81 protein-coding genes and 5 pseudogenes are annotated in these 88,347 nt (G+C 68.9%); 42 read left to right on the top strand and 44 right to left on the bottom strand.

The window, feature by feature from the left end; all coding sequences use genetic code 11:
* Nucleotides 1-557 precede the first annotated feature (557 nt).
* A complete protein-coding gene (rraA, locus tag ASD72_RS05560) occupies nucleotides 558-1,040 on the bottom strand; it encodes a ribonuclease E activity regulator RraA (RefSeq protein WP_056878947.1) in 483 nt (160 codons plus the stop codon).
* A gap of 69 nt (nucleotides 1,041-1,109) precedes the next feature.
* On the opposite strand from rraA, the gene ASD72_RS05555 reads away from it, so the two are divergent.
* The gene (locus ASD72_RS05555; RefSeq protein WP_056878946.1) at nucleotides 1,110-1,934 is read left to right on the top strand and encodes a DUF72 domain-containing protein; all 825 of its coding nucleotides are present in this window, start codon (nucleotides 1,110-1,112) and stop codon (nucleotides 1,932-1,934) included.
* Between the two features lie 2 nt (nucleotides 1,935-1,936).
* Here ASD72_RS05555 and ASD72_RS05550 read toward each other — a convergent pair whose 3' ends face one another.
* Both ASD72_RS05550 and ASD72_RS05545 read right to left on the bottom strand, forming a co-directional pair.
* Entirely contained in the window at nucleotides 1,937-3,238 is a 1,302-nt protein-coding gene (locus ASD72_RS05550) for an MFS transporter (RefSeq protein WP_056878958.1), read from the bottom strand.
* Nucleotides 3,239-3,431: 193 nt separating this feature from the next.
* A complete protein-coding gene (locus ASD72_RS05545) occupies nucleotides 3,432-4,088 on the bottom strand; it encodes a Pr6Pr family membrane protein (protein ID WP_056878945.1) in 657 nt (218 codons plus the stop codon).
* Nucleotides 4,089-4,189: 101 nt separating this feature from the next.
* Between ASD72_RS05545 and ASD72_RS05540 the strand changes: the two genes are divergently transcribed.
* Nucleotides 4,190-5,137: a DMT family transporter gene (locus tag ASD72_RS05540; protein ID WP_056878957.1), complete on the top strand. Its 948-nt coding sequence runs from the start codon at nucleotides 4,190-4,192 to the stop codon at nucleotides 5,135-5,137.
* 21 nt (nucleotides 5,138-5,158) lie between these two features.
* Nucleotides 5,159-6,232, top strand: a pseudogene (locus ASD72_RS05525) (DUF1176 domain-containing protein).
* 6 nt (nucleotides 6,233-6,238) lie between these two features.
* On the opposite strand, the gene ASD72_RS05520 reads toward ASD72_RS05525, so the two are convergent.
* The 7 genes from ASD72_RS05520 to ASD72_RS05490 all read right to left on the bottom strand — a co-directional run bounded on the left by ASD72_RS05520 (nucleotide 6,239) and on the right by ASD72_RS05490 (nucleotide 16,587).
* On the bottom strand, nucleotides 6,239-6,661 hold the full coding sequence (locus tag ASD72_RS05520) for a universal stress protein (RefSeq protein ID WP_056878941.1): 423 nt from the start codon (nucleotides 6,659-6,661) through the stop codon (nucleotides 6,239-6,241).
* A gap of 91 nt (nucleotides 6,662-6,752) precedes the next feature.
* The gene (locus tag ASD72_RS05515) at nucleotides 6,753-7,826 is read right to left on the bottom strand and encodes a sensor domain-containing diguanylate cyclase (protein WP_056878940.1); all 1,074 of its coding nucleotides are present in this window, start codon (nucleotides 7,824-7,826) and stop codon (nucleotides 6,753-6,755) included.
* A gap of 90 nt (nucleotides 7,827-7,916) precedes the next feature.
* On the bottom strand, nucleotides 7,917-8,636 hold the full coding sequence (locus ASD72_RS05510; RefSeq protein ID WP_056878939.1) for a pseudouridine synthase: 720 nt from the start codon (nucleotides 8,634-8,636) through the stop codon (nucleotides 7,917-7,919).
* A gap of 46 nt (nucleotides 8,637-8,682) precedes the next feature.
* Entirely contained in the window at nucleotides 8,683-11,097 is a 2,415-nt protein-coding gene (locus ASD72_RS05505) for an EAL domain-containing protein (protein WP_155944487.1), read from the bottom strand.
* 138 nt (nucleotides 11,098-11,235) lie between these two features.
* Entirely contained in the window at nucleotides 11,236-12,861 is a 1,626-nt protein-coding gene (locus ASD72_RS05500; protein WP_235577944.1) for a GGDEF domain-containing protein, read from the bottom strand.
* Nucleotides 12,862-12,992: 131 nt separating this feature from the next.
* Complete coding sequence (locus ASD72_RS05495; protein ID WP_056878936.1) at nucleotides 12,993-14,927, bottom strand: DEAD/DEAH box helicase; 1,935 nt, start codon at nucleotides 14,925-14,927, stop codon at nucleotides 12,993-12,995.
* Nucleotides 14,928-15,024: 97 nt separating this feature from the next.
* On the bottom strand, nucleotides 15,025-16,587 hold the full coding sequence (locus tag ASD72_RS05490) for a class I SAM-dependent methyltransferase (protein ID WP_056878935.1): 1,563 nt from the start codon (nucleotides 16,585-16,587) through the stop codon (nucleotides 15,025-15,027).
* Between the two features lie 188 nt (nucleotides 16,588-16,775).
* Between ASD72_RS05490 and ASD72_RS05485 the strand changes: the two genes are divergently transcribed.
* Genes ASD72_RS05485 through ASD72_RS05470 form a run of 4 tightly spaced genes read left to right on the top strand, consistent with a single transcriptional unit; the run spans nucleotide 16,776 to nucleotide 18,472 of the window.
* Nucleotides 16,776-17,273, top strand: coding sequence for a sigma-70 family RNA polymerase sigma factor (locus ASD72_RS05485; RefSeq protein WP_056878934.1), 498 nt, complete (start codon nucleotides 16,776-16,778; stop codon nucleotides 17,271-17,273).
* Nucleotides 17,274-17,278: 5 nt separating this feature from the next.
* A complete protein-coding gene (locus ASD72_RS05480) occupies nucleotides 17,279-17,977 on the top strand; it encodes a serine/threonine protein kinase (protein ID WP_235577943.1) in 699 nt (232 codons plus the stop codon).
* Between the two features lie 29 nt (nucleotides 17,978-18,006).
* Nucleotides 18,007-18,222, top strand: coding sequence for an RNA-binding S4 domain-containing protein (locus ASD72_RS05475; protein WP_056878956.1), 216 nt, complete (start codon nucleotides 18,007-18,009; stop codon nucleotides 18,220-18,222).
* A 28-nt stretch (nucleotides 18,223-18,250) separates the two neighbouring features.
* Nucleotides 18,251-18,472, top strand: coding sequence for a hypothetical protein (locus ASD72_RS05470; protein ID WP_056878932.1), 222 nt, complete (start codon nucleotides 18,251-18,253; stop codon nucleotides 18,470-18,472).
* Nucleotides 18,473-18,505: 33 nt separating this feature from the next.
* On the opposite strand, the gene ASD72_RS05465 is transcribed toward ASD72_RS05470, so the two are convergent.
* Nucleotides 18,506-19,648 (bottom strand): hypothetical protein, encoded by a 1,143-nt coding sequence (locus tag ASD72_RS05465; protein WP_155944486.1) that lies wholly within the window; start codon nucleotides 19,646-19,648, stop codon nucleotides 18,506-18,508.
* A gap of 118 nt (nucleotides 19,649-19,766) precedes the next feature.
* Entirely contained in the window at nucleotides 19,767-20,156 is a 390-nt protein-coding gene (locus ASD72_RS05460; protein WP_056878931.1) for an MAPEG family protein, read from the bottom strand.
* Between the two features lie 341 nt (nucleotides 20,157-20,497).
* Between ASD72_RS05460 and ASD72_RS05455 the strand changes: the two genes are divergently transcribed.
* Nucleotides 20,498-21,328, top strand: coding sequence for an alpha/beta hydrolase (locus ASD72_RS05455; RefSeq protein ID WP_200948838.1), 831 nt, complete (start codon nucleotides 20,498-20,500; stop codon nucleotides 21,326-21,328).
* A 162-nt stretch (nucleotides 21,329-21,490) separates the two neighbouring features.
* The gene (locus tag ASD72_RS05450; RefSeq protein ID WP_056878929.1) at nucleotides 21,491-24,664 is read left to right on the top strand and encodes a bifunctional diguanylate cyclase/phosphodiesterase; all 3,174 of its coding nucleotides are present in this window, start codon (nucleotides 21,491-21,493) and stop codon (nucleotides 24,662-24,664) included.
* A 16-nt stretch (nucleotides 24,665-24,680) separates the two neighbouring features.
* Here the strand turns inward: ASD72_RS05450 and ASD72_RS05445 are convergent, their stop codons facing one another.
* Complete coding sequence (locus ASD72_RS05445; protein WP_056878928.1) at nucleotides 24,681-25,571, bottom strand: LysR family transcriptional regulator; 891 nt, start codon at nucleotides 25,569-25,571, stop codon at nucleotides 24,681-24,683.
* Between the two features lie 113 nt (nucleotides 25,572-25,684).
* Here ASD72_RS05445 and ASD72_RS05440 point away from each other — a divergent pair, with 113 nt between their 5' ends.
* The 7 genes from ASD72_RS05440 (at nucleotide 25,685) to ASD72_RS05410 (ending at nucleotide 30,568) form a co-directional block, all read left to right on the top strand.
* Nucleotides 25,685-26,098 carry a DoxX family protein gene (locus ASD72_RS05440; protein ID WP_056878927.1) on the top strand — a complete coding sequence of 138 codons (414 nt, stop codon included), beginning with the start codon at nucleotides 25,685-25,687 and terminating at the stop codon, nucleotides 26,096-26,098.
* Nucleotides 26,099-26,236: 138 nt separating this feature from the next.
* Nucleotides 26,237-27,322: a hypothetical protein gene (locus tag ASD72_RS05435; RefSeq protein ID WP_155944485.1), complete on the top strand. Its 1,086-nt coding sequence runs from the start codon at nucleotides 26,237-26,239 to the stop codon at nucleotides 27,320-27,322.
* Nucleotides 27,323-27,332: 10 nt separating this feature from the next.
* Nucleotides 27,333-27,839 carry a hypothetical protein gene (locus tag ASD72_RS05430; protein ID WP_056878925.1) on the top strand — a complete coding sequence of 169 codons (507 nt, stop codon included), beginning with the start codon at nucleotides 27,333-27,335 and terminating at the stop codon, nucleotides 27,837-27,839.
* Between the two features lie 19 nt (nucleotides 27,840-27,858).
* Entirely contained in the window at nucleotides 27,859-28,392 is a 534-nt protein-coding gene (locus ASD72_RS05425) for a hypothetical protein (RefSeq protein ID WP_056878924.1), read from the top strand.
* 73 nt (nucleotides 28,393-28,465) lie between these two features.
* Nucleotides 28,466-29,110 (top strand): MarR family transcriptional regulator, encoded by a 645-nt coding sequence (locus tag ASD72_RS05420; protein ID WP_056878923.1) that lies wholly within the window; start codon nucleotides 28,466-28,468, stop codon nucleotides 29,108-29,110.
* Between the two features lie 91 nt (nucleotides 29,111-29,201).
* Nucleotides 29,202-29,960: a hypothetical protein gene (locus ASD72_RS05415; RefSeq protein ID WP_056878922.1), complete on the top strand. Its 759-nt coding sequence runs from the start codon at nucleotides 29,202-29,204 to the stop codon at nucleotides 29,958-29,960.
* 59 nt (nucleotides 29,961-30,019) lie between these two features.
* Complete coding sequence (locus ASD72_RS05410) at nucleotides 30,020-30,568, top strand: redoxin domain-containing protein (protein ID WP_056878921.1); 549 nt, start codon at nucleotides 30,020-30,022, stop codon at nucleotides 30,566-30,568.
* A 191-nt stretch (nucleotides 30,569-30,759) separates the two neighbouring features.
* Here ASD72_RS05410 and ASD72_RS05405 read toward each other — a convergent pair whose 3' ends face one another.
* Complete coding sequence (locus ASD72_RS05405) at nucleotides 30,760-31,149, bottom strand: STAS/SEC14 domain-containing protein (protein WP_056878920.1); 390 nt, start codon at nucleotides 31,147-31,149, stop codon at nucleotides 30,760-30,762.
* Nucleotides 31,150-31,252: 103 nt separating this feature from the next.
* The gene (locus ASD72_RS05400; RefSeq protein ID WP_056878919.1) at nucleotides 31,253-31,927 is read right to left on the bottom strand and encodes a GNAT family N-acetyltransferase; all 675 of its coding nucleotides are present in this window, start codon (nucleotides 31,925-31,927) and stop codon (nucleotides 31,253-31,255) included.
* Nucleotides 31,928-32,042: 115 nt separating this feature from the next.
* Here ASD72_RS05400 and ASD72_RS05395 point away from each other — a divergent pair, with 115 nt between their 5' ends.
* Nucleotides 32,043-33,146 carry a DUF1615 domain-containing protein gene (locus ASD72_RS05395; protein WP_056878918.1) on the top strand — a complete coding sequence of 368 codons (1,104 nt, stop codon included), beginning with the start codon at nucleotides 32,043-32,045 and terminating at the stop codon, nucleotides 33,144-33,146.
* Nucleotides 33,147-33,153: 7 nt separating this feature from the next.
* On the opposite strand, the gene ASD72_RS05390 is transcribed toward ASD72_RS05395, so the two are convergent.
* Complete coding sequence (locus ASD72_RS05390; RefSeq protein ID WP_155944484.1) at nucleotides 33,154-33,885, bottom strand: hypothetical protein; 732 nt, start codon at nucleotides 33,883-33,885, stop codon at nucleotides 33,154-33,156.
* Between the two features lie 139 nt (nucleotides 33,886-34,024).
* On the opposite strand from ASD72_RS05390, the pseudogene ASD72_RS21440 reads away from it, so the two are divergent.
* The 3 genes and pseudogenes from ASD72_RS21440 to ASD72_RS05380 form a co-directional block, all read left to right on the top strand.
* Nucleotides 34,025-34,378 (top strand): annotated as a pseudogene (locus ASD72_RS21440) (DUF1428 domain-containing protein); the annotation flags it as partial.
* Nucleotides 34,373-34,762, top strand: coding sequence for a DUF1428 domain-containing protein (locus ASD72_RS21290; RefSeq protein ID WP_235577946.1), 390 nt, complete (start codon nucleotides 34,373-34,375; stop codon nucleotides 34,760-34,762). The pseudogene ASD72_RS21440 and the gene ASD72_RS21290, both read left to right, overlap by 6 nt.
* Before the next feature lie 66 nt (nucleotides 34,763-34,828).
* Complete coding sequence (locus ASD72_RS05380) at nucleotides 34,829-35,230, top strand: GFA family protein (RefSeq protein ID WP_056878915.1); 402 nt, start codon at nucleotides 34,829-34,831, stop codon at nucleotides 35,228-35,230.
* A 28-nt stretch (nucleotides 35,231-35,258) separates the two neighbouring features.
* Here the strand turns inward: ASD72_RS05380 and ASD72_RS05375 are convergent.
* Nucleotides 35,259-36,056: pseudogene (locus ASD72_RS05375) on the bottom strand (TIGR03915 family putative DNA repair protein); the annotation flags it as partial.
* 8 nt (nucleotides 36,057-36,064) lie between these two features.
* The gene (locus ASD72_RS05370) at nucleotides 36,065-37,315 is read right to left on the bottom strand and encodes a putative DNA modification/repair radical SAM protein (protein WP_056878913.1); all 1,251 of its coding nucleotides are present in this window, start codon (nucleotides 37,313-37,315) and stop codon (nucleotides 36,065-36,067) included.
* Nucleotides 37,316-37,775: 460 nt separating this feature from the next.
* Between ASD72_RS05370 and ASD72_RS05365 the strand changes: the two genes are divergently transcribed.
* Nucleotides 37,776-40,346 (top strand): TonB-dependent receptor, encoded by a 2,571-nt coding sequence (locus tag ASD72_RS05365; protein WP_235577942.1) that lies wholly within the window; start codon nucleotides 37,776-37,778, stop codon nucleotides 40,344-40,346.
* Nucleotides 40,347-40,409: 63 nt separating this feature from the next.
* Here the strand turns inward: ASD72_RS05365 and ASD72_RS05360 are convergent, their stop codons facing one another.
* The 5 genes and pseudogenes from ASD72_RS05360 to ASD72_RS05345 all read right to left on the bottom strand — a co-directional run bounded on the left by ASD72_RS05360 (nucleotide 40,410) and on the right by ASD72_RS05345 (nucleotide 43,456).
* Nucleotides 40,410-40,781 (bottom strand): response regulator, encoded by a 372-nt coding sequence (locus ASD72_RS05360; protein ID WP_056878911.1) that lies wholly within the window; start codon nucleotides 40,779-40,781, stop codon nucleotides 40,410-40,412.
* Nucleotides 40,778-41,599: pseudogene (locus ASD72_RS21435) on the bottom strand (HWE histidine kinase domain-containing protein); the annotation flags it as partial. The pseudogene ASD72_RS21435 and the gene ASD72_RS05360, both read right to left, overlap by 4 nt.
* 162 nt (nucleotides 41,600-41,761) lie before the next feature.
* Nucleotides 41,762-42,154: pseudogene (locus ASD72_RS21430) on the bottom strand (PAS domain-containing protein); the annotation flags it as partial.
* 109 nt (nucleotides 42,155-42,263) lie between these two features.
* Nucleotides 42,264-42,935 (bottom strand): ChrR family anti-sigma-E factor, encoded by a 672-nt coding sequence (locus tag ASD72_RS05350; RefSeq protein WP_056878910.1) that lies wholly within the window; start codon nucleotides 42,933-42,935, stop codon nucleotides 42,264-42,266.
* Complete coding sequence (locus ASD72_RS05345) at nucleotides 42,932-43,456, bottom strand: sigma-70 family RNA polymerase sigma factor (protein ID WP_056878909.1); 525 nt, start codon at nucleotides 43,454-43,456, stop codon at nucleotides 42,932-42,934. The genes ASD72_RS05350 and ASD72_RS05345 overlap by 4 nt, the downstream gene beginning before the upstream one ends.
* Before the next feature lie 235 nt (nucleotides 43,457-43,691).
* Here ASD72_RS05345 and ASD72_RS05340 point away from each other — a divergent pair, with 235 nt between their 5' ends.
* The 10 genes from ASD72_RS05340 to ASD72_RS05295 all read left to right on the top strand — a co-directional run bounded on the left by ASD72_RS05340 (nucleotide 43,692) and on the right by ASD72_RS05295 (nucleotide 54,137).
* Nucleotides 43,692-44,471, top strand: a complete 780-nt coding sequence (locus tag ASD72_RS05340; RefSeq protein WP_056878908.1) for a hypothetical protein — start codon at nucleotides 43,692-43,694, stop codon at nucleotides 44,469-44,471.
* 66 nt (nucleotides 44,472-44,537) lie between these two features.
* Nucleotides 44,538-45,488, top strand: a complete 951-nt coding sequence (locus ASD72_RS05335; RefSeq protein WP_056878907.1) for an acyl-CoA desaturase — start codon at nucleotides 44,538-44,540, stop codon at nucleotides 45,486-45,488.
* Between the two features lie 2 nt (nucleotides 45,489-45,490).
* Nucleotides 45,491-46,774: an FAD-dependent oxidoreductase gene (locus tag ASD72_RS05330; protein WP_056878953.1), complete on the top strand. Its 1,284-nt coding sequence runs from the start codon at nucleotides 45,491-45,493 to the stop codon at nucleotides 46,772-46,774.
* Nucleotides 46,771-47,547, top strand: a complete 777-nt coding sequence (locus ASD72_RS05325) for a DUF1365 domain-containing protein (RefSeq protein ID WP_056878906.1) — start codon at nucleotides 46,771-46,773, stop codon at nucleotides 47,545-47,547. Before ASD72_RS05330 ends, ASD72_RS05325 begins: the two co-directional genes overlap by 4 nt.
* Entirely contained in the window at nucleotides 47,544-48,794 is a 1,251-nt protein-coding gene (locus ASD72_RS05320; RefSeq protein ID WP_056878905.1) for a cyclopropane-fatty-acyl-phospholipid synthase family protein, read from the top strand. The genes ASD72_RS05325 and ASD72_RS05320 overlap by 4 nt, the downstream gene beginning before the upstream one ends.
* Nucleotides 48,791-49,588 (top strand): DUF1295 domain-containing protein, encoded by a 798-nt coding sequence (locus tag ASD72_RS05315; protein ID WP_056878904.1) that lies wholly within the window; start codon nucleotides 48,791-48,793, stop codon nucleotides 49,586-49,588. Before ASD72_RS05320 ends, ASD72_RS05315 begins: the two co-directional genes overlap by 4 nt.
* Nucleotides 49,585-50,667: a cyclopropane-fatty-acyl-phospholipid synthase family protein gene (locus tag ASD72_RS05310; RefSeq protein WP_056878903.1), complete on the top strand. Its 1,083-nt coding sequence runs from the start codon at nucleotides 49,585-49,587 to the stop codon at nucleotides 50,665-50,667. The genes ASD72_RS05315 and ASD72_RS05310 overlap by 4 nt, the downstream gene beginning before the upstream one ends.
* Before the next feature lies 1 nt (nucleotide 50,668).
* Entirely contained in the window at nucleotides 50,669-51,199 is a 531-nt protein-coding gene (locus ASD72_RS05305; RefSeq protein ID WP_056878902.1) for a lipocalin family protein, read from the top strand.
* Between the two features lie 139 nt (nucleotides 51,200-51,338).
* Nucleotides 51,339-52,928 carry an EAL domain-containing protein gene (locus tag ASD72_RS05300; protein ID WP_056878901.1) on the top strand — a complete coding sequence of 530 codons (1,590 nt, stop codon included), beginning with the start codon at nucleotides 51,339-51,341 and terminating at the stop codon, nucleotides 52,926-52,928.
* Nucleotides 52,929-53,360: 432 nt separating this feature from the next.
* Entirely contained in the window at nucleotides 53,361-54,137 is a 777-nt protein-coding gene (locus ASD72_RS05295) for a hypothetical protein (protein ID WP_155944483.1), read from the top strand.
* 807 nt (nucleotides 54,138-54,944) lie between these two features.
* On the opposite strand, the gene ASD72_RS05290 is transcribed toward ASD72_RS05295, so the two are convergent.
* The 3 genes from ASD72_RS05290 to hutU all read right to left on the bottom strand — a co-directional run bounded on the left by ASD72_RS05290 (nucleotide 54,945) and on the right by hutU (nucleotide 58,253).
* Nucleotides 54,945-55,514, bottom strand: a complete 570-nt coding sequence (locus ASD72_RS05290) for a transposase (protein WP_056878952.1) — start codon at nucleotides 55,512-55,514, stop codon at nucleotides 54,945-54,947.
* Nucleotides 55,515-55,827: 313 nt separating this feature from the next.
* On the bottom strand, nucleotides 55,828-56,625 hold the full coding sequence (locus ASD72_RS05285; protein ID WP_162250346.1) for an energy transducer TonB: 798 nt from the start codon (nucleotides 56,623-56,625) through the stop codon (nucleotides 55,828-55,830).
* Nucleotides 56,586-58,253, bottom strand: coding sequence for a urocanate hydratase (gene hutU, locus ASD72_RS05280; RefSeq protein WP_056878951.1), 1,668 nt, complete (start codon nucleotides 58,251-58,253; stop codon nucleotides 56,586-56,588). Before hutU ends, ASD72_RS05285 begins: the two co-directional genes overlap by 40 nt.
* A 107-nt stretch (nucleotides 58,254-58,360) precedes the next feature.
* Here hutU and ASD72_RS05275 point away from each other — a divergent pair, with 107 nt between their 5' ends.
* Entirely contained in the window at nucleotides 58,361-59,095 is a 735-nt protein-coding gene (locus tag ASD72_RS05275; RefSeq protein WP_056878898.1) for a ThuA domain-containing protein, read from the top strand.
* 42 nt (nucleotides 59,096-59,137) lie between these two features.
* Here the strand turns inward: ASD72_RS05275 and ASD72_RS21425 are convergent, their stop codons facing one another.
* Nucleotides 59,138-59,473: a hypothetical protein gene (locus ASD72_RS21425; RefSeq protein ID WP_056878897.1), complete on the bottom strand. Its 336-nt coding sequence runs from the start codon at nucleotides 59,471-59,473 to the stop codon at nucleotides 59,138-59,140.
* Nucleotides 59,474-59,558: 85 nt separating this feature from the next.
* Nucleotides 59,559-60,080, bottom strand: coding sequence for a nuclear transport factor 2 family protein (locus tag ASD72_RS05265; protein ID WP_056878896.1), 522 nt, complete (start codon nucleotides 60,078-60,080; stop codon nucleotides 59,559-59,561).
* Between the two features lie 27 nt (nucleotides 60,081-60,107).
* Here ASD72_RS05265 and ASD72_RS05260 point away from each other — a divergent pair, with 27 nt between their 5' ends.
* From ASD72_RS05260 to ASD72_RS05250, 3 genes are all read left to right on the top strand, one after another.
* Nucleotides 60,108-61,397, top strand: a complete 1,290-nt coding sequence (locus ASD72_RS05260) for an ectonucleotide pyrophosphatase/phosphodiesterase (RefSeq protein ID WP_235577941.1) — start codon at nucleotides 60,108-60,110, stop codon at nucleotides 61,395-61,397.
* A 49-nt stretch (nucleotides 61,398-61,446) separates the two neighbouring features.
* A complete protein-coding gene (locus tag ASD72_RS05255) occupies nucleotides 61,447-62,946 on the top strand; it encodes a DNA-3-methyladenine glycosylase 2 (protein WP_056878895.1) in 1,500 nt (499 codons plus the stop codon).
* 77 nt (nucleotides 62,947-63,023) lie between these two features.
* Nucleotides 63,024-63,545 (top strand): methylated-DNA--[protein]-cysteine S-methyltransferase, encoded by a 522-nt coding sequence (locus ASD72_RS05250; RefSeq protein ID WP_304437824.1) that lies wholly within the window; start codon nucleotides 63,024-63,026, stop codon nucleotides 63,543-63,545.
* A 6-nt stretch (nucleotides 63,546-63,551) separates the two neighbouring features.
* Here the strand turns inward: ASD72_RS05250 and ASD72_RS05245 are convergent, their stop codons facing one another.
* The 4 genes from ASD72_RS05245 to ASD72_RS05230 form a co-directional block, all read right to left on the bottom strand.
* Nucleotides 63,552-64,313 carry a LytTR family DNA-binding domain-containing protein gene (locus ASD72_RS05245; protein ID WP_056878894.1) on the bottom strand — a complete coding sequence of 254 codons (762 nt, stop codon included), beginning with the start codon at nucleotides 64,311-64,313 and terminating at the stop codon, nucleotides 63,552-63,554.
* Nucleotides 64,310-65,527: a histidine kinase gene (locus ASD72_RS05240; RefSeq protein ID WP_056878893.1), complete on the bottom strand. Its 1,218-nt coding sequence runs from the start codon at nucleotides 65,525-65,527 to the stop codon at nucleotides 64,310-64,312. Before ASD72_RS05240 ends, ASD72_RS05245 begins: the two co-directional genes overlap by 4 nt.
* Nucleotides 65,528-65,529: 2 nt before the next feature.
* Nucleotides 65,530-67,173, bottom strand: coding sequence for a serine hydrolase (locus ASD72_RS05235; RefSeq protein ID WP_056878892.1), 1,644 nt, complete (start codon nucleotides 67,171-67,173; stop codon nucleotides 65,530-65,532).
* A gap of 126 nt (nucleotides 67,174-67,299) precedes the next feature.
* On the bottom strand, nucleotides 67,300-68,556 hold the full coding sequence (locus ASD72_RS05230; protein ID WP_056878891.1) for a formimidoylglutamate deiminase: 1,257 nt from the start codon (nucleotides 68,554-68,556) through the stop codon (nucleotides 67,300-67,302).
* Between the two features lie 72 nt (nucleotides 68,557-68,628).
* Between ASD72_RS05230 and ASD72_RS05225 the strand changes: the two genes are divergently transcribed.
* Nucleotides 68,629-68,829 carry a hypothetical protein gene (locus ASD72_RS05225; RefSeq protein ID WP_056878890.1) on the top strand — a complete coding sequence of 67 codons (201 nt, stop codon included), beginning with the start codon at nucleotides 68,629-68,631 and terminating at the stop codon, nucleotides 68,827-68,829.
* Between the two features lie 4 nt (nucleotides 68,830-68,833).
* Entirely contained in the window at nucleotides 68,834-70,060 is a 1,227-nt protein-coding gene (gene hutI / locus ASD72_RS05220) for an imidazolonepropionase (protein WP_056878948.1), read from the top strand.
* Nucleotides 70,061-70,124: 64 nt separating this feature from the next.
* Here the strand turns inward: hutI and ASD72_RS05215 are convergent, their stop codons facing one another.
* Entirely contained in the window at nucleotides 70,125-70,298 is a 174-nt protein-coding gene (locus tag ASD72_RS05215; RefSeq protein WP_056878889.1) for a 30S ribosomal protein THX, read from the bottom strand.
* A gap of 142 nt (nucleotides 70,299-70,440) precedes the next feature.
* Entirely contained in the window at nucleotides 70,441-70,854 is a 414-nt protein-coding gene (locus ASD72_RS05210) for a MerC domain-containing protein (RefSeq protein ID WP_056878888.1), read from the bottom strand.
* A gap of 84 nt (nucleotides 70,855-70,938) precedes the next feature.
* Here ASD72_RS05210 and ASD72_RS05205 point away from each other — a divergent pair, with 84 nt between their 5' ends.
* The 3 genes from ASD72_RS05205 (at nucleotide 70,939) to ASD72_RS05195 (ending at nucleotide 74,899) form a co-directional block, all read left to right on the top strand.
* Entirely contained in the window at nucleotides 70,939-73,113 is a 2,175-nt protein-coding gene (locus ASD72_RS05205; RefSeq protein ID WP_056878887.1) for a TonB-dependent receptor, read from the top strand.
* 110 nt (nucleotides 73,114-73,223) lie between these two features.
* Nucleotides 73,224-73,667 carry a MarR family winged helix-turn-helix transcriptional regulator gene (locus tag ASD72_RS05200; RefSeq protein ID WP_056878886.1) on the top strand — a complete coding sequence of 148 codons (444 nt, stop codon included), beginning with the start codon at nucleotides 73,224-73,226 and terminating at the stop codon, nucleotides 73,665-73,667.
* The gene (locus ASD72_RS05195) at nucleotides 73,664-74,899 is read left to right on the top strand and encodes an MFS transporter (RefSeq protein WP_056878885.1); all 1,236 of its coding nucleotides are present in this window, start codon (nucleotides 73,664-73,666) and stop codon (nucleotides 74,897-74,899) included. The genes ASD72_RS05200 and ASD72_RS05195 overlap by 4 nt, the downstream gene beginning before the upstream one ends.
* Before the next feature lie 184 nt (nucleotides 74,900-75,083).
* Here ASD72_RS05195 and ASD72_RS05190 read toward each other — a convergent pair whose 3' ends face one another.
* Nucleotides 75,084-75,572 carry a Fur family transcriptional regulator gene (locus ASD72_RS05190; RefSeq protein ID WP_056878884.1) on the bottom strand — a complete coding sequence of 163 codons (489 nt, stop codon included), beginning with the start codon at nucleotides 75,570-75,572 and terminating at the stop codon, nucleotides 75,084-75,086.
* Between the two features lie 13 nt (nucleotides 75,573-75,585).
* A complete protein-coding gene (gene gltX, locus ASD72_RS05185; protein WP_056878883.1) occupies nucleotides 75,586-76,992 on the bottom strand; it encodes a glutamate--tRNA ligase in 1,407 nt (468 codons plus the stop codon).
* An 89-nt stretch (nucleotides 76,993-77,081) separates the two neighbouring features.
* On the opposite strand from gltX, the gene lpxH reads away from it, so the two are divergent.
* Nucleotides 77,082-77,819, top strand: a complete 738-nt coding sequence (gene lpxH, locus ASD72_RS05180) for a UDP-2,3-diacylglucosamine diphosphatase (protein ID WP_056878882.1) — start codon at nucleotides 77,082-77,084, stop codon at nucleotides 77,817-77,819.
* Nucleotides 77,820-77,929: 110 nt separating this feature from the next.
* Here lpxH and ASD72_RS05175 read toward each other — a convergent pair whose 3' ends face one another.
* The 8 genes from ASD72_RS05175 to ASD72_RS05140 form a co-directional block, all read right to left on the bottom strand.
* Nucleotides 77,930-78,727 carry a ferritin-like domain-containing protein gene (locus ASD72_RS05175; protein WP_056878881.1) on the bottom strand — a complete coding sequence of 266 codons (798 nt, stop codon included), beginning with the start codon at nucleotides 78,725-78,727 and terminating at the stop codon, nucleotides 77,930-77,932.
* Between the two features lie 15 nt (nucleotides 78,728-78,742).
* A complete protein-coding gene (gene purF, locus ASD72_RS05170) occupies nucleotides 78,743-80,212 on the bottom strand; it encodes an amidophosphoribosyltransferase (RefSeq protein WP_056878880.1) in 1,470 nt (489 codons plus the stop codon).
* A 6-nt stretch (nucleotides 80,213-80,218) separates the two neighbouring features.
* Nucleotides 80,219-80,830: a CvpA family protein gene (locus ASD72_RS05165; protein ID WP_056878879.1), complete on the bottom strand. Its 612-nt coding sequence runs from the start codon at nucleotides 80,828-80,830 to the stop codon at nucleotides 80,219-80,221.
* A gap of 37 nt (nucleotides 80,831-80,867) precedes the next feature.
* A complete protein-coding gene (locus tag ASD72_RS05160; protein WP_056878878.1) occupies nucleotides 80,868-81,869 on the bottom strand; it encodes an SPOR domain-containing protein in 1,002 nt (333 codons plus the stop codon).
* Between the two features lie 67 nt (nucleotides 81,870-81,936).
* Nucleotides 81,937-83,202: a bifunctional tetrahydrofolate synthase/dihydrofolate synthase gene (gene folC / locus ASD72_RS05155; protein ID WP_056878877.1), complete on the bottom strand. Its 1,266-nt coding sequence runs from the start codon at nucleotides 83,200-83,202 to the stop codon at nucleotides 81,937-81,939.
* A gap of 10 nt (nucleotides 83,203-83,212) precedes the next feature.
* Nucleotides 83,213-84,025 (bottom strand): energy transducer TonB, encoded by an 813-nt coding sequence (locus ASD72_RS05150; protein WP_056878876.1) that lies wholly within the window; start codon nucleotides 84,023-84,025, stop codon nucleotides 83,213-83,215.
* A 42-nt stretch (nucleotides 84,026-84,067) separates the two neighbouring features.
* A complete protein-coding gene (locus ASD72_RS05145; RefSeq protein WP_056878875.1) occupies nucleotides 84,068-84,712 on the bottom strand; it encodes a histidine phosphatase family protein in 645 nt (214 codons plus the stop codon).
* Between the two features lie 109 nt (nucleotides 84,713-84,821).
* The gene (locus ASD72_RS05140) at nucleotides 84,822-86,990 is read right to left on the bottom strand and encodes a S46 family peptidase (RefSeq protein WP_056878874.1); all 2,169 of its coding nucleotides are present in this window, start codon (nucleotides 86,988-86,990) and stop codon (nucleotides 84,822-84,824) included.
* 184 nt (nucleotides 86,991-87,174) lie between these two features.
* Here ASD72_RS05140 and tdh point away from each other — a divergent pair, with 184 nt between their 5' ends.
* Nucleotides 87,175-88,209: an L-threonine 3-dehydrogenase gene (tdh, locus tag ASD72_RS05135; protein WP_175502042.1), complete on the top strand. Its 1,035-nt coding sequence runs from the start codon at nucleotides 87,175-87,177 to the stop codon at nucleotides 88,207-88,209.
* The last annotated feature ends 138 nt before the right edge of the window (nucleotides 88,210-88,347 follow it).

Here is an 88,347-nt window from a genome sequence, read left to right as displayed (position 1 = left end):
GACTTCCGGGCACCCATCAACGAGGGACAGGCAGATAGCCTGCCCTTCGTCATACGTCCGGCAACTGCGAGTCGGCAGCAACATTTCTCGGCGCCTCAGCGCGCCTTTGCCGGGATGTCACCCCCGCGCAAGCGGGGGTCCAGCRACTTCCGGGCACCCATCAACGAGGGGACAGGCAGATAGCCTGCCCTTCGTCATGCGTTCGGCAACTGCGAGTCGGCAGCAACATTTCTCGGCGCCTCAGCGCGCCTTTGCCGGGATGTCACCCCCGCGCARGCGGGGGTCCAGCGACTTCCGGGCACCCAYCAACGAGGGGACAGGCAGATAGCCTGCCCTTCGTCATACGTCCGGCAACTGCGAGTCGGCAGCAACATTTCTCGGCGCCTCAGCGCGCCTTTGCCGGGATGTCACGTCCGGCAACTGCGAGTCGGCAGCAACATTTCTCGGCGCCTCAGCGCGCCTTTGCCGGGATGTCACCCCCGCGCAGGCGGGGGTCCAGCGACTTCCGGGCACCCCTCCATCGAAGAAGGGCAGGCCTCGCGCCTGCCCTTACTTTTTTACGCCTCGTGCAGGCGCACGTTGGCGACCAGCACGCCATTCGCATCGGCATAGATCCAATCGCCCGGCGCGATCGACAGGCCGGCGAACGCCACCGGCACATCCACGTCGCCCAGGCCGCGCTTCTCGGTCTTCATCGGATGCGACGCCAATGCCTGCACGCCGAGCGGCAAGGCGGCGAGCGCATCGACATCGCGCACGCAACCGAAGATCAGGAAACCGGACCAGCCGTGCTTCACCGCATTCGCCGCGATCTGGTCGCCCAGCAGCGCACGCCGCAACGAACCGCCGCCATCGACCACGATCACCCGACCCTCGCCCGGTGTGGCGGCCAGCTCGCGCACGCGCGAGTTGTCCTCGAAACACTTCACCGTCACCGCCGGCCCGGCGAAGGCGACGCGTCCGCCATAGCCGCGGAACACCGGCTCGGCGACCTGCACATCGGGAAACTGGTCGCACAGGTCGGGCGTGGTCCAGGACATGCGGGCTCTCCGGCGTGGGGTATCCCGATGGTAACGCGGCGCTGACGGCCGTCGCGCTATCCTGATCGCATGGACGATCTTTTCGCTGCCCCGCCGCCCGCTGCGACCGACGGCATCCGCGTCGGCATCGGCGGCTGGACCTTCGCGCCGTGGCGGAAGAATTTCTATCCCGATGGTCTGGTGCAACGGCGCGAGCTGGAATACGCCAGCCGCCAGCTGACCGCGATCGAAATCAACGGCACCTACTACGGCGCGCAAAAGCCGGCGACCTACGCCAGCTGGCGCGACCAGACGCCGGACGGCTTCGTGTTCTCGGCCAAGGCGCCCAAACGGATCATGCAATCACGCTCACTGGCGTCGACGCGGGCGCAGGTCGAGGATTTCGTCGGCGGCATCGCCGAACTGGGCGCGAAACTGGGGCCGCTGGTCTGGCAGTTCGAAGCGGGCCGACGTGTCGAGGCGGAAGAGCTCGATGCCTTCCTGGCGTTGCTGCCGCGCGACGTGGACGGCCGCCCGCTGCGGCACGCGCTGGAAGTCCGCGACCCTGCCGCCGTGGACGCGGACTTCATCGAACTCGCGCGCCGCCACCAGGTGGCCACGGTCTTCACCGACTCCACCGACTATCCGTCCTTCGCCGACCTCACCGCCGATTTCGTCTACGCACGCCTGATGCGCTCGCAGCCGATCGAGGCCGGTTACCCGCCGAAGGAACTGGCGCAATGGGCCGAGCGCGCACGCACCTGGTCGCGCGGCGAAGACATCGCCGAGCTGCCGCACGTGGGCGAGCCTGCGCCCGCGCTGCCCAGGCGCGACGTGTTCGTGTACTTCATCAGCAGCGCGAAGGAACGCAACCCGGCAGCGGCGATGGCGCTGATCCGGGAACTCGCGAAGTAACCTCAGTAGCGCAACGGCCGCTTCGCGATGATCCAGGCGGCCACACCCGTACCGACCAGGCAGGTGAACGCCACATAGTGCGCGGGCGCCAACGGGCCCCACGCCTTCGACAACCAGGCGAGCAGCGGCGGCGTCAGCCCACCGAACACCGCGTAGGCCACGTTGTAGGAAAACGACAGGCCGGAAAAGCGGACCTCCGGTGGAAACGCCGCAACCATCAACGCCGGCGTCACGCCGACCACGCCGCAGCAGAAGCCGGCCAGCGTGTACCACGCCACGAACTGCGCCTCATGCCCCGACAGCAGCGCGCCGTACAGCGCGTAGGCGGCCACGCCCAATCCCAGCGACCCCGACAGCAGCGCGCGCCCCACGCCGATCCGGTCCACCGCCCAACCAGCCGCCAGGCAGCCGAACACCAGCGCCAGCGTCGCCAGGCTGTTGCCGCGGAATGCGACGGCCGGCGCGATGCCGAAGCTGGTCTGCACCAGGGTCGGCGTCAGCAGCACGATGACGACGATCGCCGCCGTCAGCTGCCACGAGGCGAGGATCGACAGCACCACGGCCGGCCTATGCGCGGCGAGCACCTGCTTGACCGGCACCTGGCGCGCGAGTTGCCGGCGTTCGCGCATCTCGACGAAGACCGGCGTTTCTTCCAGCCAGCGGCGCAGCCACACCGCGACGAAGCCGAACACGCCGCCGATCAGGAACGGCACGCGCCATACCCACGCCTGCACCTCCGCGGTGCTGTAGTGCGTATTGATCCACGCGGCCAGCAGCGAGCCGATCAGGATGCCGGCGGTCAGGCCCGCGGTCAGTGTCGCGCAGGCGATGCCCACGCGGCTGCGCGGCACGTGCTCGGCGACGAACACCCACGCGCCCGGCACTTCGCCACCGACCGCGATGCCCTGCACGATCCGCATCGCCAGCAACAGCAGCGGCGCCAGCGCACCGACCTGCGCATGCGTGGGCAGCAGGCCGATCAGCAAGGTCGGTACCGACATCATGAAGACGCTGAGCGTGAACATGCGCTTGCGACCCAGACGGTCGCCGAAATGCGCCATCACGATGCCGCCGAGCGGACGCGCCACGTAACCGGCGGCGAAGATGCCGTACACCTGCAACTGCGCCAACCAGGGTGCGGTGCCGGGCGGGAAGAACAGGACGCCCAGCGTCTTGGCGAAGAACACGAACACGACGAAGTCGTAGAACTCCAGCGCACCGCCCAGTGCCGACAGGCCGAGCGTCTTCGCATCGCGCCGGTCGAAGGGACGGTGGATCGGATGCGATGCGTCGCCGGACGTCATGCGGAAATCCTGAAGGTCGGCACAGTCATGGCGCGCGAACATCGCATGCCGCACGAGACGCGTCCAGCGTTGTCGCTTCCTGTAGGAGCGACGTCAGTCGCGACCGCACGCCGACCTCGCCAGGGTAACGTCAGCCATCCGACGAACCACGGCCGCTGCAGCGTCACTTGACCGGTGGACGCGCAATCGCGACTCACGTCGCTCCCACGGCGGGTTCGCGATGGCGGCCGAGCAAACGGTCCAACCCCACGACGACCAGCCCCAGCACCACGAACACCCCCATCACACCGAGCGCGTTGATGCCGACCCGCGCCCAGCCGAGCTGACCCACGTCGATGAAGGGATAGGGGTATTCGCCCACCCATGCACCGCGCAGGAACACCCAGACGACGTAGCCCAGCGGGAACAGCAGCCAACCCGCCACGTCGCGCCAGCGCAGCGTTCCGTGCGGTACACAGGCCAGCCACCATGCCCAGTACGCCAGCGGCACCGCGTAGTGCAGGCCGGTGTCGGCCCACCACTGCGCGCCCTGCGGTTGCCACAGATGGCGCAGGATGAAGAAGTAGATGCTGCCGGTGACCCCGATGTAGAGCGCGACCGCACCGCGCACGCGGGCCTGCGCGAAGAAGCCGGAATGCACCGCGGCCGCTGCGGACGCGACCAGCGCCACCGCGATGTTGCTGAGGATCGTGAAGTAGGTGAGGAACCGCACCGTGCCCAGGACCGCACCGACGTTGTCGCGGGTCAGCTGCAGGATCAGCACGTACTGCAGTGCCAGCGCCGTGAGGGCCAGCAGTCCCACGAGGGCGGCGAACGTACGGGGTACGACGGGAAGGCGTGCAGGCGACATCGGTCATCCTCGGTCCGCAGTCCCGCCAGCTTGCCATGGCGAGTGCCCGGTCGGGAGTGGTCCCATCGCCAGCCGCGCGGCGCTTCGGCGACAATGCGCGCATGCCGATGACACCGACCGCCAAGGCCCAGTTGCAGATCCACCTGTGCGTCCTGCTTTGGGGCTTCACCCCCATCCTGGGCAAGATGATCAGCCTGTCGGCCCTGCCGCTGGTGTGGTGGCGCATGCTGATCGTGGTCGTGGCGCTGGCGCTGTTGCCGCGCGTCTGGCGCGGCCTGCGCGCGATGCCGGCGAAGCTGGTGCTCGCGTATTGCGGCATCGGCCTGATCGTCGCCCTGCACTGGCTGACCTTCTACGGCGCGATCAAGCTGTCCAACGCCTCGGTCGCGGTGACCTGCATCGCGCTGGCGCCGGCCTTCACCTCGGTGATCGAGCCCTGGCTGACGCGTCGCCCGTTCTCGTGGCGCGAACTGCTGTTCGGCCTCGCGGTGCTGCCGGGCGTGGCGCTGGTCGTGGGCGGCATTCCCGACGGCATGCGCCTGGGCGTGCTGGTGGGCGCGCTGTCGGCGCTGCTGGTGGCCGTGTTCGGCCCGCTCAACAAGCGCCTGATCGACCATGGTGAACCACTGACCATCACCGGCCTGGAACTGGGCGCCGGCACGCTGCTGCTGACCGCGCTCGCCCCGCTGATGCCGACGCTGTTCCCGGCGTTCGCAGGCGACCTGTTCGTGCTGCCCGGCCTGAAGGACGGCGCCCTGCTCGTGATCCTGTCGCTGGCCTGCACACTGCTGCCGTTCGCGCTGTCGCTGGTCGCGCTGAAACACCTCAGCGCCTACGGCGTGCAGCTGGTGACCAACCTGGAACCGGTCTACGCCATCGTCCTGGCCATCGTGCTGCTGGGCGAACAGCGCGAACTGACGCCGCTGTTCTACCTCGGCGTGGGCATCATCCTGGCCGCGGTGTTCCTGCACCCCCTGACCCAGCGCAGCAAGCGCATCGAACACCCGGAAGTGCTCGGCACCTCCGAGGCGAAGAACGTCGTCGACTGAACCGGACGGAGACGCGCCGCCATGCCTTGTCCACGCCTTTCCGTGCTGGCCGCCCTCGCACTGGCCACGCTCGCCTCATCCGTCACACCGACCTCCATCGCCCAATCGCGCGCGCCCCTCTACCGGGAGATCAAGGACTGGGTCGTGGCCTGCGACAACACCCTCCGCTGCCAAGCGGCCAGCGCCGGCATGGATGCGCAGCTGATCCTGCGCCTGGTCAACGAAGCAGGCCCTGACGGCGGCCCGGCACTGCTGCTGGAATCGGAAACCCCGGTCGATCCTGCCACGCTGCGCCTGGACGGGCGGACCTTCGCGGCGGCGGCGCTGCTACAGTAGGCCGCACGCGGCAACGATGACGGCAGCCTGCAACGCATCGGCCGCAACGCCGCGCAGGCGCGTGCCTTCCTCGACGCCATCCGCAACGGCGAACGCCTCACCGCCGGCGACGACGAAGCGGCACCCGATGCCTCGCTGGCCGGACTGGCCGCGGCTCTGCTGTTGATCGACGAAACCCAGGGCCGACTGGGCACCACCACCGCCCTGCTCCATCGCGGTCCATTGCCGGCCATGCGCGTGCCGCCGCAGCAGCCCGCGCCGGAAGTTCCGCACGCTACCACCCGCACATCGTCACTGACGGAGTTGCAGCGGCAGCAACTGGTGCACACGGTGCGCGAACGCGCCGCCGACGAATTGCGACGCGAGGAGTGCGAGACCGATGGCACGTACGACACGGCCGATTCGCTGAGCGACGGCGAGGCCCTGGTCCTCATCGAGTGCTGGCGCGGCGCGTATCAGTCCTCCAGCCTGGCGTTCCGCCTCCCGCGCGATGGATCGGGCGCCCCGCAACGCGTGCGCCTGACGCTGCCGTTCCGCATCGACGGCGAGGATCGCGTCGTCGACACCTTCACCGCAGCGGCCTACGAAAAGGGGCAGCTATCCCACTACGCCAAGGGGCGCGGCCTGGCGGACTGCGGGGAAAGCGCTACCTGGGTATTCGACGGCCAGGACTTCCGGCTGCGCGACTACTACCTGCTGCGTGCGTGCCAAGGCCGGCCAGGTGAATGGCCCGCGCTGTGGCGCAGTCGCGACGACTGACGCGCGTCAGCGGGCGACGACCACCGGCACCGGACTGGTCGCGATCACCTTCAGCGCCACCGAACCGACCAACAGCTGCTTCAAGGCGCCGCGGCCATGCGTGCCCATCACCACCAGGTCGGCCTTGCCCGACTTGGCCAGCTTGACGATGCTCTCGGCGGGCTCGCCCACCAGCACCTTCTCGACGAACGGGATCTGCGCGCGCTTGAGCGCGGTGCGTGCCTTCTTCAGCGCGTACGCGCCGTTCTCCGCGTGGTAGCGCTCCACGCCGTCGCTGCCCAGCTCGAGCGCGACCGACCGCAGCAGCGGCGGATCGACATACAACAGGGTCACGGTGGGCAGGTCCGCCAGGGACTTGCTGAGCTCCACCAGGTGGCGAACGGCCGCCAGGCCGATCTCGCTTCCGTCCACGGCCAACAGGATCTTCATCGTCGTGCTCCGTCCGGGGCGGCTGCACGGTGCGCCGCCGACGGAGACACGATGCGTCAGTCCGCCGCAGCCCGCATTGATCCCGATCAACTCAGGCGGCGGCCACCACCACGCGGTCGCGGCCGTTGCGCTTGGCCTCGTACAGCGCCTGGTCGGCGCGGCGGAACATGGTCTCCGCCGTGTCCTCGCGCAGGCGTGCCGCCAGGCCGATGCTGACGGAGATCGGCAGGCCCATCGGCAGCAGGCCCACGCTCTGGCGCATGAATTCGCACTGCAGGCGGGCTTCTTCCAGCGTGGCGCCGGGCATCAGGATGACGAACTCCTCGCCGCCGTGGCGCGCGGCCAGGCCGCGACCGGCCGCCTGCGCCTTCAGCATGTCGGCCAGGGCCACCAGCACGCGGTCGCCCTCGTCGTGCCCGTGGATGTCGTTGACCGTCTTGAAGTGGTCCACGTCCAGCACGGCGACCGCGAGCGGGTCGCCGCTCTGCGCGGCCTTCTGCATGGCGCCGTCCAGCGCGGCCGTGAATGCACGGCGATTGGGCAATCCGGTCAACGGATCGGTCTTCGTCTGCTCGGACAGATCGGCGTTCTGCTGTTCCAGCTGATCCTGGTACAGCTGCATCTGCTGCTCGTACCAGGCGCGCTCGTGCAACTGGTGCCTCAGTTGCTTGCTCACGCGGCGCAGTTCCAGCAACTGGACGATCTGCCGCGACAGCGCATCCAGCGCCTGCAACTGGAAGGGGGCGAGCTCGTGCGGTTGGTCGTCCACCACGCACAGCGCGCCCAGCGCCAGGCCTTCCTGCGTCACCAGCGGCGCACCGGCGTAGAAGCGGATGCCGTTCGCCGCGGTCACCAGCGGGTTGTCGGCGAAGCGATGGTCGCGGGTGGCGTCGGACACCACGGTCGCGGCACCGGGATCCAGCACGGTATGCGCGCAGAACGAGGTGTCCAGCGACGGGTCCGGACTGGCCATGCCCACCTGCGCCTTGAACCACTGGCGGTCGCGGTCGATCAGCGTCACCGCCGCCATCGGCACGCCGCAGATGCCGGCGGCGATGCGGACCAGGTCGTCGAAGGCCCGTTCGGGCTCGCTGTCGAGGATGTCGAAGCTGCGCAGGGCGGCGAGGCGCTGTTCTTCGTTGTCGGGCTTGGGCGGCTTGCTCATGCCGGCAATCGGGGTGTTGGAGACGCGCGCAGTATGCCTGCGTTCCCGGGGAAGGTAAGCCGCACCAACGCGACCGCGATCACGCTACCGTTACCAGACATCCTGCTGCGGCAGCAGGCCGCGCAGCTCCTGGTCGGTGAGGTTGCGCCAGCGGCCCGGCTTCAGGTCGCCCAGCTTGACGTTGTCGATGCGCACGCGCCGCAGTTGGGTGACGCGGTAATCGAACGCGGCTGCCATCAGGCGGATCTGCCGGTTCAGGCCCTGGGTCAGGGTGATGCGGAAACCGAACTTGGCGATCCGGCTGGTCCGGCACGGCAGCGTCATCTCGCGGTGCACGCGCACGCCGCGCGCCATGCCACGCAGGAATTCGTCGGTCACCGGCTTGTTCACCGCCACCAGGTATTCCTTCTCGTGGCGATTCTCCGCGCGCAGGATCTGGTTGACGATGTCGCCGTTGCTGGTCAGCAGGATCAGCCCTTCCGAATCCTTGTCGAGCCGGCCGATCGGGAAGATGCGCTGCTCGTGGCCGATGAAGTCCACGATGTTGTCCTTCACCGAGGATTCCGTGGTGCAGGTGATGCCGACCGGCTTGTTCAGCACGATGTAGACATGCCGGCGCTTGCCGGCCTTCGCCGCGCGCAGCTTGAGCGGCTGGCCGTCGACGAGGACCTCGTCGCCCTCGCCCACCACCGCGCCGGTGCCGGCGGCGATGCCGTTGACGGTGACGCGCCGCTCGGCGAGCAGGCGGTCGGCCTCGCGGCGGGAACAGAAGCCGGTGTCGGCGATGTACTTGTTGAGGCGGACGGTCATGCCGCCATTATCCGGGATCGGCCGGCCCGCGTCGCCCGCTGCGCGCTCAGGCGGGCTCCGGCACCGCCTCATCGACCGTGGCGAGGTCCGCCAGCGGGCACGGCACGTGCACGGCGTAGCCCTGCACGAAGCCGATGCCCACTTCGCGCAGCTGGGTCATCACCGCCTCCGACTCGACCCATTCGGCGATGGTCACCTTGCCCAGCGCCTGCCCCATCTGGCTCATCGAGCGCACCAGGGCCAGGTCGGATTCGCCCTTGGCCAGGTCGCGGATGAAGGCACCGTCGATCTTGAGGATGTCCACCGCCAGCCGCTTGAGGTAGCCGAACGACGACAGCCCGCTGCCGAAATCGTCCAGCGCGATGCAGCAGCCGCGCGCGCGCATGCCGTCGATGAAGCGGCAGGCGTCGTCCAGGTTGGCGATCACGGCGGTTTCGGTGATCTCGAAGCACAGCCGCTGCGCCACACCGGGGTGCTGGTCGAGCAGCAGGTTCACGTGATCGAGGAAGGCCGGATCGGCGATCGACTGCGCGGAGACGTTCACGTGGCACAGGTCCACGCGCGCCAGCTCCCTGGGGTGGCGCGCGAAATGGCGGCACAGCGCATCGATGACGGCGCGGTCCACCGCCATGCCCTGCCCGTAGCGCTCCATCGCCGGCAGGAACACGCCGGGCGCGTGCACGTGCCCTTCGCGGTCGCGCAGCCGCACCAGCACTTCGTACTGCAGACGATCGCTGCCATCGAGCGCGACGATCTGCTGCGCGTACAACAGCAGGCGATCTTCGGCGATGGCCAGTTGCGTGTGCGCGACCCATTCCAGCTCGTGCCGGCGACGCGACAGGCTGGGGTCCGAATCGCGGTAGCAGCGGATGCGGTTGCGGCCCTCTTCCTTCGCCATGTAGCACGCCGCGTCGGCCGCGCGCAGCAGCCAGTCCACGTCCACCGCCGCATCGTTGATCTCGGCCACGCCGATGCTGCAGTTGAGGCCGAACCCGCGCCCGTTCCACTGGAACGAGGCCTCCGCCAGTGCGGCGTGGATGCGCGCCATCGCCGCTTCGGCTTCTTCCAGCGTGGTGTCGTGCAGCAGGATCGCAAATTCGTCGCCGCCCAGCCGGCCCAGCCAGTCGTCGCGGCGCAGCTGCGCGGCCACCCGGCTGGCGAAATGGCAGAGGAAGCGGTCGCCGGCCTCGTGGCCGCAGGTGTCGTTGACCAGCTTGAACTGGTCCAGGTCGATGTAGCACAGCGTGTGCCTGCCCGCGCACCCGCGCGCCTGCCCCAACGCGCAGCCGAGGCGCCGGGCGATCTCGCGGCGGTTGATCAAGCCGGTGAGTTCGTCGTGACTGGCCTGGTGCGCGATCTCGCAGGCGAGTTCGTGCGCATCGGAAACGTCTTCCACCAGCACGAACATGCGGCCATCGCGGTGCGCATGCGCCGCCACCCGCGATGCGGTCCATCGGACCCAGCGCACGTCGCCGTCCCGGCGCACCAGCCGGCGCTCGCCCGGTTCGAGCATGCGCGCCCAGTCGATGGCGCCCGCCGCGTCCCGCTTCAGGTCGTCGGTGTGCAGCACATCCTCCAGCCGCAGCGTGCGCAGGTCGGGCAACGGCAAGCCCAGGATCTGCGCGAGCGCCTCGTTGGCCTGGGTGAAACGACCTTCGTGGTCCAGCTTGAGCATGCCCACCGCGGATTGGTGGAACGCCATGCGGAATTCGCTTTCGGTTTCGCGCACGCGCCGCAGCGTGCTGCGCACCAGGTGCAGGGCGTAGGCGCACAACACCAGGAAGACCAATGCGCTCAACGCCAGCAAGCCATGCCGCATGAAGTCGGCACCTTCCGCCAGCGAACGCGAGAAAGCGATCTCGCGCGGGCGCAGGCGCGCATCGAGCGCCGTCAGTTCGCGCTGGTACGCCAGCACCTCGGCCGCGTCCAGACGGCGGGACGCCTGCCGCGCCTCCAGTTCGTCGGCCAGGCGCACCAGCTGCAGGATCTCCCCCTCGGCCTCGCGCCACAGGCGGACCGAATCGCGGAAGTACGGCGCGCCGCTGAGCACGCGGTACATCCGGATCAGACGGTCGAGGTTGCCGGGGGCGTTGCCGCCCTGCAGGAAGCCGGCCCGCGCCGCGGCCATGTCCGCCGGGTCCTGCTCCAGCGCCAGCCGCGCCGCGCGGTCGCCCAGCGGCACCTGCAGCGCCGCACGTGCATCCGCCAGGTCATCGGGCCGGCCGTGGCTGGCATAGCGATAGAGGCTGTGCACGGCGCGCTGCTGCGCCTTGGACCAGTGGCTCTCGCCGATGATGTACGCCGTCGCGCCGGCCTGCGTTTCCAGGATCGCGGCGGTCAGCAACGCCCCCAGCGCGGACAACAGGATCAGCGCCATCACCCGGGCGGGCAGGCGCTGCAGACCCCTGTCGTTGTCGCGACCGGCGGGCATGCCGGCGGGTGATGCTTCCCTGTTGTCCACGTACCGCTCCCGTCGGTGCTGGCCCTGTACGGGGGCCGGACACGCAGACCCCCGCGTTCGTTCATCGGCCCCGCCGGCGCCCGCTTGAGGGTGCCGGGACCTTGTCGACGCAAGGAGCCGACCAGTGGTCGTGCTGCGTCAGTTGTTGCCGTCCAGCGCGGCCTCGGCTTCGACCACCTGGTCGCGCCCGGCGCGCTTGGCCCGGTACATCGCGGCGTCCGCGCGACGCAGCAACGATGCGGCGTCGGTGTCGGTGGCGGCGAAGCTGGCAAGGCCGATGCTCGCGGTGACCGCCAGGCCGGGGATCGCGAGCCCTTCGCCCGCTGCGCTCACCTGCACGCGCATCCGCTCCAGGCGTTCGCGGGCCGCGTCGCCCCCGACGCCCGGCAGCAACACCAGGAATTCCTCGCCCCCCATCCGGATCACGTCCACCGGATCCCTGACCTCGGCGGTCAGCGTGCCGGCGACGGCCACCAGCACCCGATCGCCGACCGCGTGCCCGTGCACATCGTTGATGCGCTTGAACAGGTCGATGTCCAGGAAGCCCACCGACAGCGCATCCGCGCCGCCGCGGGCATCGGCCATGTGCTGTTCCAACCGCTTGAGGCCGGCGCGCCGGTTCGGCAGGCCGGTGAGTCCGTCGGTGTCGGCCAGCGCGCGCATCTCGTCGCGCTGGCGGCGCAGATGGCCCAGCCGCAGGTTCAGCACATAGGCGCTGACCGTCAGGAACCAGGTGATCGACAGCTGGACCGCTTCCACCCGGTACTCGATCAGGAGCCGACTGTCGGCGAGGTCCATGACCGTCATCGCCAGGAACGGCAGCACCGCGGCGATCGCGGCCAGCGCATCGGCACGGCGGTGGCGCAGGCTGGCCAGGCCCAGCATCAGGATCGCCGTGCAGCCCAGCGCGAACCCGGCGTCCATGCCGACCGCCAATCGCGACAGCGCGGCCAGCGGCAGCCACAGCGCAGCCAGCGCGGTCGCGCAGATGGCGGCGGTCAGCCATGGCAGCCAGCGCCCGGTCGCGGGCCAGGTGCGCGCGGCACCGACCAGCAGCCACATCACGTAGAGCAGCACTGGGAGGGCCAGGCACGAGAACACGATCAGCCAGCGCGACTCCTGGTCGCCGATCGGGAGCCACGGCTCGGGATACCCGCTCAGGCCGCTGAGCACGGCCTGCCCCAGCACGGTCAGCGTGCACAGCAGCGTGTAGCCGAGGAATACCCGGTCGCGCGTGCTCAGGAAGCCCATCAACGCCATGAAGGCCAGCGCGATGGCGATCGCCAGGCACGAGGTGCGCACCAGCAGGCGCGCGGTGTCGAACTGCTGCACCGGGCTCGGCGCCCCGATCCGCACGGTGGGGATCCAGCCCGGCTTCAGCGGCGCGGCCCAGGCGACCTGGATCGGCTCGTGGTTGCCCGCGGGCGGCACCACCACCATGCCGACGCCGGCGCGGAATCGGGAATCGCGGGTGCGCGCATCGTGCATGCGGCCGCAGATCTCGCGGTCGCCGTGGTGCACCCGGACTTCACCGGCGAAGATGTTGAAGACGTTGACCGCCTGCGGCGCGCCGGACCAGCCCTCGGGCGGCGCGGGGATTTCCACGCGCTCGCTCAGTTCGGCCTGCATGGCGGGCGTGCAGTGACGCTGCGGGGCCTGTTCCGACGTGGGCGCGCCGGTGACCAGGTAGTCACGGCCGACCTGCGGCGTGGCCAGGGCCAGGCACGGCAGTGCACAGAGCAGCATCAGCCACCCTGCGATCACGCCTCGCTGCCTCCCCGATCCCCTCACGAACACTCCGGTACGTCGCCGCTTCCCGACATCCGGTGCGCTGGCTTGCGTCTACGAAATGCAACTTCCATGCCACCTGCCGACGCCCCCGCGCCGGCCGGCCGTCACGCTTGCCGCGGCGGTCCCTTGCGGTGCGGCTTGCCGGCGGGCTTGCCCGCGCCGAACGGCTTGTCGCCGCGCGGCTTGCCCTTGCCTGCACCCGCACCCGCGCCGGCGCCGCCGAACTTGCGCGGCGGCGCGGTACCCGCACCGGCACCCCCCCCTTCGCCGGGCTTGTGGATGCGGAGCTGCTGGCCCGACACCCAGACCTTCTTCAGGTGCATCAGCACCTCGCGCGGCATGCCTTCGGGCAGGTCGAGCGTGGTGTGGTCGTGCTGGATGTCGATCCGGCCGATGTAGCGGCTTTCCAGCCCGGCTTCGTTGGCGATGGCGCCGACGATGTTGGCCGGCTTCACGCCATGGGCATGGCCCACTTCGATCCGGTAGGTCTCCATGCCCACGTCCGGCGCGCTCCGCGGCGGCTTGTCGGCGCGCGGACGGTCGACGTCCGGACGCTCGATCTTCGAACGCTCCGGCTTGTCGAAGCTGCGCGCCGGGCGCTCGCCTTGGCCGTCGTCATGGCGGCGCGGACGGTCATCGCGCTCGCGGCGCGGGGCGTTGCCGTAGGTCTCGCTGCGCACCGGGCGCTGTTCGCGCGGCGCGCGCTCCTGCGACAGCAACAGCGGCGTATCGCCCTGCACCAGCTGCGCCAGCGCCGCGGCGATATCCACGGCCGGCACGTTCTGTTCGCGCTCGTAGCGCTCGATCAGCGCGCGGAACTCGCCGGCCTTGCCCGACGCCAACGTGTCGGTGATGCGGGCCAGGAACTTCTCCACGCGGCGGTCGTTCACCGCTTCCACGCTGGGAAGCTGCATTTCCTCGATCGGCTGGCGCGTGGCGCGCTCGATCGAACGCAGCATGCCCTTCTCGCGCGGGGTGACGAACAGGATCGCGTCGCCGCTGCGGCCCGCACGGCCGGTACGGCCGATGCGGTGCACGTAGCTCTCGGTGTCGTACGGGATGTCGTAGTTCAGCACGTGGCTGATGCGCTCCACGTCCAGGCCGCGTGCGGCCACGTCGGTGGCGACGAGGATGTCCAGCTTGCCGTCCTTGAGCTGCTGGATGGTCTTCTCGCGCGCCGCCTGCTGCATGTCGCCGTTGATCGCGGCGGCGGCGAGGCCACGCGCCTGCAGCTTGTCGGCCAGTTCCTCGGTCGCCGCCTTGGTGCGGGCGAAGACGATCATGCCGTCGAACGGCTCCACTTCCAGGATGCGGGTCAGCGCATCCAGCTTGTGCATGCCGCTCACCCACCAGTAGCGCTGGCGGATATTGGCCGAGGTCGTGGTCTTGGCCGCGATGTTCACCTCGACCGGTTCTTTCAGATAGGTCTGGGCGATGCGGCGGATGGCCGGCGGCATGGTCGCGGAGAACAGCGCCACCTGGCGCGTTTCCGGCGTCTTCTTCAGCACGGTCTCGACATCGTCGATGAAGCCCATGCGCAGCATTTCATCGGCTTCGTCCAGCACCAGCGTGGTCAGGCCGGAGAGATCCAGCGAGCCGCGCTCGAGGTGGTCGATCACGCGGCCGGGCGTGCCGACGACGACATGCACGCCGCGCTTCAGCGCCTGCAGCTGCGGGTAATAGCTCTGGCCACCGTAGATCGGCAGCACGTGGAAGCCCGGGATCTTCGCCGCGTACTTCTGGAACGCCTCGGCCACCTGGATGGCCAGTTCGCGCGTGGGCGCCAGCACCAGCGCCTGCGGGCGATCGGCATTCAGGTTGATGTTCGCCAGTACCGGCAGCGCGAACGCCGCGGTCTTGCCGGTGCCGGTCTGCGCCGTGCCCAGCACGTCGCGCCCACCCAGCATGGCGGGGATGGTGGCGGCCTGGATCGGCGACGGGGTTTCGTAGCCCACCTCGGTGACGGCCGCCATGACCGGCGCGGACAGGCCGAGATCGGCGAACAACAGGGGGGCGGGCGAAGGGGATTCGGTAGACATGCGGGGACTCCGGGGCGTCGCGGAGCCGCACGCCGAGCCGCGTATTGTGCGCCCTGGGGGGCCTTCGTGTCGCGCTGCAGCGTAACCGGGCGTGAAATCAGCCGCCCGGCACCGCGGCCACCGCCACGCCGGCGAGCCAGCGCAGCAGGGTATCGACGTCCTGTTCGGCGCTGCCGGCGGCCTGCCCACCTGTGCGGCCAGGATCGCCCGCCCAGGCAGCCACCAGCGCGGCACGGTCGCGGGAGCCGTCCATCAGCGGCAACAGCGCACGCGCCACCGGCGACAGCTCCAGGCCCTCGTGCCAGAGATCCGCGGCATGGGGACTGCCTGGCGCCTGCGCAGCGACCATCGCCCGCACGCCCGCATCCACGTGCGGCCGCTCCAGCGATGCGTGCCCGGGAATGGCCTCGCGGCGGATCCGGGCCACGCCCTTGACCACCAGCACCTGCAGCAGTTCGTCGGTCGCGGCCTCGACCCGCTCCCGCGGCAGCCGGTCGGGGCCGCGCTGGGCGTCGAACGCATGGGCGACGAGTTCGTCGCGCGAGACCGTCGCCGGCCAACGGGCGGTGAGCAGATCGAACGCGCACTTCGCCGCGCTCAGCCCCGTGCCGATGCTGGTGCTGTCCTGCAGGCCGAAATGCTGGACCGATCCGTCCTGTCGCGTCGCACCGTCGCGGCACGGCATGCGGGCAGCGAAATGCAGCGCCTTCAATCGCGCACGGTCCAGGGCGAAGTCGCGCGTGCCGCGCGCCGCGTGGACCAGCAGCGTCTGCCGGAACGCGCGGTTGATGGCGAAATCCAGGTACTGCTCCATCCGCACCTGGTCGTGGCCGAAGGCGCGCTGCAGCGGTTCGGCGATCTGCGGGCCGTAGTTGGCCGGCACCATCATCGACGGCTGCGCTTCGGCCAGGTAGTCCAGCCCGTGGCCGCGCGCGCGCTCGAGGAACTGCCGGAAGTAGCACGGCAGGTTGTCGGGCTCGAGGTATTCGTGCGCGATGTAGTGATCGTTCGGATCGCGCAGGTACTTGAGGTTCTCCTGCAGCACGTGCGCCATCAGCCCGTCGCGCGGCGCCACCTGCTGCAGGAAACCCACCATCGCGCGCGCATACGCCACCTGCTCCTGCGTGCTGTCGCGGCCCTCGCTGTGCAGCAGCATCGCGTCGCGCAGCATCTCCTTGGCCTTCCAGCCCGGATAGGTGTTGTAGCTGACGAACACCACGCCGTCCTCGGACAGGCACGCGCTGCACAGGCGCAACATCGCGTCCTGGATCGCGGCCGGCACCCAGCTGTAGAGGCCATGGCAGACGATGTAGTCGAAACGGCCCAGCGACGCGACATCCAGGGTCGCCAGGTCGCCGGCCATCATCCGCATGTTCGGCAAGCCCATCCGGACCACCTGCGCGCGGCCGGCGTCCACCTGGACCTCGGACAGGTCCACGCAGACCGCATCGCCATCGGGATTGCGGACCGCGAACGGAATGATGTTGCCGCCCGACGCGCCGCCCAGTTCCAGCACGCGCGCGGTGCGCGGGTCCGGCGCGGCGTGGCCGAACAGCGTGGCCACGGCGGCGAGGTGTTCCGGAGCGCACTGCGGATAGGCGTACGACGCATAGGGAACGTGGTCGTAGCGCACGCGCACGTGGTCGAGGTGGGTCGTCATGCAGGAAGGCCGTCGAGGTCTGTCTGGAGCCCGTGACGGACCCGATGCCGCATTTTCACATATCGGCTGAGCCGGCACGGAAGGCAGGAACATCGCAGGCGACGGCCTGTGATGTTTCCCGCACAGCAGCGAATCACCCTCCAGACCCGCACAATCGAGCCGATGCCCGGATGCCATCCACCCCTGCCATGACCACGGACACCGACGCCCGCGCCGGCTTCCAGGCGGTGCTGCAGGCCCATCGCGGCATCGTCGCCAAGGTGGCCGGCACCTACGCCTGGCACCCGGACGACCGCGACGACCTGATGCAGGAGATCGCCACCCAGCTGTGGCGCGCCTGGCCCGGCTACGACCCGCAGCGCCCGGTCGCGACGTGGATGTACCGGATCGCGCTGAACGTGGCGATTTCCTACGTCCGTGGTCGCACACGCGGCGTGCAACCCGAGGCGTGGAACGAGGACCACCACGACCTCGCCGATCCGCGTGCGCACGACCATGAAGGTCGCCAGCAGGTCGACCTGCTCTACCGCTTCATCCAGGCGCAGCCGCCGCTCGACCGTGCCCTGCTGCTGCTCTACCTGGAGGATCGCAGCCATCGCGAGATGGCCGACGTGCTCGGCCTGAGCGAAACCAACGTCGCCACCAAGATCGGCCGGCTCAAACAGCGGCTGCGCCAGGAACTCTGACCCTCATGACCTCTTCCGACGGAATCGCCACGATGGAACCCGATGATCTGAAACTCGCGTGGCAGACGCTGTCGCGCCGCCTGGAACGGCACGACGCGCTGCAGACCCACGTGCTGCTGGAACAGCGCAAGCAGAAGGCGCTCACCAGCCTGCGCCCGCTATTCTGGGGCCAGGTGGTGCAGACGCTGTTCGGCGTGCCCTTCATCCTGCTGGCCGCGCTGCTGTGGATCCGCGGCGGGCAATCGGCCGACGGCCTGGCGTGGACGACGGTGGTGGCCGGCATCGTCGTGCAGCTCTACGGCATCGCCACGGTCGCGATGGCGGGCCAGACACTGCGCTGCATCGGCCAGATCGATTACGCCCTGCCCATCGTCGACATCCAGAAGCGGCTGGCCACCCTGCGGCGTACCTACCTCATCAACGGCATGCTGGCCGGGCTGCCGTGGTGGTTCCTGTGGGTGCCGCTGCTGATGGTCGTGGCGGGATTGGGCGGCACCGACCTGTATGCGCGGGCGCCCGGCATGGTCTGGATCGGAATGGGCGTGGGCGTGGCGGGCCTGCTGGGCACGCTGTGGCTCCATCGCTGGTCGCGCAGCCCCGCGCGTCCTCGCCTGGCCAGGTTCATGGACGAGAGCGTGACAGGCACCAGCCTGCGCCGCGCGCAGGCGCAGATCGACGACGTGGCCCGCTTCGAAGTCGAGTGAGCGCGCGGGCGGTCGCTTACACTGCGCGCATGCACACCATCGATTTCGACCTCGACCGCGACCACGTGGAACTCAACCAGTTGCTGAAACTGGTCGGCCTCGCCGACAGCGGCGGCCAGGGCAAGGCCATCGTCGCCAGCGGCGAGGTGACGGTGGATGGCACGGTGGAACTGCGCAAGACCGCGAAGATCCGCGCCGGCCAGGTCGTGCGCGTCGGCGATGCCGAAATCCGGGTGGTGGGCTGACAGGCGCAGGCGGGGATTCGACAACGCCATGATCCCGTCCTCCACCACACGCCCCTACGTCAAGCAGCTCGTCTGGCTGGTGGCCATGGTCGCCCTGCTGGTTCTCAGCCTCTACACGCTGGTGACCACGCTGGACGCGGATCCCAGCCCGGGGCCGTTCTTCATCATCACCAGCTTCGCCCTGTTCCTGGTGGTCATCAGGGCCGCCGTGCGGGTCGTCCTCGTCCTCCGCGGACACCCCAAGAACTAGCACCGCCCTGCCTGGTAAACGAGTGCGCGCGGCTCAGTGCGCGGTGCCTGCTTCGGGGCCGGGTGCGCTGGCCGCGTCCTCGGGGGCGGTTTCCACGTCCGCGAGGCGGTCGAACTCGGACAGCGGGCTGTCGGCCGGGCACTTCGCATCGGGGAACTGGAAACGCCCGCGCAGCTCCAGGCCGCAGGCCTGCATCTCATCCAGGCCGGCGCCGGCGGTCTTGCACTCGGCATCGAAGCTGCGCATGAAGGCATCGCGCCGGTTGACGAAATCGGCGCCGCAGCGGCGCATCAGCTGCAGGCGGTCCAGGTCGTCCTGGGCGGCGTTGGTGCCGTCCAGCCCGTACTCCTGCAGTTCGTCCTTGCTGAGCAGGCGCAGCCGACGGTTGGGCACGGTCATCATCAGGTCGGCCACGGCCACCGCTACGCCATTGCGCGACAGGTAGTCCTTCACCCGGTCGTAGACGCCGCGCAGTTCCTCGTTGAGCTCGCTGCGCGTGGTGGCGGTGGAACTCATGCGGATGATCCGGTGCACCCCCACCTTGCCGGAGATCATCCGGTTGTCGCCCGCACCCAGCACGAACACGCAGGCACTGTGGCAGACCGAACCTTCGCGTACCCAGATCGTCCACCCGCTGGCGCCGATGGCGTCGCCCGCGCGGATGGCGTCCTCCACCTGCCCGCCGGCCGAGTCCAGGTCCAGGATGCGCTTGTGGATGCCCATGCGGTCGGCGATGTCGGCCACGCGCTTGACCAGGTCGGTGAAGTCGGCCGCGATCTTGCCCTGGTAGCGCAGGCGCAACACACCGCCCTTCTGGCAGGGCGACAGCGCATCGACCACGCTGAAGAACGCCAGCGATTGCAGCGGCACGCCATCGCCGTCCTCGGTGGTGTAGTCGGCCTGGCAGCTGACATGCGCGGTGCCCGAGGCGACCTGGGCCGTCGGCCATTCAGTGGGTAGCGCGTCGTCCGCCTTGCGTGCGCCGCCGGCCAGCGTATCGGTGGAGACCGCCCCGTCGCCGCGCTCGGCCTGCTGCGCCGGGGTGTCCTTCGGCGGCTCGGCCGGGGCCTGGGCCAGCGCGTCGGGCGCCACGTCCGGCGTGTCCATGCGGCAGCCGGCCAGCGCCAGGAGGGCCAACAGCAGCAGGGTCGTCAGGGGGGAAAGACGGGACAGCATCCGGGCGTTCGTACACTGCCCGTGCGCGTGCGCACGGGCCTGGTGAGGGGTCGCCCCTAGTCTAGTGTCAATCGCGCGTTCCAGCCCTGCCCTGCGATGAATCCGTGCGATCGCGCGATCAGAACAGCGCCCACAGGACCTGCAGCAGGCCCCACAGCGAGACCGCCCACACCACGGTGCGCAGATAGGGCACGCCGGCCGCATACAACGGCACGTACACCAGGCGCGCCCAGAAGTAGCACTGCGCGCCCAGCGCGGTGGCGGCATCGCCGCGCTCCAGCACCACCACCGCCAGCACGGCGGCGGCGAAGAACGGAAAGGTTTCCAGGAAGTTGCGCAGCGCGCGGTCCACCCGCGCCGCCGCGCCGGTCAGCGGCGGCAGCACCGCATCGCGCGCACCGACATTCCACTTCAAGCCGCGTTGGTGCGTGGTCAGCGTCGCGCCCACCAGTACGTGCACCAGGCCCAGGGCGACGGACCAGGCCAGCATCTTCAGTTCGATCGGCATCGCGGACGCTCCGTTGAAGGGTCCGCGGACTATAGGGCCTGTCGGCGCGCGACGCCGCAGTCCCGCCCCGTTGCGATGACCGAGCGGCATCTGCGCACGCCGGTGCAATCGGCGCATGAAGGGGGATGGGAAGGTGGGGATATCGCCACCCTCACCCCGGATTACTTTCCATGCCGGACACTCCCCACGACATCGACCTGCAACGGCGGCAGCTGATGCTGGCCGGCACCGTCATCGCCGGCGCGGCCCTCCTGCCGCTGGCAGCCTGCAGCCGCAACGACGCGCCGACGTCCACCGCATCGCCGCTGCCTCCCCCTTCCCCGACCCTCGAGAGAACCGCCATGGGCCTGTTCACCACCAAAGACGACGTGCAGATCTACTTCAAGGACTGGGGCCCGAAGGACGGCCCGGTCGTGACGCTGAGCCACGGCTGGCCGTTGAATGCGGACAGTTGGGAATCGCAGGCCTACCACCTGGCCGCGAACGGCTTCCGCGTGATCGCGCACGACCGCCGCGGCCACGGGCGCTCCAGCCAGCCGTGGGACGGCAACGACATGGATCACTACGCCGACGACCTGGCGCAGCTGATCGAACACCTGGACCTGAAGGACATCACGATGTTCGGCTTCTCCACCGGCGGTGGCGAAGTGGCGCGCTACATCGGCCGCCATGGCACCAAACGCGTGAAGAAGGCCGGCCTGGTGTCCGCGGTGCCGCCGCTGATGCTCAAGACCGAAGCCAATCCCGGCGGCCTGCCGATCGAGGTGTTCGACGGCATCCGCGCCGGTCTGCTGGCCAATCGTTCGCAGCTGTTCAAGGACATCCCCACCGGTCCGTTCTTCGGCTACAACCGCCCCGGCGCGAAGCCCTCGCAGGGCGTGATCGATGCATGGTGGCTGCAGGGCATGATGGGCGGGCACAAGAACACGTACGACAGCATCAAGGCGTTCTCGGAAACCGACTTCACCGAGGACCTGAAGAAGTTCGACGTGCCGACCATCATCATCCACGGCGATGACGACCAGATCGTGCCGATCGATGCCGCTGCGCGTGCTTCCGCCACGCTGGTGAAGAACAGCCAGCTGGTGGTCTACGCGGGCGCGCCGCACGGCATCACCGACACGCACAAGGACAAGCTCAACGCCGACATGCTGGCGTTCGCCAAGAGCTGATCCCCACGCCGGCGCGCCTTCCGGCGCGCCGGTTCTGCCTGCCCGGTTCACCCATTCCGCCAGCCGCGCTTGCGGCCCGGCGGCGATTTGGGTATCACAGTCCCCGGGGCGTCGGCCCCGCAGGGGAAGGCATTGGCAATACACCAGGACCTATGGCGGCCCATGCAATGGGCACAGCGCTTTGCGGCTGCGTTGGCCTGGGTGATGGCGGCCGGGTTCACGTTGATGAACATGGGCAGTGGCCATTTCGTCGACGACAGCGTGCCGGTGGTCGGCGTCCTCGTGGCGATCGCCACCTGGCGCAGCGAAGAACGCAAGGTGCGTGGCGCCGTGGTGGGCCTGCTGACGGTGCTGTTCCTGGTGCATGTCTGGCAGTTCCATGCGTTGGGGACCTGCCTGGTGCTGGCCGCGACGACGATCATCGTGTGGGCGCGGTTGTGGCGCACCTACTGGGCGGAATTCGTCATGCGCGTGTTCGCCGCCGCGCTGCTGCTGCTCGCGGTGCAACCGGTGCTGGGCGCGTTGCAGCCCGGCGGCGCGCCTGCCGAGATCGGGTGGTCGCTGGCACTCTCGGCGCTCGCGATGTTCCTGCTGGTCTACACACCGTCGTTGCGCGCGGGCCGGACACTCGATACGAGCACCGAACTGGTCGCCTTCGTGCTCGCCTTCACCGTCGTGGCGCTGGTCGGTTGGCACGCCCCGGGCAGCCTGGTCGGCAGGATGGGCGTGAGCTACCTGCCGATGCGCCCGATCTCGACGCTGACGCTGGCCCTGCTCGCCATGGCCCTGTTGCTGCGCCAACGCGACCAGGAGCGTGCGGCATGGATCCTGATGGGGCTGGTGGCCCTGCCGCTGCTGTTCACCCTGCTGCAGACGCTGGGCGGCGTCACCACGCCGTTGAACGCGATGTTGCATGGCATCGGCTGGTTGCCGCGCGCCACCACCCCGCTCATCGGCGGCTACACCGACTACGGCGTGCTGACCGCCTGGATCGCGGTGGCGCTGTTGCCGCAGGCGTTGCAGCGCTGGGAAAACGCGCGCTGGGGCATCACCCGCGGCCTGGGCATCGCGATGGCGTCGGTGGCCGGCATGGCGGCGCTGGGCCTGCTGATCCAGCTGCCTTACCACCGCGAAGGCATGTCGATGTACCAGATCTCCCTGACCGCGACGGCGCAGCTGGTCGCGATGGGGCTGGCGCTGGCGGTGGCCGGCGAGAATTCGCTGCGCGAACGTTTGTTCGGCGTGTTGCCGATGGCGGCGGCGCTGACGTTGGGTGGGATGTTCTGGCTGGCGGCCACGGCCGATCGCGATGCGATGGCGCGCCGGGTGATGGAGACGCAGACGGCGAGCGCGTCGGCAACGTTCCAGCGCGGCGTCGAATTGCGCCGCAGTGCGTTGCGGCAGCTGTCGTCGTCGCTGGTGGCCTCGCGCCCCGACGCGGCGGAGGCGCTGTTCGATCGCCACGTCGCCGACATGGTGCGCGCCTACGCCGCCTTCCGCGTGGTGCGCAGCGTGGGCGACGCGGGCGAGTACCGCTGGGTGGAACCGGGTTTCGATGCGCCTGCCGCGCCTTCACCGCCGGTACCGGTCGCCGACGAAGGCCACCTGCTGGCGGTGCCGGGCGGCTGGTGGTTGACGGTGGACAGCGCCGGCCGCCGCACGCAGGCGTTCATCGCCCTGGACGATTTCGTGCGTACGCTCAACAAGGCGGTGTTCTCCGACCGCCCCGTACGCGCCACCGCCGACGGCATGCAGACGGTCGAACAGGGCGATCCGCTGGGCGCCCCGCTGTCGGTGCAGCAGGTGTCGCTGCCCGGCCACGAGGTGGAACTGTCGTTGTGGGCACCGCCCGCGCTGACCTCGTTCGCGTTGCCGCGCTCGCTGGTCGTGGGCGGCCTCAGCAGCGGCCTGCTGATCGCATTCGTGCTGTTCCTGCTGGACCTGTCGCGGCGCCGCTCCACCGAAGCGGCGGAAACCGCCCGCTCGCTGCTGACCGAAACCGAGCGCCGCCTCGACGCGCAGCGACGGCTCAACGATGCCGCCGCGATGGACAGCGCCACCGGCCTGCCGCGTTTCTCGGCGCAGGCCACCCTGATCAGCGAGCAGATCGCAGCGCCGACGCCGTCGGGACATGGGCTGGCCATCGTCGACCTGGACGGCTTCGGCATGGTCAACGATTCGTTCGGGCACGACGGCGGCGACGAAGTGCTGCGCCGCATGGGCCAGCGCATTTCCGGCGCCGTCGCCGAGCAGGGCCGTGTCTACCGCTACGGTGGCGAAGGCTTCCTGGTGCATTTCGCCGACACCGATATCGACCAGCTCAACCATTGGGCGGAAGAGATCCGGCGCGCAGTGGGCCAACCGATCGCGCTGTACTCCACGCATCCTTCGTTCACGGTCACCGCCAGCATCGGCCTGGCGCACGCGCCGGAACACGGCATCGACCTGCAAGGCCTGCTGCGCAGCGCGGACGACGCGCGCCACCTGGCCAAGCGCGCCGGCAGGAACCAGGTGCGGCTGCCTTCGACCGGTGCCCTGCAGGAAGCCAACGACCGCCTCAGCCGCGTCACGGCGTTGCGCGAGGCGGTGGCGCGCGGCCAGCTGCGGCTCGCCTACCAGCCGGTCGTGGATGGCGACACGTTGCAATTGAACGGATTCGAAGCGCTGGCGCGCTGGCGCCACCCCGCATGGGGCGAGGTGCCGCCGTCGGTGTTCATTCCGCTGGCCGAAAGCGCGGGCCTGATGGAAGACATCGGCCACTTCGTGCTGGAACAGGCCTGCCAGCAGTTGGCACGCTGGCGCGCGATGGGCCTGCGCACGCTGGGCATGGCGGTGAACCTGTCGCCCAGCCAGCTCGGCCAACCGACCCTCGCACCGTGGATCGCCGACTGCCTGCAACGCCACGCACTGCCGGCGGACGCGCTGACGCTGGAGCTCACCGAGAGCGTGCTGGTGGAAGACATGGGCGCCGCGCAGGAGATGCTGCAGGCGCTGCATGCGCTGGGCGTGCGCCTGGCGCTGGACGACTTCGGCACCGGCTATTCCAGCATGGCCTATCTGCAGCGGCTGCCGCTGGACATCATCAAGATCGACCGCAGCTTCGTGGACGGCATCGCTGCGGAAAGCACCGACCGCGCCATCGCCCGCACGATCCTCGTGCTCGCGCACGAAATGGGCCTGCGCACCATCGCCGAGGGCGTGGAAACGGCGGAACAGATGAGCGCGCTGCAGCAGATGCGCTGCGACGAGATGCAGGGTTATTTCTTCGGCCGGCCGATGGAGGTCGATGAAGCGACCGCCCTCGCCCGCGGCCAGTTGCGCCAGGCGATGGCCTGAGCGGTCTGCGACCGACTCACCGCGCGCGCAGCTGCGCCATGAACGCGCGACCGGCGGGACCCGGCGGCGTGTCCTTGCGCCAGACCGCGCGCATCGGCATCTGCGCGTAGCGCGGATCGGCGTCGGCGATGCGCAGGCGCTTCAGGCGACCGGCCGAGAGGTCCTCCTCGACGATATGCAGCGGCATGTGGCCCCAGCCCAGCCCGGCGCGCAGGAAGGCATGCTTGGCACCGAGATCCGCCAGCCGCCACGTGAGTGGCGACTGCACCGCAAAATCGCGGCCCGCCGTCAGCGGCGTGCGATCGGTCAGCACGAGTTGCAAATGCTGGGCCAGCGTCTTCGCTGGCACGGTGCCGCGCACGCCCGCCATCGCATGCGCGGGCGACACCACGGTGACGAAGGGGACCGCCAGCAACGGTTCGGTCGCCACTTCGTCGGGCAACTCCGGCAGCGAGCCCACCACACCGAGCCCGCAGGTGCCGTCCAACACGGGCTGGATCACGCCCCCCAGCACTTCCACGTACAGCCGCAACGGCGTGTGCGGAAATGCGGTGCCGCTGTGGGCGGCGGCGCGCGTCAGCGCGTCCATCGGGAACATCACGTCCACCGCGACCGACAGCTCCGGCTCCAGCCCTTCGGCCACGCTGCGGGCGCGCGCCTTGAACGTATCCATGTGCCCGGCGACGGCGCGCGCCTCGATGAGCAGCACGCGGCCGGCTTCGGTCAGCTGCGGGTAGCGGCTGCCGCGGTCGAACAGGGTGACGCCGAGTTGCAGCTCGAGGTTGGCCAGGGTCTGGCTGACCACCGATTGCGCCCGTCGCAGCTTGCGGCCGGCGGCGGAAAAGCTGCCCTGTTCGGCGGCGGCGATGAAGGTGCGGAGCTGGTCGAGCGTGACGGCATCGAGCATGTATCGCTCCAGACGATGGTTTTCATCGAAATATATAGGCTTCCGGGATGCATCGCCACGGCCTAACCTGCGCTCCGTACCCGCTGCACCCACCTCATTCCCCGGAGTCCACCATGTCCACCGTTACCGCCACCCCGACCACCACCCGCGTTCCCGCCCTGCGTGGCGCCGCCGACCTCGTCGGCCGCAGCCTGCTCGCTTCCCTCTTTATCATCTCCGGCCTGGGCAAGCTCGCCGCCTACGCCGGTACCGCCGGCTACATGGAATCCGTCGGCGTCCCCGGCGCCCTGCTGCCGCTGGTCATCGCGCTGGAAGTGCTGGGCGGCCTGGCCATCGTCGCCGGCTACAAGACCCGCATCGTCGCCAGCCTGCTGGCCGTGTTCTCGATCGCCAGCGCGGTGCTGTTCCACAGCAACCTGGGCGACCAGATCCAGCAGATCATGTTCCTGAAGAACTTCGCCCTCGCCGGCGGCTTCATCACCCTCGCCGCCCGCGGCGCAGGTGGCTGGAGCATCGACAACCGCTGAAGCGGCGTCGCTTCATGCATCACCCGGAACGCCGGCCCATGCCGGCGTTCCGCGTTTCCGGCGCTTGCCCGCACGCGGGTACAAGCCTGCATGGAAGCCCCATGCCAGCGTGCGCTCTGCCCTTCGATGGAGCCACGCATGCGCCGTCGCCTCCTGCTCGCCTTCGGTATCGCCGCACTGTCGGCGGCCAGCGCATGCGTTGCCGCGGACGCTGCCCGCCTGCCGGTGACGCCGTTCGCCACACTGCCGCCCGATGTGCGGCAACCGGAAAGCCTGGACGTCGATCCGGCGACCGGCGAGGTCTACGTCGGCACCTTCGATGCACGCGCACCCGACACCGCCCGCAACAACCAGCTGCTGCGCTTCGCCGCCGATGGCCGGCTGCTCGCCCAGCGTCGCTTCGGGCCGACGCCGCTGACCGGCGTCGCCTTCCACGACGGCCGCGTCTATGTGCTGAACTTCGGTGCTTCGACGCTGCAGCGGCTGCCGGCGCGCTTCGATGCGGACAGCGCGATCGAGGACGTCGCCACGTTCACCGCCCTGTCGCCTGCGGCGCCGCCGGCGCGGCGCATCGACAATCCGGACGGCAGCCACGACACGATCACCTTCGGCGCGCAGGGATTCCCGGCGATCAACGGCATGGTGTTCGACCGCGCGGGCACGCTGTACGTCTCCGATTCGTTCCAGGGCGCGATCTACCGCATCGCAAAGGCGGCCACGTGCCGGCCCTGCACCGTCGAGCTGTTCGCACGCGATCCGCTGCTGGCGACGACCGGTGCGCTGCCGTTCGGCGCGAACGGCATGGCGTTCAATGCCGACGAATCCATCCTGTACATCAACAATGCCGGCGACGGCCGCGTACTGCGCAAGCGGATGCCCGACGGCACCCTCGAGGTGCTGGCCGACGGCGTGTACGGCGCCGACGGCCTGTTGTTCCATGCCGGCCTGCTGTGGGTGTCCGCCAACCAGATCGACACGCTGGTGGCACTGGACGAGCAGGGCCGCGTCCGCCATCGTGCCGGCGACTTCCTCGGGGTGGACGATCAGGGCGCGCCGCGCGGGCTGCTGTTCCCGGCGGCGAGCGCGGTGCAGGGGCGCCGCATGATCGTCGCCAACCTCGCTCTGCCGCTCAGCGCCGCGACCGGCGACGAGTGGGAAGAGGACGTCACCCGCTGGAACCTCATGCAGTTCGATCTTCCCGATCCGCCGCCGCCTGCCCACTGAGGAACATCCCATGCTCAACATCACCCCGTTCGGTTGGTTCCACACCGCCATCAGCCTGGTCTCGCTGTTCGGCGGCCTGTACGCGCTGCTGCGCTACCACGACATCCGCTATGCGACCTCGCTGGGCAAGACGTACACCTGGTTCACCGTCGCCACCTGCCTGACCAGCTTCTTCCTGATGCGCACCGGCAAGCTCAGCGAAGCGCACGGCCTCACCGTGCTGACGCTGATCGTGCTGGCCGTGGCGGTGCTGCTGGGGCGCAATGCGGTGCTGGGTTCGTGGCGGCACGTCGCCTCGGCGCTGGCGTTCACGCTGACGGTGTACTTCCACTTCATTCCCGGTTTCACCGAAACGCTGACCCGCGTGCCGATCGGCGCGCCGCTGGTGTCCGGTCCGCAGGACCCGCTGCTGCAGAAGCTGGTGGGCGGCACCTTCCTGGTGTTCCTGGTCGGCATGGTGCTGCAGGTGCGCGCCCTGCGACGCGGCCGCACGACCCTCGCCCAACCCGCGACCTGAGCCGGCGGTCGCGGCGGCCATGCTGACCGCGCTGCCCACGCTGGACGCCGTGCTCGATGCGCATGCATCGGCGCTGGGCGACGACGCCCTGGGATATCGCCACCACGCCTACCGGGTGGCGAACTTCTCCTGGTTGCTCGCGCCGGGCGATGCGGAGGCGCTCGAAAAACTGAGCATCGCCGTGGCCTTCCATGACCTCGGCATCTGGACGGCCGGCACGTTCGATTACCTGCCGCCCTCGCGCGCGCTCGCGAGGGACCACCTGCACCAGGCGGGGAAAGCGGCCTGGATGGTCGAGGTGGACGCGATGATCGAATGCCACCACAAGCTCGTGCGCACGGCCGCCGGCACCTCGCCTGCGGTGGAAGCCTTCCGCCGCGCCGACTGGATCGATGTCAGCCTGGGAGTGCGACGGTTCGGCCTCTCGCGGCGTGCGGTGCGCGAGGTGATGACGGCGTTCCCGGACGCGGGCTTCCACCGGCGGCTGGCCGAGTTGACGCTCGCGCGCCTGCGCTGTCATCCCCTCGATCCCCTGCCGATGATGCGGTGGTGACGCGATGGGCCTGCCGCATCGCGCCGACGAACGGTCGTTGACTTATATAGTTAGGACTCCTAACTTATTCGCCATGATCGATACCCCCTTCCAGCGCAGACAGGCCACGCGGGGCCTGGAACAGCTTGCCCACCTGGTGCGCGCCCAATCCTGGCGCCAGGACGGTACGCCCTCGCTGCCGCCGACGCAGGCCGCCGTGCTGCGCATGTTGCAGGGCGTACAGGACGGCCTGCGTGCGCGCCAGATCGCCGAGCGCCTGGGCGTGTCGCCGGCCAGCCTCAGCGATTCGCTGAAGGCATTGGAAGGCAAGCAGTGGATCCGCCGCACGCCCGATCCCGACGATGCGCGCGCCGCGCGCGTGAAGCTGACGTCGGCCGGCTCGCGCATGGCCACGCAGCTGCAGCGCCCGGACCAGGGCATGGGCTCGCTGGTCGAATCGCTGGGCGATACGGATCTGGGCGCGCTGTTGCGCGTTACCCAGTTGCTGGTCAACGAAGCGCAGGAACAGGGGCTGGCCACCGGCCTGCGGACCTGCCTGGGCTGCGAATTCTTCCGGCCGTTCGCCTCGGGCGAGCGCGCAGCGCCGCATGTCTGCGCCTTCCTCGACAAGGCGTTCGGCGATGGCGAACTGCGCGTGGACTGCGCCGAACAGCAGCCCGCCGACGATGAACAACGGCTTGGAAGCGTGGCCCGCTTCCGCCAACCGACTCCGCCCTAGGCGGAAAAAAGAAGGACGGCGCCCGACTGCAATCGGACGCCGCCCGGTACCTCCCACCCACCCTGCGAGAGCAAGCAAGAGGAATTCGATTATGCGCCAGAACACTACCCGACGTTTCGCGTTGGCCACCGCACTCGCGCTGGCCATCGGCGGCGTGCACGCCCATGACGGCAAGGCCCACACCGGCGGCATTCCGTCCACCGCCAACAAGGCCGTGACCGCCGATTTCGACATCGTCCACACCAAGATCAGCACCGAGAAGAACGTCGCCACGTTCCACATGGCGGTGTCCGGCAAGGCCGGCAAGAGCACGCCCGCGGCGACCGGCAAGCTGGCCGGCAGCGATGTGTTCTCCTACGTGTGGCCGACCACCATCGACCCGTACGAAGTCGGTTTCGAAAAAGGCGCCGGCATCCTGGCGATGGCGGTCACCGCGCATCCGGACTTCGACGACACGCCGCTGTACGACGAGAACGGCGACGGCAAGCTCGACAACGACGGCAACCTCTGGCACAGCCACTGGGTCGTGCTGCAGCCGAACGAGGCCTGCGGCCCCGGCGCGCTGGGCGTGGTCGATATTCCCGAAGGCAGCAAGCCGCGTTTGCCGAAAACCTGGCCGGGCTTCCCGATCCTGCTCGACAGCCCCGGCTGGAGTCCGACGCTGAATGCCGAGACGGTCGAAGTGAAGGTGCCGTTCGACGACATCGGCGTGGTCACCGCCGGCAGCTTCGACGGCGTCACCGCCGGTCTTCGCGTCAACGCCAGTGTGCACGCGCCGCTGTTGTGCGTGGTGGACGTGTTCAAGGTCGCCTCCGGCAACCTGAGCCTGCCCGGCAAGCCGAACCAGTAATCGCTCCCTGCTCGCGCCGGCCCGCATCTGGCCGGCCGCGACCCCACGAGAACTTCCCCATGAACGCCATTGATCGCCCGGCGCCACCCTGGCAGGTGGACCGCTGGTTCAACACATCCCGTCCCCTGTCGCTGGACGCCCTGCGCGGCAAGGTCATCGTGCTGGAAGCCTTCCAGATGCTGTGCCCGGGCTGCGTCTCGCACGGTCTGCCGCAGGCGTCGCGCGTGCACGCGACGTTCCCCGCGGACCAGGTCGCCGTCATCGGCCTGCACACCGTCTTCGAACACCACGCGGCGATGACGCCGGTGGCGCTGGAGGCCTTCCTGCACGAATACCGCATCGCGTTCCCGGTCGGCGTGGACCGCCCCGGCACGCCGGGCCCGATTCCGCAGACCATGGAGGCCTACGCCATGCGCGGCACGCCGACACTGGTGTTGATCGATGCCCGCGGGCGGATCCGCCACCAGCACTTCGGCCAGGTCAGCGACCTGGTGCTGGGCGCGCAGATCGCCTCGCTGGTACATGAAGCCCAACTCGCCACGCGGGAACCGGACGGCGCCAGCATCGCGCCGGGCTGCGGTCCAGAAGGCTGTGCGCTGCCCGCCTGAGCGCGTGGCCGGTGCCGCCCGTCGGCGGCGTTCAATCCGACACAGGGGCTTCACGGCGCGTTCGCGCCACTCAGGTTTGGATAGCACCATGCATCGCGCGCCCGCCCCCTTTTCCCTGTTGCACCGCTTGGCCTTCATGGGCCTGGGGATGACGCTGGCGGTGCTCAGCGGCGCCTTGTTCCCTTGAGCCTTCAGGCCGCGGGGGCGTGCGGATCGAGTTCCGCCGCCCACGCCAGCGCAAGCGCGCGCCCGTCCTGCGCGAACGTGCGGACTTCCGTGTTCGGCAACAGGTGCCCGGCGAATTCCGTCGCGGCCACCAGCCAGCGCTTGTCGGTGACGATCGCTGCGCGCGCGAACCGACCGAACTCGCCCAGCTTGGACGCGGCGTAGCGCAGATCCTTGCCGACCGCTTCCAGCGATACGCCCTGCATGTCGCTCAGGTCGCTGAGCACGGCGATGCGCGGGAAACGCGCCAAACGCGTTTCCAGATCGGCGATGCACGCGTCGTAGTCCTCGCCCGTCAGCTGGCCGGTGAAACGGTAGGCGGCGACATGCGGCGGGCTGGCCAGTGTTTCGATCATGCGGTCACTCCCTCATGCGGAAGCGGCGACCATAGCCGGCGCCGCGCGCGGGGGTGTCAACAGGACTTCACGAAGCTGGACCGCCGATCAGGCGGGCGTCGGCTCAGGCCCGCCGCAGCGACCAGAACCCGATATCGCGCCGCACGCGGTAGCCCAGGCGCTCGTACAACCCCAGGGCCCGCGGGTTCTCGTAACTGACGTGCAGGAACGGCTGCCGCCCGTGCGCGAGCGTGTCGTTGGTCAGCCAGGTAGTGAGGTGCCCCGCGTAGCCCTGCCCGTTGAAATCCGGGTGCGTGCAGATCGCGCTCATCTCGCGATGGCCGTCGTCGCCCAGGCGCTCGCCGATCATCGCGGCGAGCCGACCCTCGCGGTAGATGCCGAAGTAGCGCCCCATGTCCATCGTGCGAGGGCGGAAGTAATGCGGATACACCAGCGCGGTCAGCGCCAGCACGTCATCGCGATGCGCATCGCCCAACGGCACGATCTCCGGCCCGTCGGCGGGCACGCGCGGCACGTCGCACACCATCTGCGCGAGCGGCTGGAACGCGCGCAACGCCCAGCCTGCCGGCACGGCGGGCGCGACGCCGAGCAGGTAGACCGATTCGTCCTGTGCCACCAGGCGCGCGAGCGCATCGCCGACCTTCACCTCGGCCGAGGCGACGCCGAGGAACGGCGCATGGTCGGAGGGATAGCGCGCCACCTCGCCCACGTGCAGCGCGATGCCGCGATGGATCGAATCCAGCGCGGACCAGAAAGGATTGTCGAGGGCATCGGTCATGGTCGGGGGCAGTGTGGGGACGGCGTGGCGACGGCGATTATCCACGTCGCGGCGTCCGGGTCATGTCGCGGCGGCCCCTCGTGCAACCCCCGACGCCGCTCCGTATGCTGCGCGCATGACGACATCGCCCGCCTTGCGCTTCCTGACGCGCGCCGCCCCCGTGGCGGCCGCCCTGCTGCTCGCCGGCTGCGTCACCGCCCCGCCGGCCCCCACGCGCCCGCCCGCCGACACCCGCAGCGAGATCGCGCGGCGCATGCCGGCCAAGGTCGCGGACCGCGAACGCTGGGCCGCCGATATCGAGACCGCCTTCGCCGCGCAGCGCATCGAACCCACCAGCGAGAACATCTGCGCGGTGCTGGCCATCACCGAGCAGGAATCCGGCTACGTCGCCAACCCGGCGGTCGCCAACCTGCCGAAGATCGCGCGCGGGGAGATCGATCGTCGCGCCGCCGCCCTGCACGTGCCGACATTCATGGTCGACGCCGCGCTGGCCTTGCGCTCGCCCGACGGCCGCCCTTACGCCGATCGCCTGCGCGCCGTGCGTACCGAGCGCGACCTCAGCGATATCTACGAAGACATGATCGGCAGCGTGCCGCTGGGCAAGCGCCTGTTCGCCGACTACAACCCGGTGCAGACCGGCGGACCGATGCAGGTCGGCATCCCGTTCGCCGAAGCCAACGCCTCCCGCTATCCGTACCCGGTGGAAGGCAGCATCCGCGACGAAGTCTTCACGCGGCGCGGCGGCATGTATTTCGGCATCGCCCACCTGCTGGGCTACCAGACGCCTTACACGCGCAAGGTGCACCGCTTCGCCGACTACAACGCGGGCTGGTACGCCAGCCGCAATGCGGCGTTCCAGAATGCCGTGGGCATCGCCGCCGGGGTGAGCCTCGCGCTCGATGGCGATCTGTTGGACCCCGGCGCGCCGATGGACAAGCCCGGCCAGACCGAACGCGCCGTGCGCCACCTGGCTGGCGCGCTGCGCATGGACGAGCGCGAGATCCGTGAAGCGTTGCAGCGGGGCGGCCGCCTCGATTTCGACGACACCCCGCTGTACGCGCGGCTTTATGCGCTGGCGGAATCGCGCGCCGGCAAACCGCTCCCGCGCGCGGTGATCCCGGGCATCGCGCTGGAGAGCCCGAAGATCACCCGCGAACTGACCACGGCCTGGTTCGCCACCCGCGTGGACGAACGCTACCGCCGCTGCATGCAGCGATAAGCGGGACTCAGCCGCCCAGTGCGGCCCACCAGTGCGCGTAGGATTGCCACGCCGCCGTTCCCGGCACCACGTGCATCAGCAGGAAATTCAGCGCGAACACCGCGGCGACGAACCCGAACACGCGGCGCCCGCGCGGCGCCGCGCGATCGAACACGATCAGCACCGCCAGGATCGCGAACGTCAGCGCATAGCCGCCCCACGACGGATTGAAGCGCGCACCTTCCGGCAGCAACGCCAGCATCAGGCGGGCGGCCGCGGGATCGATCATCACCAGCGCGGTGGCGACCATGTAGCGCGCGTGCAGGGCCGGTTCGCGGCGGTGGACGATGGCCAGGCCCCAGAACAGGGCCAGCATCAGCGACGCCGCGGTGCCCAGGTACAGCAGCATCGACTGCAGGCCGAACATCTCCGGCGGGGCGGCCGCGATCCGCAGGTGCGACAGCCACAGGGCGGTCAGCAGCACACCGGGCATCACGCCATAGGAGAACTGCCCCACCTGCCGGTGCAGCGCCATGCGTCGCGTGCGGATCAGCCAGGGCTGCACCAGCAGCATCGCCACCCAGGCCAGCATCAGGCCGGCATGCAGGTGGGTGACCGCATCGGCCAGGCCCAGGCGGCTGAAATAGGTCTTCCAGAAGCCCATGCCCACCAGGGCCAGCAGGGCCCACATCCATACGCCACTGCCGATGCCCCACAGGCCCGGCCGGCGCGGTACCGCGCCCGTTGCAGAAACCGCCATCACGCCACCTTCGTCTTGATCGTGGCAGGTTGAACGCCCCCGTTGGCGGGCACCGGCCAGCCGCCTGTCGAATTCCGCCCGCCCCGTTCGTCGTGTTCAGGAAGGCGTCATCCCGGCGCCGTGATTCCGGAGGTTTCCCATGCCGTACATCGATGGTTTCGTGGCCGCCGTGCCCACCGCCAACAAGCAGAAGTTCATCGACCACGCCAACCTCGGCGACCCCGTGTTCATCGAACAGGGCGCGACACGCGTGGTCGAGTGCTGGGAGGACGACGTGCCCGACGGCAAGGTCACCGACTTCCGCAGGACCGTGCAGGCCAAGCCCGACGAAAGCGTGGTGTTCTCCTGGATCGAGTGGCCCGACAAGGCCACGCGCGATGCCGGCATGAAGAAGATGATGGACGACCCGCGCATGTCGCCGGAGAACAACCCGATGCCGTTCGACGGCAAGCGGCTGATCTACGGCGGCTTCGTGCCGACGGTAACGCTGGGCCCGGAGGGCGCACCGTCGTCGTACGTGGATGGCTTCATCCTCGCGGCGCCATCGAACGGCAAGGAGGCGTTCACCGATTTCGCCAACACGTTCGACGCGATCTTCATGGAGTACGGCGCCGCCCGCATCATCGAGGCCTGGGGCGACGACGTGACGCATGGCAAGCAGACGGACTTCTTCCGCGCCGTGCAGGCCAAGGACGACGAGAACGTGGCGTTCTCGTGGGTCGAGTGGCCGGACAAGGCAGCGCGCGATGCCGGCACGAAGAAGGTGATGGAAGACCCGCGCATGGATCCGTCGAACAAGGACAACCCGCCGATGCCGTTCGATGGCCAACGCATGGTCTATGGCGGCTTCACGCCCGTCGTGGAACTGCGCGGCTGAGCACGACACGTCCGGTGCGCTACTGTGGTGGCGCGCCGGATCGCGGCGACGAAGCGGAGGCCGGACATGACCCGGACAGGCGGTTGCCGATGCGGCGCGGTGCGCTACACCCTCGACGCGGAACCGTTCGCCGTGCGGCTGTGCTGGTGCCGCGACTGCCAGTACTGGACCACGGGCAACGCGGCGGTGAACCTCCTGGTCCCGCGCACCGCCGTGCGGGTGGAAGGCGGGCTGGACGGCTGGGACAGCGTGGCCGACAGCGGCCACCATATGCGGCGTTCGTTCTGCCCACGCTGCGGCACGCCGATCTTCAGCGAGGCGCGCGAGAACACCGAACGCATGGTGATCCGCGTCGGCACGCTCGACGATGCCACCGGCATCGTGCCGACCACCGTCATCTGGACCGACTCGGCGCCGGCGTGGGCGACCATCGACCCCGCGCTGCAGGCGTTCCCGCGGCAACCGTGAGTCAGTCGTCCTGCGGTCGTGGACGACCCGGAATCCGTCGCCGCGGCGCCTGCGCTTCGCGCGCGTCCATCTCGCGCACGCGACGCCCGGCGTCGCGCACGAGATCGGGCAGCAGGTGCGTTTCCGGCAGGTGCTTCCAGTACTTCTGCGGCATCTCCTGCCGCATCATCCGCGTATTGAGGCGCGCCGGGTTGAAGATGTTGGCGTAGTACGTGCGCCACAACGCATCTTCGGCATCGTCGGCCGGGGCATCCGAACGTTGGGCGCCCTCGCCCGCCCAGAGATGCCCGCCATCCCACTGCACGCTGCGATACGGCGTGAGGATGGCCCAGCGCATGCCGGCGAAACGGCGCATGAAGAACGGCGCCACCCGATCGACGATGTAGTGGTCCGGCTCGAACCAGGCGATGTAGGCATTGTCTTCGCCCTCGACCTGGCGGAAGCGCACGAACGCCTTCATCTTGTGGCTGTCGCGGCGCACGGCCTGGGACCAGCGCGTCGCCCGGTGCACATCGGCATCCGTGGCGCGGTCCAGCAACGCACGTTCGCCGTGGCCGATGCGCCACAGCAGGCGATACAGCAACGCGTGCCGCCCGGGATCGCGATGGCAGAGCACCGATGCCGCGAACGCCATGAACTCCGCCGGTACCGACAAGCCCTGGCGGCGCGTCGGTTGTTCGGTGACCGCAGCGCTGGCGAGCAGTTCGCCTTGCGCATCCGCCTGCCATTCCACGGCGTCCGGCGGCAGCTCGGCCTCCCAGGCGTGGCGCGCCTGCATTCGCCAGGCATCCAGGTCCCAGGCCGGCATGACGGTGGCGCGAAACATCGTGTGCGTCAGCCGAACAGATCGGCCTGGCGCGGCGCCGGGGCGAGTTCGCGACGCAGGCGTACCGGATCGTCCAGCCGCTGGCGCGGATGGTGGTCGAGCAGCACGACGAACGGCAGCAGCTTCTGCAGCGGCGCACGCAGGCGCGCAAGATCGGCCACGCGCAGCCCGCCCTGGCGGCGCGAATCGACGATGCGCTGCACGTTGCGCGCGCCGAGGCCGGGCACGCGCAGCAGCATCTCGCGCGGCGCCGTGTTGAGGTCGACGGGAAATCGCTCGGGATGGCGCAACGCCCACGCCAGCTTGGGATCGATGTCCAGGTCGAGCATGCCGTCCTGCCCGGCCGAGTCGTCGACGATCTCCTTCACGTCGAACCCGTAGAACCGCAGCAACCAGTCGGCCTGGTAGAGGCGGTGCTCGCGCAGCAGCGGTGGCGCGCGCAGCGGCAACCGGGTGGAGGCATCCGGAATGGGACTGAAGGCCGAGTAGTACACGCGGCGCATGCGGAACTGGCGGTACAGCGCGTCGCTGCTGACCAGGATGGCGCGATCGTCCGCGGCATCGGCGCCGACGATCATCTGCGTGCTCTGGCCGGCCGGTGCGAACGACGGCGGCCGACGACGTTTCGGCTGGGCTTCCTGCTTGCTCGGCTTGGCCGCCAGGATGCGCGCATGCAGTTCGCCCATGGCGGCGCGAATGCCTGGCGCGTCTTTCTGCGGCGCGAGTTGCTTCAGGCCCGCCTCGGTGGGCAGCTCGACATTGATGCTCAGGCGGTCGGCGTACCGACCCGCTGCGGCCAGCAGCTCGGGGGACGCCTCGGGAATGGTCTTGAGGTGGATGTAGCCGGCGAAGCGATGGTCCTCGCGCAGGCTGCGGGCGACTTCCACCAGCTGCTCCATCGTGTAATCGCCGTTGCGGATGATGCCGCTGGAGAGGAACAGCCCCTCGATGTAGTTGCGCTTGTAGAACTCCAGCGTCAGCCGGACCACCTCGGCCGTGGCGAAGCGCGCGCGGGGCACGTTGCTGGACACGCGGTTGACGCAGTACGCGCAGTCGTAGAGGCAGAAGTTGGTCAGCAGGATCTTCAGCAACGACACGCAGCGCCCGTCCGGCGTGTACGAATGGCAGATGCCCATGCCCTCGGTGCTGCCGATGCCGCCCTTGCCCAGCGAATGCCGCTTGCCCGCGCCACTGGACGCGCACGACGCGTCGTACTTGGCCGCATCGGCGAGGATCGCCAACTTGTCTTTCAATTGCATGCGGCCATTCTAGCGGCCGCCATCTCCACGCATGAGACAGCGTGTCGCCGATGGATATTCATCAACGTGATGGACGCGCTCACGCTGGCGTGAAGACGCCGCCCGCACCGCATGGATGTGCGCGGACAGCCTGGATCGACCATCCGACGATCGACGCCCTCGTTTGCACGCAGAAGGTTCGCAACACGCTTGCGGAAACGTAATTCGCACCACGCATGTGCGCTGCGCACAAAGCGTATGGAAGAACGCGAATTACCTTCGCGTCACCACGTACCGGCGTGTGACAAGAACCACACTTCAGCCTGTTTGCCGCCGCCTAAGGTTCAAGACGGCATCGCGAGGGTTCATCCGCATGCCGAGCGAGGGCCACCTTTTCCACCACACTTTGTTAGGGGCGCGACACATGGGCAAGAGAGCGGAACCGTACGCACGAATGACCCGGGCGCCATTGGCGTCCGCCGTGAAATGGGCCTTGGCTGCCGCGACGCTGATGGGCAGCAGCACCGCCGCCGCGCAGTCGACCGGGACACCACCCGAACCGACGCCTGCGCCCGCCACCACCGAAGCCACCACACTGGATACCGTGTCCGTCCTGGGCAGCCGTGGCCAACCGCGCACCGTCTCCTCGTCGGCCGTCCCGATCGACATCATCGGCGCCGAGGAATTCCGCAACCAGGGCGCCACCGACGCGCTCGACCAGCTGCGCGTGCTGGTGCCGTCGTTCAACGTCAGCACCATCCCGATCGACGATGCGGCGAGCCTGATCCGTCCCGCCAACCTGCGCGGACTGCCGCCGGACAACACGCTGGTGCTGGTGAACGGCAAGCGCTTCCACCGCTCCGCCGTGATCACCTTCCTGGGCCACGGCCTGTCCGACGGCTCGCAAGGTCCCGATCTTTCCGTCTTCCCGTCGCTCGCGCTGGAACAGGTGGAAGTGCTGCGCGATGGCGCAGCCGCGCAGTACGGCTCCGACGCCATCGCGGGCGTCGTCAACTTCGGGCTGAAGAAGATCAGCGAAGGCGGCGCGTTCGAAGCCTTCGCCGGCCAGTACTACGAGGGCGATGGCTTCACCACGCAGTACTCGGCGCAGATCGGCCTGCCGCTCACCGCGCGCGGTTATGCGACGCTGACCGCCGAATGGCGCCAGGCCGACGACACCTCGCGCAGCGTGCAGCGCAACGATGCCGCCGCCGCGATCGCCGCGGGCTATCCCGGCGTACCGGTGCCGGCGCAGATCTGGGGTTCGCCGAAGGTGGACGACGATCTGAAATTCGTCGCCAACCTCGGCATCACCGGCGACAGCGTGGACGTGTATCTGTTCGGCAACTATGCGCAGCGCGAAGTCGATGGCGGCTTCTATTTCCGCGACCCGACCGCGCGTTCCGGCGTGTACTCCAACGATGGCGGCGACACGCTGCTGATCGGCGACACCACCGGTGCCGGCGGCTGCCCGACCATCGCCCTGCGCGACGGCGCCGGCAACCCGATCCCGTACAGCACGGTCAGTGCGGCGGTCGCGGCGCTGCCTTCCAACTGCTTCACCTTCCTGTCCACGCTGCCGGGCGGCTTCACCCCGCGCTTCGGCGGCAGCCTGGAGGACATCTCGGTGGTCGGCGGCGTCAAGGGCACCTGGGGCAATGCCTGGCATTGGGATGCCAGCGTGACCTACGGCCGCAACGACATCGACTTCGTCATCTACAACACCGTCAACGCCTCGCTCGGCGCCGCCCAGCCCGCAGGCCTGCGCTTCAGTCCGGGCGGCAACACCCAGACCGAGAAGGGCGTGAACTTCGACGTCGGCCGCGACATCGAAACCTCGTTCACCGCCGACCCGCTGCGCCTCTCGGCCGGCGCGGAATGGCGCGAGGAAAGCTTCGAGGTCAAGCAAGGCGACGGACCTTCCACCGCCATCGGGCCGCTGACGCAGCAGGGCTTCGCGCTGGGCTCGAACGGCTTCAACGGCTTCAACCCGCGCACCGCCGGCGAATGGGATCGCCGCAACTGGGCGGTCTACCTGGACCTGGAGGCGCAGTTCACCGAACAGTTCCTGCTCGCGGCGGCCGTACGCCGCGAGGACTTCGACGACTTCGGCAGCACCACCAACGGCAAGCTGACCGGCCGTTTCGACATCAGCGATGCCTTCGCCCTGCGCGGCGCCATCAACACCGGCTTCCGCGCACCGACGCCGGGCCAGGCGAACATCAGCCAGATCACGACCGCATTCGAAGGCAATGCGCTGATCGACATCGCAACCTTGCCGCCGACCAATCCCATCGCCCAGCTGAAGGGTTCGCGCGCACTGACGCCGGAAGAATCCAAGAGCGCGTCGCTGGGCCTGGTATGGAGCAGCGGCGACTGGCTGGTGACCGTGGACGGTTACCGCATCGAAGTCGAGGACCGCATCGCGCTCAGCACCAGCTTCGAACTGACCGACGCCGAGCGCGCGGCGCTGGTGGCGTCGGGGAACCCCGAGGCGGCGTCGCTCAACTCGGTCACCTACTTCGGCAATGCGTTCGACACCACCACCACCGGCGTGGACCTGGTGGCCAGCGTGGAGACCGACCACTTCGGCGGCACGACCACCTATTCGCTCGCGGCGAACTGGAACAAGACCAAGGTGGACCGCTATGACCCGAACTTCATCAACGAAGCCCGCGTCTACAAGATCGAAGAGTCGCTGCCGAAGACCAAGGGCTACCTCAGCATCAACCACCAGCGGGAGGTCTTCCACGCCAACCTGCGCCTGGGCTACTACGGCTCCTGGTACGAGGATCACCTGGACAGCGGTGCGATCACCGTCGAAGAAGGTGGCCTGCCGATCTATGGAGACAGCAGAGTGATCGTGGATGCCGAGGTGGGCTGGAAGTTCGCCTCCGGTCTGTACGTCAACGTCGGGGCGCAGAACCTGTTCGACGAAACCCCGGACGACAACCCCTGGGGTGCGTCGGTCGCGGGTGCGGCCTACCCCGTGCACTCGCCGTACGGCTTCAACGGCGGCTTCTACTACGCGCGCGTGGGCTGGAAGTTCTGATCGCCATCGCCGGTGCCCGTCGCGGGCACCGGCGCTTCACGCGTCGGCGGCGCACCGCATCCGTCACTTCGCCACCGGATGCAGGCGTGCCAGCGCCACCTCCAGATCATGCCGACGGAAAGGCTTGGCGAGCACGGGCACGTCGGCGTAGTGCGCGGGCAGGCCCTCCTGGCCGTAGCCGGTGGTGAACAGGAACGGGATGCCGCGCGCGCGCAGCGCTTCCGCCACGGGGAACGACGGGGTGCCGGCCAGGTTCACGTCCACCACGGCCACGTCGGGTGCGATGGCGGACAGGTTCGCCAGCGCATCCGCCACGGAACCCGCACTCGCCAGCACCGTGTAGCCCATCTCCGGCAGCAGGTCTTCGAGCAGCATCAGCAGCAGCGATTCGTCTTCGACGACGAAGACGCCGGGCGGCGACGCACCCGGACTCATGGCGCGATCTCGCGCGCCAGCGGCACGTGGATGCGGCATACGACGCCCATGGGCGCGAAGTCGAGGCCGACCTCTCCGCCGAGATCGTGCCGCAGGCCGCGCTCGATCAGTCGCGAGCCGAAGCCGCGCCGCGTGGGCGGCGTCACCGGCGGCCCACCCCGTTCTTCCCAGCGCAGCGCAAGGTGGCGCGCCGTCCCCACGCCGTCGCAGGTCCAGCGGATGACCACGCGACCGTCCTGGGCGGAGAGTGCGCCGTACTTCATCGCGTTCGTGCACAGCTCGTGCAGCGCCATCGTCAGCGCCAGGGCGCGCTGCGGATCCAGGTCCACGGCAGGGCCCTGGATCTCGAACCGGTCCGTATCCTGCTGCACGCACGGGGCGATCGCGGCGCGCACGATGTCGTCCAGCGATGCGCCCTCCCAGCGCTTGCGCGTCAGCATGTCGTGCGCATGCGACAGCGCATGCAGGCGCACCTCGAACCGGTCCGCCGCGAGCGCGGCATCGTCGCAATCGCGCAAGGTCTGCAGCGCCATCGACTGCACGATGGCCAGCGTGTTCTTGACCCGGTGGTTGAGCTCGTTCACCAGCAGGCGCTGGTGCTCGTCGTGCCGGCGGCGTTCACTGATGTCGGTGGCCGCACCGAACCACTCGGTCACCCTGCCGTCCACGTGGCGGATGGGCACGGCACGCGAAGACACCCAGGCCCACGCGCCATCCTCGCGCGCCACGCGGTGCTCGGCGTGGAAGGTGTCCTGCGAGGCCTGCGCTTCGGCGATGGCGCGTTCCACCAGGGGCCGGTCTTCGGGATGCAGGTACGTGGTGAGCCAGTCCGGCGGCAGGATGCCGGGATTGCCCACCAGCGCGCTGCCGCCGACGATCTGCACCTGCGTCCAGTCCGGGCTGCAGCGGTAGATCAGGTCGGACGTGGCGTTGACCATCGCGCTCAGGCGCTCCTCGCTCTTGCGTTGCGCTTCTTCGAGCTCCTTGCGGTCGGTGACATCGCGGGTGGTGCCGGCGACGGCCTCGACCTCGCCGTCCGGTCCGATCACCGGCACCATGAGGTAGTCGTAGATGCGCCGCCCCTGCGTGCCGTTGAACGGCACGTCGCCGCGCACCGGTTCGCGCGTGGCCACCACCTGGTCGATCTCGCGGTCGTGCATCTCGGCGTGCCAGGGCTCGTAACCCAGCTCGAGGCAGGTCTTGCCGATGGCCTCGTCCCAGGTGCGGCCCCACATCGCCAGCAGGGCGGGATTGGCGTAGGTGAAACGATGCTGCAGGTCGAAGATGTAGACCAGATCCGGCGTGGCCCGCAGGATCGTTTCGTACAGCCTGACCCGATGCTCGGCGGTGGATCGGGGGCCGTGCGCCGCCACGGAATCGTCCACGTCCAGGTTCCCGATGCCGGGCCCGCCCGGCGACGACCCACCATATCGCCGGGTCGTGTGGGCGCCCCGTGAAACCGGATGCGCCCGGACAGCGCCGCTACAGCTTGAACAACGGCTGCAGCCGGCGCGCCAGCCAGCCGGGGAAACGCAGCGGGGCATCAAGCGCGGATACGCAGATGCAGGCCGTGCCGGGCACGGTGACCGGCTGGTGTTCGACATCGCTGTCCAGGTCGGCCGCATCGCCGGGCGCGAAGTGGCCCAACGCATCGTGGTACGCGCCGCGCAGGATCTGGGTCAGCTCGGTGCCGCCGTGGCTGTGCACCGGCATGCTGCGGCCGGGACCGATCTTGAGCATCAGCAAGGTACCGCTCGTCGTCCCGCGGGCGCGGATGCAATGCACGCCGGGCGCCATCCAGCGCCACTTCAGGGCGCGGTAGGACGCCCCGAAGTACGGATGCAACGGCGCAGGCAGGCGGTCATCGTCTTCGTAGGGCGCGGCCTTGGGCATCGGCGCGACGGGCGGCGGCAGCGGTGCGTCCAGGTGCTCGAGCATGGCGGCGCGCAAGCCGGCCAGGCGCGCCGTCGCAGGCAGCGCCGGCTGCTGGTACTCGACCAGTTGCCCGCCGATGCGCTCGGCCTCCTGCAGGCGCGCGCGGCAATGCGCGCAGGTTTCCAGGTGGGTGGCGGCGACGACCGCCACTTCCACGGCCAATGCGCCGGCCGCGTAGCTGACCACGGTGGACGGATCGAGATGATGGTGCGGATTCACGGCTGCCCCCTTACCTGGCCCTGCAGGCGCAGGAACGCGCGCCGCAGGTGCGACTTCACCGTGCCCAGCGGCATGTCGAGTTCATCGGAAATTTCCTGGTGGCTCTTGGCTTCGAAATACGACATGCGCATCAGGCGCGCCTGGATGGCCGGCAGTTCGTCGATGCGACGCCGCAGGTCCACGTGCTCGGCATAGTCCTCGGCGGTGGAGAACGGCCGCGCGAGATCCTCGTCGCTCACCGCGTCCCCTTCCTCCAGCACCTGCACCCAGCCGGGCTCGCGCCGCACGCGGTCGATGTGCAGGTTGCGGCCGATGCGGAACAGCCAGGTCGACACCGCGCCCTGGTGCGGGTCGTACATCGCGGCGCGTTGCCACAACCGCAGCAGGGCTTCCTGCGCGAGATCCTCGGCGACCGTCTCCGCGTTGCCCAGGCCGCGCAGGTACAGGCAGAGCCGCGGCATGAAGTGGTCGTACAGCCGCAGGAAGCTGGCGCGGTCGCGCAGCCGCGCGACCGCGACCATGTCGCCGGCCCAGTCGTGGGCATCCCGCGGTGAAGGCGTAGGCGTGGACACCGGCCAGGTCGTCCCGGGGGACGACGGTCTCCTTGTGAAGTCGGACGGCATGGTAAGCCAGGGGTCCCGTTGCGGCACGTGATGGCGGCGTCTACGCGAGAGGAGGCGACTTGGATGCAGCGTCACCTGCATCCACTCCGCCGGCGCGCACGTAAAGCCCGCCGTGACCCGGAAAGGAGCCGCCATGCCCGCACGCCACACCCTGTTGGGCCTCGCCCTCGCCTGCCTGGCGGTCCCTGCCGGCGCCAATGCGGACATCCTGCGCCAGGAAGCCCGGGCCTATGCGCGGAAGGGCGATACGCTGCTGTACCGCGAATCGCACTGGCGCTACCGGCAGGACGGACTCGCCCACCGGCTGGTGCTCTACCGCTGCCCCGACGGCCGCGCCTTCGCGCGCAAGACCGTCGTGGAGCGCGCGTCGGCACAGGCGCCGGACTTCGATTTCGAGGACGCCCGCGATGGCTACCGCGAAGGCGTGCGCAGCGGTCCCCGCGGTCGCAGCGTCTACGTACGCACCTCGGCCGATGCGACGACGCGGGAGCGCGCCATCGCGCTGCCAGCCGGGGGCGTCATCGATGCAGGCTTCGATGCGAGCGTCCGCCTGCACTGGGACGCGTTGCGCGCGGGCCGCGAGGTGGACCAACCCTTCCTGCTGCCCAGCCGCATGGCCTATGTCCCGGTGAGCCTGCGCCCGGGCGCCGCCGTGCGCTGGCAAGGCATTCCCGCGCAACGCCTGACGATGCGCCTGGACCGCTGGTACGGCTTCATCGCGCCGACCATGCAACTGACCTATGCCGACGCGGACCAGCGGCTGCTCGAATTCGCCGGCATCGCGACCATTCGCGACGCGGCGGGCAAACACCAGGATGTACGCATCGTGTTCCCCGATCCGCCCACGCCGGCCGGCGCCGACGCCCTGCGCCAGGCCCGTGCGACGCCGCTGGTGCGTACCTGCGGACGATGAGCGCATCGCCTGCATCCGATCGCCGTCGCCCTGCGTAAGCCCCCTCAACGCAGCGGAGAGACCGTCATGTCGGCCAGTGCTTCCCCCACCCGCGCGACGGCAACGCGCCTGTCCACGCTGTCGCGCTGGTTCGACACCGAGGCACGCGCGGTCGAAGACGCCGCGCAGGCCGGGCGCATCGACTGGCTGCGCGCGATCCCCTTCATCGGCATGCACCTGGCCTGCGTGGCCGTGCTGTGGGTCGGCGTATCGTCCACCGCCGTGATCGTGGCGGTGGTGCTGTATGCCGTGCGCATGTTCGCGATCACCGGGTTCTATCACCGCTACTTCTCCCACCGCACATTCCGCACCTCGCGCGCGGTGCAGTTCGTGTTCGCGCTGATCGGCGCCTCCAGCGTGCAGCGGGGTCCGCTGTGGTGGGCCGCGCACCATCGCAATCACCACCGGCACGCCGATACCGCCGCCGATCCGCACTCGCCCAGCCAGCACGGCTTCTGGTGGAGCCATGCGGGCTGGTTCCTGACCCGGGGCGGCTTCCGCACCGACTGGGCACGCATCCCGGACCTGGCCGGCTATCCGGAACTGCGCTGGCTGGACCGCTACGACACCGTCGTGCCCGTGCTGCTGGCGGCCGCCCTGTTCGGCATCGGCGCGCTGCTGGAGCGGCTGGCGCCGGGCCTCGGCACCAGCGGCCCGCAGTTGCTGGTGTGGGGGTTCTTCATCTCCACCGTGATGCTGTTCCACGCCACCGTCACGATCAACTCGCTGGCGCACCGCTTCGGCCGCCGCCGTTTCGATACCCGCGACGACAGCCGCAACAATCTCTGGCTGGCGCTGCTGACCTTCGGCGAGGGCTGGCACAACAACCATCATTTCTTCCCGGGCACCGCGCGCCAGGGCTTCCGCTGGTGGGAAATCGACCTGACCTGGTACGGACTGCGCACGCTGGCGCTGCTGGGGCTGGTGCGCGATCTGAAACCGGTGCCCGCGTGGGTGCTGGCCAAGGCGAGGCGCTGAGCATGCGCATCGCCGTCATCGGCTCCGGCATCGCCGGCCTGGCCTCGGCCTGGTGGCTGTCGCAACGGCACGACGTCGTGCTGTTCGAAGCCAACGACTACCTGGGCGGCCACACCCACACGCACACCGTCGAACAGGCCGGGCGCACGTACCGCATCGACAGCGGCTTCATTGTCTTCAACCCTCAGCACTATCCGCTGCTGTGCGGCCTGTTCGACGAACTCGGCGTGGCCTCGCAGCCGACCACGATGAGTTTCTCGGTGCACAGCGAACGCAGCGGCGTGGAGTACAACGCCACCTCGCTGGCCACGCTGTTCTGCCAGCGCCGCAACCTGGTGTCGCCGCGGTTCTGGGGCATGCTGCGCGATCTCGCGCGCTTCTATCGCGAAGCGCCTGCCTTGCTGGAAGGCGACGACGCGGGGCCCACCCTGGGCGAGTACCTGCAGCAGGGCGGTTATGGCGCCGCGTTCCGCGACGAGCACCTGGTGCCGATGGCCTCTGCGCTGTGGTCCTCGCCGCCGCAGGGCATCCTCGCGTTCCCGGCGCGGTACCTGGTGCAGTTCATGGCCAACCACCACATGCTGACGCTGGGTGAGCGTTCGTCCTGGCGCGTGGTGACGGGTGGCTCGGCCAGCTATGTGCACGCGTTGCGGGCACGCTGGCGCGTGGAGGAGCGCGTGGCGTGCCCGGTGCTCGCGGTCCGGCGCGATGCACAGGGCGTGGACGTCGATACGCGCCAGGGCCGCGAGCGCTTCGACCACGTCGTGATGGCCGGCCACAGCGACGACATGCTCGCGCTGCTGCACGATGCCGATGCGCGCGAACGCGAGGTGCTGGGCGCCATCCGCTACCAGTCCAACGACACCGTCCTGCACACGGACGCGCGCCTGCTGCCGCGCAACCGCAAGGCGTGGGCCGCCTGGAACGCGCACGTGCCGCGGGACCCGATGGCGCCCTGCACCGTCAGCTACTGCATGAACCTGCTGCAGGACGTGCCATCGCCCGCGCCGTTCGTGGTCACGCTCAACCGCAGCACGGCCATCGATCCGGCCCACATCCTGCGCCGCATGCACTACCGGCACCCCGTCTACGACCAGGCGATGGTCGCGGCGCAATCGCGCAAGGCCGAGATCCAGGGGCAACGCCGCACCTGGTTCGCGGGTGCGTATTGGGGATGGGGTTTCCACGAAGACGGCATCCGCAGCGCGCGCGCCTTGGTGGACGCGTTCGACGCGCAGCCTCCCGCTGCGACGACGCAACGGCACGCCGAGGCGCTGCCGGCATGAACGCACCGCTCGCCAGTGCCGTCTACGAAGGCTGGGTGCGGCATCGCCGGCATGCGCCCCGGCCGCACGCCTTCCGCTATCGGATGGCACAGCTCTACCTGGACCTGGACGAACTCGATCGCGTGTTCGACGGACGCTGGCTGTGGTCGGTGGACCGCCGCAACCTGGCCGCGTTCCATCGCAGCGACTACCTGGCGCCGCACGACCAGCCGCTCGCGGAGGCGGTGCGCGATCGTGTCGCACGGCAGCTCGGATATCGTCCTACCGGTCCGGTGCGTTTGCTCACCCACCTGCGCTACGGCGGCTACGTCTTCAATCCGGTGAGCTTCTACTACTGCTTCCAGCCCGACGGCACCACGCTGGATGCCGTGCTCGCGGAGATCACCAACACGCCCTGGCGCGAGCGGCACAGCTACGTGTTGCCGGTGCGCGACGGCGCGCCCTACGGAGACGGCTGGGAATGGGGGTTCGACAAGGCCTTCCATGTCTCGCCGTTCCTGCCGATGGAGTGCGACTACCGCTGGCGCTTCACCCTGCCGGACGACGCCTTGCGCGTGCACATGCAGGTGGACCGCGAAGGCCGGCGCGCTTTCGACGCCACGCTCACCCTGCTGCGCCGACCCTTGGATGGCGCCTCGCTGGCGCGCGTGCTGTGGCGCTACCCGTTGATGACCACCCAGGTGGTGACCGGCATCCACTGGCAGGCCTTGCGCCTGTGGCTCAAGCGCACGCCGGTGCACGACCACCCCTCCCTCGCCCGCGAGACCCCATGAACGAGATCGCCGCCCCCTCCGCCACGCCCACTTACGGCGCACTCGACCGCCTGCTGCGTTCGCAGCTGCTGGCCCGCCTCGATGCGCTGGACCATGGCGTGCTGGTCGTGCGCGACGCGCTGGGCGAGCATCGCTTCGGCAACGCCGGGCCCGGTGCGCTGTCCACCGTGCACCTGTGGATCGATGATCCGGCGTTCTACCGCGCCGTCGCCGCACAGGGCAGCGTGGGCGCCGGCGAGGCCTACATCGCCGGCCAATGGCGCTGCGACGATCTCGTCGGCCTGGTGCGGCTGCTGGTGCGCAACCGCGCCCTCCTCGACGGCATGGAAACGGGCATGGCGCGGCTGGGCGGCTGGGCGTTGCGCAGCTGGCACGCGCTCCGGCGCAACACGCGCGAAGGCAGCCGCCGCAACATCGCGGCGCATTACGACCTGGGCAACGACTTCTTCGCCCTGTTCCTGTCGCCGGACCTGATGTACTCGTCGGCGATGTTCGCCTCGCCCGACGATGATCTGGACGCCGCGTCGTACCGCAAGCTCGATGCCGTGTGCCGCAAGCTGGCGCTGGCGCCGCAGGACCGCGTGATCGAGATCGGCACCGGCTGGGGCGGCTTCGCCCTGCATGCGGCCCGCCATTACGGCGCCCACGTCACCACCACCACGATCTCGCGCGAGCAACATGCGCTCGCCAGCCAGCGCGTGGCCGAGGCCGGCCTGCAGGACCGGGTGACACTGCTGCGGCAGGACTACCGCGACCTGCAGGGCGAATACGACAAGCTGGTCTCCATCGAAATGATCGAAGCGATCGGCGCGCCGTACCTGGAGACGTTCTTCGGCAAGCTGGGTGCGCTGCTGCGGCCGGGCGGCCAGGCGCTGTTGCAGGCCATCACCATCGAGGACCATCGTTACGTGCAGGCGCGCGATTCGGTGGACTATATCAAGCGCTTCGTCTTCCCCGGCAGCTTCATTCCCTCGCTCAACGCCATGTACGCCGCCAAGACACGCGCCAGCGACCTGCAGGTGGTGCACCAGGAAGACTTCGGCCTGTCGTACGCGTACACGCTGCGCGCGTGGCGGCGCCGCTTCATGACGCGGCTGCACGAGGTGCGCGCGCAGGGCTTCGACGAGCGTTTCATCCGTTTGTGGGAGTTCTACCTGGCCTATTGCGAAGGCGGCTTCCTGGAACGCTCCATCGGCGTGTCGCACCTGCTGATGGCGCGCCCCGGCCACGAATCGGGGGCCGCATGAACCCGCTGCATGCCCTCGCGCTGGTCGCGCTGCTGGCCGCCGTGGTGATGACGCTGGGCTGGGGCTGGCAGCGCAGCCGCGAGAATGCCGGCATCGTCGATGTGTTGTGGTCGGCCTGCGTCGGTGGCAGTGCCGTGTTGCTCGCGGCCATCGGCGACGGGGCCTGGCAGGCCCGCGTCACCCTGGCCGTGCTGGGTGGGCTGTGGGGCGCGCGGCTGGCGCTGCACCTGTGGCATCGCGTGCGCCATGAGCCGGAAGACGGCCGCTACCGCCACCTGCGCGCGCACTGGCAGGGACACCAGGGCAAGTTCTTCCTGTTCTTCATGGCGCAGGCCCTGCTGGTGGTGCTGTTCGCCCTGCCCTTCGCCGCGGCCGCGCGCAGCCCGCAGCACACCGCATGGCCGTGGATCGCGCTGGCGGTGGCGATCTGGATCGCGAGCGTCGCCGGCGAGGCCATCGCCGACCGCCAGCTCGCCCGCTTCCGTGCCGACCCCGCGAACCGCGGCCGCACCTGCCGCGACGGCCTGTGGCGGTACTCGCGGCATCCCAACTACTTCTTCGAATGGCTGCACTGGTTCGCCTACATCGCACTGGCGGCCGGCTCGCCGTGGGCGTGGCTGTCGTGGTGCGGACCGGTGGTGATGTACGTGTTCCTGCGCTTCATCAGCGGCATTCCCTACACCGAGGCGCAGGCCTTGCGCACGCGCGGCGAGGACTACCGCGACTACCAGCGCACCACGCCGATGCTGTTTCCGTGGTTCCCCAAACCCGCCGCCAAGGAGGCGACACGATGAACGCAATGGTGGATGAACTTGCCGCCGACCGCGCCGCCCCCGGCCTGCTGGGCCTGGCCGAACGTGGCCTGTTACCGGATGCGCTGGTCCGCGCCGGCATCCGCCAGTTATGCGCGCAACGGCTGCGCGATGAAGCCGGCGGCGGGCAGGAAGCGCAGTCGGCGTTGCTCGCGCATCGGCTGCGTGCGTTGCGCCAGGGCGCGATGGCGGTGCACACCGATGCCGCCAATCGCCAGCACTACGAACTGCCGGCGGACTTCTTCCGCCATTGCCTGGGCGATCGGCTGAAGTACAGCAGCTGCTACTACCCCACCGGCACCGAAACCCTGGAGCAGGCCGAGGACGCGATGCTCGCGCTGTACGGCGAACGCGCCGCGTTGGCCGATGGCCAGGACATCCTCGAACTCGGCTGCGGCTGGGGTTCGGTGACCCTGTGGATGGCGGCGCGCTACCCGAACGCGCGCATCACGGCCGTGTCCAATTCGCACTCGCAGCGCCGTTTCATCGAAGCACGCTGCGTCGAGCGCGGGCTGGACAACGTGCGCGTCATCACCTGCGACGTGAACCAGCTGCAGCTCGACGCGGGGACCTTCGACCGCTGCGTCTCGGTGGAGATGTTCGAACACGTCAGCAACCATGCCGCCCTGATGCAGCGCATCCACGACGCCTTGCGGCCCGGCGGGCTGCTGTTCGTGCACATCTTCGTGCACCGCCACCTGATGTATCCGTTCGAGACGCAGGGCGAGGACAACTGGATGGGCCGGCACTTCTTCACCGGCGGCATGATGCCGTCGGCGGACCTGCTGCTGTTCTTCCAGCAGCATCTGAAGCTGCAGGAACGCTGGTTGCTGGACGGCACCCACTACCAGCGCACCGCCAACCACTGGCTGGCCCGGCACGATGCGCACCGCGACGAGGTGATGGCGGTGCTGCGCGAGGCCTATGGCGATGCCGCCGCGCTCTGGAACCAGCGCTGGCGCATGTTCTGGATGGCGTGCGCGGAACTGTTCGGCTACCGCGACGGCCAGGAATGGCTGGTCGCGCACTACCGCTTCCAACGGCCCTCGACGGAGCGCTGACATGCGCACCCTGCCCTTCGCCCTGCTTGCCCTGATGATCGCGACCTCGACCACCGCCTGCCGGTCCGGCACCGTCAAACCCACGGTCACCACCGCCGCGCCGGTCGATGTCGACCGTTTCATGGGCGACTGGTACGTGATCGCGCACATCCCTTCGTTTCCGGAGCGCGACGCCTACGCCGCGGTGGAGTCGTATGCGCGCCTGCCGGATGGCCGCATCCAGACCACCTTCCGCTTCCGCAAGGGCGCGCTCAACGGTCCCGAGAAGACGATGCACCCCATCGGCAAGATCGAGCCGGACAGCGGCGGCGCGGTGTGGGGCATGCAGTTCGTCTGGCCGATCCAGGCCGAGTACGTGATCTCGTTCGTCGATGCCGACTACCAGCAGACGATCGTCGCGCGCAGCAAGCGCGACTACGTCTGGCTGATGGCGCGCACGCCCACGATCTCCGACACCGATTACCAGACCCGCCTGCGCCAGATCGAGGCGCTGGGCTACGACATGTCGAAGATCCGGCGCGTGCCGCACTGAGCCGGACGGCTTCGTGTAATCTCCTTCGCCGGGGCGCCCGCCTTGTGGCGGACCGCTCAAGTCGTGCATCTTCCGGCCGATGTCGGTGGGGAGACCTCGACGACGCCGGAGGTCCGGCAGGGCTGCACAGGGGAGCTGCATGGCGACGCCACCGTTCCACACCGCCGACGCGCTCCGCCAGCGGATCGCCGATGCGGTGTGCCACGAAAAGATCTTCCCCGCCTATCAGCCCATCGTCTGCCTGCGTACGCGTGCCATCCACGGGCTGGAGGTGCTGGCACGATGGCACGACCCCGAGTTGGGCCCCGTGCCGCCGAAGGATTTCATCCCCATCGCGCTGCAGGCCTCGCTGCTGCCGCTGCTGACCCTGAACCTGGTGCGCCGGGCGTGCGCCGAGGCCAGCACCTGGCCCGGGCATTTCTGCCTGGCCTTCAACGTGCCGCCCTCGCTGCTGCAGGACGCCCCTGCGGTGCGCCTGTTGCTGGAAGCGATGGCGTCGTCGTCGTTCCCCCTCGACCGCATCTGCATCGAGATGACCGAAGACGAACTGGTCGAGGATGAAGCCGCCGCCGAGCGGGCCTTCGGCTACCTGAAATCCCATGGCATCCGCGTGGCGCTGGACGATTTCGGCACCGGCTTCTCCAGCATGGTACGGCTCAGCCGGTTCGGTTTCGACGAACTGAAGATCGACGGCAGCCTGATCGAACGGCTCGCGATCGACCGCGAAAGCCGCAAGGTGGTATCGGCCATCATCGGCCTGGGCCACAGCCTGGAAGTGCCGGTCGTGGCCGAATGCGTGGAGACGGAGGCACAGGCGGACGTGCTGCGCGAACTGGGCTGCGACTTCGTCCAGGGCTGGCTTACGGGCAGGCCCGTGCCGGGCGACGAAGCGGCGCGCCTGCTGGCCGCGGCACCCGTGCACGACGCCTCGCCTGCGTCGCAGTCGCTGTCGCCCTATCTGCGCCAGCACCAACTGTCCTCCCTCTACACCAATGCACCGGTTGGCCTGGCCTTCCTGGACCTGGACATGCGCTACGTGGCGGCGAACACGCAGTTCGCGCGCATGGCGGGCCGGCCCCTGGGCGAGATCATCGATGCGCATGTGGAACAGGTCTACGCGCCGCACATCGCGGCATGGATCGTGCAGACATCGCGCCGGATCCTGGACAGCGGCGACACCTCCAGCATCGAATTCCGCTTCCCGGGACGGGAAGAGACGTTCCTGGTGGTCGGCACGCGCGTGACCGACGAGACGGCGCAGCCCATCGGCGTCTCCGTGGTCACCATCGACATCACCGACCGCAAGCGCGCCGAGGACGAGGTGCGCGACCGCGAAGCCATCTATCGCGCCGTCGTGGAACTGGGCCCCAATGTGCCGTGGGTCAGCGACGCCGACGGCACGCTCACCTACATCAGCCCGGCCCCGCACGAACCGGAGGGCTGCACCATGGAAGCGCGCATGGCAGCGTGGTACGCGCGCATGCACGACGCCGACCGCGTGCGCGTGCGCGCGGAATGGCAGGCCGCCTTGCACACGCGCGACGCCTTCGAAACCCGCTTCCGCCTGCGCTGGTTCGACGACCGCTGGCGCTGGGTTTCCAGCCGCGGCTCGCCCCGGACCGAGGCAGACGGCAGTTGCCGCTGGTTCGGGGTGTTCACCGACATCTCGAGGCAGGTGGAACTGGAGGAGCAGTTGGCGCGCCTTGCACGCGGCGCCGGTTCGCCCTGAACGTTGGACCTTGATGAGAGAAGAAACACTGAAAAACTTCCGACGTTGGGTCTTAGTGAGAGAAGAAACACCGAAAAAGATCCGATGCTGGGCCTTAGTGAGAGAAGAGACACTGAAAAACTTCCAATGCCGGGCCTTGGTGAGAGCAGAGACACTGAAAAACTTCCAATGCCGGGCCTTGGTGAGAGAAGAAAGACCGGAACAGGGCCAACGGTGCACCTGAAAGGGCCGCGCGACACCCTTCGTGTGAGAAGAAACAGCCGCCAACATCCGGTGTCGGATCTTTGTGTGAGAAGAGACAGCAGTTCCGCCCTGCATCGCCTGCCATGACGCAGGGCGAACCGGCGCCCGCCCCCGCTTGCCACACCCGCCCCGCGTCATGTCACTCTAGCGATGGGGACGGCGCCACGACGGCGGCCGAGGAAGACAGACATGCATACGTTGTCGCGGCGCGCCCGTATCGGGCGCTTGGTGGGCTTGTTCCTGTGTCTCGCGCTCCTGGCCGGATGCGGCGGCAGCGGACCGGAAGGAAATGAGTACGTCGACTACGACGGCACGACGCTGGTCGTCGAAGGCACGCCGTATCCGCGGGAGGCGACCCTGGATCCCCCGGGCACGTACCTCGCCGGCCGCATCGTGGTGCAGCCGGAACAAGGCAAGCACGACGCCGCCACCGCGCTCATCGAGCGCTACGGGTTGACCCTGGAAGGCCGCAGCGCCGAAGGCTGGCTGCTGGTGAAGGGGCCCGACGGCTTCGAGATGCAATGGGCCTCGGCGATCCAGCACCAACTGGGCGGCCTGAGCTTCGCGACCAACGATGCCGCCGGGGCGCCAACCCCTATCGCAGTCGTGGCCGACGCCGCACCGGCATCCGGCGCGTCCGTGCCGGACCGTGAGCCGTCCGCCGAGGAGGTACGTCGCGCGTTCTTCGACCTGTACGAAAAGTTGGACGTCGCTGGCGGCCTGCCCGTCACCATCACCGCCTCGGGCCAATCGACGGTGCTTCGCGCCAAGCTGTTCGACGCACGCAAAGAATCGTGCCGCACGCTGCCCCACGCCAAACCAGGCGAATGGGAGTGCGAAGCCGAGCTGATGATGAGCCTGTGTTCCGGCGACTGCGATCCCGCCGACGAAGAACCCTCACCGAAGGGTGAACGCATCAGTCTCCGATGGGCCCCCGAAGCGGAGCGCTACACGCTGAACGATTGAACCACGCCCCGTAGCCCGGGTAGAGCCAAAGGCGAAACCCGGGGAACCACGATCCCCAACCCACCACCACGCCATGCATCACCGAGACCCCGGGTTTCGCTGCGCTCTACCCGGGCTACGCGACCGCACCACCCCGTCGTAGCCCGGGTAGAGCCAAAGGCGAAACCCGGGGAACCACGATCCCCAACCCACCACCACGCCACACATCACCGAGCTCCCGGGTTTCGCTGCGCTCTACCCGGGCTACACGACCGCACCACCCCATCCGTAGCCCGGGTAGAGCCAAAGGCGAAACCCGGGGAACCACGATCCCCAACACACCACCACGCCATGCATCACCGAGGCCCCGGGTTTCGCTGCGCTCTACCCGGGCTACGCGACCGCACCACCCCGTCGTAGCCCGGGTAGAGCCAAAGGCGAACCCCGGGGAACCGCGATCCCCAACACACCACCACGCCATGCATCACCGAGGCCCCGGGTTTCGCTGCGCTCTACCCGGGCTACGCCACCGCACCACCCCATCCGTAGCCCGGGTAGAGCCAAAGGCGAAACCCGGGGAACCGCGATCCCCAACACACCACCACGCCATGCATCACCGAGGCCCCGGGTTTCGCTGCGCTCTNAGAGCCAAAGGCGAAACCCGGGGAACCGCGATCCCCAACACACCACCACGCCATGCATCACCGAGGCCCCGGGTTTCGCTGCGCTCTACCCGGGCTACACGACCGCACCACCCCGTCGTAGCCCGGGTAGAGCCGTAGGCGAAACCCGGGGACCACAATCCCCAACCCACCACCACGCCACACATCACCGAGCTCCCGGGTTTCGCTGCGCTCTACCCGGGCTACGGGGTTCGCCGGTTGGGATCGTTGCCTGGCTGGGGTCTTCCTGCCAGTCGATCGGCAAGTCGCCGCGTGCGACGAAGGCGTGGAAGGAGGAGTGTGGCCAGTCCGCGGCGCGTGCGACCAAGCCATGTCTGACGGGGTTGAGATGCACGTAGTCGATGCGCCGCGACAGGCTTTCGGCATCGCGGATCGTGGATTCCCAGAATCGCCGTGCCCAGAGTCGCCGCTCGCCTCCCGATCGCCCGTCGATGCGGATACCGCGTGCACGCAGGCGCACGGTGAATTCGCGTTTTATCATCCGCCAGCGCATGGAGTAGCGGTCATCGCCTTCCGGCAGCCGCAACACGGCATGCAGGTGATCGGGAAGGATGACGATGGCCAGGATCGAGAACGGGTGCCGCTGGCGCACAGTGCGAATCGCGGCCCGCAGTTCATCCGCGTGATCGACCAAGGTGGTGGCCGACCGGTCGGCGAGCGTCACGGTGAAGAAGTACGTCCCCCCGGGGACGCGCTGGCGGCGGTAGTGGACCATGCGGACAGGCTGCCCGCACAACAAGACGAGGCCCATCGGACAACGCCTTCACCGCAGCCCGGAAACATCCGAAACCGCACCACCCGTCGCCCGGGTAGAGCCGTAGGCGAAACCCGGGGGACCGCGATCCCCAACACACCACCACGCCACGCACTACTGAGGTCCCGGGTTTCGCTGCGCTCTACCCGGGCTACGCGACCGCACCACCCCTCCGTAGCCCGGGTAGAGCCAAAGGCGAAACCCGGGGAACCGCGATCCCCAACACACCACCACGCCATGCATCACCGAGGCCCCGGGTTTCGCTGCGCCGGATTCACCTGGCTTTCGCGAACGGCAATCCCTTCATCACCATCTTGCGATCCCGCGCGCAGTGCTTCTCTTCGCCTTCGCAGAGGAAGGCCAGGCGCACGACGGGTTCGCCGTTCTCCATCACCAGCCGGTAGCGGGCGGCAACGCTGGCGCGATCGCCCAGGTAGATGAACAACCAGTATTCCCTCGGGTCCGCGCCGCGCTGCCGGAACAGCATGTTGCGGACGAACTTGTACGGCGGGGTCAGCATGACTTCGGGTTGCAGGTCGTATTGGTCGAGCACGGCTTCCGGCGTCGCATATCCGGCCAGGTTTTCAAGCACGTAGCGCGCGCGCCGGTGCGTGGCCGGCCAGTCGTCGTTGCCGACATAGGGGTACGAGCGATGCTGCGGCAGCTTGAAGTCGAGCGGTACCCGCAAGCGGCCGTCGACGGCGCCGCCGATGACATCCTTGCTGAGCACCCATCCACGCGACGCCGTCAGCGCGGACGCATCGAAGGAAGCATGGCCGCTGCTTTTGGCGATCGCCGCCTCCGTCACCCGCCCGCAGGCGTCGACGCGGAGGTCGAGCACCAGGCTGCCCTGGACGCGCGCCTGCCGCATGTCATCCGGGTATGCCGGCGCATCGCGCACCGGGTCCGGACAGGTCGCCGCCTGCGCAGCAAAAGATGACCACATGAGTGCAACAAGCAGCGTCCAACGCATCGATTTCCCCTTGGATTCCAGTTTCGGATCGGTTGCCGGCTCCCCGCCGGCGCCGACGGTCACGCCATCGGCAATTTCAAGCCCTGTTCCTTCGCGCACTGCTGCGCGATCTCGTAGCCTGCATCGGCATGCCGCATCACGCCGGTACCCGGATCGTTCCATAGTACGCGGGCGATGCGCTTGTCGGCTTCTTCCGTGCCGTCGCAGACGATGACCACGCCCGAATGCTGCGAGTAGCCCATGCCCACGCCGCCACCATGGTGCAGCGACACCCAGGTGGCGCCACCGGCGACGTTCAACATCGCATTCAACAGCGGCCAGTCGCTGACGGCATCGGAGCCGTCCTTCATCGCTTCGGTTTCACGGTTCGGCGAGGCCACGCTGCCGGAGTCGAGGTGGTCGCGACCGATCACGACCGGTGCTTTCAGTTCGCCGTTGCGCACCATCTCGTTGAACGCCAGGCCCAGCTTGTGGCGCAGGCCCAGGCCGACCCAGCAGATGCGCGCCGGCAGACCCTGGAAGCTGATGCGCTCGCGCGCCATGTCCAGCCAGCGATGCAGGTGGGCATCGTCGGGAATCAGTTCCTTCACCTTGGCATCGGTCTTGTAGATGTCTTCGGGATCGCCGCTGAGCGCGACCCAACGGAACGGACCCACGCCGCGGCAGAACAGCGGGCGCACGTAGGCCGGGACGAAACCCGGGAAGTCGAACGCGTTCTTCAAGCCCTGGTCGAACGCCATCTGGCGGATGTTGTTGCCGTAGTCGAACGTGGGTACGCCCATCTGCTGGAACGCGAGCATCGCTTCCACGTGCACGCGCATGGCCTGCTTGGCGGCATCGCGCACGCGCTCGGGCTCGGCCTTCTGTTCGGCCAGCCACTGTTCCACCGTCCAGCCGATCGGCAGGTAGCCGTGCACCGGGTCGTGCGCGCTGGTCTGGTCGGTGACGGCATCCGGGCGCACGCCGCGCTTCACCAGCTCCGGCAGGATCTCCGCGGCATTGCCGAGCAGCGCGATGGACTTCGCCACGCCGGCGGCCGTGTATTTCGCGATGCGCGCGAGCGCGTCGTCGAGGTCGGTGGCCTGTTCGTCCACGTACCGCGTGCGCAGGCGCATGTCGATGCTGGACTGGCGGCATTCGATGTTGAGCGAGCTCGCGCCCGCCAGCGCCGCGGCCAGCGGCTGCGCGCCGCCCATGCCGCCGAGGCCGGCGGTGAGGATCCACTTGCCGGTCAGGTCGCCGCCGTAGTGCTGGCGACCCATCTCGACGAAGGTTTCGTACGTGCCCTGCACGATGCCCTGGCTGCCGATGTAGATCCACGAGCCGGCCGTCATCTGGCCGTACATCGCCAGGCCCTTCTTGTCGAGTTCGTTGAAGTGCTCCCACGTGGCCCAGTGCGGCACCAGGTTGGAGTTGGCGATCAGCACGCGCGGCGCATCGGGATGCGTGGGGAAGATGCCGACCGGCTTGCCCGACTGCACCAGCAGCGTCTCGTTGTCGTCGAGTTCGCGCAGCGACGTGAGGATGGCGTCGTAGCAGGCCCAGTCGCGCGCGGCGCGGCCGATGCCGCCGTAGACGACCAGCGAGGTGGGATCTTCCGCGACGTCTGCGTCCAGGTTGTTCTGCAGCATCCGGTACGGCGCTTCGCTGAGCCAGGACTTGCAGGTGAGCGTGGCGCCGCGCGGGGCGCGGATGACGCGGGACGGGTCGTGGCGGGGATCGGACATGGCGGATTCCAGATGCAGGTCTGCGCCCATTATCGGTGGGACGCCCCATCCTGCGCGAGCCGTGGCGATGCTGCAGTGCGCGATGGCGTGCATGGCAGAATCCGGCCATGAACGCCTTCCGCCCTGCGTTATCCGCGCTCCTGCTGGCCGTCATGCTGGCCGCCGCGCCCGTGGCCGCCGCGCCGCCCGAGCGCGTGCTGGTCTTCACCAAGACGGCGAAATTCCGCCACGACGCGATTCCGGTGGCGGTGACGACGCTGCAGCGCCTGGTGGTGGACGAAGGCATGGCGGCGGACCACACCGAGGATGCCGGCGCATTCACGCCGGAAAACCTCGCGCGCTATCGCGTGGTGGTGTTCGCCAGCACGACCGGCGATGTGCTGGATGAAACGCAGCAGGCGGCACTGGAGGGTTTCGTGCGCAAGGGCGGCGGTTTCATCGGCGTGCACGCGGCCGCCGATACGGAATACGACTGGCCCTGGTACGGCCAGTTGGTCGGTGCGTATTTCCAGAACCACCCGCCGGGCCTGCAATCGACGCAGGTGCAGCCCGAGCGCGATGGCAAGCCGCTCGGGCCGCGCTGGCCCATCACCGACGAGCTGTACAACTACCGCGCCAATCCGCGCGGACAGGTACGGGTGATCGCGACCGTGGACGAGCGGGAATACGACGGCGGCACGATGGGCGCGGACCATCCCATCGCCTGGTGCCACGCGTTCGACGGTGGCCGCAGCTGGTACACCGGCCTCGGCCACGAGGCGGCGGTCTACGCCAATCCGCACGTCATCGCCCACCTCGTGCGCGGACTGCGTTACGCCGCGGGACGCGCTGACGACTGCTGACTCCTCCGCTGCCCGCCCGCGGTGACGGAGGGGCTGGAAGTTTCAGTGGACCGCGGGATCGAGGGTGCGCAGCGCGTCGACCAGGTTGCCGTGGCCGGTACGGTCCAGTTCGTCCTTCGAGTAGGAGCGTCCGGGTTGCCCGTTGCAGGGCGTCTTGGCATCGCGCTGGCGGATGCGGCTGCCGGTCTGGCGGATGCAGTTGGCCTCGGACAGGCGCGGCGCGTCGTCGGTCTTGGCGGGTTCGGACGCAGGCGGTGCATCGGCGGTGGGCGCCGCCGCCGGCGCGGGTGCAGGCGCGGGAGTCTGGGCAGGTGTCTGAGCGTGCGTGCTGGCCGTCGCCAGGCAGACGACGAGGGCGAACAAGGAGAGGGGTTTCATGGGGGGCTCCGGACGGGCTTGGTCTAGACGGTACGCCCCAGCGGGCTTCCGCGTCGCACCGTCGCCCGCCCGGTTCAGCCGTACCTCAGGCGGTCGGGCATGCCGCCTTGCGACCGTCATGGAAGCGCTGCACCGCGGCCGCATCGGCCTTCTGCGGGGGCACGCCGTCATCGAAGAGCACATGCCACGCGCCGTCGTCGCTCCGGTGCCAGACCGAGCCGAAGCGGCCGAGCCGGGCATCGCCGGTCTTCGGGTCTTCGTACAGCGCCGGACCGCTGGAATAGGCCGTGCGGCCGTCACCCCCCAGGGTCACCACCGCGGGATACCAGCTGAGCTTGAGCGCCTTGCCCTCGATCAGCGGCGTCCATTCGCGGGTGATGGCCTCGCGCCCGCGGGTGGGCGTCTGGCTGACGCCGAACGCGGCGTCAGGATGCAGGTGTTCGGCGAAGGCGACGGCGTCATGGTCGGCCACGGACTGGGCGAAGCTCACCTCGCGCTGCCAGACCGCGCATTCGGCCTGCCGGGCGGCCTCGGGTGTCGCGGCGAGGACCCCGCCGCTGGCCACGGCCAGCAGTGCAATGGACGAAAGTCGGAAGAGCGCTGTCATGCGGAATGTCCCGGAGTCTGCCAAGCTGTGGCCGATTCCAGCCTGTTCCCGTACCGCATGCGCCTGCCATTGGTCAGGGTGATGATGCTGGCCGCCCTGCTCTGGACGGCCGGCTGCGCCACCCCCTCCACCGCCCCTTCCCCGTCCGAGCCGCACAGCGTCGTGCTCATTTCCATCGACGGCCTGCCCGCCAATGCACTGCAGCGCGGCGATACCCCGCACCTGGATGCCCTGGCAGCCGACGGCGTGCGGGCGGCGTGGATGAATCCGTCCTACCCCGTGCTGACCTTCCCGAACCACTTCACCCTGGTCACCGGGTTGCGGCCGGACCGGCACGGCATCATCCACAACAGCATGCGCGACGAATCCGTCGGCGGCTTCAGGGTGGCGGACAAGGCCGCGGGCGCCGATGCGCGCTGGTGGCAGGGCGAGCCGATCTGGAACACCGCGGAGAAGGCCGGCCTGCGCACCGCGATCTGGGCGTGGCCGGGCAGCGCCGCGCCCATCGACGGCCGCCGGCCCACACGCTGGGTGCCCTACTCGCCCGAGATCAGCGCAGCCGACCGCGCCGACCAGGTCGCGGGCTGGATGACCGAACCGGTGGCCACGCGGCCGCGCCTGGCCGCGCTGTATTTCGAACGCGTCGACAACGTCAGCCACGACAGGGGTCCGGATGCGCCGGAGACCCTGGCGGCGATTCGCGAAGTCGATGCCGCGGTGGGCCGCATCGTGCAGGCGCTGGAAGCCCACGGCCTGCGCGATACGACCGACGTGGTGGTGGTGTCCGACCACGGCATGGCACCGGTGCGACCGGACCAGTACATCGCGCTGGAAGACATGGCGACGATCGAACAAGCCGAAGCGGTGAGCACCGGCCAGGTGATCGGCTTCAATCCGCGCGCCGGCCACAAGGCCGACACCGAGCGCCGGTTGCTGGGTCGCCACGACCACTACACGTGCTGGCGCAAGCAGGACCTGCCCGCGCGCTGGCATTACGGCACGCATCCGCGCGTGCCGGCGATCGTCTGCCAGTTCGATGAGGGTTGGAACGGATTGCCGGCAGCGCAGCTGCGTCGCGCACCGGAGGAGAAGTTGAACCGCGGTTCGCACGGCTACGACAACGCACTGCCGTCGATGCGTGCGGTATTCATCGCCGCCGGCCCCAGCTTCCGTCGCGGCACGACGCTGCCGGCGTTCGACAACGTCGACGTGTATCCGCTGTTGGCGGAATTGCTGGGTCTCGCACCCGCGCGGAACGATGGCAACGCGGCCACCTTCACGCCGGTGCTGACGCCGCGGGCAGCGCCCGCGCATTGATGTCCGGAAACGGTGAGTCGGTGCCGGGATGCGGTGCTAGCCTGCGTCCATGGTTCCGCCCGACGCCACCGCCCTGCCCGACCGCCATGTCTGCGAACAGGCGCGGCTGAGCCGCGACGCGCGCTTCGACGGCCTGTTCTTCACGGCGGTCACCAGCACGCGGATCTACTGCCGGCCGGTGTGCCCGGCACCGGCGCCGAAACCGCAGAACATCGTCTACTACCGGAACGCGGCCACTGCCGAAGCCGCGGGCTTCCGTCCGTGCCTGCGCTGCCGGCCGGAACTCGCGCCCGGCGACGGCGCCTGGCGTCGCGGCGATGAAGTGGTGGCGCGCGCGTTGAAACTGATCGACCAGGGCGCCCTGGTCGACGCGCCCGTGGCGAACCTCGCCGAACGCGTGGGTTTGGGCGAACGGCAACTGCGGCGGCTATTCACCGATCGCCTCGGCGCCACACCGGTCGATGTGCACGGCACGCGCCGCCTGTTGTTCGCCAAACAGCTGCTGACCGAAACCACGCTGCCGATCACGCAGGTGGCGCTGGCCGCCGGCTTCGGCAGCCTGACCCGGTTCAACACGGCGTTCCGCGAGGAATACCGGATGGCGCCGCGCGACCTGCGCAAGCGCGAGCTGCCGCCGACGCACGAGGTGATGACGTTGCGGCTCGGATACCGCCCGCCGTACGACTTCACCGCGATGCTCGATTTCCTGCGCGGCCGTGCGTTGCCCGGCGTGGAAGTCGTCGATGAGCGCAGCTACCTGCGCGTGATCGGCACGCCGGACGCACCCGGCTGGCTGCGCGTCAGCGCCTGGGACGCCACCTCGCACGCACTGAGGTTGGAACTGCACGGCAGCACACCGAGCGATCTGTTGCAGATCGTCAGCCGCCTTCGCCGCATGTTCGACCTGGATGCGGACCCCGCCGCCATCGCCGACGCACTGGGCGACGATCCGCGATTGCGGCCGTTGCTCGCAGCGCGTCCAGGCCTGCGCCTGCCTAGCGGCTGGGACGGCTTCGAGATCGCGGTGCGCGCGGTGATCGGCCAGCAGGTCAGCGTGGCCGCCGCACGCACGTTGACCGCACGCCTCGCACAGCGGCACGGCACGCCGCTGACGATCCCGTTCGACGGATTGACGCATCTGTTCCCGACCCCCGACCTGCTGGCCGATGTGGACCTGACGGAGATCGGCCTGACCCGTGCACGCGCCGACACGATCCGCGGGTTGTCGCGCGCATTGCTGGACGGGCGTGTGGATTTCCGGCCCGAGCGCACGCTGGACGACTTCACGTCGCGCTGGGTCGCCCTGCCCGGCATCGGTCCGTGGACGGCGCACTACATGGCGCTGCGCGCGCTCGGCCACCCGGATGCGTTTCCCGCCGACGATCTGGTGCTGCAGAAAGCCGTGCCGACCGATGGCACGCGGATAACCGCGAAAGCGCTGACGGCGCGCGCCGACGCGTGGCGGCCCTGGCGCGCCTACGCGGTGATCCATGTGTGGAAAGGCAGCATGGCGGCGCCAAGACCCTTGGTCGCTGTGGGAGCGACGTAAGTCGCGATGAGGCGTTACCGGTGCGCCATCGCGACTTACGTCGCTCCCACAACATGTTCTTCTGGTTTTTCTCTGGCATGACATCTGAGATCCTGCCCACCATGATCCTCTTCCGCCATCTCGACAGCCCCGTGGGCCCGCTCACCCTCGCCGCGACCGATGAAGGCCTGCATGCGATCGAGTTTCCGCGCAACCGGCATCCGGCAGACCGTGAGGGATGGCTGCCTGGCGATAACCGCGTGCTCGAGCTGGCCGCCCGCCAGTTGGACGACTACTTCGCGGCGAAGCGACGCGATTTCGACCTGCCGCTGGCGCCGCGCGGCACCGACTTCCAGCGCACGGTATGGATGACGCTCGCCGGCATCGGCTATGGCGAGACGATCAGCTACGCGCAACTGGCGCAGCGGGTGGGCAAGCCCACCGCCATGCGCGCGGTGGGCGCGGCGAATGGGCGCAACCCGTTGCCCATCGTGCTGCCCTGCCATCGGGTGATCGGCGCTGACGGCGCACTCACCGGTTTCGGCGGCGGCCTGCCGACCAAGCAATTCCTGCTGGAACTGGAAGGCGCGCTGCCGCCGTCCCGCGACCTGTTCGGCTGAGCCGGGTCACATCCCGCGGAAACGCTGCTGGAACGCGCCGCTGACCGGCAGCACGTCGTCGCGCCCCTTCACGCTCAACTGGTGCCGGCCCAGGTCGTCCTTGCGCACGCGGTCGATCGCCTGCACGCGCACCAGCACGCCGCGGTGCACCTGCCAGAACACGTCCGGGTCCAGCCCGCCGAGCAGCTCTTTCAATGGCATGCGGATGATGGCTTCGTCATCGGCGGTCACCACGCGCACGTACTTGTCCTGCGCCTGGAAGAACAACACCTCGTCGATCGCGATCATGCGCACGCTGTCGCCGACACTGGCGGTGATCCAGCGGATCAGGCGGTCGCCCTGCGGCCGCAGGCGCGCTTCCAGGTCGTCGATCAGCGTGCGCATGTCGGGCGCGCGCGCGTCCATCAACCGTGCCTGCACGCGCGCCACCGCCTGCGCCAACCGTGCGTCCTGCACCGGCTTCAGCAGGTAGTCCGCCGCGCCCGCTTCGAACGCGCGGATGGCGTAATCCTCGTACGCCGTGGTGAACACGACCAGTCCGCCCTGCGCCACCACCTGCCGGGCCACATCCAGGCCGCTGACGCCCGGCATGCGGATGTCGAGGAAGGCCACCTGCGGCCGATGCTGTGCGACCGCCTCCAGCGCAGAAAGCCCGTCCTCGCAGACAGCCACCACCTCCAGCCCGGGCCACGCCGCACGCAGTTGCTGCTGCAGTGCGCGACGCTGTGGCGCTTCGTCTTCGGCGATCAGGGCGGTGACGGCGTTCATGCCGGCGACCCTAGCGGCAGGCGGATCTCGGCGCAAACACCGCGACCGCCCGCAGCAGGCGCCAGGGCGAAGGCCGCACGCGCGCCGTATCGCGCCGACAGCTGTTCGCGCACGTTCGTCAGGCCGACGCCGGTGCTCAGGCCGGGTTGCAGGCCGGCGCCGTCGTCGTGCACCTGCACGCGCAGGGTTTCGCCATCGCGTACCGCCTCGACGTCGATGCGCCCGGGACCGGGCCGTGGTTCGATGCCGTGCTTGATCGCGTTCTCCACCAGCGTGATCAGCAGCGAGGGCGGGAACGGCGCTGCGCGCAAGGCGTCGTCGGCGTGCACGGAGTAGCTCAGCCGGCCGCCCATGCGCATCTGCATCAGCGCGAGATAACTGCTGCAGATATCGAGCTGCTGGCCGAGCGTGGCATGCAGGCCGCGGTCGTCGCGCAGCTTGGGAATGGTGGCGCGCAGGAAATCGACCAGCGCGTCCAGCGTTGCCTCGGCCTGCGCGGGATCCTGCCGCACCAGCGCGCGGACGGAGGCCAGCGTGTTGAACAGGAAGTGCGGCTCCACCTGCGCCTGCAGCACGCCCAGGCGGAGGTCGGCTTCGTGCACGCGTCCTTCCAGCGCGCTGAGTTCGCGCACGTGGTGGTGCTCGTCCCAGCGGCGGTGTTCGCTGAAGTACGCCCGCAGCGCCAGGCCGCCGCCGAACAGGCCGTAGATCACCACCAGCGCCGCGACGTTGATCGCCAACCCGATCGCCTTCACCAACGGCGACAGCGCGGGGGGATTCATCGACATGCCTGCGGCCTCCAGGCCCGGCTTGATCAACTGCTCGATGTAGGACGATCCCACGCGGTCGATGAAGAAGCTGAACACCATGCCGACCAGCACGGCGATGACGACGGCCTTGCGCTCCCGCGCCACCGGCCATGCACGGTGCCGCACGGCGGTGGCCAGGGCGGGCCCCAGCGTGGCCATGAGGCTGAAGACCACGAACTGGGTGATCGCTACCTTGATCGCGACGCCGAGGTCCTGCACGGCCACGCCGCTGCCGGTGCCGATGAACGCGGCGACCACCGCGATCACGCTGCAGAACAGCAGGCTGCGCCCGAGCAGCCAACGCAGGCCGAACACCGGATACTGCCGGTAGCGACTCCATACCGCATCGCCGCCCACCAGCACTTCGGCGGGCAGCTTCTGTCGCAGCGGATAGGTCCGCTCCATGCTTACTTCCTCTCGCCGCGCAGTTGCTGGCCGGCCTGCTTGAGCGTCAGTGCGACCACCTTGCCGGCCGCATCGCGTTCGAAGCGGATCTCCGCGCCGACGGCGTCCATGACGAACACATCGCGCTCGACCGCCTGCACCGGCAATGCGGGCTGGCCCGTGCCCTGGATGGTCAGCGTCTCGCCTTGCGCCTTCACGGTGAGCGCGAACGCGGGCACCAGCGGGTACTCGCCTTCGTATTCGCGCAGCACGGCCGCATCGACCTTCAACGCGGGCTTCGCTGCGGCGGCGTCGATCCGCTTGGCCGGCAGCACACCGCCCATCTGCATCCAGGTGAACGACTGGCCGGCCGCCGTGCGCTGCGGCCGCAGCACCGCATCGAGCTCGCGCGGATAGAAATCGCCCGCGCTGTCGTACCCCATCGCATACGCGCCCTGCCCGGCCGCCTGGATCTCCAGCGCATCGCCCTTGCGGCGCAGGGTCATCTTCATGCCGCCCGCGAGCTCGTATTCGCCAGCGAGCCCATCGAGCAGTGCCGCGTCCGGCGTGGCTTCGCGACGCGGCGTGCCGAGCGGGAAGCTGGCGTCGACCAGGTGCAGGCCCAAAGAACCCAGGCTGCCGATCGAGTTCCACGTCGTGTCCGACAGGATCACCACGCCGCGCTGCTTGTCCTTGTCGAACGACACGAACGACGAGAAGCCGCCGGTGCCGCCTTCATGCACGTGCACGGTACGTCCGCCGACGGGCATCAGCATCCAGTTCATCGCCATCGGCGGCGCGTCCGACACCTTCTGCTGCGAGCGTTGCAGGGCGGCCGAGATCGACGTCGTTTCGGTTCCCAGCTGGCCCTGCACGTAACGCACCATGTCGTCGAGCGTGGCACGCACGCCGCCGACACCGGCGAGGTTGGTCTGGAAATGCCAGGCCGACGTGGCCCGCGCATTCGGCGTATGGCCCACGGCTGCGCGCACACCGGCGGGCGCCGCATTGACATAGGCATGCTGCATGCCGAGCGGCGCGAACAGGCGCTGCTTCAGCAGCGTCTCCATATCGGTGCCGGCGCGGCGCGCGACGGCATACGAGAGCACCATCGAGGCGAAATTGGAGTACTCGAACTTGGTGCCGGGTGCCGCGGTGAGCGTGACGTCGCCCAGCGAGGCGAGCAGCGCGGTCTCGTCCAGCTTCGCGTACGGGTCCGCCATGTCCGGCGCTCCCATGCGCGAGGGCAGCGCCGGCAAGCCGGAGGTGTGGGTCACCACGTGGCGCAGCAGGATCGGCTTGCCCTGGTACTCCGGCAGCTTCGTACCTGCGGGCAACCAGGCGGAGAGCGGATCGTCCAACGAACCCTTGCCCTGCGCGATCAGGTCGGCGAGCAACGCCGCGGTCATCGTCTTGCTGACCGAGCCGATCTCGAAAGCCGTATCCGGCCCGATGCGCGATGCATCCTTCGCATCCGCGCACTGGTAGGTACGGGCGACCGTGCCGGCCTCGACGACCGCGACCGCCATGCAGGCCTCCGTGCGGTCGCCCTGCAGGCGCTGCTGGACAACACCGGCCAATGCCTGGTCCGTCATCGCGTGGGCGGGCGTGAAGGCGGCGACGCCGGCGGCGGCGAGGGTGAAGGCGATCGAATGGGCGTAGGCCATGGCGGTTCTCCTGATGGGATGGTCGCCATGCTGGCGGACGTCGTCGCCGGACGTGCGGGTCTGCGATGGGCGCGCCGGTGGCGGCGACGAACGCCGCGATCCGGAAGATGACCGACGCGCCAAGCCTCAGTCGCCCAGCAGTCGGCGCACCGTGGTGCCGTAGCGCCGTGCGATGGCGTCACGGTCGACATGACGGCCCTCGGCGACCACCTCGCGCCCGCCGATCCGGACCGACCGGACCAGCGGCCGGTTGCCGGCGAACAGCCAACGATCCACCAGGTCTTCCGTCGTCGCGCCCGCCAGTACCGGGGCATCGGCCTCCAGCCAGACGGCGTCCTGCGGATCCGGCGCGAGGCCCGTGGCATCCGCCTCGCTGTCCAGCACGCCCGCCAGCAGGGTACGGCCGACACTCGGCGAACCCGGCAGCACCGCGATGTTGCGATGGCGCGTGATGAGTCGCTGGCCGTACTCCAGCCAGCGCAGCTCTTCTACCGGCGACACCGAAACGTGGGAATCCGAACCGATGCCCCAGCGGCCGCCGGCCTGCAGGAACTCGCGCAGCGGGAACAGGCCGTCGCCGAGGTTGGCTTCCGTCGTAGGACAGATCGCGACGGTGGCGCCGCTGTCGGCGATGCCACGTGTTTCCTCCGGCGTCAGGTGCGTGGCGTGCACCAGCGTCCAGCGGTGGTCGACCGGGAATTCGCGCAGCAACCACTCCACCGGGCGGGCATTGCGCAGCGCCAGGCAGTCCTGCACTTCGCCCACCTGCTCGGCGATGTGGATGTGCACCGGTGCATCGGCAGGCAGTGCTGTCAGCACGTCGCGCATGGCGGCTTCCGGCACGGCGCGCAGGCTGTGGAACGCACAGCCGACGCGCAGCCGCTCGTCCTGCAGCGGACGCAGGCTTTCGAGCAGGCGGAGGAAGCCGTCAACGTCGTGCCCGAACCTCCGCTGACGCGCCGACAGGTCGCGACCGTCGAAGCCGCCCGTCATGTACAGCACCGGCAACAGGGTCATGCCGATGCCGGTGTCGCGCGCGGCGGCGATCAAGGCGTTCGACATCGCCGCGGGATCGTCATATGGCGCGCCGTCGGGTTGGTGGTGCACGTAATGGAATTCGCACACGCGGGTGTAGCCGGCTTCCAGCATCTCGGCATACAGCTGCGTCGCCACCGCGTAGGTGCTCTCGGGCGTCATCCGCGCGGCGAAGCGGTACATGATTTCCCGCCAGGTCCAGAAGCTGTCTTCCGGATTCGTCTGGTGCTCGGCCAGCCCCGCCATCGCCCGCTGGAAGGCGTGCGAATGCAGGTTGGCGATGCCGGGAACGCGCCATCCTGCGTCGGTCAGGACGGGCAGGCCTGCGGGAGAATAGGGATTCGACATGGCGGTGCTTACGGCCGGCGACAGGGGTGCGTTAGGCTACCGCGTCGCCCACGCCAAGACACGCCCGCCGCCATGCTTGCCATCGTCCTCTCGCTGGTTGCCGTCGCCCTCGCGCTGATGGTGGTCTTCATCGCCGTGCAGGCGCAGAAGAAGAAAGGTGGCGCCGGCAACGGCGCCGGCGAAAGCGCCACCGAGCCCGAGCTTTCCACGCACAGCGATACGGCGTGCACATCCGATGGCGGCGGCTGCGATGGTGGCGGTGGAGGCGACTGACGACATGGAGACGCGCTGGGATGGCCTGCTGGTCAACGTCCGACTGGTCACGCTGGCTGGGGATGCCGGCTATGGCGTGGTGGAGAACGGTGCGCTGGGCTGGCGCGATGGCACGCTCGTGTTTGCGGGCAGTCTCGTGGATCTGCCGGCTCCACCGGCGTCACTGGCCGACCAGGTCGTGGACGCGCAGGGCGATTGGGTGACGCCTGGCCTGGTGGATTGCCACACGCATGTGGTGTTCGCCGGCGACCGGGCCGGTGAGTTCGAACAGCGCCTGCAGGGCGCCAGCTACGAAGACATCGCGCGCGCCGGTGGCGGCATCGTGTCCACCGTGCGGGCCACCCGGGCCGCCAGCGAGGACGCGTTGCTGGACGTCTCGCTGCCGCGCGCGCGCGCGCTGCGCGACGACGGCGTGACGACGCTGGAGATCAAATCCGGCTACGGGCTCGACTTCGACAACGAACGCAAGATGCTGCGCGTGGCGCGCCGCATCGGCGACATCCTCGGCATCACCGTGCGCACCACGTTCCTCGGTGCGCATGCGTTGCCGCCCGAGTTCGCCGGGCGCGAAGACCACTACATCGATGCCGTGTGCAGCTGGCTGCCGACGTTGCACGCGGAAGGCCTGGTGGACGCGGTGGACGCGTTCTGCGAGCGCATCGGCTTCACGGCGGCGCAGACGCAGCGCGTGTTCGAGACAGCGCGCGCATTGGGAATCCCGGTAAAGCTGCATGCCGACCAGCTCAGCGATGGCGGTGGCGCGGCGCTGGTCGCGGATTTCGGCGGACTATCCGCCGACCACGTGGAATACACCTCGGAAGCCGGCGTCGCGGCGATGGCGCGCGCAGGCAGTGTTGCCGTCCTGCTGCCGGGCGCCTTCCATGTGTTGCGCGAAACGAAACTCCCACCGCTGGACGCATTCCGCGCCCATGGCGTGCCGATGGCGGTGGCGACCGACTGCAATCCGGGCACCTCGCCCCTGCAGTCGCTGCGCCTGGCCATGTCGCTGGCCTGTACGCATTTCCGCCTGACGCCGGAAGAAGCGCTGCGCGGCGCCACCGTGCATGCGGCCCAGGCGCTGGGCCTCGAGGATCGCGGCCGCCTGATGGCGGGCCAGCGCGCGGACTTCGTGCGCTGGCGCATCGGCCAGCCAGCGCAACTGGCGTACTGGCTGGGCGGCGACCTGGTGTCGGCCGTGCACGTGGGCGGCCAGGTCGTGGGCACCCCCTGAAAAACGAAAACCCCGGCGGGAGCCGGGGTCTTGCGTTCGCGACCGGCGTACCGGTGCGGCGGGCTTACTTGGCGACAGCCTTCTTGGTCACGGCCTTCTTCGCCGGCGCCTTCACGACCGCCTTCTTCGCGGTAGCGGTCGCCGCAACGCCCGCCTTGGCCACCGTACGCTTGCGCGCGTTGCCGTAGCTGGACGAATAGCGCTTGCCCTTGGCCGTCTTGCGATCACCCTTGCCCATCGTAATTCTCCTGATTCATTGAAAAGTCCGCCCGGGGGTAAGGGCGGTAGCAGGGGCGCCGACCGTTCCGGGGCACCCGCGCAGGGCCGCAAAGCCTACCACAGCGGGGCCTCCGGCTCCCTGCCCGACGTGACGCTCGGCCTCAATGGGCGCAGCTGGCGTCGTGGATATGCCAGTGGTTCAGGCGCAGGTTGAGCAGGTGGGCCAGGCCGACCAGCATGCCGCCCACCGTCATCACGATCGCGTGGGGCACGACGGATTCGTGCAGCGGTGCGTACAGCACGCCCGCCCATAGCGCCGCCAGGCCGAACATCAGCATGCCCAGCGCGCGGAACGCGCGGTGCCGGCGATAACCCCAGACCAGGCTGAAGAGGCCCAGGATCGTCACGAAGGTCACGAAGGCCTGTTCGAACCCGTCGCCCAGCCACACCGACAACCCCAACGAGGGGATGGCCGCCAGCAGCAGCGGGGTGATCGCGCAATGCAGGGCACAGACCAGCGATCCCGTGGCGGCGAACCGGTCGATGAAGGAGCGGAGGGAGGACTTCATGGGCACAAGTATGACTTCCGGGAGGGTTATATTGTCACTATTGGTATATTATAACATCATTCGTAACCCCACCTGAGTGATCCGCACCCCATGCCCTCTCCCCGCCGCATCGCCCACCCCGCCCCCCGCCTGCTCGTGACCGCCCTGGGTCTGGCGCTCGCCTCCCCCGCCGCTTTCGCCAACGACGCCGGGGCTCCCCAAGCCAAGGACCTCGACGCGGTGGTCGTCACGGCATCGCCGTTGAAGGGCAATGCGGAGTCCGTCGCCACCCCGGTCGATGTGCTCTACGGCGAGGAGTTGGACAAAGCCAAGGCCGGCACCCTCGGCGAGACCGTCGCCAAGCTGCCCGGCGTACAGACCAAGTACTTCGGTACCGGCGTCGGTCGCCCGATCATCCGGGGCCAGGAAGGCCCGCGCGTGCAGGTCCTGTCGGGCGGCATCGGTTCGATGGACGCCTCCACCGTCAGCGCCGACCATGCGGTCAGCATCGAACCCTTCCTCGCCGACCAGATCGAGGTGCTGAAGGGCCCGGCCACGTTGCTGTTCGGCAGCGGCGCGATCGGCGGTGCGGTCAACGTGGTTGATGGCCGCCTGGCCGAATCGATCCCCGACGAACCCTTGAGCGGCCGCGCGGAAGTGCGCGGCAACACCGTGAACGACGAGCGTACCGGCATGTTCCGCCTCGATGGCGTCAACGGGAACTGGGTGCTGCACGTGGACGGTCTGGTCCGCGACACCGACGATTACGATATCCCCGGCGTGGCGATCCTGCACGACCACGACGAAGGCGAAGCGCACGAGGAAGAGCCCCAGCCGAACGGCACGCTGCCGAACAGTTCGGTGAAGACGCGCGCGGGCGCTGTCGGCGCGACCTACCTGGGCGACCGCGGCTACTTCGGTCTGGCCGCCAGCACGTATCGCAGCAACTACGGCATCCCCGCCGGCGCGCACGTGCATGGCGAGGACGACCATGACCACGACCATGACGGCGAGGCCGACCATGAGGACGAAGCGCACGAGGAAGGCCCGGTGCGCATCGACATGACCCAGAACCGGTTCGACCTGAAGGCCGGTATCTACGAGCCCATCTCGTTCCTGCAGAGCGTCAACCTGCGCGCCGCGTGGAACGACTACGAGCACGTCGAGCTGGAGGGCGACGAAATCGGTACGCGGTTCACCAACGAAGGCTACGACGCGCGCCTGGAAGCGGTGCAGAAGACTTGGAATGGTTGGCGCGGGGCGTTCGGCCTGCAGTTCGGCAGCACCGATTTCAACGCCGTCGGTGCCGAGGCCTTCGTTCCCGCCACCACCACCGAAAGCCTGGGCGTGTTCGTGGTGCAGGAAAAGGATTTCGGCCCGTGGAAGCTCGAACTGGGCGGTCGCTACGACCAGGTCAAGCTGCAGCCCGACGATCGCGCATCCCGTGACTTCGATGCGGTCAACCTGTCTGCCGCAGCCATCTGGCGCATGAGCGACGGCTTCGACCTGCGCTTCGGCCTGGACCGCTCGGAACGCGCGCCGACCAACGAGGAACTGTTCGCCGGCGGCACGCACGTGGCCACGCAGTCCATCGAAATCGGCGATGCCGCGCTTGAAACGGAGAAGGGCGTGCGGGCCGAGGTCGGCGCGCACTGGCATACCGATCGCATGGAGCTGAAGCTGGCCGTCTACCAGACGAAGTTCAAGGACTTCATCTACCTCACCGATACCGGCGTGGAAGAAGAAGGCTATCCGGTGCGCCTGTGGGCGCAGGACGACGCCACCTTCACCGGGGCAGAAGCCGAAGCGAAGATCCAGCTGGCCGACACGGCCGCGGGCGCATGGGACCTGCGCCTGTACGGCGACTACGTGCGCGCGAAGCTGGATGGCCATGGCACGCGCACCGTGGCGTTCGAGGTGCCGCATGGCGACCACACGCATGCCTATGAAGTGGACATCGCGCAGGGCGGCTACCTGCCCCGTATTTCACCGATGCGTTTCGGTGCCGACCTCGGCTGGTCGCTGGGGGGTTGGCGTGCGTCGCTGGGCGCGGTGCGCTACAGCAAGCAGGACGATGTGGCGCAGAACGAAGCGCCCAGCGACGGCTACACGCTGGTCGACGCTCACCTGGCCTATCGCTGGGAGCGCACGGCATCCAGCTGGGAGGTCTTCCTGGATGGCAGCAACCTGACCGACGAGGAAGCCCGCCCGCATACCTCGATGCTGCGCGACTACGCGCCGCTGCCCGGCCGCGGCGTGGCGTTCGGCCTGCGCGCGTACTTCTGATCGACGCCTGACGGTCCTCCCCCGGGCGGCTGGCCTCCATGGCAGCCGCCCTTCTTGACATCAATTACGTGCATATACACATAATTGGCTTCCGACCACGCGAGTCCGCCATGCCCTCCCCTACGCCCAGCGTCTGCACCTGCTTCCGGTTGAGACGGGCCAGCCGGCGCGTGACCCAGGTCTACGACCATGAACTGGCGGCCGTCGGTCTGAGCCTCAATCAGTACTCGATCCTCCGCCGCACCGAGCGCGAACCTCGCGCACTCAGTGGGCTCGCGGACGAACTCGGCATGGATCGCACTACCCTGACCCGCAATCTCTCGCCACTGGTGGACGCCGGCCTGCTGGAGACCGTCCGCGGCGAAGACGCCCGCCAGCGCCTGGTCGCCTTGACCGCCGAAGGCCGCTCCCGGCTCACCCGCGCCAAACCACGCTGGCAACGCGCGCAAGCCGTCATCGACGACCTGATGGGCGACACCGCCGTCAAACGCCTGCACGACGACCTCGACCGCCTCGACGGCCTGTTGCGCCAGCACCTCGGAGATGCCGCATGAACAGCGCCACACCATCGATCGCGCCGCGCATGCATTGGGGGCTCCTGCTCGCGGCGTCCGCCACCTTGATGATCACGATGGGCGCACGGCAGACGACGGGCCTGTTCGTCGCGCCGATCCATCAGGAAACGGGCATCGGCATCGCCGCGATCAGCTTCGCCCTCGCGATCGGCCAATTCACCTGGGGTGCGGTGCAACCCGTTTTCGGTGCGATCGCCGACAAGCGCGGTTCGACCGGCGTCCTGGTGCTGGGCGCGATCCTGCTCGCACTCGGCCTCGCGCTCACGCCCCACCTGACTTCGCCCTGGGGACTGATGTTCACGCTGGGCGTACTGACGGCGGCAGGTGCCGGCGCCGGCAGCTTCTCGATCCTGATCGGCGCCACCGCGCAACAACTGGCGCCCGAAAAGCGCTCCTTCGCCGCCGGCTTCATCAACGCGGGCGGTTCGTTGGGCCAGTTCGTGTTCGCGCCGCTGGTGCAGGCCGTCATCGCCTTCGCCGGCTGGGCGAGCGCGATGTACACGCTGGCGGTCGCGTCGCTGCTCGCGATCCCGCTGGCCTTCCCGCTACGCAAGAAAGTCAAGGCGACCACGGGTGCGGCCACCGCCACTGCGATCGGCGACATCAGCCTGAAGCAGCAGATCGCGATCGCCCTGCGCGACCGCAGCTATTGGATGCTGCACCTCGGCTTCTTCACCTGTGGCGTGCACATCGCCTTCCTGGTGACGCATCTGCCGGGCGAGGTCGCGCTGTGCGGCCTGCCCGCCAGCGTGTCGGCCGTCGCGCTGATGCTGATCGGCCTGTTCAACGTGGCCGGCAGCCTGATCGCCGGTGCACTGGGCCAGCGCGTGCGGATGAAGTGGATCCTTGCGGTGATGTACGCCAGCCGCGCAGTGATGATCGCGCTGTACCTCGTGTCGCCACCGACCCCGCTGACGTTCTACATCTTCGCCGCCGCGCTCGGCTTCACCTGGCTGGCCACGGTGCCGCCGACCGCCGGACTGGTCGGCAAGCTGTTCGGCCCGCGCTACCTGGGCACGCTGTTCGGACTGACCTTGTTGTCGCACCAGATCGGCGGCTTCTTCGGTGCCTGGCTCGGCGGCGTGGCGCTCGAACGCTTCGGCGACTACACCTGGATGTGGTACGCCGACATGGTGCTGGCGCTGATCGCCGCGGCGGCGAACCTGCCGATCCGGGAGGCGTCGCCGAAGGCGGTGCCGGCAGCGGCGTAGGGGCGGCACCTTGTGGGAGCGACTGTAGGAGCGACGTAAGTCGCGACCGCACGCCATCACTCCTTTGGCCCCTCGACGGAAGAGGCGCCTCGTCCGGGAAACCCCACGGGCGATGATCGATTCCGGGCCAGCGACGTCTGCGGTCGCGACTTACGTCGCTCCTACAACAAACAACCGCTGCGCTTCAGGCCTCAGCGCAGCGCGCGCACAGCCCATGCACTTCCAGCGTCTGCGCCTGCGGCTGGAAACCCAGCGCCTTGGCGCGAGCGTCGAGGGCGGCGACCACCTCGCGGTCCTCGAGCTCCACGGCGCTGTGGCAGCGGTCGCAGATGAGGAACGGCACCGAGTGCTGCGCGCTGTTCGGGTGATGGCAGGCGACGAACGCATTCATCGATTCGAGCTTGTGCACGAAGCCGTTCGCCATCAGGAAGTCCAGCGCGCGGTACACCGTCGGCGGCGCATCCGCGCCGACGCCCTTCGTCGCCCGGACCCACTCCAGCAGCTCGTACGCCTTCACCGGCTTGCCGGCGTCGGCGATCAGCTCCAACACGCGGGCCCGGATCGGCGTCAGCCGCAGGCCGCGCTCCTGGCACGCGCGCTCCACCGCCGCCACGAACGCGCGGGCGTCGTGGACGTGGTGCTTCGGGTCGGTGCAGGTGTGGGCGTGCGGCATGGGCGGTCCGGGATCAGGCGGTCACACCGGTCTTGATAAGTGCGGCGTCAATGCGTTTCAAGGCTTCGTCGCGGCCGGCCAGGTAGACGGTGTGGAAAATGTCGGGGCTGACCTGGCTGCCGGTGATGGCCACGCGCAACGGCTGGGCGACCTTGCCCATGCCGATCCCGAGCGCGCCTGCCGCATCGTGCAGCGCCACGCCCACGGCTTCGGCGGTCCAGTCACCCAACGCCGCCAACGACTCGCGCGCCTTGGCCAGCGGCGCATGTGCGGCCGCCACCAGGTGCTTGGCGACCGCGGCATCGTCGTACGTCTCGAGCGGCTGGTACCAGACCAGGGCCTTCTCGGCCATTTCCTTCAGCGTCTGCACGCGGTCGCGCAAGGCGACGACGACGTCGGCGGGCGCCGGGCCCACGGAAAGATCCACGCCCAGCTTCTCCAGCTGGTAGACCAAATGCGGCGCGATGTCCGCTGGCGCGTCCGTCTTCAGGTAATGCTGGTTCACCCAGCCGAGCTTGGCCATGTCCAGGCGCGCGGCCTTGGAGTTCACGTCCTTCACGTCGAACAGGTCGATCAGCTCCTGCCGCGAGAACAGTTCCTGGTCGCCATGCGACCAGCCCAGCCGCGCCAGGTAGTTGATCAGCGCGTGCGGCAGGTAGCCGGCGTCCTTGTACTGCATCACGTCGGCCGCACCGGTGCGCTTGGACAGCTTGGCGCCCTGCTCGTCCAGGATCATCGGCATGTGCGCGAACTTCGGCACCGGCGCGCCCAGCGCTTCGTAGATGTTGATCTGGCGTGGCGTGTTGTTGATGTGGTCGTCGCCGCGGATCACCTCGGTGATGCCCATGTCCCAGTCGTCCACGACCACGGCGAAGTTGTACGTCGGGTAGCCGTCGGGGCGGAAGATCACCATGTCGTCGAGCTCGCTGTTGGCGATCTCGATACGGCCCTTGATCAGGTCGTCGAAGGCGACCACGCCGTCGAGCGGATTCTTGAAGCGGATGACGCGGTTCGGATCGTCGCGGTGCGGCAGCCCCTGCTCGCGTGCGGCGCCGTTGTAGCGCGGCTTCTCCTGCTTCGCCATCGCGGCCTCGCGCATGGCGTCGAGCTCTTCGCGCGTTTCGTAGGCGTAGTAAGCCTTGCCGGCCGACACCAGCTGCTCGGCCACGTCGCGGTACCGGTCGATACGACGGGTCTGGTAGATCGGGCCTTCGTCGTAGCCCAGGCCCAGCCATTCCATCGCGTCCAGGATCGCGTCGATCGCGGCCTGCGTGCTGCGTTCGCGGTCGGTGTCCTCGATGCGCAGGATGAAGTCGCCCCCGCGATGGCGGGCTTCCAGCCAGCAGTACAACGCCGTGCGGGCGCCGCCGATATGCAGGTAGCCGGTGGGACTGGGGGCGAAGCGGGTACGGCAGGCCATGGGGGACTCGATGGACGGAATACGGCGATTTTAACCCGCGCGCGCCGCGTTTCCCCTGCTCATTCAGGGCGAGGGCTTAGAATCCCCGCATGACCACGCTCTTCATCTCCGATCTGCACCTGGACACCGAGCGCCCCGCCGTGACCGAGCTGTTCGGCACGTTCATGCAGGCGGAAGCCGGTCGCGCCGAGGCGCTGTACATCCTGGGAGACCTGTTCGAGGCCTGGGTCGGCGATGACGACCCGTCGGAGACCGGTGCCTTCGTGGCCGCCCGGATCCGCGAGGTCGCCGACGCCGGGGTACCGGTGTTCTTCATCCGCGGCAACCGCGATTTCCTGGTCGGCGACGCGTTCGCGCGCCGGGCCGGCATGCGCATCCTGCCGGATCCCGCCGTCGTCATGCTCTACGGCAAGCCGGCGATCCTCATGCACGGCGACCTGCTCTGCACGGGCGACGTCGCCTACCAGGCCTTCCGTGCGCAGACGCGCAACCCGGCCTGGCAGGCACAGTTCCTGGCGCAGCCGCTGGCCGCCCGGCTGGCCTTCGCGGCGCAGGCACGCGCCGCCAGCGCCGCACACCAGGGCGGCATGAAGCAGAACGACAAAGCGCAGTTCGAAACCTTGACCGACGTGACGCCGGCGACGGTGGATGCCACGCTGGCCCAGTTCGGTATCGACACGCTGATCCACGGCCACACGCACCGGCCTGCGGTCCACCCCCTGTCGGTCAACGACCGGGCGTGCCGCCGCATCGTGCTGGGCGACTGGTACCACCAGGGCTCGGTGTTGCGCGTTGAGCAGGATGGGATGACGCTGGAAGCTCTCTGAGGTCTCGCGCGCAAGCGAGTTCCGTTGTGGGAGCGACGTAAGTCGCGATGAACTGCCGCGGTGCCGTCATCGCGACTTACGTCGCTCCCGCACCTGTTCCACCCTCGACGTCACGGCGCTTCCAGTGCCGCCAGCTCATCCTCGTCGAAGCCCGCCATCAGACGCGCTTCGATGTTGAAGGGGCCATGCAGGTAACCGCCCGCGTATTCCCTCAGCAGTTCGCGGAAGCGCGCGCGTGGCTCGATGCCGCGCTGTTCGCAATACCAGCGGAACCAGCGTGACCCCGCGGCCACGTGTGCGACTTCCTCGTGGAGGATGACGTCGAGGATCGCGACGGTCGGCTCGTCGCCGAGGTCGCGCAGCTTCACGATCATGCCGGGCGTCACGTCCAGGCCACGCGCCTCCAGCACGCGCGGCACCAGGGCCATCCGCGCGAGCCCGTCATGGGCGGTCTTCTCGGTCATTTCCCACAGGCCGTTATGCGCATCGAAGTCGCCGTAGGCATACCCGAGTTCGCGCAGTCGATCGTGCAACAGCACGAAATGGCGCGATTCATCGTGCGCCACCTGCACCCAGTCGGCATAGAACGCTGCGGGAAGACCGCGGAAGCGGTACACCGCATCCCAGGCCAGATCGATGGCGTTGAGTTCGATGTGCGCGATGGCGTGGATGAAGGCCGCACGTCCCTGCACGCTGCCCAGGCCACGCCGTGGCAGGTCGCGCGGATGCACCAGGCGCGGCTTCGCCGGGCGCCCGGGCATCCGGATCGGCTCGGGCGCAGGTGCGTCGTCGGGTACGTCGAGTTCACCGCGCCGGAACGCATCGGCGTAGCGCTGCGTCAGGCCCACCTTCTCATCGACATCGGTCGCGGCGAGGCAGGCGTGCGCGGCCTCGAACAGCGTGGCCATGCCGCGGGCGCCGGCTCAGCCGACGCGGCGCTTGCGCTTGGCCTCGTCCGAACGCATCTGCTCGATGCGCTCGAAATAGCCGGTTTCGATGCCGGTGACGTAGTTGCCGTCGAAGCAGGAGGAATCGAAGCGCGGCAGGTTCGGATTGCCCTCGCGCACGGCGGCCTCGAGATCGTCCAGGTCCTGGTAGATCAGCCAGTCGCAGCCGAGCAGCTTCTCGATTTCCTCGACGCTGCGGCCATGCGCGACGAGTTCGTCCGCGGCCGGCATGTCGATGCCGTAGATGTTCGGGTGGCGCACCGGCGGCGCGGCGCTGGCCAGGTAGACCTTGCGCGCGCCGGCGTCGCGCGCCATCTGCACGATCTGCTTGGAGGTGGTGCCGCGCACGATGGAGTCGTCGACCAGCAGCACGACGCGGTTGCGGAATTCCAGGTTGATCGGGTTGAGCTTGCGGCGCACCGATTTCACCCGTTCGCCCTGCCCCGGCATGATGAACGTGCGGCCCACGTAACGGTTCTTGATGAACCCTTCGCGGTACTTCACGCCCAGCACGTTGGAGATTTCCAGCGCGGCATCGCGCGAGGTGTCCGGGATCGGGATGATGGTGTCGATGTCGTGGTCGGGGCGCAGGCGCAGGATCTTCTCGCCCAGCTTGACGCCCATGCGCATGCGCGCCTTGTGCACCGACACGTTGTCGATCATCGAATCCGGGCGCGCGAAGTACACGTACTCGAAGATGCAGGGCGCGTGCTCCTGCGGCTCGGCGACGATCTCGCTGAACATCTCGCCGCGCGCGGTGATGACGATGGCCTCGCCCGGCTGCACGTCGCGCACGCGGGCGAACCCGAGGATGTCGAGCGCGGCGGATTCGGACGCGATGATGTATTCGGTGCCTTCGTTGTGCTCGCGCTTGCCGAGCACCAGCGGACGGATGCCGTGCGGGTCGCGGAAGGCCACCAGGCCCAGGCCCAGCACCACGCTGACGACCGCGTAACCGCCCTTCACGCGGCGGTGCACGCCGGCCACGGCGCGGATCGCCGCTTCCGGGGTGAGCGTGCGCTGCAGGTCCAGTTCGTGCGCGAACACGTTCAGCAGCACTTCGCTGTCCGAATCGGTGTTGATGTTGCGGCGATCCTGCGCGAACACGTCCTGGCGCAGGCTGTCGGTGTTGATCAGGTTGCCGTTGTGCGCCAGCGCGATGCCGTACGGCGAATTGACGTAGAACGGCTGCGCCTCGTCCATGCCCTCGGAGCCGGCGGTGGGATAGCGGCAATGGGCGATGCCCACGCGCCCTTCCAGCACGCTCATCGCCTTGGCGTTGAACACGTCCCGCACCAGCCCGTTGTCCTTGTGCACGCGCAACCGCGTGCCGTCGGCCGTGGCGATGCCGGCCGCATCCTGACCGCGATGCTGGAGGACGGTCAGCCCGTCATAAAGCTGGCCGGCAACGTTCTGGTTGCCGACGATTCCGACGATGCCGCACATGGTGACCTACTCCGGTTTCGACTCGGGCGAAGCTGCTGGCGGGGGGACGCGCTCCTGCGATGCGCCGGAGTCGTCCAGCGGCAGGGGCAAGGGTTGCAGGTGCGTATTATCGCCCGCCGGAACGCCGTTGCCAAAGTCCAGTTCCTGCACGGTCCATTCCGGTAACCAGCGTGAAAGCCATTGCGCGCCCGGCAGCAGCACCGGCACGACGGATGAACGCTTCCATTCAGGTTCGCGCGGCATGTCGGTGAAAGCCACCAGCAGCAACACGATGCAGGCGATGAAGGCGCCACGCAGGAGCCCCAGCGCCAGGCCGAGCGCGCGGTCGACGCCGGAAAGACCCACGGACTTCACCATCTTCCGGACCAGCCAGCCCGTCACGCCCACCACGACCATGACGCCGACGAAGGCGAGCGCATAGCCGCCGAGCAGATCCGCCGATCCCGGCGGACCGTCATCGGAGAGCCAGGCCGCCACCTCGGCGCCGTAGTGGAATGCCACCCAGCCCGCCAGCAGCCAGGCCAGCACCGAGGCGAGCGCCCCGATGAAGCCGCGCATCAGCCCGAACAGCGTCGAGACGCCGATGATGGCCAGCAGGGTGAGGTCGAGCGCGCTCACGCGGCACGCCCTGCGACCACGGCGACGAGGATCGGCATCAGGGGTGCGGACGCACCATGCCGTCGATGCCGACCTTCGAGGCCACCTGCGCTTTCAGGCGGTCCGCCTCGGCACGGTCGGCCACCGGCCCTACCCGCACGCGGCTGAGGGTGCCCTTGTCGGTGCGCACCTGTTCGACGAACGCGCTGAAGCCGGCGGCCCGAACGCGGTCGCGCAGCTTGTTGGCATCGGCCGGATTGGAGAACGCGCCCAACTGCACGGCGTAGCCGACGCCGGCGGCCGCGGGCTTGGCAGGTTCTGCCGGCTTGGGCGCGGGCGCGGCGGGCTTGGTGACTGGCGTCGTGGCCGGCTTCGTCTCGGTGGCGACCGGCTTGGATTCCGTCGGCGCGGGCTTGGCGACCGGCTTGGCCGGCTCGGGCGGCAGGGCCTGCGTGGTCACCACCGGCGTCGAGGGCGCGGCGGCCGTGACGGACGGCGCGGGTGCGGGCGCTGGCGTGCTGCCTGGCGCGGCCGCGTCCAGCGTGACCACCTGCGCGTTGACGTCGCCACGCACCTTGATCGCATCCAGCCGCGCCGCTTCCGCCTGCGCACGGTCCGCATACGGCCCCACGCGCACGCGGAACGCCTGCTTGCCATTGATCGTGGCGGGTTCGACGAAGCCGGGCAGCTTGGCCTGCTTCACGCGGGCCAGCACGGCGTCGGCATCGGCCTGGGTGGCATAAGCGCCGAAACTGACCGCGAAATCGCCGCCTGCGGTCGTCGGCGGCTGCAGCGCACCCTCGGCGGGCGCCGGCTCTGCGGCGGGCGCGGCCACTTGCCCTTCGAGTCCGACCGCGCCATTGGCCGGTGCGTTGCCCGGCGTGACCAGCGGCAGCTCACGTGTTTCGTATTCACCATCGGGTGCGGCGGGCACTTCGAGCGGCACGTCGGACACACCGCTGTCAGGGGCAGGCCCCTTGACCAGCATGGGAAGGAAGATGACGGCCAGCGCGACCAGCACGACGGCGCCGATCAGGCGCTGTTTCAGGGCGGTATCCATCCAGGTCCAGGGCAGCAGCGGCGGGAATGCCGGCGCGATTATACGGCGCGGTTCAGGCCGCTCCCCGTCATCGACCTGAATGCAGCGCCTGCATCGCGTCGGCGACGGTATGGAACGAGCCGAACACCAGCACACGGTCGCCGGGCCGCGATGACGCGAGCGCGGCATGCAGGGCATCGGCGACGCCCGCGTGTCGATGTGCCCGCGCCGCCGCCGTGCCCTCCAGCCGTGCCGCGAGCTGATCGGCCGACTGCGCGCGCGGACCGGCCTCGAGTCCGGCCAGGTGCCACTGCAGCGGCAGGCCTGCGAACGACGCCACGACCGACACCACGTCCTTGTCCGCGAGCGCGGCGAACACCGCGCGGGTCTGCCCGGGGATCGGATGCACTTGCAGCCATGCGGCCAGTTCGCGCGCGGCCTGCGGGTTGTGGCCGACGTCGAGCACCACGTCCACGCCCTCATGCGACACGTGCTGGAGCCGCCCGGGCAACGCGGCGTTCGCGACGCCCTCTGCGAAGGCCTGGTCGGACATCGCGTCGCCCGGCAGTGCGCGCAACGCGGCGATCGCGCTGGCGGCGTTCGCCCGCTGGGCCGGCGCCGACAGCGCGGGCACCGGCAACACCAGGTCGGCGCTGACGTCCCGCCAGCGCCACTGCTGGCTGTCGATGGGCTCGTGGAAGAAGTCGCTGCCCAACCGCAGCGCATTCGCACCGATGGCGTAGGCATGGCGCAGCACGCTGGACGGCGAGTCCACTTCGCCCAGCACCAACGGCTTCCAGGCGCGGGCGATGCCCGCCTTCTCGCGGCCGATGGCCTCGCGGTCCTCGCCCAGCCAGTCCGTGTGGTCGATATCGACCGTCGTGATCACGGCCACGTCGGGGTCGACGAGATTCACGGCATCCAACCGGCCGCCCAGGCCGACTTCGAGCACGGCCAGGTCCAGGCCCGCGCGCTCGAACAGCCACAGCGCGGCCAGCGTGCCGAACTCGAAATACGTCAGCGGCGTGTCGCCGCGCGCGGCTTCGACCGCTTCGAACGCAGCGACCAGCGATGCGTCGTCGGCTTCGATGCCGTCGATGCGCACGCGTTCGTTGTAGCGCAGCAGGTGCGGCGAGGTGTAGGCGCCCACACTCCAGCCCGCAGCGCGCGCGATGGCCTCGATGAAGGCCACGGTGGAACCCTTGCCATTGGTGCCGCCGACGGTGATGACGCGTGCGCCCGGCTTTCCGAGCGCCATGGCCGTGGCGACGTCGCGCACGCGCTCAAGGCCCATGTCGATGGACCGGGCGTGCTGTTGTTCGATATGGGAAAGCCAGTCGTCGAGGGTGCGCATACGGGCGGCATTATCGCCCAGGCGTCACGCCCTTCGTACCGTCGGCCTGGCCGGCAGGCGCTTTCAAGGGCACGGCCCGCTGGCGTGCGGGCCGCTGGACGTAGGCCAGCAAGCGCGCGCAGGCTTCCGCATCTTTCGACTCGCACAGCGGACGGGTCACCGTGAAGCCGTGCGTTCCATCCTGGGTCATGCGTTTGCGCACCACCGAGGGCGCGTGCGGGATCTCGCCGGTGTAGACCTCCCATTGGGTCCTGCCGCTCTCCCCTTCGAGGGTGTAGAGCGAAACACCCGGGGGCAGTTCCGGCAGGTCGATCGGCGTACCTTGCGCCTGCAGCAACGCCACGATCGCCGCGACGCTACCGGCTTCCAGTGGCAGCGGATCCTCGATGAACTGCGGCACGGTACCGGACGCGTCCGGCAGCACGGGGGGCACGCGCAGGCGATGCGGCAGATCGGCGACGGCGTCGCGTATCGGCGCGTCCTCGTCGCCCATGTCGAAGTCCACCGGCACGCGCACACGGCCCCGGGCGGGCTTGCCGTGCTCGATCGCCGGCGCGAAGGTCCATTCGTTGATCGCATCGATCGCGGCCGTATCGAGCATGCGGTTACCGGAAGAGCGTTCGACCAGGACGTTCTCGATCGCACCCGTGGCGCTGACGCTGATGATCAGCACCGTCGTACCGGTCACGCCCGCCCGCGCCGCCTCGGACGGATACTTCGGAGGCACCCGCGTCAGGGCATGGGCGCCGATGTCTTCCGCTGCCCCGATAGCGATCGACGGCGACGCCAGCATCACCGCCAGCACAAGGATCCAGGCTTTCATCGCGCTCCCCCGATTCGCTCCCTGCCGGAGCGTAGCGCACTGCTAGAGCGCGCGGTGCTTCGCTTCGCCGAAGAACGGCGTGTGGTGCGCGCAGTCGTTGAGGCGTACGACCTCCAACTGCTCGACCGAGGGGCCTTCCAGCAGGTTGAGCGTGGTCGGCGCCTGGCGGAAGGTCCACAGCTTGGCGATCGGCAGGCCGAGGATGCGGCACAGCAGGACGCGATTGACCGCATCGTGCGCGACGATCAGCAGGGTGTCGTCGTCGCCCAGGCCCTCCGCGGCGCGCGCCAGGCCGCGCCAGGAACGGTCCAGCACCTGGCGCAGCGATTCGCCGCCCGGCATCAGTACGGTATCGGGCTCCTCGCGCCAGGCGAGCAGGCGTGCGGGATCCTTGTCCTGGATCTCGCTGGCCAGCAGGCCTTCCCACTCGCCGTGCGCGATCTCCTGCAGGTCGGCATCGGTCTGCAGCATGTCGGCGCGCGCTTCACCCAGGGCCAGGCGCGCGGTCAGCTGCGCGCGCGCCAGCGGCGACGCCACGGCGCGGTCGATGCGGATGTCCTTCAGGCGCAGGCCCAGCGCGTTCGCCTGCCCTTCGCCGACCGGCGAGAGCGGGATGTCGATCTGGCCCTGGTAGCGGCCTTCGGCGTTCCACGGCGTTTCGCCATGGCGGGCAAGCAGGATGCGCATGCGTCGGTGTGTCCATTCGGGAGAAACGGCATCGTTTCCTTGGGCCGAAAACGAAGACGGGAGCGGATGATAACCGCTCCCGTCCGGTGTCTGGCGACCGTTGCAGCTGTTACTTGCCGACGCCCATTTCCTTCAGCAACTGCGGCGCCGGGTAGACCTCCTGCATGATCCAGCGCAGGTAGCGGCCATCCACGGCGATCATGCGGGTCATCTTCGGGTCGAACACCCAGTTGGAGCTCACCGACTCCCAGTTGCCGTCGAACGCCAGGCCCACCAGCTTGCCGTGCGCGTCGAGCACCGGCGAACCGGAGTTGCCGCCGGTGATGTCCAGGTCGGACAGGTAGTTCACCGGCACCGAACCGATGCGCTTGTCCTCGAGCCCACCGTAGCGCTTGGCGGCTACGGCATCGAGCAGCGCCTTCGGCGAGTCGAACGGATCCTGCCCGGTCTCCTTCGCGACCACGCCTTCCAGCGTGGTGAACGGGGTGTACGCCACGCCGTCCTTCGGCGTGTAGCCCATCACGTTGCCGAAGGTGATGCGCAGCGACAGATTGGCGTCCGGATAGACGAACTCTCCCTGGCTCTTCTTGTAGTCGGCCAGCGCCTGCAGGTAGACCGGGCGCGCGGCCAGGTTCTCGCCGGTCCGCGTCTTGCGCTCCTGCTCGAGCTTGAGCAGCGTCGGCATCACCGCCACCGCGTACTGGATCGCCGGATCGTTGCTGGCCTCGAAGGCCTTGCGGTCGGCAGCGAACCACGTCAGCCGCTCTTCGGTGGTGCCCAGCTTGGTGCCGGCCAGGCGGTCGAGCGCGCGCTTCACGGCCGCGGCGTCATTGCCGCCCAGCCATGTGTCCACGGCGGCGGCACGCTGGTTGGCGGGCAGCTTCAGGTATTCGCCCAGCCAGTACTCCTGCAACTGGCGGTCCATCGCCGGCACGTAGCGGCGTTCCAGCTGCTTCAGGCCGCCCTCGATGCCCGGCAGATCGCGTTCCTGGTAGCCGGACTCGCGCGCCGCATTCGGCTTTTCGCGCTCGATCGACAGGCGGTACAGCTGCGTGGCGGAACCGACCATCGCGGTGTTGTTGAACATCGACAGGGTCAGGTCGCGCTCGCGCGTGGCCTTGTTCTGCTCCAGCAGGGTCAACAGCTTGGCGTGCGCGTCAAGCGCCGGCTGGCCCTTCGCGCCCTGCCCCTTCAGCCATGCCAGCACCGCGGCTTCCTCGCGCTGCTTCTGGCCGGCCGCATCGATGCGCTTGAAGCCTTCCAGCTGGCCGTCGTAGTTCTTGCTGGTGTTGTTCCAGCTGGCCATGGTGGCGGCGTACTTCACCTGGATGTCGGCATTCTTCTTGCCGGCTTCCTGCACCATCGCGATCTGGTTCTTGTAGTGGCGCGCGATGGTCGGGTACGTCCACTGCGCGGTGTTGTCGAACTCGGCGGCCAGCGCGTAGCGGTTGGTCGAACCCGGGTAACCGGCCACCATCACGAAGTCGCCCGCGCCCAGCGGCTGGTCGGCGAACTTCAGCCAGTGCTTCGGCCGGTACGGCACGTTGTCCTTCGAGAACGCGGCCGGCTTGCCGTCCTTGCCCACGTAGGCGCGGTAGAACGCGAAGTCGCCGGTGTGGCGCGGCCACATCCAGTTGTCGATGTCGCCGCCGTACTTGCCCACGCTGCCCGGGGGCGCGTACGCCAGGCGCACGTCCTTGATTTCCAGGTTCTTGAACAGGCGATACGTGTTGCCGCCGGAGAAGCTGTACAAGCGGCAGCGGAAGCCGGCGTCGGCCTCGCAGTCGGCGATCAGTTTCTTCTCGAAGGCTTCCAGCGCCTTCGTGCGCGCCAGCGCATCGCTGCCGGCGGACGCGATGGCCGCTTGCGCGTCCTTGGTCACGTCGGTGATTTCGTCCAGCACGAACACGCGTGCGTTCGGTCCGGCGCTGACTTCATCGCCGGTCGCGGGCGCGCTGAAGCCGTTCTTGATCAGGTTGTTCTCGGCCGTGGAGTTCAACTGGATGGCGCCGTAGGCGCAGTGGTGATTGGTGACCACCAGGCCGTTGGGCGACACGAAGCTGGCGGTGCAGCCGCCCAGCGCGACCACGGCACCCATCGGGTCGCCGGTCAGGTTGGAGATCTGCTGCGGCGACAGCTTCAGGCCAGCCTTCTTCAGCGGCCCGGCGATTTCGGGCAGTTGCTGCGGCACCCACATGCCCTCGCCCGCCCGGGCGACCTGGGCGACAAGCAGGGACAGCGGGACCGCGATGGCGGCGGCGAGCAGGTTCGGACGCATGGAAACCCCGGGACTGACAGGAAAGTTCCGAATTGTAATGAACCTGTCATCGCAGCCGATCCATGACTTTCGTCCTACCGCACCCGGCTCGCACGGCGTCCGCGCCTGTCAAGCCGCCCTGCAACAGGGCGGCGCGGGGCCGGGGCGTATAATCCGCGCCCTCATTTCCCTGGATCCACGTCCGATGACACAGACGATGAAGGCGCTGGTGAAGCGCGAGGCCGGCAAGGGCATCTGGATGGAAGAGCTGCCTGTCCCGCAGCCCGGTCCCAACGAGGTGCTGATCAAGCTGGAGAAGACCGCCATCTGCGGCACCGACCTGCACATCTACCTGTGGGACGAGTGGAGCCAGCGCACGATCAAGCCCGGCCTGACCATCGGCCACGAGTTCGTGGGCCGCATCGCACAGCTGGGTTCCGCGGTGACGGGCTACGAGGTCGGCCAGCGCGTATCGGCCGAGGGCCACATCGTCTGCGGGCATTGCCGCAACTGCCGCGGCGGTCGCCAGCACCTGTGCCCCAACACGGTCGGCATCGGCGTGAACCGCAACGGCGCCTTCGCCGAGTACATGGTGATGCCCGCCAGCAACCTGTGGCCGATCCCCGATCAGATCCCGAGCGAACTGGCCGCGTTCTTCGACCCTTACGGCAATGCGGCGCACTGCGCGCTGGAATTCGACGTGGTCGGCGAGGACGTGCTGATCACCGGCGCCGGCCCCATCGGCATCATCGCCGCGGGCATCTGCAAGCACATCGGCGCGCGCAACGTGGTGGTCACCGACGTCAACGATTTCCGCCTGAAACTGGCCGCCGACATGGGCGCCACCCGCGTGGTCAACGTGGCCAACCAGTCGCTGAAGGACGTGATGGCCGACCTGCACATGGAGGGCTTCGACGTGGGCCTGGAGATGAGCGGCAACCCGCGCGCCTTCAACGACATGCTCGACTGCATGTACCACGGCGGCAAGATCGCCCTGCTCGGCATCCTGCCCAAAGGCGCCGGCGTGGACTGGGACCGCATCATCTTCAAGGGCCTCACGGTGCAGGGCATCTACGGCCGCAAGATGTACGAGACCTGGTACAAGATGACGCAACTGGTGCTGAGCGGCTTCCCGCTGGGCAAGGTGCTGACCCACCAGTTGCCGATCGACGATTTCCAGAAGGGCTTCGACCTGATGGAACAGGGCAAGGCCGGCAAGGTGGTCCTGAGCTGGAACTGACCGCCACCGGCATCGGCGGAAAAAGAAAGGGCGCCGCGATGAACTGACCCCCAAATGTTGGACGGTCGGTTTGTAGCTTACGCTGCCAAGGGCTGGGTTCGGTACTGCACCGGGCTCAGCCCTTTTAGTTTCAGCATG

The sequence above is a fragment of the Pseudoxanthomonas sp. Root630 genome, from assembly GCF_001427585.1.
Lineage (GTDB): Bacteria > Pseudomonadota > Gammaproteobacteria > Xanthomonadales > Xanthomonadaceae > Pseudoxanthomonas_A.
The sequence above is the reverse complement of the archived record's forward strand: the minus strand, read 5'-3'. Positions and strand labels throughout refer to the sequence as shown.

Excerpts from the sequence above, each read along its gene's own strand:
- ASD72_RS05205 (WP_056878887.1), top strand. The coding sequence starts at position 70,939 with ATGCCCTCTCCCCGCCGCATCGCCCACCCCGCCCCCCGCCTGCTCGTG.
- ASD72_RS05475 (WP_056878956.1), top strand. The coding sequence starts at position 18,007 with ATGCACACCATCGATTTCGACCTCGACCGCGACCACGTGGAACTCAAC.
- ASD72_RS05390 (WP_155944484.1), bottom strand. The coding sequence starts at position 33,885 with ATGGCGGTTTCTGCAACGGGCGCGGTACCGCGCCGGCCGGGCCTGTGG.
- ASD72_RS05195 (WP_056878885.1), top strand. The coding sequence starts at position 73,664 with ATGAACAGCGCCACACCATCGATCGCGCCGCGCATGCATTGGGGGCTC.
- ASD72_RS05495 (WP_056878936.1), bottom strand. The coding sequence starts at position 14,927 with ATGTCTACCGAATCCCCTTCGCCCGCCCCCCTGTTGTTCGCCGATCTC.
- ASD72_RS05435 (WP_155944485.1), top strand. The coding sequence starts at position 26,237 with ATGCGCCGTCGCCTCCTGCTCGCCTTCGGTATCGCCGCACTGTCGGCG.
- ASD72_RS05445 (WP_056878928.1), bottom strand. The coding sequence starts at position 25,571 with ATGCTCGATGCCGTCACGCTCGACCAGCTCCGCACCTTCATCGCCGCC.
- purF (WP_056878880.1), bottom strand. The coding sequence starts at position 80,212 with ATGTGCGGCATCGTCGGAATCGTCGGCAACCAGAACGTTGCCGGCCAG.
- hutI (WP_056878948.1), top strand. The coding sequence starts at position 68,834 with ATGGAGACGCGCTGGGATGGCCTGCTGGTCAACGTCCGACTGGTCACG.
- ASD72_RS05490 (WP_056878935.1), bottom strand. The coding sequence starts at position 16,587 with ATGACGACCCACCTCGACCACGTGCGCGTGCGCTACGACCACGTTCCC.
- ASD72_RS05425 (WP_056878924.1), top strand. The coding sequence starts at position 27,859 with ATGCTGACCGCGCTGCCCACGCTGGACGCCGTGCTCGATGCGCATGCA.
- ASD72_RS05410 (WP_056878921.1), top strand. The coding sequence starts at position 30,020 with ATGAACGCCATTGATCGCCCGGCGCCACCCTGGCAGGTGGACCGCTGG.
- ASD72_RS05325 (WP_056878906.1), top strand. The coding sequence starts at position 46,771 with ATGAACGCACCGCTCGCCAGTGCCGTCTACGAAGGCTGGGTGCGGCAT.
- ASD72_RS05225 (WP_056878890.1), top strand. The coding sequence starts at position 68,629 with ATGCTTGCCATCGTCCTCTCGCTGGTTGCCGTCGCCCTCGCGCTGATG.
- ASD72_RS05190 (WP_056878884.1), bottom strand. The coding sequence starts at position 75,572 with ATGCCGCACGCCCACACCTGCACCGACCCGAAGCACCACGTCCACGAC.
- tdh (WP_175502042.1), top strand. The coding sequence starts at position 87,175 with ATGACACAGACGATGAAGGCGCTGGTGAAGCGCGAGGCCGGCAAGGGC.
- ASD72_RS05380 (WP_056878915.1), top strand. The coding sequence starts at position 34,829 with ATGACCCGGACAGGCGGTTGCCGATGCGGCGCGGTGCGCTACACCCTC.
- ASD72_RS05480 (WP_235577943.1), top strand. The coding sequence starts at position 17,279 with ATGACCTCTTCCGACGGAATCGCCACGATGGAACCCGATGATCTGAAA.
- ASD72_RS05295 (WP_155944483.1), top strand. The coding sequence starts at position 53,361 with ATGCATACGTTGTCGCGGCGCGCCCGTATCGGGCGCTTGGTGGGCTTG.
- ASD72_RS05140 (WP_056878874.1), bottom strand. The coding sequence starts at position 86,990 with ATGCGTCCGAACCTGCTCGCCGCCGCCATCGCGGTCCCGCTGTCCCTG.
- ASD72_RS05430 (WP_056878925.1), top strand. The coding sequence starts at position 27,333 with ATGCTCAACATCACCCCGTTCGGTTGGTTCCACACCGCCATCAGCCTG.
- hutU (WP_056878951.1), bottom strand. The coding sequence starts at position 58,253 with ATGTCCGATCCCCGCCACGACCCGTCCCGCGTCATCCGCGCCCCGCGC.
- ASD72_RS05215 (WP_056878889.1), bottom strand. The coding sequence starts at position 70,298 with ATGGGCAAGGGTGATCGCAAGACGGCCAAGGGCAAGCGCTATTCGTCC.
- ASD72_RS05230 (WP_056878891.1), bottom strand. The coding sequence starts at position 68,556 with ATGTCGAATCCCTATTCTCCCGCAGGCCTGCCCGTCCTGACCGACGCA.
- ASD72_RS05250 (WP_304437824.1), top strand. The coding sequence starts at position 63,024 with ATGACATCTGAGATCCTGCCCACCATGATCCTCTTCCGCCATCTCGAC.
- ASD72_RS05300 (WP_056878901.1), top strand. The coding sequence starts at position 51,339 with ATGGCGACGCCACCGTTCCACACCGCCGACGCGCTCCGCCAGCGGATC.
- ASD72_RS05485 (WP_056878934.1), top strand. The coding sequence starts at position 16,776 with ATGACCACGGACACCGACGCCCGCGCCGGCTTCCAGGCGGTGCTGCAG.
- rraA (WP_056878947.1), bottom strand. The coding sequence starts at position 1,040 with ATGTCCTGGACCACGCCCGACCTGTGCGACCAGTTTCCCGATGTGCAG.
- ASD72_RS05305 (WP_056878902.1), top strand. The coding sequence starts at position 50,669 with ATGCGCACCCTGCCCTTCGCCCTGCTTGCCCTGATGATCGCGACCTCG.
- ASD72_RS05405 (WP_056878920.1), bottom strand. The coding sequence starts at position 31,149 with ATGATCGAAACACTGGCCAGCCCGCCGCATGTCGCCGCCTACCGTTTC.
- ASD72_RS05370 (WP_056878913.1), bottom strand. The coding sequence starts at position 37,315 with ATGCAATTGAAAGACAAGTTGGCGATCCTCGCCGATGCGGCCAAGTAC.
- ASD72_RS05330 (WP_056878953.1), top strand. The coding sequence starts at position 45,491 with ATGCGCATCGCCGTCATCGGCTCCGGCATCGCCGGCCTGGCCTCGGCC.
- ASD72_RS05550 (WP_056878958.1), bottom strand. The coding sequence starts at position 3,238 with ATGACGTCCGGCGACGCATCGCATCCGATCCACCGTCCCTTCGACCGG.
- ASD72_RS05465 (WP_155944486.1), bottom strand. The coding sequence starts at position 19,648 with ATGCTGTCCCGTCTTTCCCCCCTGACGACCCTGCTGCTGTTGGCCCTC.
- ASD72_RS05420 (WP_056878923.1), top strand. The coding sequence starts at position 28,466 with ATGATCGATACCCCCTTCCAGCGCAGACAGGCCACGCGGGGCCTGGAA.
- gltX (WP_056878883.1), bottom strand. The coding sequence starts at position 76,992 with ATGGCCTGCCGTACCCGCTTCGCCCCCAGTCCCACCGGCTACCTGCAT.
- ASD72_RS05510 (WP_056878939.1), bottom strand. The coding sequence starts at position 8,636 with ATGACCGTCCGCCTCAACAAGTACATCGCCGACACCGGCTTCTGTTCC.
- ASD72_RS05320 (WP_056878905.1), top strand. The coding sequence starts at position 47,544 with ATGAACGAGATCGCCGCCCCCTCCGCCACGCCCACTTACGGCGCACTC.
- ASD72_RS05335 (WP_056878907.1), top strand. The coding sequence starts at position 44,538 with ATGTCGGCCAGTGCTTCCCCCACCCGCGCGACGGCAACGCGCCTGTCC.
- ASD72_RS05255 (WP_056878895.1), top strand. The coding sequence starts at position 61,447 with ATGGTTCCGCCCGACGCCACCGCCCTGCCCGACCGCCATGTCTGCGAA.
- ASD72_RS05290 (WP_056878952.1), bottom strand. The coding sequence starts at position 55,514 with ATGGTCCACTACCGCCGCCAGCGCGTCCCCGGGGGGACGTACTTCTTC.
- ASD72_RS05265 (WP_056878896.1), bottom strand. The coding sequence starts at position 60,080 with ATGACAGCGCTCTTCCGACTTTCGTCCATTGCACTGCTGGCCGTGGCC.
- ASD72_RS05460 (WP_056878931.1), bottom strand. The coding sequence starts at position 20,156 with ATGCCGATCGAACTGAAGATGCTGGCCTGGTCCGTCGCCCTGGGCCTG.
- ASD72_RS05240 (WP_056878893.1), bottom strand. The coding sequence starts at position 65,527 with ATGGAGCGGACCTATCCGCTGCGACAGAAGCTGCCCGCCGAAGTGCTG.
- folC (WP_056878877.1), bottom strand. The coding sequence starts at position 83,202 with ATGCGCACCCTCGACGACTGGCTTTCCCATATCGAACAACAGCACGCC.
- ASD72_RS05555 (WP_056878946.1), top strand. The coding sequence starts at position 1,110 with ATGGACGATCTTTTCGCTGCCCCGCCGCCCGCTGCGACCGACGGCATC.
- ASD72_RS05150 (WP_056878876.1), bottom strand. The coding sequence starts at position 84,025 with ATGAAAGCCTGGATCCTTGTGCTGGCGGTGATGCTGGCGTCGCCGTCG.
- ASD72_RS05345 (WP_056878909.1), bottom strand. The coding sequence starts at position 43,456 with ATGGTCGCGGTCGCGCGGCTGCGCGACCGCGCCAGCTTCCTGCGGCTG.
- ASD72_RS05245 (WP_056878894.1), bottom strand. The coding sequence starts at position 64,313 with ATGAACGCCGTCACCGCCCTGATCGCCGAAGACGAAGCGCCACAGCGT.
- ASD72_RS21425 (WP_056878897.1), bottom strand. The coding sequence starts at position 59,473 with ATGAAACCCCTCTCCTTGTTCGCCCTCGTCGTCTGCCTGGCGACGGCC.
- ASD72_RS05145 (WP_056878875.1), bottom strand. The coding sequence starts at position 84,712 with ATGCGCATCCTGCTTGCCCGCCATGGCGAAACGCCGTGGAACGCCGAA.
- ASD72_RS05470 (WP_056878932.1), top strand. The coding sequence starts at position 18,251 with ATGATCCCGTCCTCCACCACACGCCCCTACGTCAAGCAGCTCGTCTGG.
- ASD72_RS05200 (WP_056878886.1), top strand. The coding sequence starts at position 73,224 with ATGCCCTCCCCTACGCCCAGCGTCTGCACCTGCTTCCGGTTGAGACGG.
- ASD72_RS05160 (WP_056878878.1), bottom strand. The coding sequence starts at position 81,869 with ATGGATACCGCCCTGAAACAGCGCCTGATCGGCGCCGTCGTGCTGGTC.
- ASD72_RS05360 (WP_056878911.1), bottom strand. The coding sequence starts at position 40,781 with ATGAGTCCGGGTGCGTCGCCGCCCGGCGTCTTCGTCGTCGAAGACGAA.
- ASD72_RS05450 (WP_056878929.1), top strand. The coding sequence starts at position 21,491 with ATGCAATGGGCACAGCGCTTTGCGGCTGCGTTGGCCTGGGTGATGGCG.
- ASD72_RS05340 (WP_056878908.1), top strand. The coding sequence starts at position 43,692 with ATGCCCGCACGCCACACCCTGTTGGGCCTCGCCCTCGCCTGCCTGGCG.
- ASD72_RS05315 (WP_056878904.1), top strand. The coding sequence starts at position 48,791 with ATGAACCCGCTGCATGCCCTCGCGCTGGTCGCGCTGCTGGCCGCCGTG.
- ASD72_RS05310 (WP_056878903.1), top strand. The coding sequence starts at position 49,585 with ATGAACGCAATGGTGGATGAACTTGCCGCCGACCGCGCCGCCCCCGGC.
- ASD72_RS05415 (WP_056878922.1), top strand. The coding sequence starts at position 29,202 with ATGCGCCAGAACACTACCCGACGTTTCGCGTTGGCCACCGCACTCGCG.
- ASD72_RS05520 (WP_056878941.1), bottom strand. The coding sequence starts at position 6,661 with ATGAAGATCCTGTTGGCCGTGGACGGAAGCGAGATCGGCCTGGCGGCC.
- ASD72_RS05275 (WP_056878898.1), top strand. The coding sequence starts at position 58,361 with ATGAACGCCTTCCGCCCTGCGTTATCCGCGCTCCTGCTGGCCGTCATG.
- ASD72_RS05395 (WP_056878918.1), top strand. The coding sequence starts at position 32,043 with ATGACGACATCGCCCGCCTTGCGCTTCCTGACGCGCGCCGCCCCCGTG.
- ASD72_RS05455 (WP_200948838.1), top strand. The coding sequence starts at position 20,498 with ATGGGCCTGTTCACCACCAAAGACGACGTGCAGATCTACTTCAAGGAC.
- ASD72_RS05545 (WP_056878945.1), bottom strand. The coding sequence starts at position 4,088 with ATGTCGCCTGCACGCCTTCCCGTCGTACCCCGTACGTTCGCCGCCCTC.
- lpxH (WP_056878882.1), top strand. The coding sequence starts at position 77,082 with ATGACCACGCTCTTCATCTCCGATCTGCACCTGGACACCGAGCGCCCC.
- ASD72_RS05175 (WP_056878881.1), bottom strand. The coding sequence starts at position 78,727 with ATGGCCACGCTGTTCGAGGCCGCGCACGCCTGCCTCGCCGCGACCGAT.
- ASD72_RS05540 (WP_056878957.1), top strand. The coding sequence starts at position 4,190 with ATGCCGATGACACCGACCGCCAAGGCCCAGTTGCAGATCCACCTGTGC.
- ASD72_RS05515 (WP_056878940.1), bottom strand. The coding sequence starts at position 7,826 with ATGAGCAAGCCGCCCAAGCCCGACAACGAAGAACAGCGCCTCGCCGCC.
- ASD72_RS05400 (WP_056878919.1), bottom strand. The coding sequence starts at position 31,927 with ATGACCGATGCCCTCGACAATCCTTTCTGGTCCGCGCTGGATTCGATC.
- ASD72_RS05440 (WP_056878927.1), top strand. The coding sequence starts at position 25,685 with ATGTCCACCGTTACCGCCACCCCGACCACCACCCGCGTTCCCGCCCTG.
- ASD72_RS05235 (WP_056878892.1), bottom strand. The coding sequence starts at position 67,173 with ATGGCCTACGCCCATTCGATCGCCTTCACCCTCGCCGCCGCCGGCGTC.